This is a genomic window from Alteromonas sp. LOR (assembly GCF_000753865.1).
Lineage (GTDB): Bacteria > Pseudomonadota > Gammaproteobacteria > Enterobacterales > Alteromonadaceae > Alteromonas.
In genome coordinates this window covers 1-115343 of sequence record NZ_JQFW01000006.1, presented here as the reverse complement: position 1 = coordinate 115343, position 115343 = coordinate 1, and the positions used below count along the sequence as shown (strand labels likewise).

90 protein-coding genes and 2 pseudogenes (1 of these 92 running past the window's edge) are annotated in these 115343 nt (G+C 42.9%); 32 read left to right on the top strand and 60 right to left on the bottom strand.

Going from position 1 to position 115343, the window contains the following annotated elements; genetic code table 11:
* The 12 genes from JV36_RS0103015 to sdhC form a co-directional block, all read right to left on the bottom strand.
* Positions 1-2339: the 5' portion of an alpha-1,6-glucosidase domain-containing protein gene (locus JV36_RS0103015; protein WP_032094271.1), read on the bottom strand. 1993 nt of this gene lie to the left of the window's left edge; only the first 2339 of its 4332 coding nucleotides appear in the window; the start codon lies at positions 2337-2339; its stop codon lies off the left edge, out of view.
* 83 nt (positions 2340-2422) lie between these two features.
* On the bottom strand, positions 2423-5503 hold the full coding sequence (locus tag JV36_RS0103010; protein WP_032094179.1) for a TonB-dependent receptor: 3081 nt from the start codon (positions 5501-5503) through the stop codon (positions 2423-2425).
* Positions 5504-6097: 594 nt separating this feature from the next.
* A complete protein-coding gene (locus JV36_RS0103005; protein WP_032094272.1) occupies positions 6098-7591 on the bottom strand; it encodes a tryptophan halogenase family protein in 1494 nt (497 codons plus the stop codon).
* Positions 7592-7804: 213 nt separating this feature from the next.
* Positions 7805-10726: a TonB-dependent receptor gene (locus JV36_RS0103000; RefSeq protein WP_032094180.1), complete on the bottom strand. Its 2922-nt coding sequence runs from the start codon at positions 10724-10726 to the stop codon at positions 7805-7807.
* A gap of 386 nt (positions 10727-11112) precedes the next feature.
* Complete coding sequence (sucD, locus tag JV36_RS0102995) at positions 11113-11985, bottom strand: succinate--CoA ligase subunit alpha (protein WP_032094181.1); 873 nt, start codon at positions 11983-11985, stop codon at positions 11113-11115.
* Positions 11985-13151, bottom strand: coding sequence for an ADP-forming succinate--CoA ligase subunit beta (gene sucC, locus JV36_RS0102990; protein WP_032094182.1), 1167 nt, complete (start codon positions 13149-13151; stop codon positions 11985-11987). Before sucC ends, sucD begins: the two co-directional genes overlap by 1 nt.
* A 153-nt stretch (positions 13152-13304) precedes the next feature.
* Positions 13305-14822 (bottom strand): 2-oxoglutarate dehydrogenase complex dihydrolipoyllysine-residue succinyltransferase, encoded by a 1518-nt coding sequence (odhB, locus tag JV36_RS0102985; protein WP_032094183.1) that lies wholly within the window; start codon positions 14820-14822, stop codon positions 13305-13307.
* 9 nt (positions 14823-14831) lie between these two features.
* Positions 14832-17651, bottom strand: a complete 2820-nt coding sequence (gene sucA / locus JV36_RS0102980; RefSeq protein ID WP_032094184.1) for a 2-oxoglutarate dehydrogenase E1 component — start codon at positions 17649-17651, stop codon at positions 14832-14834.
* A 176-nt stretch (positions 17652-17827) separates the two neighbouring features.
* Entirely contained in the window at positions 17828-18538 is a 711-nt protein-coding gene (locus tag JV36_RS0102975) for a succinate dehydrogenase iron-sulfur subunit (protein WP_032094185.1), read from the bottom strand.
* Between the two features lie 14 nt (positions 18539-18552).
* Entirely contained in the window at positions 18553-20325 is a 1773-nt protein-coding gene (sdhA, locus tag JV36_RS0102970) for a succinate dehydrogenase flavoprotein subunit (RefSeq protein WP_032094186.1), read from the bottom strand.
* Position 20326: 1 nt separating this feature from the next.
* Complete coding sequence (gene sdhD, locus JV36_RS0102965) at positions 20327-20674, bottom strand: succinate dehydrogenase, hydrophobic membrane anchor protein (protein WP_032094187.1); 348 nt, start codon at positions 20672-20674, stop codon at positions 20327-20329.
* A complete protein-coding gene (gene sdhC / locus JV36_RS0102960; protein ID WP_032094188.1) occupies positions 20668-21042 on the bottom strand; it encodes a succinate dehydrogenase, cytochrome b556 subunit in 375 nt (124 codons plus the stop codon). The genes sdhD and sdhC overlap by 7 nt, the downstream gene beginning before the upstream one ends.
* 699 nt (positions 21043-21741) lie before the next feature.
* On the opposite strand from sdhC, the gene JV36_RS0102955 reads away from it, so the two are divergent.
* Both JV36_RS0102955 and JV36_RS0102950 read left to right on the top strand, forming a co-directional pair.
* Positions 21742-23019, top strand: a complete 1278-nt coding sequence (locus JV36_RS0102955) for a citrate synthase (RefSeq protein WP_032094189.1) — start codon at positions 21742-21744, stop codon at positions 23017-23019.
* Between the two features lie 89 nt (positions 23020-23108).
* Positions 23109-23531: a DUF3429 domain-containing protein gene (locus tag JV36_RS0102950; protein WP_032094190.1), complete on the top strand. Its 423-nt coding sequence runs from the start codon at positions 23109-23111 to the stop codon at positions 23529-23531.
* 128 nt (positions 23532-23659) lie between these two features.
* Here the strand turns inward: JV36_RS0102950 and JV36_RS0102945 are convergent, their stop codons facing one another.
* A complete protein-coding gene (locus tag JV36_RS0102945; protein WP_032094191.1) occupies positions 23660-24565 on the bottom strand; it encodes a pirin family protein in 906 nt (301 codons plus the stop codon).
* A 15-nt stretch (positions 24566-24580) separates the two neighbouring features.
* Positions 24581-25543 (bottom strand): glutathione S-transferase family protein, encoded by a 963-nt coding sequence (locus JV36_RS0102940; RefSeq protein ID WP_032094192.1) that lies wholly within the window; start codon positions 25541-25543, stop codon positions 24581-24583.
* A gap of 749 nt (positions 25544-26292) precedes the next feature.
* Between JV36_RS0102940 and tcdA the strand changes: the two genes are divergently transcribed.
* Together tcdA and JV36_RS0102930 are read left to right on the top strand one after the other, a co-directional pair.
* Positions 26293-27069 (top strand): tRNA cyclic N6-threonylcarbamoyladenosine(37) synthase TcdA, encoded by a 777-nt coding sequence (tcdA, locus tag JV36_RS0102935; RefSeq protein WP_032094193.1) that lies wholly within the window; start codon positions 26293-26295, stop codon positions 27067-27069.
* 142 nt (positions 27070-27211) lie between these two features.
* Positions 27212-27619: a hypothetical protein gene (locus tag JV36_RS0102930; RefSeq protein ID WP_081926505.1), complete on the top strand. Its 408-nt coding sequence runs from the start codon at positions 27212-27214 to the stop codon at positions 27617-27619.
* Between the two features lie 36 nt (positions 27620-27655).
* Here the strand turns inward: JV36_RS0102930 and JV36_RS19190 are convergent, their stop codons facing one another.
* Positions 27656-28240 (bottom strand): DUF2919 family protein, encoded by a 585-nt coding sequence (locus JV36_RS19190; RefSeq protein WP_081926504.1) that lies wholly within the window; start codon positions 28238-28240, stop codon positions 27656-27658.
* 378 nt (positions 28241-28618) lie between these two features.
* On the opposite strand from JV36_RS19190, the gene rimO reads away from it, so the two are divergent.
* Positions 28619-30049, top strand: a complete 1431-nt coding sequence (gene rimO / locus JV36_RS0102920; protein ID WP_032094194.1) for a 30S ribosomal protein S12 methylthiotransferase RimO — start codon at positions 28619-28621, stop codon at positions 30047-30049.
* A 91-nt stretch (positions 30050-30140) separates the two neighbouring features.
* Here the strand turns inward: rimO and JV36_RS0102915 are convergent, their stop codons facing one another.
* The 6 genes from JV36_RS0102915 to JV36_RS0102890 all read right to left on the bottom strand — a co-directional run bounded on the left by JV36_RS0102915 (position 30141) and on the right by JV36_RS0102890 (position 37587).
* Positions 30141-30800: an SDR family oxidoreductase gene (locus JV36_RS0102915; protein ID WP_032094195.1), complete on the bottom strand. Its 660-nt coding sequence runs from the start codon at positions 30798-30800 to the stop codon at positions 30141-30143.
* A gap of 67 nt (positions 30801-30867) precedes the next feature.
* Positions 30868-31626 carry a 3-deoxy-manno-octulosonate cytidylyltransferase gene (gene kdsB, locus JV36_RS0102910; RefSeq protein ID WP_032094196.1) on the bottom strand — a complete coding sequence of 253 codons (759 nt, stop codon included), beginning with the start codon at positions 31624-31626 and terminating at the stop codon, positions 30868-30870.
* 98 nt (positions 31627-31724) lie between these two features.
* Positions 31725-31919: a Trm112 family protein gene (locus JV36_RS0102905; RefSeq protein WP_032094197.1), complete on the bottom strand. Its 195-nt coding sequence runs from the start codon at positions 31917-31919 to the stop codon at positions 31725-31727.
* Entirely contained in the window at positions 31909-32937 is a 1029-nt protein-coding gene (gene lpxK, locus JV36_RS0102900; protein WP_032094198.1) for a tetraacyldisaccharide 4'-kinase, read from the bottom strand. The genes JV36_RS0102905 and lpxK overlap by 11 nt, the downstream gene beginning before the upstream one ends.
* Positions 32934-34682 (bottom strand): lipid A export permease/ATP-binding protein MsbA, encoded by a 1749-nt coding sequence (msbA, locus tag JV36_RS0102895; protein WP_032094199.1) that lies wholly within the window; start codon positions 34680-34682, stop codon positions 32934-32936. The genes lpxK and msbA overlap by 4 nt, the downstream gene beginning before the upstream one ends.
* A 382-nt stretch (positions 34683-35064) precedes the next feature.
* Positions 35065-37587 carry a DNA internalization-related competence protein ComEC/Rec2 gene (locus JV36_RS0102890; protein ID WP_032094200.1) on the bottom strand — a complete coding sequence of 841 codons (2523 nt, stop codon included), beginning with the start codon at positions 37585-37587 and terminating at the stop codon, positions 35065-35067.
* A 385-nt stretch (positions 37588-37972) separates the two neighbouring features.
* Here JV36_RS0102890 and JV36_RS0102885 point away from each other — a divergent pair, with 385 nt between their 5' ends.
* Positions 37973-38506, top strand: coding sequence for a DUF2062 domain-containing protein (locus tag JV36_RS0102885; RefSeq protein WP_032094201.1), 534 nt, complete (start codon positions 37973-37975; stop codon positions 38504-38506).
* Positions 38507-38630: 124 nt separating this feature from the next.
* Here the strand turns inward: JV36_RS0102885 and ligA (JV36_RS19050) are convergent.
* Positions 38631-39644 (bottom strand): annotated as a pseudogene (gene ligA, locus JV36_RS19050) (NAD-dependent DNA ligase LigA); the annotation flags it as partial.
* A 113-nt stretch (positions 39645-39757) separates the two neighbouring features.
* On the opposite strand from ligA (JV36_RS19050), the gene JV36_RS0102875 reads away from it, so the two are divergent.
* The 6 genes from JV36_RS0102875 to JV36_RS0102850 all read left to right on the top strand — a co-directional run bounded on the left by JV36_RS0102875 (position 39758) and on the right by JV36_RS0102850 (position 47427).
* Positions 39758-41944, top strand: coding sequence for a hypothetical protein (locus JV36_RS0102875; protein ID WP_052009988.1), 2187 nt, complete (start codon positions 39758-39760; stop codon positions 41942-41944).
* A 3-nt stretch (positions 41945-41947) separates the two neighbouring features.
* Positions 41948-43969, top strand: a complete 2022-nt coding sequence (locus JV36_RS0102870) for a hypothetical protein (protein ID WP_052009989.1) — start codon at positions 41948-41950, stop codon at positions 43967-43969.
* Between the two features lies 1 nt (position 43970).
* Entirely contained in the window at positions 43971-44507 is a 537-nt protein-coding gene (locus JV36_RS0102865; protein ID WP_032094202.1) for a hypothetical protein, read from the top strand.
* A gap of 11 nt (positions 44508-44518) precedes the next feature.
* Positions 44519-45862, top strand: coding sequence for a site-specific integrase (locus JV36_RS0102860; protein WP_232043425.1), 1344 nt, complete (start codon positions 44519-44521; stop codon positions 45860-45862).
* Positions 45863-46144: 282 nt separating this feature from the next.
* Positions 46145-47047, top strand: coding sequence for a GIY-YIG nuclease family protein (locus JV36_RS0102855; RefSeq protein ID WP_032094204.1), 903 nt, complete (start codon positions 46145-46147; stop codon positions 47045-47047).
* 125 nt (positions 47048-47172) lie between these two features.
* The gene (locus JV36_RS0102850) at positions 47173-47427 is read left to right on the top strand and encodes a helix-turn-helix domain-containing protein (RefSeq protein WP_032094205.1); all 255 of its coding nucleotides are present in this window, start codon (positions 47173-47175) and stop codon (positions 47425-47427) included.
* On the opposite strand, the gene JV36_RS19375 is transcribed toward JV36_RS0102850, so the two are convergent.
* The 8 genes from JV36_RS19375 to JV36_RS0102815 all read right to left on the bottom strand — a co-directional run bounded on the left by JV36_RS19375 (position 47410) and on the right by JV36_RS0102815 (position 55693).
* Positions 47410-47541: a MerR family DNA-binding transcriptional regulator gene (locus JV36_RS19375; protein WP_232043427.1), complete on the bottom strand. Its 132-nt coding sequence runs from the start codon at positions 47539-47541 to the stop codon at positions 47410-47412. The genes JV36_RS0102850 and JV36_RS19375 overlap by 18 nt on opposite strands.
* A gap of 258 nt (positions 47542-47799) precedes the next feature.
* Positions 47800-50910 carry an efflux RND transporter permease subunit gene (locus tag JV36_RS0102845; RefSeq protein ID WP_032094206.1) on the bottom strand — a complete coding sequence of 1037 codons (3111 nt, stop codon included), beginning with the start codon at positions 50908-50910 and terminating at the stop codon, positions 47800-47802.
* 60 nt (positions 50911-50970) lie between these two features.
* Positions 50971-51918: an efflux RND transporter periplasmic adaptor subunit gene (locus JV36_RS0102840; protein ID WP_032094207.1), complete on the bottom strand. Its 948-nt coding sequence runs from the start codon at positions 51916-51918 to the stop codon at positions 50971-50973.
* The gene (locus JV36_RS0102835) at positions 51911-53338 is read right to left on the bottom strand and encodes a TolC family protein (protein WP_032094208.1); all 1428 of its coding nucleotides are present in this window, start codon (positions 53336-53338) and stop codon (positions 51911-51913) included. The genes JV36_RS0102840 and JV36_RS0102835 overlap by 8 nt, the downstream gene beginning before the upstream one ends.
* Positions 53339-53409: 71 nt before the next feature.
* On the bottom strand, positions 53410-53787 hold the full coding sequence (locus JV36_RS0102830; RefSeq protein ID WP_032094209.1) for a hypothetical protein: 378 nt from the start codon (positions 53785-53787) through the stop codon (positions 53410-53412).
* A 19-nt stretch (positions 53788-53806) separates the two neighbouring features.
* Positions 53807-54718, bottom strand: coding sequence for a cation diffusion facilitator family transporter (locus JV36_RS0102825; protein WP_032094210.1), 912 nt, complete (start codon positions 54716-54718; stop codon positions 53807-53809).
* A complete protein-coding gene (locus JV36_RS0102820) occupies positions 54705-55070 on the bottom strand; it encodes a DUF3703 domain-containing protein (protein ID WP_032094211.1) in 366 nt (121 codons plus the stop codon). The genes JV36_RS0102825 and JV36_RS0102820 overlap by 14 nt, the downstream gene beginning before the upstream one ends.
* The gene (locus tag JV36_RS0102815; RefSeq protein ID WP_032094212.1) at positions 55067-55693 is read right to left on the bottom strand and encodes a cation transporter; all 627 of its coding nucleotides are present in this window, start codon (positions 55691-55693) and stop codon (positions 55067-55069) included. The genes JV36_RS0102820 and JV36_RS0102815 overlap by 4 nt, the downstream gene beginning before the upstream one ends.
* 81 nt (positions 55694-55774) lie before the next feature.
* On the opposite strand from JV36_RS0102815, the gene cadR reads away from it, so the two are divergent.
* Positions 55775-56200 (top strand): Cd(II)/Pb(II)-responsive transcriptional regulator, encoded by a 426-nt coding sequence (cadR, locus tag JV36_RS0102810; RefSeq protein WP_032094213.1) that lies wholly within the window; start codon positions 55775-55777, stop codon positions 56198-56200.
* Between the two features lie 101 nt (positions 56201-56301).
* Here cadR and JV36_RS0102805 read toward each other — a convergent pair whose 3' ends face one another.
* Positions 56302-56757, bottom strand: coding sequence for a hypothetical protein (locus JV36_RS0102805; RefSeq protein WP_013783939.1), 456 nt, complete (start codon positions 56755-56757; stop codon positions 56302-56304).
* 942 nt (positions 56758-57699) lie between these two features.
* Between JV36_RS0102805 and JV36_RS0102795 the strand changes: the two genes are divergently transcribed.
* The 6 genes from JV36_RS0102795 (at position 57700) to JV36_RS0102770 (ending at position 63470) form a co-directional block, all read left to right on the top strand.
* Positions 57700-59520 (top strand): copper resistance system multicopper oxidase, encoded by a 1821-nt coding sequence (locus JV36_RS0102795; RefSeq protein WP_032094215.1) that lies wholly within the window; start codon positions 57700-57702, stop codon positions 59518-59520.
* A 10-nt stretch (positions 59521-59530) separates the two neighbouring features.
* The gene (locus JV36_RS0102790; RefSeq protein ID WP_032094216.1) at positions 59531-60280 is read left to right on the top strand and encodes a copper resistance protein B; all 750 of its coding nucleotides are present in this window, start codon (positions 59531-59533) and stop codon (positions 60278-60280) included.
* Positions 60281-60302: 22 nt separating this feature from the next.
* Positions 60303-60719: a hypothetical protein gene (locus JV36_RS0102785; RefSeq protein WP_032094217.1), complete on the top strand. Its 417-nt coding sequence runs from the start codon at positions 60303-60305 to the stop codon at positions 60717-60719.
* A 21-nt stretch (positions 60720-60740) separates the two neighbouring features.
* Positions 60741-61250, top strand: coding sequence for a DUF305 domain-containing protein (locus JV36_RS0102780; protein WP_032094218.1), 510 nt, complete (start codon positions 60741-60743; stop codon positions 61248-61250).
* Positions 61251-61296: 46 nt separating this feature from the next.
* Positions 61297-62037 carry a MauE/DoxX family redox-associated membrane protein gene (locus JV36_RS0102775; protein ID WP_032094219.1) on the top strand — a complete coding sequence of 247 codons (741 nt, stop codon included), beginning with the start codon at positions 61297-61299 and terminating at the stop codon, positions 62035-62037.
* Between the two features lie 95 nt (positions 62038-62132).
* Positions 62133-63470: an APC family permease gene (locus tag JV36_RS0102770; RefSeq protein ID WP_032094220.1), complete on the top strand. Its 1338-nt coding sequence runs from the start codon at positions 62133-62135 to the stop codon at positions 63468-63470.
* Positions 63471-63576: 106 nt separating this feature from the next.
* Here the strand turns inward: JV36_RS0102770 and JV36_RS0102765 are convergent, their stop codons facing one another.
* Genes JV36_RS0102765 through JV36_RS0102740 form a run of 6 tightly spaced genes read right to left on the bottom strand, consistent with a single transcriptional unit; the run spans position 63577 to position 67946 of the window.
* Positions 63577-63780 (bottom strand): hypothetical protein, encoded by a 204-nt coding sequence (locus tag JV36_RS0102765; protein ID WP_032094221.1) that lies wholly within the window; start codon positions 63778-63780, stop codon positions 63577-63579.
* Positions 63781-63832: 52 nt separating this feature from the next.
* On the bottom strand, positions 63833-64198 hold the full coding sequence (locus tag JV36_RS0102760) for a hypothetical protein (protein WP_032094222.1): 366 nt from the start codon (positions 64196-64198) through the stop codon (positions 63833-63835).
* A 58-nt stretch (positions 64199-64256) separates the two neighbouring features.
* A complete protein-coding gene (locus tag JV36_RS0102755) occupies positions 64257-64910 on the bottom strand; it encodes a methyltransferase family protein (RefSeq protein ID WP_032094223.1) in 654 nt (217 codons plus the stop codon).
* The gene (locus JV36_RS0102750; protein ID WP_032094224.1) at positions 64900-65199 is read right to left on the bottom strand and encodes a DUF2933 domain-containing protein; all 300 of its coding nucleotides are present in this window, start codon (positions 65197-65199) and stop codon (positions 64900-64902) included. Before JV36_RS0102750 ends, JV36_RS0102755 begins: the two co-directional genes overlap by 11 nt.
* Positions 65200-65228: 29 nt before the next feature.
* Complete coding sequence (locus JV36_RS0102745; protein WP_172602873.1) at positions 65229-65585, bottom strand: cupredoxin domain-containing protein; 357 nt, start codon at positions 65583-65585, stop codon at positions 65229-65231.
* A 9-nt stretch (positions 65586-65594) separates the two neighbouring features.
* Positions 65595-67946, bottom strand: coding sequence for a heavy metal translocating P-type ATPase (locus JV36_RS0102740; RefSeq protein WP_172602874.1), 2352 nt, complete (start codon positions 67944-67946; stop codon positions 65595-65597).
* 793 nt (positions 67947-68739) lie between these two features.
* Between JV36_RS0102740 and JV36_RS0102735 the strand changes: the two genes are divergently transcribed.
* Positions 68740-69741 carry a hypothetical protein gene (locus JV36_RS0102735; protein ID WP_032094225.1) on the top strand — a complete coding sequence of 334 codons (1002 nt, stop codon included), beginning with the start codon at positions 68740-68742 and terminating at the stop codon, positions 69739-69741.
* A 175-nt stretch (positions 69742-69916) separates the two neighbouring features.
* Here the strand turns inward: JV36_RS0102735 and JV36_RS0102730 are convergent, their stop codons facing one another.
* The 12 genes from JV36_RS0102730 to JV36_RS0102675 all read right to left on the bottom strand — a co-directional run bounded on the left by JV36_RS0102730 (position 69917) and on the right by JV36_RS0102675 (position 82466).
* The gene (locus JV36_RS0102730; RefSeq protein WP_032094226.1) at positions 69917-70987 is read right to left on the bottom strand and encodes a hypothetical protein; all 1071 of its coding nucleotides are present in this window, start codon (positions 70985-70987) and stop codon (positions 69917-69919) included.
* Positions 70988-71494: 507 nt separating this feature from the next.
* Entirely contained in the window at positions 71495-71842 is a 348-nt protein-coding gene (locus JV36_RS20035; protein WP_052009990.1) for a cupredoxin domain-containing protein, read from the bottom strand.
* Positions 71843-72006: 164 nt separating this feature from the next.
* Positions 72007-72360, bottom strand: a complete 354-nt coding sequence (locus JV36_RS0102720) for a hypothetical protein (RefSeq protein ID WP_032094227.1) — start codon at positions 72358-72360, stop codon at positions 72007-72009.
* Positions 72361-72454: 94 nt separating this feature from the next.
* Positions 72455-72769, bottom strand: coding sequence for a hypothetical protein (locus tag JV36_RS0102715; protein ID WP_235207747.1), 315 nt, complete (start codon positions 72767-72769; stop codon positions 72455-72457).
* A gap of 375 nt (positions 72770-73144) precedes the next feature.
* Complete coding sequence (locus JV36_RS0102710) at positions 73145-73627, bottom strand: YybH family protein (RefSeq protein ID WP_032094229.1); 483 nt, start codon at positions 73625-73627, stop codon at positions 73145-73147.
* Positions 73628-73673: 46 nt separating this feature from the next.
* Positions 73674-74600, bottom strand: a complete 927-nt coding sequence (locus JV36_RS0102705) for a copper resistance D family protein (RefSeq protein WP_032094230.1) — start codon at positions 74598-74600, stop codon at positions 73674-73676.
* Positions 74601-74628: 28 nt separating this feature from the next.
* Complete coding sequence (locus JV36_RS0102700) at positions 74629-75051, bottom strand: copper resistance CopC family protein (RefSeq protein ID WP_032094231.1); 423 nt, start codon at positions 75049-75051, stop codon at positions 74629-74631.
* Between the two features lie 182 nt (positions 75052-75233).
* The gene (locus JV36_RS0102695) at positions 75234-78371 is read right to left on the bottom strand and encodes an efflux RND transporter permease subunit (RefSeq protein ID WP_032094232.1); all 3138 of its coding nucleotides are present in this window, start codon (positions 78369-78371) and stop codon (positions 75234-75236) included.
* A complete protein-coding gene (locus JV36_RS0102690; protein WP_032094233.1) occupies positions 78368-80200 on the bottom strand; it encodes an efflux RND transporter periplasmic adaptor subunit in 1833 nt (610 codons plus the stop codon). Before JV36_RS0102690 ends, JV36_RS0102695 begins: the two co-directional genes overlap by 4 nt.
* Positions 80197-81558, bottom strand: a complete 1362-nt coding sequence (locus JV36_RS0102685; protein ID WP_032094234.1) for a TolC family protein — start codon at positions 81556-81558, stop codon at positions 80197-80199. Before JV36_RS0102685 ends, JV36_RS0102690 begins: the two co-directional genes overlap by 4 nt.
* Positions 81558-82082, bottom strand: a complete 525-nt coding sequence (locus tag JV36_RS0102680; protein WP_052009992.1) for a DUF411 domain-containing protein — start codon at positions 82080-82082, stop codon at positions 81558-81560. The genes JV36_RS0102685 and JV36_RS0102680 overlap by 1 nt, the downstream gene beginning before the upstream one ends.
* Before the next feature lie 96 nt (positions 82083-82178).
* A complete protein-coding gene (locus tag JV36_RS0102675; protein ID WP_152561491.1) occupies positions 82179-82466 on the bottom strand; it encodes a hypothetical protein in 288 nt (95 codons plus the stop codon).
* A gap of 377 nt (positions 82467-82843) precedes the next feature.
* Between JV36_RS0102675 and JV36_RS0102670 the strand changes: the two genes are divergently transcribed.
* On the top strand, positions 82844-83527 hold the full coding sequence (locus JV36_RS0102670; protein ID WP_013783912.1) for a heavy metal response regulator transcription factor: 684 nt from the start codon (positions 82844-82846) through the stop codon (positions 83525-83527).
* Positions 83511-84908, top strand: coding sequence for a heavy metal sensor histidine kinase (locus tag JV36_RS0102665; protein ID WP_032094236.1), 1398 nt, complete (start codon positions 83511-83513; stop codon positions 84906-84908). The genes JV36_RS0102670 and JV36_RS0102665 overlap by 17 nt, the downstream gene beginning before the upstream one ends.
* 281 nt (positions 84909-85189) lie before the next feature.
* Here the strand turns inward: JV36_RS0102665 and JV36_RS0102660 are convergent, their stop codons facing one another.
* From JV36_RS0102660 to smc, 4 genes and pseudogenes are all read right to left on the bottom strand, one after another.
* Positions 85190-87124: a BRCT domain-containing protein gene (locus tag JV36_RS0102660; protein ID WP_032094237.1), complete on the bottom strand. Its 1935-nt coding sequence runs from the start codon at positions 87122-87124 to the stop codon at positions 85190-85192.
* A gap of 187 nt (positions 87125-87311) precedes the next feature.
* Positions 87312-88340, bottom strand: a pseudogene (gene ligA / locus JV36_RS0102655) (NAD-dependent DNA ligase LigA); the annotation flags it as partial.
* A 335-nt stretch (positions 88341-88675) separates the two neighbouring features.
* Positions 88676-90301: a cell division protein ZipA gene (zipA, locus tag JV36_RS0102650; protein ID WP_032094238.1), complete on the bottom strand. Its 1626-nt coding sequence runs from the start codon at positions 90299-90301 to the stop codon at positions 88676-88678.
* Positions 90302-90320: 19 nt separating this feature from the next.
* Positions 90321-93869 carry a chromosome segregation protein SMC gene (gene smc, locus JV36_RS0102645; protein WP_032094239.1) on the bottom strand — a complete coding sequence of 1183 codons (3549 nt, stop codon included), beginning with the start codon at positions 93867-93869 and terminating at the stop codon, positions 90321-90323.
* A 754-nt stretch (positions 93870-94623) separates the two neighbouring features.
* Here smc and cysZ point away from each other — a divergent pair.
* The gene (cysZ, locus tag JV36_RS0102640; protein ID WP_032094240.1) at positions 94624-95373 is read left to right on the top strand and encodes a sulfate transporter CysZ; all 750 of its coding nucleotides are present in this window, start codon (positions 94624-94626) and stop codon (positions 95371-95373) included.
* Between the two features lie 24 nt (positions 95374-95397).
* Here cysZ and JV36_RS0102635 read toward each other — a convergent pair whose 3' ends face one another.
* On the bottom strand, positions 95398-97116 hold the full coding sequence (locus JV36_RS0102635) for a sel1 repeat family protein (protein ID WP_032094241.1): 1719 nt from the start codon (positions 97114-97116) through the stop codon (positions 95398-95400).
* A gap of 13 nt (positions 97117-97129) precedes the next feature.
* A complete protein-coding gene (gene nlpI, locus JV36_RS0102630; RefSeq protein ID WP_032094282.1) occupies positions 97130-98032 on the bottom strand; it encodes a lipoprotein NlpI in 903 nt (300 codons plus the stop codon).
* Positions 98033-98167: 135 nt separating this feature from the next.
* Between nlpI and cdd the strand changes: the two genes are divergently transcribed.
* On the top strand, positions 98168-98575 hold the full coding sequence (gene cdd / locus JV36_RS0102625; protein ID WP_032094242.1) for a cytidine deaminase: 408 nt from the start codon (positions 98168-98170) through the stop codon (positions 98573-98575).
* A 347-nt stretch (positions 98576-98922) separates the two neighbouring features.
* Here the strand turns inward: cdd and ggt are convergent, their stop codons facing one another.
* Together ggt and JV36_RS0102615 are read right to left on the bottom strand one after the other, a co-directional pair.
* Positions 98923-100647: a gamma-glutamyltransferase gene (ggt, locus tag JV36_RS0102620; RefSeq protein ID WP_235207751.1), complete on the bottom strand. Its 1725-nt coding sequence runs from the start codon at positions 100645-100647 to the stop codon at positions 98923-98925.
* A gap of 47 nt (positions 100648-100694) precedes the next feature.
* A complete protein-coding gene (locus JV36_RS0102615; RefSeq protein ID WP_032094244.1) occupies positions 100695-101459 on the bottom strand; it encodes an enoyl-CoA hydratase in 765 nt (254 codons plus the stop codon).
* Between the two features lie 116 nt (positions 101460-101575).
* Between JV36_RS0102615 and rrtA the strand changes: the two genes are divergently transcribed.
* From rrtA to JV36_RS0102600, 3 genes are all read left to right on the top strand, one after another.
* A complete protein-coding gene (rrtA, locus tag JV36_RS0102610) occupies positions 101576-102160 on the top strand; it encodes a rhombosortase (protein ID WP_032094245.1) in 585 nt (194 codons plus the stop codon).
* 528 nt (positions 102161-102688) lie between these two features.
* Complete coding sequence (locus JV36_RS0102605) at positions 102689-103201, top strand: hypothetical protein (RefSeq protein ID WP_032094246.1); 513 nt, start codon at positions 102689-102691, stop codon at positions 103199-103201.
* Complete coding sequence (locus JV36_RS0102600; RefSeq protein WP_032094247.1) at positions 103194-103397, top strand: helix-turn-helix transcriptional regulator; 204 nt, start codon at positions 103194-103196, stop codon at positions 103395-103397. The genes JV36_RS0102605 and JV36_RS0102600 overlap by 8 nt, the downstream gene beginning before the upstream one ends.
* A gap of 180 nt (positions 103398-103577) precedes the next feature.
* On the opposite strand, the gene JV36_RS0102595 is transcribed toward JV36_RS0102600, so the two are convergent.
* On the bottom strand, positions 103578-106064 hold the full coding sequence (locus JV36_RS0102595) for a prolyl oligopeptidase family serine peptidase (protein ID WP_032094248.1): 2487 nt from the start codon (positions 106062-106064) through the stop codon (positions 103578-103580).
* 223 nt (positions 106065-106287) lie between these two features.
* On the opposite strand from JV36_RS0102595, the gene JV36_RS0102590 reads away from it, so the two are divergent.
* Entirely contained in the window at positions 106288-106842 is a 555-nt protein-coding gene (locus JV36_RS0102590) for a glutathione peroxidase (protein ID WP_032094249.1), read from the top strand.
* A gap of 443 nt (positions 106843-107285) precedes the next feature.
* On the top strand, positions 107286-109748 hold the full coding sequence (locus JV36_RS0102585) for a CHRD domain-containing protein (RefSeq protein WP_032094250.1): 2463 nt from the start codon (positions 107286-107288) through the stop codon (positions 109746-109748).
* A gap of 170 nt (positions 109749-109918) precedes the next feature.
* Here JV36_RS0102585 and JV36_RS0102580 read toward each other — a convergent pair whose 3' ends face one another.
* Both JV36_RS0102580 and JV36_RS0102575 read right to left on the bottom strand, forming a co-directional pair.
* Positions 109919-111166: a cystathionine gamma-synthase family protein gene (locus tag JV36_RS0102580; RefSeq protein WP_032094251.1), complete on the bottom strand. Its 1248-nt coding sequence runs from the start codon at positions 111164-111166 to the stop codon at positions 109919-109921.
* Between the two features lie 102 nt (positions 111167-111268).
* On the bottom strand, positions 111269-111955 hold the full coding sequence (locus tag JV36_RS0102575; protein WP_081926500.1) for a 1-acyl-sn-glycerol-3-phosphate acyltransferase: 687 nt from the start codon (positions 111953-111955) through the stop codon (positions 111269-111271).
* Between the two features lie 164 nt (positions 111956-112119).
* Between JV36_RS0102575 and JV36_RS0102570 the strand changes: the two genes are divergently transcribed.
* From JV36_RS0102570 to JV36_RS0102560, 3 genes are all read left to right on the top strand, one after another.
* A complete protein-coding gene (locus tag JV36_RS0102570; protein ID WP_032094252.1) occupies positions 112120-112914 on the top strand; it encodes an NRDE family protein in 795 nt (264 codons plus the stop codon).
* Between the two features lie 170 nt (positions 112915-113084).
* Positions 113085-114275: an amino acid aminotransferase gene (locus tag JV36_RS0102565; RefSeq protein WP_032094253.1), complete on the top strand. Its 1191-nt coding sequence runs from the start codon at positions 113085-113087 to the stop codon at positions 114273-114275.
* A gap of 498 nt (positions 114276-114773) precedes the next feature.
* A complete protein-coding gene (locus tag JV36_RS0102560; RefSeq protein WP_152561492.1) occupies positions 114774-115160 on the top strand; it encodes a hypothetical protein in 387 nt (128 codons plus the stop codon).
* Positions 115161-115343 lie beyond the last annotated feature (183 nt).

Genomic DNA, 115343 nt, shown 5'->3' with positions numbered 1-115343 from the left:
GCCTCGCGAATACGATCGTTAAACGTGCCAATTTCAGAACCTGCCATATTTAGCTGATTAGCCTGCTCATAACCCCGCTCTATTTTGGTCCACCCCTCGCCATAGAAATAATTATCTTCATCAACTGTCTGCACCGCTTCACGCAAACGCAGCATAGTGTCTTTAGTTGCCTGGCTCATAATGTCAAAACGGAAAGAGTCATATTTGTAATGCTCAGCCCACATGAGCAAAGAGTCCTCCATGAACTTTTCCATCATCACATTACGCGGCTCTGTATCATCACAGCATGTTTCGCGAACAATCGCTCCAGTATCTACCTCGTAACGGTGGTAATACCCTGGTACCGTTTTATCGAGTACAGACTTTGAAAATACACCCGACGCGTTGGTATGGTTGTATACAACATCGAGCGCAACGCGAAGCCCCATTTCGTGCAGCGCTTGCACCATTGCCCGCATTTCTATAATGCGCTCTACACCTTCAGCACTTGTCGCATAGCTTCCTTCAGGCGCATTAAAATGATGAGGATCGTATCCCCAGTTAAATGTGTCTATACCGCGAAGATCATTAGTAAGCTGTTGCGCTTTTGCTGCTTCAGCAAGAGGGTCGTAGCTGTTATACACGTCTATCAGCAGCGTATTTTCATTCTCTTCTTCGCATACTGCAGCCTCATCGTTTAAACGACACAGCTCACCCACGGTGTCATATAAATCAACCGTATTTGTGGGGTCTTCATCGATGGTGGCAATATCATTTGCAGGTAAAATGTGAAAGTAGTTCAGTCCTGCGTCAACGAGCTTTTGAAGATGCGCAACAGGTGCTGTGCCCTCCTCCGTAAAGGCGAGGTACTTGCCGCGATTTTCTTCAGACGTAGATTCGTCCAATACACTAAAATCCCGTATATGCCCTTCGTAAATCACGGCATCTTCAGGGTTTTGGATAGTTGGAATTGTGTGAGAATCCCACCCTTCGGGTTTTAAGTCTTCATCTGCAAGATTCACAAAGCGTGAGAATCGTCCATTGGTGCTTAGCGACACTGAATAAGGGTCGGTGACCATTAATGTTTCTATATTGCCCGTATTAGGATGAAATACCGTTATTTCATAACGATATAGTTGTCTATCTAACGTGCTATCACCCTCGTACTTCCAAATGCCTGAATCGTTATCACGCACCATCTCAATACGCTCTGATACACTCTTATTGTCGTTGTAAATAAGCAAATCCACATTAGACGCAGTAGGAGCCCACACGGCCGCAGTTATGCCGCTGTCGTGATAAATTCCACCTAATTGAGCTTCATCTGCATCATTTTCACCACGAGTGAACAATGCATCAATCGCATTAGCAAGCTGAAGTCCGGTTGCAGCAACAAGATTACCTTCGCTGTCATACCCGCCAAGCGCAGTTTGTGTGGTGATAACGGTTTTTGCATCATCAACAGACCAATTACCCTCCCAAGCAGTTAGTTCACTCAAATGAGGAGCCAGTGCCGTCTGCTCTTCAGTTAGGGTTGAAGGCATCAGTTCTACAATCGTTCCATTGATGCCATTTTCTAACGTACTTTCTAAATCTGCTGTGGCCGAGTAATGTAATTTAACTGTGGCTACTGACTCAGGTACGTCCCACAATATGGTATTAGCATCTAACCAGTGGGCGCCAAAGCCCTCAATATCAACTGCCTGAGGACCCAAAGACATAATAGGGAATTCGAACAGCGTGGGCTCACCTGATAGCGTAAAGTTCATGCGCACAAATGTTTCGTCATCCTGAACAAGAGACGCTTGAAAATCGCCGCCGCCCAGTTCTTTACCCGCATCATCTGTTCCTTTATGGATGATAAAGTTGTGACAATCGCCATAGCCTTCTTTGAGTTCTAAAATCCAATACGCGCCATAGTTTGCGTCTACCCCATTATGCACACGTCCGTTAGCCCAATCTGTATCGGCGTCGGCATACGCATCGCAGGTATCATTATTCCAAGTATGTAAACGCCAGCCTTCGTAGGCCGCATCATTACTGCTATTGTCTGCATCGACTGCTGCCCGGTTGTAATACAACACCGCTTGATTTTCACCAGGGGTAAACACTGGCATAGGCAGAGACGGATCGGCGCCGACGACACAAGCATCATTGGTTTCGTTAGGTACGGTTGGTGATTCACACGCAATAGGCGGAGGCGCAACGCACTCGGTTCCCGTTTCATCGGGTACGTTAGGCACCTCACAAGTTAGTAATTGATTGGTGCCAGACTCAACATCCGAGCCCCCACACCCTGTTATTATAAAAGCGCCTACTATCAGCACGGCTAACCGCCATACTCTTAAGCGAGTAAACATAGTGTTCTCCTGATTTGTTCTTATATTTGTTGCTTTTATTTTGGCTTTAATTAATGGGATAACGTTGCCCAAGGCTAGAGATTTCATAATCGGTATGTCATCCCTAAGAAGTACTGAGTGCCAAAGTATTGAATAGTGCCGGTTTGTTCTTGTGACGAGAAATAGCTGCGAGTGGGCTCATCGGTAAGGTTGTTTACCTGAAATAATACGCTCCAATTCTCGTTCAATTCGTAAGACGCTTGATAGTCAACGACAAGCTCAGAATCGAAGTTTACTACCTGGTCATTAACCGCGACTTGTTGAGAAACAAACGAATCTCTAAAGCGTGTGGAAAGACGAGTTTCAAACCCTTCGTATTCCCAAAATGCGGTAAGAGTGGCTACGTTTTCAGACAAGCCAGGCAGGCTCGTTGCGTAAATGCCATCGCCAAGTGTGCGCTGAATCTCACTTTCTGTGTATGAGTAGCTTGCGCTTATGCCTAGGCCAGACCAAAAGCCAGGCAACATGCTGTAAATTTGCGTATAGGCAATTTCGATACCACGAATATAACCACCTTCTGCGTTGTTAACCGCTGTACTGTAACTTCCGTTTTCTGTCGGCACAGTTACAAATAGCGGGTCGCCGTTAGCATCTACGGCTAATTCTGATTCTTGGCCGGTGAACTCTGGGGTTAAATACACCGGAACTTGCACAGAATCTGGCGTAACAATGCCATTTCCTTCAAAGTCGTATGGATCTATTTCTATGTCTTCGACAAACGACTCAATATCCTTGTAAAAGCCTGCTATAACTAATGCCCCCTCGGTTTCGCTAAAATAGTACTCCCAAGACACATCGTATTGCGTGGCATAAAATGGCTCTAAATACGGACTATTACGGGCGTTGCCATTGACTCGAGCTGTCGGCGTAGATAGGGTTATTTCCCCAGAGTCTCGGTCTTGGAACGCGGTAACCACCTCCACGTTTGTAGAGGCGTTGGCAGCAAAACGATTTATTGGTGCCCGTCCCATAACTTTTGCAGCAGCGACACGGAATTGCATATCGTCGTTGAGCTGAAAATTTAGGTTAATTGACGGCAGCACATCGCTGTATTCGTGGCTAAGTAACGCAGGGCGATAAAAGTTATTAATAAGACCTACATCATCGGTAATATTTTGCGCACCGGCAGTTGGGTCGCTTACCTCTTCGGTTGCGCCGGTTTCTAAATCAGAAATTAACTGTGTGGCACGCTGAAGGGTGGTTGAACGTTGTTTACTTTTTACGTAACGTACCCCCACGTTACCGGTTACAGGTAAACTCCCAATTTCCGTATTTATTGCCGCCATTAAATAGGCTGAATTCACCGTTTCAAAAACGTCACCACTTTCCTGTAACGTCCATGCAGTGGCCGGCCCTGTGCCAGGACCATTAATTACCCCTGCTGCTCCTGGCCCCCAAGTTTGAACCGGTACAGGTCTGCCGTCTGGAAACCACGCGTTAAGTGCACTGTCTAAATCTACTGACAGATAACTTGGAAAATAGCCAAAGTCTCCGCTCCAGTCTACCTGTTCCACCATATCTGAGGTCAGTTTTAGCGGCGGTTGGCTGACTGAGAAAGCGCTGTCGTTTCCATACTCAAACACAGAGCGATCGTTGTTATATTCTCTGTCTGAATAGCGGTAGCCAAATTCCAAGCCGGATATAACGGGCGAATCTATAAAATATTGAAAATCAATTCTGTAGGCATCTAATTCGTCTTTATTTTCAAAAGGGTAAATACCATACTTGCTTACCATCACTCGATCGGTGTCGGTGAAGGCGCTCATTTGATTAAAACCTAAGTCAGGTAGGTCTAATCCATTGAGCAAATACGATATTTGAACATTCTCATCAAAAACAGGGTTGGCTGCATTGGCATCCTCCCCCACTAAAGACCATAACAAACCGTTTCTAAAATCGCTCTCGGCGGTAGAACGAGAAATATCGAACTGAACCGCTAGGTCGGCACTGATTTCCCAATTGGCATTTACACCAAAGTTTGCAACGCTATCAAAATCTTGATTGTCATCGTTTACCAGCTCTACACGAGTAAAGCTATTGTCTGTGCGTGAAAATGTGCCGCCAATCACGCTATTGTTTACCACAGTAGGGTTAGTAATGCCTGCATTAATCCCGCCCAGTTTCACCCGGAAACCTCGCGCGAAGGCTTCAGAGTCAAACTTTGAAATAAACGCGTCGGCTTTTAGCGTAAAGGTGTCGATTGGTGCCCATTCAATGGCAGCCACATAACCATCGCGAGTTTCCTCCCCCCCTTTGTGCTGCATTTCAAACCCTTCGGATATGTACTCACACTCCACACATGAGTCAGGCCCATCAGCGTCACCTTCAATGCCGTCTACATCCACCAGTCCGTTATAAGCAAGACCTATAAACTGAGTTGAAACACTCGGTTGAAATAAGCGGGCATACCCTAATGACACGCCTACCGTGTCATCTAAAAACTTACCTTGATAGGAAAAGCTAAGACGATGGCCGAATTCCTCTGCGTCAGAAACTTCTGATGCCCTATCGTTATACATCCCTCGCATATTGGCGCTGAATTTATGTTGCTCCTGCATTTTAAGAGGAGATGCTGTCTTTAATTCAACCGTTCCGGCAATACCACCCTCAATAAGGGAGGCTTTCGGTGATTTATACACCGCAGCTTCACTGATGAGCTCCGAAGGATATTGGTCAAATTCAATAGCGCGGCTACCGCTTGTAGAAACCTGTTCGCGGCCATTTAATGTTGAAAATACAAAGTCACCAGAAAGCCCCCGAATGTTTATCTGTGCAGCTTGGCCACCGGTGCGAACTGCTGAAATACCCGGGAGCCGAGTTAGCGCGTCAGCCATTGATACATCCGGAAGACCGCCTAAGTCATCCGCTGAAATTTGTTCTGACACTGTGTCTGAAAAACGCTTTTGGTTTAAAGACTGAATTAAGCTAGTACTAAATCCTCGTACTTCAATGCGCTCAAGTTCTTCCCGTGGGGGAACTTCAACCGCTTGTGTTGAATTAGCTTCTGTGGTGGTTTTCGCTTGTGGATTGTCGGCCTCTTCCTGTGCATAGAGGGGCAAAGACATAAAGGCCACCCCGCTGCTTATCAGGGCTGCCATTATTGTGCTGGGTTTAAATGTTTGCATGGGTGTCCCATTCTTTGTTTATTATCGACAAGTTAGGACTACAACAGCTAATCCGGATCTTAACTTGCCTCTTTTGTTCCAGTAATGAATCTTACTGTTTTGTACAAAAAGGGAGCAATGCTATGCATACGTATTCATTTACATATCTGCAACATATGTTTCAAATACAAGGAATTTGTAAACATTTAAGTTACAAGTTACGTAAATTAGCGACGGGTTTAAAATAGGCTTAATGAGAACATGTTAAAAATCAGGATGCTAATAAGCGTATTTAAAACGGCAAGGTTAAGCTTAGGATGTAGAAAAACACAGGGATATTAAAAGAGAAATATAAGGTAGATAGTTGAAAATAAGTCATAAAAGTATGAAAAAAGATAACGCGCGGGATTAGTATAGGAGATTGCTTTACTTAACCTACGTTCCCTTTTTACAACCAATAGAGTGATTGAACAAAGATAGAGGCAAAGGAAAAAGGGATAAACACAGAGCCTTTGGCAGCAAAGCGCGCTGGCTCTGTGTTAAATCGATGGTAGCTAATTTTTTATACAACCTGATTGGGAGCGTCGGATTTATGGATAAATATGCAAAAGCGTTTTATAAGCCGCAAAACTGTTTAATAAACATATCGTGAGTCGCAATTTTTCCCACGGGTTCATTTTTGATATTTTTAATATTACGCATTAACTCTAAGAGTTTCTCATCCGACATGGCGTTCGCCAGTGGGTGGTAATCGTTAGCGTCAATTCCCTGGCCCATCATCACCTGTAGCCATGAACTCTCTAAGAAAAGGTCGTTTTGCTCTCTAAAAATATTTCCCGACGCCTTAAACAATTCTATTTTATGGGTGAGACTGTTTGGTACTTCCATGTTTCTCACGTCACGCCAAAACTGGCTATCGTTACGTTCGTTTACATGATAATGCAATATTATAAAGTCGCGAATTTGCTCGTATTCCAATTTAGACTGCTGATTGTACTCATCAATCTGTTCTTGCCTAATTCCATTGTGAGGAAACAGGTGAATTAAACGTACCACGGCTGATTGAATAAGATGAATACTGGTAGATTCCAACGGCTCAAGGAAGCCGCTAGCCAGCCCTACCGCAATGACGTTTTTGTTCCATTGCTTACGTCTACGACCAGTTTTAAAACGTATAAAATTAGGATCGGCCAGTGGCTTGGTATCGATATTATTAGATAAAATATTTAGCGCCTGATCGTCACTGTAATAGTTACTGCTGTAAACAAGGCCGTTGCCGTTACGATGCTGCAACGGAATACGCCACTGCCACCCAGCGCTGTGCGCAATTGAGCGAGTAAAAGGGCTTGTGTTTTCATGACGTTCTGAGGGCATTGCCACAGCGCGATCGCATGGCAGCCAATGTGACCAATCTTCATAGCCCGTATTGAGGGTTTGTTGGGTAAGCAAACCTTTAAACCCTGAGCAGTCGATGAAAAGATCACCGCTTATTGAAGTGCCATCCTTTAACGTGACGGCTTTTATAAAGCCGTTTTCGGTATGCTGCTCTACCCGCTCTATAATCCCCTCTTCACGAACAACCCCCATTTCTTCGCATTTCTTACGAAGAAATCGAGCGTACAACGAAGCATCAAAGTGATACGCATAAGGCATTTCAATGATGGGATCAGGAGATTTTATGTGGGCAAATTTTCCCGCCTCGCAGGCAAGATAGTTGAGGTCGTATTCCCAAATAGAGTCTTTGAGACCCAATTTTTGCGCACGTTTAAAATAATGATGAAAATGGCAAAACGCAAAACTTTTACCCGGTGCACCAAAGGTATGGTAATAACTATCACCCTGCTCTTTCCAATTCTCGAAACGAATAGCGAGCTTCATAGTAGCTTTCGTTTCTCTGAGAAATTCTTTCTCATCCAAACCCAGCATCTTATTGAGCAGTATAATAGGTGGTATAGTCGCCTCGCCTACGCCTACGGTGCCAATATCTTCTGATTCCACCAATGTAACGTTAACTCGAGAACCTAATAGACGTTTGACAACCGCAGCTGAAATCCAGCCAGCTGTTCCACCACCCACAATTACTACATCTTTTACTGCTGTGTTTGTCATATTTTTGCCACTGCCGCTTGTAAACTTCACCTTTTTATTAACGCTTGAGCGTACTGCTTTTTGCTTTTGCTTCTGCTTTAACGATAATAAAAAGAAGGGGTTTACGATAAAAGGCCCCAATCAGCATGACTATTTGGGGCCTTCATTTTTATCTTTCTAACTCTGTTTATACCACTCCCAATAAGAGCGGCACAAGTTTAGCGTTATCAAACATTAGAACGTGTAGTTAACACCGAGTAGGAAGTTGCGTCCATACTGTTGGAATTCAGTAATTTGACGTGCGTCGCCTGGGTTAGTACGGATAGTTGGCTCATCTGTTAGGTTTTGACCTTGCAGAGTAACGCGTAAGCCGTAAAGTGCCTCAATGCCAGACTCGCTAAAGTCATAACCGATTTGCGCATCCCACTGTTCAACACCAGCATCCTGTATTTGTGCTAGTGAAAGACTTACCGCTCTTGTTTCTGTGCTAAAGGCATCACGCTTGGTGCCAGAAACACGTACTTCAAATCCATTGCTTTCATAAAACGCGGTAAGTGAGTAAGTTTCATCTGATAGTCCTGGTACTGCATCGCCGTTGTCTAACTCACCGTCTAGGAAAGTTGCACTTGCGAACATACCGAAACCTTCAAGAGATTCGTGGAACAAGTCAAACGGAATACTACCTTGTACTTCCCAGCCTCTAACGAAACCTTCAAGGCCGTCTTCACGGAAACTCACAACACCGTTAAATGTAGCTGGTGGAACAATATCGTTCTCGTCTAACACGTCATCGCCGTTGATATCGGTTTGACCTGAAGTCTGATGGAAGCCTTCAATGAATGACTCAGAAAAATCACCAATTGTTTGGCCGCTAACGTGCCAGTTAGTTAGGTCTTTATAGAAGAAGCTAACAGCGACGTAACCAGAATCTGCAAAGTAATTCTCATAAGCAATGTCAAATTGGTTTGCTTGAAGCGGTCTAAGTTGTGCATTACCCGAGCTTGCAGACCAAGGCCCGTTAGCCACGTTTTGAGAAATAATTTGCTGGTCGTTAAACGTGAAGCTAACCGTGTTGTTAGGTCTCATGTCATCCATACGTGGACGGCTCAACACTTTACCCATCGCGGTACGGATAAACTGGTTCTCAGCAACCTCAAAGCTTAAGTTAAGCGTCGGTAGAATATCGTGGTACGACGAACCATCAGAGACTGGCGTTACAGCTGTGAAGCCTGTTGGACCGGTTGTTGTATTAAATCCAGTACCCGTTTGGTCTACATCGATAATTTGAAGCCCTAAGTTACCTGTGATGAAAATACCACGTAACTCAGTATCAATGCTTAACTTGGCGTATGCAGTCAACAAATCTTCGGTAATGGTATAAGTGTCACCGATACGACCGTTTTCAAACAGTTCAGCTTCAGTTTCAATGTAGTAGCCACTTCGGTAAAGAGCTAGACTGTCGTAGGCTACAACACCTTCCACACCAATGTGGCTTAAGTCAGCTACGCCAATAGGGTTTGGAATAGATTCTGAACTTGGCCATAGTGGAGAGGTTAAGAAAGCACCATTGTTGTCTTTTGCTTTTTCACGCTCTTGATAATTTACACCAGCGGTAAATTTAGAGAACATGCCCCAATCAACAAAACCTTCAATATCAAGTCTTACTGCATCTAGAGTTTCATCAAAAATTGGCTCATTCACAAAACCATCTTGCGCAGTATCTGGACCAAAGCCTTCAACGCCTTGGAATTGCTCAACAGGTGCTAATGAACCGCCCCATGCTTGAGGTCCAGCGAGTTGAATTAAAGATGGGTCGGTTAAATCAACACCGTCAAGAGTTGGGTGATCGCTGTAAACCGCACCTGTAGATGTCATTGTCCACGAACGCGGAGTAAGTGGGCGACCGTCAACACCGGCACGTCCTACACCTGAATAACTTTCGATATCAGTGATAGTCTTATCAACTTCACCCATTGAAACGTCTAAAGTTGCCGTCCAGTTGTCGTTAATGTTGTATTCAACATTAAGACCAAAAGTAGTTAGCTCCGCCTGTTGCTGACGCGAATCGTTACGGATTACAGAGTGGAAACCATCGTAGTATCCTGATGTTACAAGACCATCTTCAATACCTGTGATTGTGTACTCGCTTGTACCCCACTCAGCACCACCTTCTTCGACCCCTCTTCGAACATCGTTTTCTTCAAAATCGATGTATAGAGCGTCAAATTGAATAGTTAAATCGTCGGTTGGCGCGTATTCTATGACACCGGCAATTGACGTACGCTCTAGCATGGCAGAACGAGTAAATGAGTCGTTACCGCCTAAAATCACGGTACCATCCGGAACCTCGACTGTATCCTGGCCATCAAATCGTCTTGGATTCCATAAAGGATTGCCATTGTCATCAAATGTACCCTCTGGCGTTGTATTGACATTGGCATATCCCCAACCACGGAAATACTTTTCTTGTCGTGGCGATTCCATATCAGCAACAACAAGCGCAACACCTAATGTGTCGTTTGCAAACTGATCAACGTAGTTAAACGATATTCTGTGACCCTTGTTGTCAAAATCTGGGTTACCAGAATCTTCACCGTTCATCTCAAAGCTGCCGTTTATTGCAAACGTTTCTTTTGCTGTTAACGGGCTTACTGTTTGAATGTCGATGGTACCACCGATGCCCTGAGTCATAAGACCGGCTTCAGGTGTTTTATAAACAAGTATGTTAGAAACGATTTCAGTAGGATACAAATCGAACTCAACCCCACGGTTATCACCCATACCTAATAGTTCGCGTCCATTAAGCGTTGTACCCACGTAGTTTTCATTAAAACCACGCACTGAGAGACCACTTGTTCTGCCGTTTCTACGCTCACCGGCTAGACCTGGAAGGCGGGCTAGTGATTCAGCAATAGAGGTATCTGGTAATTTACCAATATCTTCTGCAGAAAGTGCCTCTACAATTGAGGTGTTGTCCATTTTTATCGCTTGCGCGCGTTGTAAACTTCCGCGGATGCCACTAACTTCAATGACTTCCACTGCCGTTTCATCAACTGCGTCTGTATCTGACTGCTGAGCTAGTGCAGGAGCACTACCAAAAGCAACGCCGCCAGCGATAAGCGCTGTCTTAATTAGGTTTGGTTTAAAGTGTTTCATAAAACAGGTGTCCCGTAAGGTTTCAATTTTTGCCTATTTAATTGTTATTGTGACAAAGAAATGACAATAGATTACATGGCGTAATGCTATAGAGGTGTGAGTTATTGCACAATTGCTTGCATACGTATTCAATCCACTTTTTCAACAATACGTTAACATTAGCAGCAAATGTAATTTTGTAAGTTAATTACGCAAAAGGCATAAAAACGGGGCTTTCAGGGTGTTTTGTTGTTCTTTTGTTTCATCAAGGCAAAATAAAATGTAAATAGAAGTTTGTGCATTAAGCCTAGTAAAAAATGATTAGCCATAAAAAAACCCGCTATAAGCGGGTTTTTTATAACTATTTAAAGTGGCTATTTTAGATAGCTACTTGGCAAGTCTATCGCTTACCAACCAGTGGTTTCGCGAAGTGCTTTGCCGATGTCAGCAAGAGAGCGCACGGTTTTAACACCCGCATCTTCTAGTGCTTTAAATTTCTCGTCAGCTGTACCTTTACCGCCGGCAATGATTGCTCCAGCGTGACCCATACGCTTACCTTCAGGTGCAGTTACACCCGCAATGTAAGAAACAACAGGCTTAGTTACGTTAGCTTTGATGAATTCAGCAGCTTCTTCTTCTGCTGTACCACCAATCTCACCAATCATAACGATAGCTTCTGTTTGAGGATCGTCTTGGAACAACTGAAGGATGTCGATGAAGTTAGAACCCGGAATAGGGTCACCACCAATACCAACACAGCTAGACTGACCGAAACCTTCGTCAGTAGTTTGCTTAACCGCTTCGTACGTAAGTGTACCAGAGCGAGAAACAATACCTACTTTACCAGGCTTGTGGATGTGTCCAGGCATGATACCAATCTTACACTCTCCAGGAGTAATCACACCTGGGCAGTTTGGACCAATCATGCGAACGCCTTTAGCATTTACGTATTCTTTAACGTAAAGCATATCTAGCGTAGGAATACCTTCAGTAATACAAACGATAAGCTCGATGCCAGCATCAGCAGCTTCAACGATTGAATCTTTACAGAATGCAGCTGGTACATAGATAACAGTTGCCGTTGCGCCTGTTGCTTCTACCGCTTCACGTACTGTATTGAATACTGGAAGACCCAGGTGCTCAGTGCCGCCTTTGCCTGGTGTAACACCACCAACCATTTGCGTACCGTAAGCAATCGCTTGCTCAGAGTGGAAAGTACCTTGACCACCAGTGAAACCCTGACAGATTACTTTGGTATCTTTGTTAATTAATACAGACATTATTTGCCCTCCGCTGCAGCTACAACTTTCTGTGCTGCATCAGTTAGCGACTCAGCAGCAATGATATCTAAACCAGAGTTCGCTAGAACCTCACGGCCAAGCTCTGCGTTTGTACCTTCAAGACGTACAACAACAGGAACATTAACACCCACTTCTTTAACTGCACCAATGATACCTTCGGCAATCATGTCACAACGAACGATACCACCAAAGATGTTAACTAAAACCGCTTTAACGTTATCGTCAGATAAGATGATTTTGAATGCTTCTGCAACACGCTCTTTAGTCGCGCCGCCACCAACGTCTAGGAAGTTAGCTGGCTTGCCACCGTGTAGGTTTACGATGTCCATTGTACCCATTGCTAGGCCGGCACCGTTAACCATACAACCTACGTTACCGTCTAGAGCAACATAGTTAAGTTCGAACTCAGCAGCATGCGCTTCACGTGCATCTTCTTGAGTAGGATCTTGCATAGCTTTAACTTTAGGCTGGCGATATAACGCGTTGCCATCGATAGCTAGCTTAGCGTCAAGACAGTGAAGGTCACCATCTTCTTTGATTACAAGCGGGTTAATTTCAATCAATGCAACATCAAGATCTTCAAACATCTTAGCTAGGCCAAGGAAAATCTTAGTAAATTGTTTGATTTGAACGCCAGAAAGGCCAAGTTTAAACGCCATTTCGCGTGCTTGGTAAGGCTGAGCACCAACAATTGGGTCGATTTCAGCTTTAAGAATTTTCTCTGGTGTTTCTTCAGCAACAGTTTCAATCTCAACGCCACCTTCAGTAGAAGCCATAAACACAACACGACGGGTTGTGCGGTCAACTACTGCACCAAGGTACAATTCGTTAGCGATATCTGTGCAAGTTTCAACAAGGATTTTGCTCACAGGCTGACCATTTTCGTCAGTCTGGAAAGTCACCAAATTTTTGCCAAGCCAGTTTTCTGCGAAAGCTTTAATTGCGTCAGTATCTTTTACTAACTTAACGCCGCCTGCTTTACCGCGTCCACCTGCGTGGACCTGACATTTTACTACCCACTCACTACCGCCAATGCGGTTAGCGGCCTCTACAGCACTTTCAGGAGTGTCTGCTGCGTATCCTTCAGAAACAGGTAGACCGTATTCTTTGAATAGCTGCTTACCTTGGTATTCATGCAAATTCATGGTGTTTCTATCCGATTTTTAGTAAGACAAAAGTCGCAAATGCGACTTGATTAGTTTGGCTGATATTATCACATCAAATATCAGCGTTGCGTTAGAAGCAAACACAGCATAGACCATATTTGCCACTAACCACAATTGCGTGAGACGGAAGTCTTATACGTCTAGTAATAGACGTGTCGGATCTTCAAGCATCTCTTTTACGGTTACCAAGAAGCCTACTGACTCTTTACCATCAACAATTCTGTGATCGTAAGAGAGTGCAAGATACATCATTGGCAAAATTTCTACTTTCCCATTAACCGCCATTGGACGATCTTGGATTTTATGCATACCCAAGATAGCGCTTTGAGGAGGATTAATGATTGGTGTAGACATTAGTGAACCAAAAACACCGCCGTTCGTGATGGTGAAGTTACCACCTTGTAGATCAGCCATTGCTAGCTTACCGTCACGACCTTTCAATGCTAATTCTTTAATACCCTTCTCAACACCGGCCATACCTAACGTATCGGTATCTTTAAGAATTGGTGTTACCAATCCACGTGGCGTTGATACTGCAATAGAGATATCGAAGTAGTTGTGATAAACAATATCATCACCGTCAATAGACGCATTCACTTCAGGGAAGCGCTTAAGGGCTTCAGTCACTGCTTTCACATAGAAAGACATGAAGCCAAGGCGAATACCGTGACGTTTTTCGAAACTCTCTTGGTACTGCTTACGCAATTCCATAATAGGCTTCATATTTACTTCGTTAAACGTAGTAAGCATGGCCGTAGAATTTTTCGCTTCTAACAAACGGTTCGCGATTGTCTTGCGAAGACGTGTCATTGGAACGCGTTTTTCAGTGCGATTTCCAACCGGTAAGTCTGGTGTTGCTTCGCTTGATGAAGAAGCTGCCGCAGGTGCCTTATTGCCACCTTTCAGGTGCTTTTCAACATCTTCTTTAGTGATGCGACCATTTTTACCTGTGCCTTTAACACTAGATGCATCGACACCTTTCTCTGCAAGTAAACGACGAACTGATGGGCTTAATGCATCGCTGCTATCATCGCTCTCGTCACTATCATCTGCAGGAGCAGACGCAGCAGCGCCGCCAGAAGCGCCTTCTACAAACTTAGCAATCACTTCTTCAGCGGTTACCGTTGCACCCTCTTCGGCAACAATTTCTGACAGTGAACCATCAGCAGGAGCTACCACTTCAAGTACCACTTTATCCGTCTCAATATCTACTAGATTTTGATCGCGCGATACCGCTTCGCCAACACCTACGTGCCAAGTAGCGATAGTAGCGTCAGCAACAGACTCTGGTAATACTGGCACTTTTACGTCAGAAGCTTTACCAGCAGGTGCGCTTTCAGACTTATCAGCTTTTGCTGGTCTAGACTCTTTTTCAGAGTCAGACGAGTCTGATTTAGCCGGAGCAGCAGCGCCGCCCTCTTCAAGTTTCGCGATAACCTGCTCACCTAAAACCGTTGCACCCTCTTCGTTCAAGATCTCACCGATTGTACCGTCCGCTGGCGCTACAACTTCTAGAACTACTTTATCAGTTTCAATATCAACCAGATTCTGGTCTCGTTTAACTGCATCACCGGCTTTAACGTGCCAGGTTGCAATGGAGGCATCGGCAACTGACTCAGGTAGAACCGGAACTTTTATCTCAATTGTCATTTCTGTTCCTTATTTAATAGTGAGAGCGTCTTCAATCAGTGCTTTTTGCTGCTGATTGTGAACGGATACATAACCTACTGCAGGCGACGAGGATGCTTCACGACCCGCATATGTTAACTTTGCACCTTCTGGAATTGCTTGCCAGAAATGGTGTTGGCTACAGTACCAAGCGCCCTGATTTTGAGGCTCTTCTTGGCACCAAACCCAATCTTTTACGTGACTGTACTGTGCCACAATTTTTGCGCATTCTTCTTGCGGGAAAGGATAAAGCTGCTCTAAACGAACAATAGCAACATCGCTTTGTTCGTTCTTACGGCGTTGGTCCAGCAAATCGTAATACACTTTGCCCGAACACATTACCACGCGCTTGACGTCTTTCGGATCTATGTCGTCAATTTCACCGATAACGTTGTGGAACTTACCTTCACTGAGTTCTTCAAGAGAAGATACAGCCAGCGGGTGACGTAATAGTGACTTAGGCGACATAACAATAAGTGGCTTACGCATAGGGCGAACCACCTGACGACGCAGCATGTTATATACCTGCGCTGGCGTTGACGGAACACACACTTGCCAGTTGTGATCGGCGCACATTTGTAAGAAACGCTCTAGTCGCGCTGAACTATGCTCTGGACCCTGACCTTCGTAGCCATGTGGTAACAAAACAGTTAAACCACACAAGCGGCCCCATTTTGCTTCACCTGAACTTAGGAATTGGTCAAACACAACCTGTGCACCGTTGGCGAAGTCACCAAACTGGGCTTCCCAAATGGTTAAACAAGTCGGTTCGGCAGTCGCGTAACCATATTCGAACGCCATTACCGCTTCTTCAGACAACACGGAATCGTAAATTTCTATTTCGCCTTGGCCTTCTCTTATATGTTGCAGAGGAAGGTAAGTCGAACCGTCTGTCTGATTGTGAAGTACCGCGTGGCGGTGGAAGAACGTACCGCGACCACTGTCTTGGCCTGTAATACGAATATCTTCGCCCGCATCAACAAGGGTAGCGTAAGCTAAATTTTCTGCCATACCCCAGTCGAGAAGCTTTTCGCCAGCGACCATAGCTTTTCTGTCTTGATATAACTTGTTTACACGAGACTGAAGCTTGTGGTCTTCAGGGAAAGTCGTAATAGACTCACCCAATTCTTTAAGTTTTTCTACACTTACGCTGCCGTCGTACGGCGTATCCCAGTCGTGACCTAGATACGGAGACCAGTCAACGCTGTGCTCTGTCATCGGGCGCCACTCTTCTACAACACAAGCTCCGTGATCAAGCGCTTCGCGATACTCTTGTAGATAGCGGTCCGCATCACGCTGCTCAATAACGCCTTCAGCAATGAGCTGATCGGCATATATAGCACGTGGAACAGGATGCTTCTTGATTTTTTGATACATTAACGGCTGTGTTGCGTTAGGCTCATCAGCTTCGTTATGACCGTGACGGCGATAACAAACCAAATCGATAACCACATCTCGCTTAAACTTCTGACGATATTCAAGCGCTAGTTGGGTTACAAACGCAACGGCTTCAGGGTCGTCAGAATTTACATGGAAGATAGGAGCCTGAACCATTTTCGCAATATCAGTACAGTATTGCGTAGAGCGGGTATCTTCCGTTTTTGACGTAGTGAAACCAACTTGGTTATTGACTACGATACGCACAGTCCCGCCGACAGCAAAGCCTCGGGTTTGTGACATATTGAAAGTTTCTTGTACAACGCCCTGACCTGCTACAGCCGAATCACCGTGAATGGTGATAGGCAATACCGTATTGGTATCGTTTTCGCGGCGAACAAGACGTGCTCGCACAGAACCGATAACCACAGGGTTAACAATTTCCAAGTGAGATGGGTTAAATGCTAACGCTAAATGAACGTTGCCGCCTGGGGTGGCAAAGTCAGAAGAGAAACCAGCGTGGTATTTAACGTCACCTGCACCAAGTGAATCGTCGTGCTTTCCTGAGAACTCGTCAAACAATACTGACGGGTTCTTACCTAGCACGTTAACCAACACATTTAATCGGCCGCGGTGGGCCATACCAATAACCACTTCTTTAGTGCCAGCCGCGCCGGCTTTGGTTATTAGCCCTTTTAGCATGGGTACTAACGCGTCGCCACCTTCAAGAGAGAAGCGTTTTGCGCCAGGGAATTTCGCACCAAGGTACTTTTCCATGCCGTCAGCAGCAGTAAGCCCTTTAAGAATGCTTAATTTCTCGTCACGAGAAATTTCTGGCTTAGCCTGCACCGATTCAAACTTTTGCTGTAACCAACGTTTTTGGTCGGTATCGGTAATGTGCATATACTCAGCACCGATAGAACCACAATACGTTCTGTTTAGCGATTTGACTAATTCACCTAACGGAAGCGACTCTTTACCAATGGCATATGAGCCTACGTTGTAAACAGAATCGAAATCTTCTTCAGAGAGGTTATGGTGAGAAAGTTCTAGGTCGCGCACTCTAGCTTGTTTCCAAAGCCCTAGCGGGTCAAGGTTAGCGTGCTGATGTCCGCGAAAACGGAATGCATTAATAAGCTGGAGAACTTTAACTTGCTTGCCGTCTGAACCACTTGCAGAGGGTGCCGTGGAGCTAGACATTCGTGCAGTTGGACCTAACGCAGCAAGTTTCCTAAATTGATTTTTAATTGCTGTATGATTAGTTTCTAATGCTACGCCATCAAGATTGGGGAGGTTATCGAAGATTTGGCGCCATGTTTCGGAGACGCTTTGAGGGTCTTCCAAATAGGCTTCATACAACTCTTCAACATAGGCAGCGTTGGCACCTGCCATGTGCGAGGAATCCCACCACGCTTTCATCACGCTTTCTTGCATTTAATTTGCCTTGCTACGTTTTATAAAATCTAGTTAACAATCAAGTACTATTATAAGGCTATTCTCAACAGAACCAAGTGTTATCACTATGAATACATAAAAAAATAGCCATCCTAACTGGATGGCTATTTAGAGCATCAAAAATCTGTGACTAACTTAGTTAGTAAAGATTCGAACTAAACAGCCCGAGACAGAAGCATAGACTTTATTTGTCCAATTGCTTTTGTTGGGTTTAATCCTTTCGGGCATACGCTTACACAGTTCATAATACCATGACAGCGGAATACGCTAAAGGCGTCGTCCAGCTCGTTCAAACGCTCGTCTGTCGCCGTATCACGGCTATCGATTAGGAAGCGATAAGCATGTAACAACCCTGCTGGGCCGATGAACTTATCTGGATTCCACCAAAATGACGGACAAGATGTTGAACAACAAGCACATAAAATACACTCATACAGACCATCTAACTTCGCACGCTCTTCAGGAGACTGCAAGTGCTCTCGAGCAGGTGGCTGTTTTCCATCGTTGATCAAGAAAGGCTTAATCTTCTCGTACTGAGTGTAAAATTGCGTCATATCAACAACTAGGTCACGCACTACGGGTAGACCTGGAAGTGGACGTACAACAATTTTGCCCTTTCCTAACGCTGACAGTGGGGTAATACAAGCAAGACCGTTCTTGCCGTTCATATTCACACCATCTGAACCACATACACCTTCACGGCATGAACGACGGAAGGACAACGAGGCATCTTCTTCTTTCAATGCAATCAGTGCGTCTAGTACCATCATGTCTTGACCTTCCTCTACTTCTAGAGTGTAGTCTTGCATGCGTGGTTTAGCGTCAACATCTGGGTTATAACGGTATATCGAAAATTCTAATTTCATTATCGTTACCTCTCTTAATACGAACGCGCTTTAGGAGGGAATGCCTCTCTAAGTTTCGGCGCCATATTGACATCACGTTTGAGCATTTTTTCAGTGTTCGGATCGTAAATGCTGTGGCATAGCCAGTTGTCATCATCACGATCTGGGAAATCGAAGCGGCTGTGCGCGCCACGGCTTTCCGTTCTGAAATTCGCTGCTACTGCTGTGCTATACGCGGTTTCCATCAGGTTATCAAGTTCTAGGCATTCAATACGCTGTGTATTAAAGTCTGAGCTCTTATCGTCAAGGCGGGCATTCTGCAAGCGCTCGCGAATTTCGCCAAGCTCTTTCAGGCCGTCAGCCATTGCATCACCTTCACGGAATACTGAGAAGTTAAGCTGCATGCATTTTTGCATGTCTTTCTTGATCTGAACTGGGTCTTCGCCCTTGCCAGTCTCTGAACTTTCCCAGCGGTTAAATCTAGCCATTGCTGCATCTAGGTCAGACTCTGATGCGTCGCGACTTGGTGCCATATCAGATAGTGTCTTGCCAAGGTGCATACCCGTTGCGCGACCAAATACAACCAAATCAAGTAGTGAGTTACCACCTAGGCGGTTTGCACCGTGTACTGATACACAAGCAATCTCACCACAAGCAAATAAACCATTCACAACTTTATCGTTGCCGTTTTCGTCCACTGCTAAGCACTGACCGTCTACGTTAGTAGGAATACCGCCCATCATGTAGTGACACGTTGGTATTACTGGAATTGGCTCTTTAACAGGGTCAACGTGAGCAAAGGTACGAGACAACTCAAGAATACCAGGCAGACGTGATTCAAGTACGTCTTTACCAAGGTGGTCAAGCTTAAGTTTGATGTGTGTGCCCCAAGGACCCTCACAACCACGACCTTCTCTAATCTCAGTCATCATTGAACGAGCAACAACGTCACGGCCTGCTAAGTCTTTCGCATTAGGTGCATAACGTTCCATGAAACGCTCGCCGTCTTTGTTGAGTAGATAACCACCTTCACCACGACAACCTTCAGTAACTAATGTTCCTGCACCAGCGATACCCGTTGGGTGGAACTGCCACATTTCCATATCTTGAACCGCAACACCAGCACGTAGTGCCATACCAACACCGTCACCAGTATTGATGTGGGCATTAGTGGTAGATGCGTAAATACGACCTGCGCCACCTGTTGCTAGTACGACTGCGCGAGACTTAAAGTAAACGACTTCGCCAGACTCGATGTCGATTGCTGTACAACCAACAACGTCACCGTCTTGGTTTTTCACTAAATCAAGGGCATACCATTCAGAAAATACTTTTGTTTTATTTTTTACGTTCTGTTGGTAAAGAAGGTGAAGAAGCGCATGACCTGTACGGTCAGCAGCAGCTGCTGTACGTGCCGCTTGCTCGCCACCAAAGTTTCTTGATTGTCCACCAAAAGGACGTTGATATACTTTTCCGTTTTCAAAACGAGAGAACGGTAGACCCATATTTTCCATTTCTATAATGGCTTCAGGACCTTCCTTACACATGTATTCGATTGCATCTTGGTCGCCGATGTAATCTGACCCTTTTACAGTGTCATACATGTGCCATTCCCAGTTGTCTTCATGTGAATTACCTAGCGCAACAGTAATACCACCCTGTGCAGACACAGTATGAGAACGGGTTGGAAAAACTTTTGATAACAGTGCACATGACTTACCAGACTGTGAAATCTGTAGCGCGGCACGCATACCTGCGCCACCAGCCCCAATTACTACTGCATCAAACTCGTGTACGGGTAAACTCATCTTACACTCCCCACAATACAAATAGGCCGACAGCTACGTAGCCAAAAGCGATGATATTTAGTATATATTGTAATCCCGCGCGCAGACTTGTTGACTTAACATAGTCTGATAGTACCTGCCAAAGGCCGATACGTACGTGGATCATCACTGCGATTAGTGCTGCCAATGTGAAAACTTTCATAGCTAAACCAGAGAATAACCCACGCCATTCGACGTAACTTAAGCTACCGCTGGTTATAAAGTACCACGCCATGAAAATCGAGTACGCGAAAATAATTGCTGCTGTCGCACGAAGTGATACGTAATCTTGTACACCATCGCGCTTCATACTTGCTTGGTTGGTTACCATAATGCAACTCCCAATACTACGGTCAGTACAATCCATAGTGCGATTGTTGCTTTTGCACTATTGTTGCCTGACTCTAATTCTTCCCAGTGACCTAAATCCATAACAACATGTCTTAGGCCGCCTAGAATGTGATACGTCAGCGCTGAAGCTGTGCCTATTGCGACAAATTTTCCAAAGAAACCGTCCATTATTGCTTGAACATTCGCGAAGCCTTCAGGCGACTGAACAGATACTGCCCATGCCCAAATAACGAAAAGTAACGCGAAGAACATTGCAACACCGGTTACGCGGTGGAGAATTGACGAAATAGCAGAGGGCGGAAATTTAATAGTATTGAGTTCTAAATTTACTGGTCTTTGCTTTTTCACAATGTATGCCTGTTTAATCCGTAGGGATAAGAATTACTTGTATTTATTATGTCCTGAACAAGTGAATTCGCTTTTAACCTGTTAATTGCCTCATCCATTGAGTTGTTAACAATTTGTGAACTTATCTTTAATGCTTTTAACAGAATAATTATTCTAGTATTCAAGCACCGCCGAGTATATCCAGCGTAGTATATAATTACAATTTTTTGTGTCGTAGTAAGACTTTAGTCTGAATTAACACTTTATTGGTAACTATTTTAAATAAAAAGAGATCACAATTGCTCCAAACCCGCCGCTTCTAACGTACAAACGCGTGATTTAGGTTATCAGTGCTGGGTTTGTGTGACCACATTATATCGAGCAAGTTAATGTCTTTTAATGTAACCGGTTAATTATTCTGCATGAAGTATATAAGCTTGTAACGCAACGCATCACAAAAACATCGATTAATGATTTACCTTTTCCCAAAAGTAATTAAAAATATTGGGGTATAAAGGAAAGTGGTGTTTTCATTTAGTAAATAGTGAGTAACAAAGTTGCTAATACAAATCTCGGTGATAGAGAATATTTATTATACATATATGCAATAAAATTGACTTATTGGTGCATAATAAAGTACAAATACGCCCACTTTTCCCAATTAAGCGGACATTTTCGTCCGTTTTGCTGCAAACAGAACCATTCTGAGGAGAGCAATATATGGCAGATCAAAAAGCCATTCTTAAAGCCGGCGACAAGGAAATCGAGCTTCCTATTTTGTCTGGCACAGAAGGACAAGATGTAATCGACGTCCGTTCAGTTGGACAACACGGTTATTTTACTTACGACCCTGGTTTTATGGCTACAGGATCTTGCGAGTCTAGCATCACTTACATTGACGGCGCTGCCGGCGTACTTCTTCACCGTGGCTTCCCCATCGAAGAACTAGCGCGCGACGCTGACTACCTAGAAGTATGCTACATGCTGTTACACGGTGACGCACCGTCTACAGAGCAATACGAGGAATTTAAAGAAACAATTACTCGTCATACAATGGTTCACGAGCAAATTAACATGTTCTTCCATGGTTTCCGCAACGACGCCCACCCTATGGCGATGTTGTGCGGTACTGTTGGTGCAATGTCATCGTTCTATCACAGCGACCTTGACGTTTCTAACGAAGAACAGCGTGTACGCAGTGCACACCGTTTAATCGCGAAAATGCCTACACTTGTTGCTATGTGTTACAAGTACAATGTAGGTCAACCGTTCGTATATCCTCGTAACGACTTAAGCTATGCAGCTAACTTCTTAAACATGATGTTTTCTGTACCTGCTGAAGAACATAAGATTAGCCCTGCAGTTGAGCGTGCAATGGACCGTATCTTTACGCTTCATGCTGACCACGAGCAAAATGCATCTACCTCTACCGTTCGTCTAGCTGGTTCATCTGGTGCTAACCCTTATGCGTGTATCGCTGCAGGTGTTGCGTCTTTGTGGGGTCCTGCTCACGGTGGTGCAAACGAAGCATGCCTTAACATGCTAGAAGAAATCGGTACTGTTGACCGCATTCCAGAGTTTATCGCCAGAGCGAAAGACAAGTCTGACCCATTCCGCCTAATGGGCTTCGGTCACCGTGTTTATAAAAACCACGATCCCCGTGCCACCGTTATGCGTGAAAGCTGTCATGAAGTACTCAGTGAACTTAACGTAAAAGATCCACTGCTTGAAGTAGCAATGGAACTTGAAAAGATTGCGTTGAGCGACCCGTACTTTGCAGAGAAGAAGTTATTCCCTAACGTGGATTTCTATTCTGGTATCGTACTTAAAGCGATTGGTATTCCAACTAACATGTTTACATGTATCTTTGCGTTATCGCGCACAGTGGGTTGGATTTCACACTGGCATGAGATGATGAGCGATCCAAAACAAAAAATTGGTCGTCCTCGTCAGCTATACACCGGTCACAGCCAAAGAAAATATACCCCTATAAAGTAGTTATGAACTAACTGCCTTTTTAGGTTGTAAAAATAGCGCCACGATTGGCGCTATTTTTGTTTATGGCGTATTTTTTTAAAGGAGTACAAATGCCCTATTCTGCACTTGGTCTTGGTTTAGCAGGTTTAATACCGTTTATTGCTATGCCGCTGGCCTACGTATTTAATATTTTATCCATTACGCAAAGCGCAACGTACTTCGTACAGTATTCCGCAGTGTTACTTTCTTTCTTTGGTGGCGTTCACTGGTGGGATGCAATTAGCAATCAGCGCTACGACAAGCAAATGTATTTGGCCATGTTGCCTACTATTGTGGGATGGCTGTGTCTTGTCTTCGCCAGTGATGTAAAGGTTCTCGGTGTGCTGTCGTTGAGCTACGTTGCCGTTATGCTTTACGATAAATTCACTCTCAGCCTACCAAAAGACCAGATTGTGAGTTACATCGGATTACGCATGGGATTAACCACCGTTGCGGTAGTCAGTCATGCCTGGATGATATTTCTATTATCATAAATATAACGATGTAAAAAAGCAGACCGCCACAGCTCGTTTGAGCTGTGGTGCGGTCTCGTCACTCTTACTTAGTGGCTCTCATAATTAGCGTCTCTCTTACATTGCCACAGTGTTTCTTGGCGAGTCTCTTATGTTGCAAGTGTCCCATTTTTATACGCCTCAAACGCCTCCATTATTTCTTGCTGCGTATTCATAACGAAGGGTCCGTATTGAACAATGGGCTCATTAATCGGCTCACCAAATACCACAATACACTTGCATTCACCCTTGGCAAGAAGCGTTAGTTGTGAGTTTTCAGTACTTGTGGACGACAGTACCCCGAGTTCTGTTGCGCTGAGCGTATTTTCCAATGCTGCTGATTCTGGGTTTACCGTCAACGCCCCCTCATAAACATAAATAAACCCCTCTTGCATTCCCTTAATATTAATAGAAAGAAGAGAGGGCTCATCCTCGGTGGGTGTAAGATGAATATCAAAAAACGACGGTGCAACAGCGGTGGTTTTTACAGGTCCAGTAACACCGTCAAATTCACCAGCAAGCACCTTCACTGTGGCTCCGTGACTATTTACAACCGGTACGTCTGACGGTTGAATGTCTTGGTAGTTTGGCGATGACATTTTTTCATGAGACGGAAGATTCACCCATAATTGAAAGCCTTGAAGCAGGCCCTCTTCTTGCTCTGGCATTTCTTCATGGATAATACCTTTACCTGCATTCATCCACTGGATCCCGCCTGCCTCTATAACCCCCTCGTTCCCCACGGAATCTTTATGGCGCATCTTCCCTGCCAACATATAAGTTACCGTTTGGAACCCCCTATGGGGGTGAGCAGGAAAGCCAGACAAGTATTCATCCGGTTTATCGGAACCAAAAAAATCGAGCATCAAGAATGGGTCAAGCCTAGGGAGCATTGGCTGACCGATGATACGTGTTAAAGAGACACCGGCCCCGTCACTCGTGGCTACTCCTTTGACCCGTTTTGTGACCGAGCGTTGAGTAACAGCATTTTTTTGATCATTAGTGTTTGAATTCATAACAGGTGCTCTCGCTCATTTACCGATGTTTTCTCTGCCATGGGCAGACATCAAATCTTGAGGTGGTCCCACTGGAATAACCTGGGTTGGGTTAATCATGGTATGACTAAAATAATAGTGACGCTTTATATGGTCAAAATTGACGGTTTCTGCCACGCCAGGTACTTGGTAAAGCTCTTTCATATACCCGAATGTATTGGGATAATCGGCTATTTGCTTTTTATTACATTTAAAGTGTCCGTGATACACGGGGTCGAAGCGTATTAAGGTGGTAAATAGACGCCAGTCTGCCTCGGTTAGCGTGTCTCCCACTAAATAACGCGATGAGGAAAGACGAGTTTCAACCTCTTCAAGGGCATCGAACAACGCATTGACGGCTTCTTCATACGCCTCTTGTGTAGTGGCAAAACCAGACTTGTACACACCATTATTAATACTGTGATAAACCAATTCGTTAATTTCGTCGATGTCAGAGCGTAATAATTCAGGGTAATAATCATCATCGTTTCCTGTTAGCGCATTAAAGTCGCTATTGAGAATTCGAATGATGTCTGCTGACTCGTTGTTAACAATGGTGTTGAGTTTTTTATCCCACAAAATTGGCACAGTAACTCTTGTCGTAATATCAGGGTCAACCTTGGTGTATAGCTGGTGAGCAAACTCAAAGTTAAAAAGTGTATCGCCAGTTGCACCAGGATAATCTCCAAATTCCCATCCGTTATCGAGCATTTCTGGATGCACGACAGACACGTCGATGTGGGATTCTAGCTTTTTAAGCTTGCGAAAAATCAGTGTTCTGTGGGCCCATGGGCACGCTAAAGATACATACAGGTGATAGCGCCCGCTTTCAGGGGCAAACTTACCGTCACTGTCCCCTATTCGATGACGGAACTTACTTGCCTGCCGTTCAAATTTGCCGCCACTTTTATCAGTGTCGTACCATTTATCTTGCCACTTTCCATCAACTAATAAACCCATAACCATACCTCTTTGATAAGGCCGCGCTGACCGTTGCCGTACATTGCAATCGACGTTCTTTTTAAAAAAGGTCAACGCGCCTAAATGTTGAACGCCTTAATTTCGATAGATTAATTAAAACATGTAATTTATAGAACGTATGTTGACTTAATACGGATTTATCATTCTAAAAAAGCTAAAGAAACTAGGGCGTGTTTATCTTTGTTGTACGAGTTTTGGGCTAAATGGAAGCATTTTAATCACGAAACAGTCCTGTAGGCCTAGTGGGCTAAGTCAAAGGGCCCAAATAATTAGTGACCGGTTATGAGTACAAAAAACGTATCGTCGATGTTACATGTTGAGTCCACTGATGATTCTGGCAATGATTTTTGCGGTGATTTCTGAGAAAATACTCCCCGTTCCAATTTAGGTACAGCGAAGGTTGGTAAAAAGTGTAGCTAGGGCGCTAATAGAGTGCTGATAAAGTGCTGATAAAATGCAGAACAAAGCGCCGAACTATTAATTGAGCTATACACTGATTTTGTCATTGAGCTATTTACGAAGCTAGCCACTGAATTGGCCGCAAAGCTTTTGCCTATTATTTACCGTGCTGTGCGAAATACTAAACGCCAAATAAAATGCGAATTAAATTACGAAAGAAAGTGCGATAAAGATGTTTAGCGCGCAACAAGCCATTCGCAGAGATAAACAACACTATTTGAACACGCTTATTTCATTGAGCGAGTCATAACGAACTGAGTAGAATTACCATGTCTGAAGACCCACGGTTAGGTGGCATAGTGCGCCTGTACGGCGCAGAACAAACCCATGCACTAGCAAATAGCCATGTTGCCGTTATTGGCATAGGTGGCGTGGGCAGTTGGACCGCAGAGGCTCTTGCGCGCTCGGGTGTAGGCAAAATCACCCTAGTAGACTTAGATGATGTGTGTGTCACTAACACGAATCGCCAAATCCACGCACTCAATAACACAATAGGCGAGCCGAAGGTCGAGGTAATGGCATCTCGCATAGCGCAAATCAATCCTGCGTGTGACGTTGCAGTGATTGAAGATTTCATTACTCCTGAAAATACAAAAAACTTGCTAACAACTGAGATGGACATGGTTGTGGATGCTACTGACAGTATTCGCGCTAAAGCAGCCATGATTGCCCACTGTAAACGCAATAAAATTCATATTGTTACTGTTGGCGGCGCAGGCGGTCAGATAGACCCTACCCAGGTGACTCGGGGCGACTTGTCAAAGACAACCCAAGACCCTCTTGCAGCAAAGCTTCGAAGTGAATTACGACGTTTTTACAATTTCAGTAAAAACCCTAAACGCCGTTTTGGCGTTGAGTGTATCTACTCCACTGAACAGCTTCGCTACCCTCAGCCAGATGGCTCTGTGTGTTTTAGCAAATCAGCAATGGAAGGTGGAACCCGACTAGATTGCGCTGGAGGCTTTGGTGCCGTTGTCACAGTAACGGCTACATTTGGCATGTTCGCAGCAGCAAGTGTTATAAACCGATTAACGGGTAACAAGTAATTTAAACGCGCTTTCATATTACCTTAGGGCAAACAACCTGTTATATTTCAATGTCTATTGTGTTGTCATGCCCGCTGTATTGTACTGAATAGCACGTGTAAATCTTAATTTACCGCTGTATCGCCTAACAAAGGAGAAGACTGTGTCACCAGAAGAGCTCAATAAATTAATGGCCGATTGTGCATCCGACGCAAAGGTTGTCGCATCTAAAGAGTTCGACATCACTCTTGATGATTCACCGCAAAGCATTGCAACGGTAGATGACGTTTTACTTAGCTTTATCGATAAGTTTCATGACCAAGCTCTAGAAGATGAGGCGGTTTTTACTATTTGTAATATTTTTGGCGCCTACGTGGGTGAAATATTAAAAAATCAAATTGGCGGCGAGTGGATTTACGATCAGTCAAACCCGAAAGCCCCAACTGTCTTTTTAGGTGTTGGCGGCAATACGTATGCATTAGCTGGCATTTGCTACGAGCGATTGGTCAACGACAGTCAAGTGAGTGTTTATGCCTACTATGAACAAGCCTTGCTCAACCATAAGCACTAATGCTGCTATGACTAACAAGAATAAGGGTTAGCTCCCTTAGCTTTTGTTAATTCCTTCATCCGGCTGTTCACCCTTATCTTCAGCATCGTTTTTTGAGGCGTTTTGATTTTTGCATTGCTCTTTGTTTTGCTCGTCAGGCGTCTCAGCGGTCTCCACGAAGGGTGTTGCCCAATCGTAAATCATCCACTTTAAGTGGCGACTACGGGTTACCACATAGAGTGTCACTGAATAGAGTAAAATCTTTACTGCCGTAACCACCTCAAAACCCCATTGATGATGCATGAGATAATAGATTTGAGACGTGAGTAGAATAAGCACCCCTATTTGTATGAATGGCAAAATACAATGACGCCAACTTACAAGGTCGTGCTTCCATAAGCGCTCTCTTTGACTGATCAATACAAGAGTGAGCAATACTGGCAAGCTCGCTACTAAATTAAGGCCTAAGGCTTCCTTTTGAGGATAGAAAAAGGCAAGCAGATCAGTTGTTTGTGTACGAGATGCAACGGAAAAAATAAACACAAGCCAATCTATACAAAGCAGTAGCAATAGCGAATACAACCAGACAGGCGGCAGTATTCGTCCAGATTCATCATAGTACTTTAAGGGTAGTTTTAGCATTGGGTCAGCTTTGTCATAATCGATTTCATTTTAGTTTTTGTTTTAGTGCTAGTCTGATTAATGGGGCTGTGAATATAAAATTAAAGCGCACCAGCTAAAAATACCGTTAATTAAAAGCTGCCTCTTTGTAACATCAACACGCCCTACTTTAGTCAAAGCCTCTGCAAAAACGTATAGCAACGAACAGCACGCCTTTTTTACTCGTGATTTAAAACGTCCAATTTGAAACTCCTGATTTAAAACGCCTGATTTAATGAAAAATGAGCAGCTATGTACTGTGTTATTGTGCCACTTACTGTATACTTTGCGCCCTTTTTAAGTCGCGCCCAATGTCCGTTGAGTCATTGGGACATCGTCATTGGCTAGGTGATATTTTAGATGACAGTAGAAACGTTTAATCCTAACAAAGTAACCAACAACACAACGACGTTAGAAACGCCGGTAAAAGTGTTGAATGAGACTAAATCGAACAACGCCAGCAACGGCAGTCGTATCGGCTTTGTTTCGTTAGGCTGCCCCAAAAACTTAGTGGATTCTGAGCGTATTCTTACTCAACTTCGCACCGAAGGCTACGATGTCGTACCGACCTATAACGATGCCGATCTAGTCATTGTTAACACCTGTGGGTTCATTGATGCCGCTGTTGAGGAGTCACTAGATACCATTGGCGAAGCACTTAAAGAAAACGGTAAAGTTATTGTCACCGGTTGTCTTGGCATTAAAGAAGACGAAATTCGCGAGGTGCACCCTAACGTTCTCGCTATTACAGGTCCTCATGCGTATGAAACCGTGGTAGAGCAAGTGCATGAGCATTTGCCAAAACCGTCTCACAACCCGTTTGCCGACCTTGTTCCAGACCACGGTGTAAAGCTTACACCAAGACACTATGCTTATTTAAAGATATCGGAAGGCTGTAATCACAGATGCACATTCTGCATTATCCCTTCTATGCGTGGCGACCTAGTGAGTCGACCCGTGGGCAATGTGCTTGATGAAGCTAAGCGCCTAAAAGATGCTGGAGTGAAAGAGCTTCTTGTCATATCACAAGATACTAGTGCTTATGGTGTTGATGTAAAACACAGAACAGGCTTTTGGAACGGCATGCCTGTTAAAACCCATATGCAGCAGCTGTGTGAAAAGCTAGGTGAAATTGGAATTTGGGTACGTTTACATTACGTGTACCCCTACCCGCATGTTGACGATCTTATTCCTTTGATGAACGAAGGTAAGATTTTGCCTTACCTCGATATTCCGTTTCAGCACGCGAGTAAACGTATTCTGCGTCTAATGAAACGCCCTGGCAGCTCAGAGCGAGTACTAGAACGAGTGAAGAAATGGCGTGAAGCCTGTCCGTCACTTGTCATTCGCTCTACATTTATTGTTGGCTTTCCTGGTGAAACAGAAGAAGAGTTTGAAGAGCTTCTCGAATTCCTACGAGAAGCGCAGCTTGACCGTGTTGGCGCGTTTGCTTATTCACCCGTTGAAGGTGCAAGGGCTAACGATCTGCCTGATCCTGTTCCAGAAGACGTTAAGCAGCAGCGCCTAACTCGCTTTATGGAAGTGCAGGGAGAAATAAGCGCGGCTCGCCTTCAAGCGCGAATTGGCAACGAATACCAAGTGGTCATTGATTACGTAGACAGCGAAGGTGCAGTAGGTAGAACGTACGCTGATGCGCCAGAAGTTGACGGCCTTGTTCATCTAAATGGCGTTTATGATGTGAAGCCTGGCGAGCGTGTTTGGGCTGAAGTAATTCACGCTAACGAACACGACGTTTGGGCTGTGCTGTCTGATGAGCAAGACGACGGTTAGTACTAATAGCATAAAGTACGTAGCACGTAATACGTACAAAAGGCGCTAATCGTAGCGCCTTTTTTGGTTCTTGGTTTTTAGTTTTTGCTTTTTACCAGGGCAACATTTCACCATTGGAATGAACAAACTGCCCGCTAGAGTCGATATTCAATTCAGAAATTCGCTCTACCAAACGCTCTGCACACGTTGTGGTATCGATATCACCAGCACCGCCCACCATTTCGGTTTGCACAAAGCCAGGATGAAACAAGCCAACCGCTATGCCTTTTGGCTTAAGATCGTTAGCTAGCGATACACCTGCGGCATTTAGCGCTGCCTTTGACATACGGTAGCCGTAATAATTACCAGAGCCGTTGTCAGTCATAGAGCCCATCCGACTTGTTATTAAGGCAACCTTGCTGCCTGAAGATAAGCGCGGCAGTAACAGTTGGGTAACGAGTAATGGGCCTAATGCATTTACTCTAAATTGATAATCAATGGTATTTGGATCCCAGTCGTCAATAGACTCTTTACCCAACACACCAGCATTATTAATGAGCACATCAATATTGATATTAGACAGCGGCGCTAATTGTTCGCCGAGTGTATCGGGCCGAGACACATCTACGCCCTGAATCACATTAATACCGGTACTGTTTAATTCGTCACAGCTATTTCGGCATGTTGCATACACTTTTGCGCCTTGCTGTTGATATTGCTTGGCCAGTGCGAGTCCGATCCCGCGATTGCCTCCCGTTATAACAACATTCATAACGCCTCCCTTTGTGTGTATTCTCTTATATGGTTAAGTTGATAAAGTTGATTTAGATGTTTTAAATTTAACTGTGTTGTCTCAGTGCAACTAACAAACGATCCAAGTCTTCAGGTGTATCGATACCTATAGGCGGTGGCGCTTTGGCCTGCTGGCAATGAATGCTATCGCCGTACCACAAGGCTCTCAATTGCTCTAGCGATTCTATTTGCTCTAAAGCGCTAGGTTCATAATTCACATATTGCTCGATATATCTTGCTCGATACGCATAAATGCCGATGTGGCGATGATAGAGCGCCGTATTTGCATCACGCTTATCAGCCATCATTCTATCCCGTTCAAAGGGAATGGGTGAGCGTGAAAAGTATATCGCTTCGTTATTCTTGTTAACCACAACCTTAACAATATTAGGGTTAAACACATCATCGGTACTGGTAACCGGTGTGGTTAACGTAGCCATCTCACACTCTTTAGCGTGTGCCAAATTAAGCGCAACTTGGCGAATATTTTCTGCGGGAATAAAAGGCTCATCGCCCTGCACATTCACCACAATGTCGTCTGCGCCGAGCGCCATTTTGCGAACCACTTCGGCAATGCGCTCAGTACCAGACTGATGGTCTGACGACGTCATGCAGACCGAGCAGAATTGACTTGCTACTTCTTCAATTCTATCGTCGTCGGTGGCCACTATAATGCGCTCTGCACCGGCTTCTTTAGCACGCTCAACAACATGCTGAATCATTGGCTTTTTGTTAATGGATGCTAAAGGCTTGCCAGGAAAACGACTGGAACCAAAACGTGCGGGTATAACAACTGTAAATGCCATAGCTTGAAGTACCATTTATAAGGGCAAAAGTCTTACTTGTTATTGTTTGAATTGCGATTGCAGAAAAACAATAGCGCTTGGTGAAAATCGCTATTGTTTTAGCGAGTCGCGTCCACTTGCTCTAACGACAAGGTCGTTGCCTTGGCTTCTATCAACACAGGAATGCCGTCTTTAATGTCATAAGCAAGACGGTCAAAACGACAAACTAAACTGTTGTTAGACTCACCTAAGACAAGTTTTCCTTTGCATACTGGGCATGCTAATACTTCTAATAGCTTTTTATCAAACGCCATCTTCTTTTTCCTTTTCGCTTTCTATAACTAACCCCGTAGAGGCTAGCTTATTATTTACTTCATTAAAAAACGCATCACTAATACGTGCACTAACTGGCAAAAACCAGCAGTCGTCGTGGGCATATGGAGCTACCTTTACCGCGTCTTTTTCTGTCATGATCACAGTACCATTAGGAATATCATCGCGAGTAAAATGATAGTGATCGGGAAACGGTAAGGACGCAACAAGATTTAGCCCCATCGCTTTTAACTGATTAAAAAAACGCTGGGGAGAACCAATGCCTGCCAGTGCGCTTACAGGCTTTTCACGAAACGAGGCTACGCTAGCCTGCTGTTTTTTATCTTGAATATTGGTGAGTTTCTCTGGCTGTAACGACATAGAAAACTGCTTTGAAACGTCGTGGCGAAATTGGGGAATGACGTCACTGTTATGAATGATTGCATCCACAGTCGCTAAACGCCACTTTCCTTCTCTTAATGGCCCCATGGGCAACAAAAAGCCGCTACCAACTTCTCTATCGTCCATTACCACTAATTCAACGTCTCGATAGAGAGCGTAATGCTGAAGGCCATCATCGCAAATAATGAGTTGGCAACCTAACTCATCAACTAAATAGCGAGCACCACGAGCACGTACTGGGTCAATTACTACAGTACAACCGCTTCGACTGGCTAACAGCCTAGGTTCATCACCTACCTCTTCGGCGTTGTCATTCTCATTCACGCTTCGCGGGTAAAAACTTGAGTTGCCGCCATAGCCACGACTTAGAATACCCACTTTAATGCCACGTCGGGTGTAATACTCTGCAAGGGCCAATACGACTGGCGTCTTTCCATTACCACCCACAGATATATTGCCCACAACGATGACGGGCGCATTCACTTTTATGGCTTTCTTAACGCCTAGTTTAAATAGCAGTCTTCTACCTGCAGAAACGCAGTAAAAAAGCAGCGTGAGGGGCGCTAACAACCACACCAATGGGTGTCCGCCATACCACTTTTTTACCAAATTACTCACTTAGCATCACCAAACTGCAGTGCATGAAGTTGTGCGTAATGACCATTTTTCTCGAGCAGTTCGTGATGGCTGCCTTTTTCGATAATCTGCCCCTGCTCGACCACCATAATAGCATCGGCACTTTCAATGGTAGACAGTCTGTGTGCCACCACAATACTCGTGCAGCGTTTTTGCAGTGTTTCTAATGCATCTTGAATTAACTTCTCAGACTCTGTGTCTAACGCCGACGTTGCCTCATCAAGAATCAGAATAGGCGCCTGGGCTAAAATAGCCCGTGCGATAGCAATGCGCTGGCGCTGGCCTCCCGATAGCATCAAGCCGTTTTCACCAATGACGGTGTCCAGGCCATCTGGCAGATTAGCGAGAAACTCTTCTACATGAGCCATTTTTGCTGCGTGTTCAATCTGGCTACGGGTGACATTTTCCCGCGCACCATAGGCGATGTTGTTAGCGATGCTTTCATTAAACAGGGTAACGTTTTGAGACACTACTGCAAACTGAGCACGTAAGTCTTTAAGGTCTATGGAATTGAGCGCCTTGTCATCAATGCGAATTTCACCCTGTTGGGGTACATAGAACCGCGTTAACAAGGACGATATCGTAGACTTTCCACTACCTGAGCGCCCTACTAAAGCAATGGACTGGCCAGGGTTTGCAGTAAACGAAACATTAGACAGTGCAGGCGTTTGTTTACCGGGGTAACAAAAAGTGACGTCATCAAATTCAAGCTTTCCTGCTGCGCGCTCAAGAGGTAATGCTCCAGTATCATCTTCATCACTTTGATCTAGAATTTCAAAGATACTCGCACAAGCGGCCATACCTTTTTGGAACTGATTGTTGATGGTGGTGAGCTGTTTAAGGGGTTTTAGCAGCATGACCATACAGAACACGACATTAATAAATACCCCAGCGGTGAGTTGTTCTAACATGCCTGGCGTACTGGCAATATATAACACTACTGCCAAGGCGATGGAGGCAATAACCTGAATTGATGACACGCTGAGAATTTGAGTTACAGACAGCTTCATAGTTTGCTGACGATTGTGGTTATTCTTTTCTTTAAACTTATCCTGCTCTATTTTCTGCCCACCGAACATGATAACCACTTTATGACCGCGAACCGCCTGCTCTACTGATGAGGTAAGGTTACCCATAGAGTGCTGAATATTTTTACTTACCACCCTGAAACGCTTGCTGACAAAGGCGACAATAATGGCAACTAATGGGCCTATCAGCAGGAAAATAAGAGACAGCTGCCACGAGTAATAGAACATTACCCCTAAAAGGCCTATTACTAATGCACCCTCTCGAATAAGGGTAAGCAGTGCTTTTCCTGATGCATTGGCAACTTGCTCAGTGTCGTAGGTAACTTTACTAATAAGCCCGCCAACGGCGTTGTTATCGTGAAAAGACACCGGCAGGTGAATATACTTTTCAAATAGCTGCTGACGCATACGCATAACCACTTGAGCACCAATCCAGCTCAATGTGTAGGTACCTAAGAAATTGAATATGCCTCGCAACAAAAACAAAGGGACAATGGCATAAGCGGCAAGGCGCAAGTATTCGTGATCATTTTTTCCCAATGACTCATCAATCATGGGTTGAAGCTGCGCAAAAACAAAAGTGTCCACCGCCGAATAGCCAATCATACCAATGATGGCAAATACGAAAGGCACCTTGTACACCTTTAGGTAGCTAAGAAAGCGCTTAATTTGAAAATCCGAGGTGTCGGCTTGCTGCATGAATTATTTTCACCCGTCTTGTCGTTTGCTAATTTTTTAAATGCGTAATTAAATAAGGTATTAAATACGGTATTCGGTAACTTCTTCGATAAATTGCCTGATAAATTATCCGATAATTAAAGCCCAACGCATTGTTGTGTCTTTAACTAGGTTTTTTGACCTTTGCTGCCCCTTTACTGCCCCCTTTTACTGCCAAATAAATGCAGCGGCATGTGCTGCCTAAACAAGGGTGATGTTTTAAGACTTGCTAGCCTGAATAGAAAAACATCTAACACGGAATAAACGGTACTAAAACCTTTGCTTTATTGTACTCGTTATTCATTCAATTCACTAATTTCACTCCTTATTTGCTTAAAATGCCACCGACACTTTCAGTATCAGGTCAATGAGGTTCACGACTTGATGAGAGATGAGTCGGATATCGAGCGTCGAGATACCAACGCTTATTCAAGTCAAACCGCTGAGAATGAACAGTGAAACCTGTGGTGTTTTGATTGAAATAAGTGCGGCTATCTGCGGGAAATGAAACGGTTAAATAACCATGGTAGCTTGTCATAAAGTAGGGAATATTAAGTGCCTCATAACCCGAGATAACTTCCTTTGCAGGAAACTGCCATCGGTTCTCAAAACCTTGAGTGAAAATTGCCGCTTTAGGCGCCACGTATTTCAAAAACACGTCAGTAGAAGAAGTATTGCTGCCATGATGCGGTGCAATAAGAACATCAGCTTTTAGGTTTGCCTGTGAATTAGGCAAGGTTAGAATGGCGTATTCAGTAGTGCGCTCGATATCACCCGGAAACAAAACACTGCGCTGGCCGTCGGTTATTTTTAACACGCAAGAATGGTCATTATTGTTTATTGTATTGCCCACCTTTGGCCATAAAAAATGAATGGCCAGTCCCTGCCATCGCTCTACTCGCCCACGCTCACAGTTTTTTGTGGGTGAAAACCACAATGCATTTTGAGCTAGTGGCGAAGATGCTAGCGCCGCTTTGCCTCCGGCATGATCGTTGTCTTTATGTGTATGAACAATAATGTCTATCGACTCCACGCCTTCTCTTTTAAGTAAAGGTAGCAACACCGAGCTCGCCGTATAGGCTAGGTTACGATAGCTAGCGCCCGAGTCGATAACCATGGCTCTTTCGTCTTTAATTACCACTATTGCACTGGCCTGCCCTGCATCTAACACATGCACCTTCCATTGGTCAGGATTTGAGGGGATATAAAAGGCTAAAAGCGGAGTGATTAGCACAAACAGCGCATGTCGCTTGTAACGCCATGGGGGAGCGATGATGACCATCATAAAAACTAAAAGACAGGCTGCTACTTTCGAATCAATGTGAATATTAATTGCTGCCCAGTCATAGTGGGCAATGTAGCGTAAAACACTAAGTAACCACGATAGAGCACTATCTAAATAGATGAAAAGACACTCAGCCATTTGATAAACATTATCTACTGCGCTTCCATCTACAGCGTCTTCTTTCGAGGGTTGTACTAGGGTAAGTACCAGTAAGATAATGAGAGCGGGAGGCAGTAATAATGTAATTACCGGAATAGCAATAATATTGGCAATCAACCCCGCTACCGACAGTGAATTAAAGAAAATAATGGTTAAAGGCGCCATAAATACGCCCAGTAAAAGCTGTAAAATCAATAGGGTTTTAAACCGTGACCCATTTTCTGTGCGAAACCGTGTGGTAAGAAACCAAATATAAAAGACGGCACACACGCTTAAATAGAAACTAGCGCTTAAGATAGACAATGGAAAAAGTACAATACTCATTGCCACCATAGCGGTGGCTAAGTGTATGGGTCGGTAGGCAATAAAAAGCAGTGAGAACACACTGGCAATAGTGAGTAGCACGAACGCTCTAACAACAGGGAGTGCCAGACCACTTAACGCAGCATAGAACCCGCAGACCACCCACACGGCCCCGATAATCAGTATTCGGTATTTTATGGCAAACACTGGGGTTAATGTATGGGACTCTTGTAGAGATAACAGCAAAGAAGCGAACCAATGAGGGAGACGCGTCATTGAAATCAAAGCCTGCACCACTCTCTTTATGTAACTTGCAATGAGCAGAAACCCGGCGCTGAGTAATAACGTGTACGCTGCGACGACACCTAAATGCATTCCCGAAATACTAAAAAGGTGCCCAGTGCCGGTAACCTGCAAAAGCTGCCAATGAGATTTGTCGAAATTAACACGTATTCCTACTAATAACGCTTGCCACCAAATGCGGTTTTGAATGTCGATAGTATGTAATACCGCAGCCATTCGTAATCGGAAGCTGTGTTTATGGGTAACAGACGCCGAATACAAAGTTTTGATGTATCCAGTTACATGAACGTTATCTACCAGTAGCTGCTTTTGTTTATTAAACCCAACGGGATTTTGAGTGCTGTATCTCGGTTTTAGCTTTACCACCGCTGTAAATTCATCGCCGTTGTGTAGGCAGTGCTCCGCATCCGCACCTTTTACAAATGTATAAGTAGACATAGTTAACAGCCCTTTCTTACCCATCAATAACTCGGTAGCTCTTTCTATTTCGCTTTCTGTTTCCCCTTCTGTTTCGGTTTCTGTCTGGTTTTTTAAGCTGCTCTCTTTCTCAATCTCTGTCGTTCTATCTAGTCTCCTGCGTTGGTTTTCACTTCTATCATGTGCGTTGGTTCGTATTTCAGTCTGGGCGCGATTATACGGCGACACCGTTGGTTCAAAGGCAATAAATTTTACCAAGTATTTATAGCTTTTTTCGCATGTAGAAAGGTGATCAGACTGGAGATTGTCAGATGGGATACACCCGCCCTTAAGTACACGAGCTCGAATTGTGATCTCTTTTTGAATTTTGTCGTTTGGTAGTTGCCAAGCATAGTGTAAATACCCTACACTCGCTTCCATCAGTGCTCCGGCAACACAACCGTTCAATACTAATATACAAAAGCAGATGCCTTTACCGGCTTTAACTTTTAAAGTGTCCAACGTATTGTTGAAGTGTTTGCCATACAGGGATAGAAGTATGGGCAGCAGGCATAAAGTACACAGAATCGCTAACTCGATTTTGCTAGGTAGCCGAGGCCAAAAGACGGCACTTAACGTACCTAGGCAAAAACTGATTAGCCAAATTGTGATACTATTTACCATGTGACTACGTAGTCATTAATGCGGATTGCGTGGTGTGTGGCAAGTGAAGCACGTTCAGCGGAACATATTTTCTTTTTTATTAGTAATGGATTGCGAGCTATCATGTTCTATTTGACTCTAATTTTAAGACGCATCGAAGTTTATGCCTAAGAAATTCATACGACGCTTTTTGCCTGATCATCAAAGCATTAAGAAAAACAAAGCACTCAAAATATTTGGCCATGTGCTTCATGAGCCAAATCTGTGGCATTTGAATCGTCGTTCTGCGTCGGGCGCTTTCGGCATAGGACTTTTCTTTGCATTCTGGCCAGTGCCCTTTCAAATGTGGCTGTCTGCGGGCGTTGCCATTCCTTTTAGAGCGAACATTCCACTTTCAGTCGCCACCGTATGGATAACGAACCCCTTCACTATTCCGCCTATATTTTATGGCGCATACAAGGTGGGTACTACTGTACTGGGGACTAAGCCTGAGCATTTTGAATTTCAGTTTAGTTGGCAATGGGTGGTGGAAAGCATAAACACCATTGGGCCTGCGTTTTTGGTTGGCTGTGGTATCTGTTCAGTAGTATTTGGTCTGCTAGGTTACTTATCGCTTAACTGGATATGGCGCTTTCAAGTGAGTAAAGCGTGGGAGCGCAGAAAGCAGAGACGGAATATGAAGGCGAATTCGCTGTAATATAGCCCTGCCCCCCTTCAATCACATTGCTATCGCGATGAAGAGTGTTGTTAACACAATGAACAACGGCGCCGTATGTGATTGATATACTTTCTAGCGCCGCTATCCACTTTTTAAAGCATCTCTAACCTTCGTGTTCATCAAGAAATGCAATTAGTGCAGCTTCGTCCCACACTGCAACATCAAGCTCTTGAGCCTTGGTTAACTTAGAGCCTGCCTTTTCACCTGCAACCAAAAAGTCCGTATTTTTTGAAACTGACCCAGCAACCTTTGCACCTAGTAACTGAAGTCGCGATTTAGCATCTGTTCGGCCCATTTCATTGAGCGTTCCGGTGATAACGCAAGTTTTACCTTTTAGCGGCAGGCTGTCCTCTCGAGGCTTCTCTACGGTAGGCCAATGGATGCCTTCACTTAACAAGGCGGCAATTACATCAGTGTTGTGCGCTTCATTAAAGAAATTGAAAATATGCTCGGCCACAATAGCGCCTACATCTTGCACCTCAATTAGTGACTCAATGGACGCCTCTTGAATAGCCTCAAGCGTGGTAAAATGCATTGCAAGGTTTGCAGCCGTGGCTTCACCTACCTCACGAATACCTAACGCATATAAGAATTTCGCTAATGTGGTTTGCTTAGATGCCTCAAGTGAGTCTAACAATTTAGACGCCGACTTCTCAGCCATTCGTTCTAAGCCAATTAAGCCACCAAGCGACAAGGTAAAGAAATCTGCCGGACTGTGCACTAAATCAGCATCGACGAGCTGATCCACAAGCTTATCGCCAAGTCCGTCAATATCAAACGCCTTACGAGAAGCGAAATGCTTCAGTGCCTGCTTGCGCTGTGCAGGGCAAATCAGCCCTCCTGTGCAGCGCGCAACAGCTTCGTCTTCTAATTTCTCTGCCTTCGAGTCACACACAGGACAATGGGCTGGAAAATTAATATCTACCTCATCACCAGTACGGTTAGCTTCTACCACAGACACCACTTGAGGAATAACGTCGCCGGCCCGTCTTATCACAACGGTATCGCCAATTTTTACGCCCAAGCGCTCTATTTCATCTTGATTGTGAAGCGTTGCGTTCGATACGGTTACGCCGCCTACAAAAACAGGCTCGAGTCTAGCCACAGGCGTTACTGCAAAGTGTCACCAGAGCAACCTAATTTCAATTAGAGAACATCCGGTTATATTAGACTTTATATCAAAAATAAAATAGCTTCACCTATTTGAAAACATACAGGTAGGAAATGCAAATGGATACGACAATGAGCTTAGATGAAAAATATGCCTTTATCAAAATCCATTATGGAGAGTCTATACACGGTGGCACGGTTGAACTGTTCAAAGAAATAAGCTACTCCCAAGTCATGAAAATATCAAAAAATCTTGTTGCATATAGCAATATCCTCTGCCCTGTATTGCTATCTAGTGGTAGAAAGGACTTAACTTATTGTTTGAAACTTGTAGCTATAGATTTAAGCCAGCGACTTGCTAAACCTACTGCATATTCAAACTTTATATCACTAAAAACACATATTATTAAATTGATAGAGCGTGGCGATATAACTTGGGTACCTTATTCTACAGAACATCTCTCTTTTCTCAGTGTTGCTATCCCCAAAATGACTTATGAAGAACTTAAAAAGCAAGCAATCCCTAGAAAAATTCAATTAGGATTCAAGCATGTAAATCCTAAAATTGGAGTATTTAAAGAAGTCCTGAATAAAACATGTAGCCCTGAAATCTCTGGCGCTTTGATAAATCACGCGATGGCATACAAGAAGAAAACGAAGCAGAGGATAATAGCTCAATTAACAGATTTTCTTAACGGTATAACTACAGATAAGCCTGATTGGTATAATCATCCACTGGTTTTACAAAGTGAATTAATTAAGTTCCGGGCGAACCTGCTTGACCGGTATCAAAGAAATACAGCTTATTTGCATTTCCATATTATTAGTAAAGCAATAAGAACACTAATGGAACAAGGACTACTAGACAGCCAAATAGACCTGCCTGACAACTATAAGGGGTCATGGCGTGATCAAACATTGCATGCAAACAATCCCTTAGTATCTAGCTTAGATTTATACGATTTAAAAAGTATATCTTCTAATAAAGATACGCCACGATTTCTCGAACTGTTGAAAAAAGAAATCCATACGAACCTTGCCTGCTTGACGGATGTAGCAAAAGATATTGTTTGGAAAGGTTATCAAGATTATTTATTAGGATCCGAAGTTGTTACTCAATATAAAAATTTCATTGTACAACATACAGATAAAAACATTGATATCGAAGCTGAGCTTGCTCCCAAGTTTCAAGCTAAATTAAGCGCGATTTGGCCAGAAAACAACATATCTGACTTTTTAACATCTAAGCGCGTTGCGTATTATGACAGCAACTATGAGTTTTATATCGCAGGTGGGACCAATGACCCAAATAGCCCTTACAAAGTAAGTAATTCTGTAAACAGATATTTGGGACTGACCATAGAAGTAGCTTCAGCTATGCAAACGATAATCGTGGAAGAAATTGGCATCAATCCATTTTCTCTCTACGATATCTCGATATCATCTGACGGGGTTGGTAGAGAGTTTGTTCAAATTACTGATGAAGGGTCTGTCCGACTTCGCGCTTTAAAAAAACGCGCAAAACAATCAAAAACAAGGAAAGCTAAAGGAGGCCCCGTCTTACTCTCACAGATACAAAAATCAGATATAGATGCTGCTACTTGTCTGAAAATGGCTTTAGAAATGACAAGTAGAGCCAGAAATTCGAGCGAAATTAGAAAGCTTTGGATAATTCGGACAGCAAATGGGGTGCAACATGTTTCAGACACTGCATTTCAACATAACTTTAACAAAATGAAAGCGAGCCTACCTAGTGAAAATAATGCCTTACAACACTCAACATTAAAAAAAATAAGAGGTTCCAAAGGGGTGTTAATATTTCTTCAATCAAGAGGGGATGCATTGAGAACCGCAAATTACTTAGGTAATAAAGTCGAAACAACCTTAAATAGATACATTCCCCCTTATCTATCAGAGCTAATCTATAGAAATAAAATTAGAGCGTTTCAAAATATATTGCTATACATGGCGATTGGTTTGGAAGATTCGCCCTCAGACGCGCTTAATATGAGTGAGGAGGAATTAAAGTCTCAGCTTGAAGTTGCTTTTAACAATGAAGATATGGGTGGTAATTTTTACGACAAACTTAAAAACCCGAATGATGAAAATACCCAGAATAAAGAGGTGTATTTTTGTGTTTCTATCGACAATATAAAAACAGCTCTTATCTATATTAAAACTGGTAGTGATCCGATACTTAAGGAGCAATGTGTCAATGCTGTTTCAGCAATATCTGAAAGCACTGTCATAATGAAACAAATGCTCCGAACTGCTCAACTTGCAGTGCAAAAAAGCGAGGTTAAATAAAACATGAGTGAAAGTGCAAATTTAATAGACGATGATTTTGTTGACTTTTCCAAATTGATTGATTCCGCAGGAAAGTTTGAATACGAAATGCCCAGATGGCTATTAAATGACAATATTTACGACCAAGAATGGTTAGCTTCAAAAGTGGCTATAGATATTGACTACTATCGTAAGAACAAAAACAAAGCACTAAAGATAAATTTTAAAAGAAAGATTTCTGACGTGGAGTATTTGACTGACGGAAATAATGAACCTTTATTGAAAGACATTATGCATAGCTTATTATACTTGGACGCACGAGGAAAAATAACACGACCATTAAGAGCTAAAGCCATTCTGGTCGCCATTACAGACTTAATTAAACATGCTAATGAGGTTCGGCAAAAAAAATCAAGATTGCTTGTACGGGGACTAGATCAAATAAAATTAAACGAGCTTAAAGATTTTATTATGGATTATAATACACAGCCTCATGTATTTGCTGCCGCCCTTAAAATCATAGATTTGAACTATGGTTCATCTTCACGAATCGACTGGATTAAGATAAAAAATGAGCTTAATTTAACAACAAGATCACTAATGTCATTGCAGCACTCTTTGAAAAAACACTATAAGAGTAACCCACCTAAAAACGATAAGAGTTCTTATCAAGAAGACCACTCAGTGACAAAGAAATGGAACCAACCCAATAAGGTTCGTGAATTTCAACCTGCGAATACAATGGATTTCGATATAGACACAGATTTACAACCTTCAGAAAAGACAATATCAAATATAGTATCTTTGCTTGAGGCGGTCTACACAGCAAGGGCATCTCAAAAGTATAAATTTGCTCACTCGCCCGCAGCATTATTTAGCAATGGTGAAACTCTGTTTGATAGCATGAGACAATCAATAAAAACCCCCATAATGCCTACTTCTAATTACCTGCATTCTATTTCAACAAGCCTTAAATTTGCTAGGAAGTATGGTTATGCTATCCGCCAGCATTTATCCGTTCTTGCGAAAAATGAGCTTAAAAAAGTAGATAACAGCGACGTTTACCGCTCAAGCTCATCATTACAAGAGGAAGTGTTTAAAGAAACACCTTTGCCAGACGTATTAAAAGAACTGAATATTACGTCGTGGTGTGACGACAATTTGGTGTGCTTCAGCCAATTTAGACGAGAAATGTCCATGGCCGTTGCGATAAGGTTATATTTAGCCTCAATTTACATACTAGTAGCAGGTTTTGTTGCTAGTAGAGTTATGTCTATGAGAAGTTTAAAACGGAACTGCTTTGTTCAATCGCCTATTGATGGACTTTTCGATTTAGTCTTAAGAATTCCAAAAACTTCTGAACGTATTGAACTTGAAGATGTTCACCGCCCAATACCAGACTTGATATTCGATTATGGCTTAGAGTTTGCACTTTTAAATAATGTTCTAGAAGAGAGAAGAGGCTTTATTGTAGATGAAAACGAACAGTTCTTATTTGGTGGTTTTTTGTCACACACGTCTTTTAAAGCCTATACATCAGAATTTGCTCAATCGCGTGTTACCCCTCTCAGCGATGATTATATAAATGGTTGCCTAGACTTGTTTGCAGACTGGAGTTTCTCTCCCTTAATTAATGGAAAACGATGGTATCCAAGAAGTCACCAATACCGACGAACGTTTGCTGTACTGTATTTCAACATGACTGACAATACGGGGTTAGAAGAATTGTCCTGGTTTTTGGGGCACGCTGACCTAGAGCAAACTTTTCACTACGCAGAAGTATCTCCAAGTTCCGAGTGGATTGACGAAGCAGAAGTTACAATTGCAAGGATTGGTGCTTCTCTTGGTAAGGCGATACTGGGTGATTCAAGCGTAACAAATATTGTAAATACAGCTCGTAAAAAAGCAAAAACATCTCTGGTAATTGAACCTTTAGTAAGAGATTTGATCGATGAGCATAAAAAAAATACTGGTGAGACAGTTCGATTTCATCGAATTGAAGGAAATGCTGTGTTTTTTTATTTTCAGAAAAAAGAGGCATATTGACGTGGCGAGATTTCAAAAAGGGCAAACTTCTCAATCTGTAATTTTGAAAAAAAAAATGATCACTGAATCAATGATTCGTAAAAGTGAAATCCTCAATAGCATAAAGCATTATGATGAGATTCCCGATAGCTTAACGACCAGTAAATCCACCATCACTAAGACAATGGTAAATAAGTGGCACGACGACTCATTAGGCGTAATAAGGTATTCTTACAACTCTTCAATGACAGAACACAACGCATTAGCTTTACGCGAATTATCAGTTGCTATTGAAGACCTTAATGTAAGGCTTAAAAAATCAGAAGCAAACAAAAATAAAAACGTTGCGATAAAAAAGACTCGGTTAACAACCCATGATATTAATGAGTTGAAAAGAGAAAATGAAGACTTAAAATCTGCACTTGCAGAAGTTTACAGGGCATACATGCAACTTTTAGATAATTGTAGAGAGGACGAACAAATAGACAAAGCTTATAGAAAACTGATTTTGGATCAGGCTCGTATTTTAGGAAATAACAGATTGGCTTTGATAAAATAATGTCATATGTCATGACGGCTAAATCACCCTGCCTTGATTTCCTTATAACCAGTCAGCGCAGAAATGAAAAACATGATTGCTCACTGTCTTTAATAATGAAGAAAGGCGGTGGCATAGATTGGCACGCCAATGCTTACCTAACCAAATTGGGCGGAGGCGCTCAAATATTTAATATTAGGCCGTTAGCACCGACGGTTACAAAGAAAGCTTATAGCCTAAATATATTTTGTTCTTTCCTTGAAGATAAAAAAATTTCTCTATCCGACATCAATGATTCGGCTTTATATCAATTCATAGGCGTATTAAAAGATCGAAAGATTGCCGATGAAACAGTATTAACGCACGCCAGAGTCGCTTTGGGTTACGTTATATTTTTATCTGATGAAAATCCCCACTGGAAACTAGCAACTGAAGAAAAAGACACGGTGAGAGCATACAGTGTTCATTACTCTGAAAAGAAGTTTAAAGCAGGTAATAGAGAAATAACTTATGTAGATCATGTATCATTTGCGGGGTTGATTAGCATTGCCGTGGACGTAGAGTATATTCACGATCATGAATTTGTTTTATGGTTGGACGCCATTAATGAAAGCACGTATCACCCAGAGCTTAATGAATTTTTAATATACAGATGGCAAGCCTTCTCCACACTACTTGAGATTACTGGGGCAAGAATAAGTGAAGTTCACCAGATAACAAAATCTTCAGTTGAAAACGCTTCTAAGTCGCTCCTGAATTCCAAGAAGTGTGTATTAAGAGATATTCCGATTCTAAAGGGTAAATATAAAGGTAAAAAAAGAGAAGTAGAAGTCACAGGTGATGACCTACAGATCATAATGTATTACCTAAAGTTAGTCGAAAACACATTTCCCAACCAAAACCATGACGCCATTTTTGTTGATGCACGAAGTGGCAAACCATTGGCAAAATCATATCTAAAAAACTATGCAAAAAAAGTAATTAATGCCAGTAAGTATAAGGAAGAGTTGCGCCATGTCACAAATCACTCTTTCCGACACAGATTTATTACAATGAATGTAGCTAAGGCGATTAAGAAACTAGCAGCATCAGGAAGCTTTAATAATATTTTGAGTGTTGCTGCTACAGCATGCCGAAAAGTCACAATGCATGCTTCAAATGCAACTATGGCAAGATATGTCCATTTGGCGTCTGAACTGAATCATCAATCAACTCAGCTAGATAGTGTTTTACTTGCAATGTCGTCTCAGGTCAGAATTAGAATGATTAGAATGATAAATATCAGTAAGTCCTTGAAAGCGAAAAAAATCGATGAGACTGAGGCGATTCAATCGTTATTGACTAACATTGACGAGATTGCAAAATTCGATTTATAAGTTGTCTTAGTGTGGTTGCCAGATCAAGTCTGAGCTAGTACAAGTTACTAGTACAAGTTACCGCACTTTACGCTCAATAATCTTTCCACTAAGACCACTACAATCGTTCCCTGTAGTGGCAGAATAAACCCGTACACCTTCTTATAATTCGGCTACCAATAGATAACAGTCACAAAGTTAATTAAACACCGGCAAATATTTATTTGGTTTAAATAAGGTAACTGTATATTATTCAATATAATCGGGACAAAATAATTGAGCCGAAGATATTTGGGAATTAATATGACCGTCAGCTCTTATGAAAAAGACCTCGCTATATGTGAACATGTATTTAATCATTTTATTTTAAGTGACCAATTCTTTGGATTTGTCACCATTGGTATCCTTGCAAAGTATGCTAACAAAAATAATGTTTATTCTAGTGATTTTAAATTATTGGTTCGCGAACGAGGTTTTGATTTAAAATCAAAATGTAACGAAAGAGGCGTATACTTCTCTCGCTCGTGCTCCAAGGCTCTCGCAAACAAACATCCAGTTAAATTATTACGATGTGCTGAAATACAATCAGTGATTGCTGAAAGCGGTATAAAGGGGGCTTTATCGCAGTTAAAAATTAAAAGGAGCATAATCGACCAACTCTTTTACGAAATGCTAGGGTCGGTGCAGTACCGAACCAATTTTTTAGAGCTTGGATGGGATATTGCCGACTTACCCCACCTTACCACTCCTCTTTATAAACAGATGGTCAAATACATAGTAAACAATCAGGTTACCGATAAGCATGCATTACGCAATGCAATTGTGAGAGATATGAATGATGGAAAAAAATGGTGGTTGCACGAACATTTAGTGAATACTGACAAGCCTGGCTTCATTTACGTAGCTATGCTGTCAGAGGAAAACAATTTGTATCGGGTTAAAATAGGCCAGACTGAGCGTGAAATAAAAAAACGCCACAGTGAACATCTCAGAGCAAAAAAAGTAAATATCGATACCACGTTTTTGTGTAAATATGTCGAGTCTCCTGTTAAAGAAGAATCCGCTATTTTGTCTTATTTCAGGGAGCATGGGCAGCTGATTAGTGGCAGAGAAGAATTTATCATTAATAATAAGTTGGCAGCGACACTCAAGGACTATTTAGTCAGCGATGTTAGCTTTGCTACTTTCGTTTCTCAAGCACAATAATAGCCTAAAGATGTCCATAAAAGGCGTAGCAGTCCAAATTACAATGGCAAGTTGGCAACTAATCTCTTAGCATGAACGATATTCCCTAATTTCGGGACATAAGGTTTCACTGTCATAATGCAGTGATGATTAAATCTCTTGCACATCCCGATTATTTAGCCCTTACAAGTTGGCTTAAAAATTCCCGTAAACAGAAAGGGTTAACTTTGAGAGATGTTGCTGAAAGAATTGACGAACCATTTCAAACAGTGAGCAAGATTGAAAATGCACAGCGCAATTTAACGATCTTAGAGTACGTAGAGTATTGCAGAGCAATAGAAGTAGATCCGGCAATTGGCTTAGATTTGATCATTAAACTATCGTCAAAGAGAAGATATTGATAGTACACCTTGAGATGGTTTTATCGGTTGCTGCAACAAGGCCTTCTTTTCATAGAATCGAATAGTATCTACACCCACATTTGCTTCCTTTGCGAGTTTACTTATTGTGTACATATAAAGCCCTAAATAGTTTGACTCACTTACTAAACGAAAAATAGCATCAAGTCATAATTTATACCGAGTTTGCATAAATTCATCACGAGCATCAACAATAACTGATGATGGCAATTCGACAAAATCGAACGGTAAAAACAACACAACCCCTTGGTCGTCATGCTCAGTCACACCCTAAAGTCGTCTATAAAGAGCCTGATATCACAGAGTTAGCATGGCAGATGTCTTTTTTAAAGAAATCTGCCGTTCACTTCTCCTTTATTTAAGTTTTCTGCCGTGCACAAGTCGATATAAAACAGGCAAGACTATCAATGTCAGCAAAGTAGAAGAAATTATTCCGCCAATGACCACTGTTGCCAAAGGTCGCTGCACTTCTGCTCCCGTTCCCACATTAAGCGCCATTGGCACAAAACCAAGGCTAGCAACCAATGCCGTCATCAGTACCGGCCGCAAACGCGTTAAAGCACCATCAACAATAGAGTTAATTAACTCACCTGTCTCTTCCAGCCTTTGACGGATAAACGACAACATAACCAAACCGTTAAGCACAGCAATGCCAGACAGTGCAATAAAACCAACGCCTGCTGATATAGACAAGGGCATGTCTCTCACCCATAGCGCAAAAACGCCACCTGTTAATGCTAAAGGCACACCGGTGAAAATTATCAATGCATCTTTCACCGAGCCAAAGGCAATGACTAGCAATGCAAGAATTAAGAAAAGCGTCGCTGGGACAACAAGGCTCAATCGCTGACTCGCACTTTCTAACTGCTCGAACGTACCGCCATAATCAACCCAATAACCACTTGGCAATACGACATTTTCTGCTATTTGCATTTTTGCTTCAGTAACAAACGAGCCTAGGTCGCGCTCTCTTACATTCGCCGTTACCACAATACGGCGCTTGGCGTTTTCTCGGCTGATTTGACTGGGTATACTGGCATATTTAAGCGTTGCAACCTCTGCTATAGGCACATAATCACCATCCCCTGTCATAATGGGTATGGTGCCTAGCGTATCAAGATTATTGCGAATATCCTCTGAGTAGCGCACGACTATCTCGAATCGCCTGTCGCCCTCGAATATCAAGCCAGCTTCTTTGCCGCCAATCGATGCGCTTAACCAAGTTTGCAAATCAGTGACATCCAAATTATAACGCGCTAAAGCATAAGGCTTGGGGTTCACAGTAAAGATAGGAATTTCATCAACTTGCTCAACGCGTGCATCCGCAGCGCCGGGTATATCTTGCAGTACCGCTAATATATCACCGGCTGAATCGCGCAGTTTATTTAAATCATCCCCATAAATTTTTATACCTAAGTCGGCTCTAACGCCACTAATTAATTCGTTAAACCGCATTTGGATAGGTTGAGTAAACTCGTAATTATTGCCGGGCACGTTTTGAAGCTCACGCTCCATTTGCTCGACAAATTCGGCTTTAGATAAAGTAGGATCTGGCCATTGGTCGATAGGTTTCAACATCACAAACGTATCGGTAACATTTGGCGGCATCGCATCTGTGGCAACTTCTGCCGTGCCGGTTTTAGCAAAGACAGTGCTCACTTGTGGGTACTGCATAATGACGTCTTCCAGCCTTTTTTGCATATCCACGGCTTGCTCTATGCCAGTGCCGGGCACTCGCATAGCGTGCAAGGCAATATCCCCCTCATCAAGTTGAGGAATAAATTCAGAGCCAAGTCGCATGCTTAGCCAAACGCTTACAACAACCAATAATGTCGCTGAGCCTATTACCAACCAACGTAGTTTAAGCGACCATAAAAGAACCGGACGATACACCGATTTCGCCCCAACTATAATTGGGCTCTCTTTTTCACTGACTTTACCCGACATAAACATCGCAACGGCTGCTGGCACAATAGTGATTGAGAACACCATCGCAGCAAGTAATGCCAAGATAACGGTGGCCGCCATCGGGTGAAACATCTTCCCTTCTACCCCTGTTAAACTAAAAATAGGGATATATACAATGGTAATAATCATCACGCCAAAAAGACTAGGTCGTATTACTTCGTTGGTTGCTTCATATACAACTTCAAGTCTTTCCTTGATGAGCAGCACTGAGCCGGTTCGCCGCTGCGCTTCACTTAAGCGCCTGATACAGTTTTCAACGATGATAACCGCACCATCTACAATTAACCCGAAGTCTAACGCTCCTAAGCTCATTAAGTTTGCGCTTACTCCTGTTTGCACCATCCCTGTTATTGTGGCGAGCATAGCGAGCGGTATCACAGCGGCGGTAATAATAGCTGCTCTTATATTCCCAAGCAGAAGAAACAACACCACAATCACCAGTAATGCGCCCTCAACGAGGTTTTTACGCACGGTATTGATGGCTTTATCTACCAGTGCGGTCCTATCGTAAACGGTTTCTATTATCACACCTTCGGGCAAGCTAGCTTGGATTTCATCCACTTTGTCAGCCACTGCCAAGGCCACAGCACGACTATTTTCACCAATGAGCATCATGGCAGTGCCTAAGACGGTTTCCTTACCCTCTCGTGTCGCAGCCCCCGTTCGAAGCTCTTTACCAATAGCCACTTCGGCAATATCGTTAACGGTCACTGGAGATTGGTTAGTGAGTGTCACCACGACATTACCAATATCTTCAATTGTGGCCAGCTGCGCTTGAGAGCGCACCAGTATTTGTTGACCGTTACGTTCGATATATCCGGCACCTTGATTGGCATTATTTCGCTCCAATGCCCTCAGCAGATCGTCAGTGCTCACACCATAATTAAGCATACGTTGAGGATCAGGATTCACATGATATTGCTTGGTAAAGCCGCCAATAGCGTTTACTTCGGTGATACCTTTTACTAAAGCGAGTTGAGGTTTTACCACCCAGTCATGCAGTTCTCGTAGTGCCATCGCATCAAAGTCTCTGCCGTCAGCCGTCAATGTGCCCGGCTCAGCGCTGAGCGTGTACATGTAGATTTCACCCAGACCCGTGGCAATCGGCCCCATTTCTGGCTCGATACCCTCAGGTAGCTGACTTTTAATAATGCCTATCCGCTCATTAATGAGGTTTCTGGCAAAGTACAGGTCGGTGCCTTCTTCAAATACGGCGGTCACTTGAGACAAGCCATAACGAGATAGTGAACGGGTATAATCCAAGTTTGGCAAACCCGCTAAAGCGTTTTCTACCAAAAAGGTGATGCGCTGCTCAGTTTCAAGCGGCGAATAACCAGTTGCTTGTGTATTGATTTGAACTTGGATATTGGTGATATCGGGTACGGCGTCAATAGGCAGCTTTTGATAACTAAATAAGCCAAAACCAATGACTAAAAAACTCAGCATCAAAAATATACCGCGCCTGTCGATTGCAGTGCGAATAATGGAAGCTAGCATGTTAAGCCTCCCTTAGAGCCTTGCAGTAGCAAACATGTATATTCAGGTTGTATTGAGGCATTAATGATCATGACCGGCCTCCGATTTTTCTAGATCTGCTTTGATCAGGTAACTATTTGTAGCCACCACACGCTCACCTATTTCAATGCCGCTTATGACTTCAATATAGCGACCATCAGTTACACCGAGCTGCACGGGTCGTGGTTTATATTCATTATCATGGTTAACAAATACCACTTGCTTTTCTTCATACTCTTGCACGGCAGTCACAGGCACCATATGACTCACGGCCTTGGTGGTTGTCGTTACCTGCGCTTTTACCAAGGTGCCTAATGGCCAATAGCCACTGCTATTGTCAACAGTGACATTAGCAAGCGAATGCGGACTACTATCAGCAGATGGTGTCAGGTAAGCAATTTCAGATAGCTGCTCAAAGTTTGCATGCCTTAATTCAACAGCTTGTCCGACCTTAATTTTGCCGAGGTGCTGCGAGAACACGGTTAATTGTGCCCACACATCCTTGTAGTTGGCTAAGGAAAAAAGTACTTGTCCGTTTGATAACTCACCATTGTTGGCATGCCGAGCTATTACGTTGCCATCAAATGGAGATGTAATTGAGTAGCTTTTTAAACTCTCATTTGATTCTACGACCGCTAAAATATCTCCTTTTTTAACGGTGTCGCCAATGTTGACTTTGACATCGTTGATCACACCGTCAAAACGCGCTCTGATATGACTCAAAGAAGCAGGATCTGCACTTATTCGGCCATAAAGTGTGGTCGAGAGTGCAATGTCGCCAGCAATAACATTTGTGGTAGTAATGCCATTTTGCAAAGCAGTCTCGTCGCTCATCGCAACGACTTCACCAGCGTGTTTATCATCCTCATGAGAATCACCGTCTGCGTGTTTGTCTCCCGCGCTCACCGCCCCATGTATCATCATTAGCGTGATGCTTAAAACGAGTACTTTTAATATTGTGAATGTTTTTAATAGAGTAAATTTATTCATGATAGTTACTTCTTATCGAAATGTTTGATGGCTGCTGCATAGTGATGTCGTGCGCTAGCTTTTTGGAAGCGTTGCTCTTTGCAGTATCCGTTTTTGCAGTGCTGCTTTGTGAAGCCTTAAGTGCGAGACCGGTAAGCGTTTCAATTTCTGTTTTGCTTAGGTGCACTTGAGACGCCGCCTCAATTAATGTCAGGCGCGTATTTAAGAACTCTTGTCGAGTAGATACCCACTCCAAATAGCTAAACCGGCCATCTAAATAGGCGCTTTCGACTAACTCCAAGGCTTCTGTAAGAGGCGGTATGACAGTTTGTTGGATAGCGTCAACCTCTAATAATGCGCGGGTGTGCTCACCTAAGGCTTGATTAACTGAATGTAAAAGACTGCGCACATTACTCTGTTTTTGCACCTCTATTGCATCAAGGCGAGCTTTTTGCGCCTCGTATTCACCTAAGTTTCGTTTTTGTTGAAACAATGGCACGCTGATCCCGGCTATTAAAGCAGTTTCATCAATACCTTGTATTCGTCGAATACCCGCCGACCACTCAATGTCAGCTCGATTATTGGCTTGCACTAATCTGAGCTGTGCTGCTTGAACACGGCTTTGTTTTGCAAACAAGTCTATATGCGGACTGCTTTGGATAGCGGCAGAAAGCATCTCGAATGACCCAATGTCTTGAAACGCAAAAAGCTTACCTTCCACACGCTTAAAAGTGGGCGTTTGTTCGCCCCACATGGTGGCAAGACTGCGCAGTGCAAATTGAAGACCTTCTTGAGCTAATTTAACATCGAGTTTTGCTTGGGCTAGCGCTGCTTGGGCGCGTTTTTGCTCTAGCAATGGTGACGCGCCTGCATCAACGCGCTTAGAAACTGCGTTATAGGTATAGAGTGCAAGTGTCTCTGCATCGTTTTGCACGTCTAAGGTGGCTTGCAATACAAGTGCATCGATGTACCGACGATTCAGCTCGCCAAGGACATCCAATGTGCGTATTTTCTTTTCCACCTCTTGTTGTATTTTACGCTCAGAGAGTACGTCCAATCTTGCGCTAGGCTTGTCGTTGAGCTGTAGTACAGATGACAAGGTCAAACTGACTTCGAGCTCCTTAATGCCCGACACCTCGCCGGTTCCCATAAAGTTTTCTAGTTCAATCCCAGCATTCAGTGCGGGTTTAAGCGCGGCAGTTTTTGATTCACCGTCAATCACTCGCTGTCTAAATTCAAACTCATACAAACTTGGATTATTGGCAAGTGTAAGTCTGATTGTATCTTCAAGGCTCAGCGTTTCTCGTACGGGCGCTTGAACACCTTCATCTAAATAGCGACTAGTTTGCACCGCTTGTGCGGCAATTGGACTCAATGTTAAGCCCAGCATGCAAGCAAACGCAATGGCGCGTGCATGCACAAAAATATGAAACATTTTCATTAGAATATCCTAATAATTTATCAATATTCAGTGACGCGCTTTTTCTCAGCGAGACACTATCGAAAGCGATATTAGGATAGTGTTTTGGGTGGGCGTAGTAATCGGTTGATGGGTGCGTCGATAATCGCATCCAAATAATTAAAGTTGTGGGTAGACACCACAGATTGTAGATTGTTGATGTCGTGCTGGCCTAACCACTGCGCATGCGTACCGTGGCAGTGGCCACAATGATGGCAATCGGCAGGGTTATGGTGATCTGCTTTTGCTGACTCACCAAGCACTTTAGTTGGCATATCATTTGAAGCTTGATTGTGCTCTGAATGCTGATGTTCATGTTGCAAATGTTGTGTGTCTATTGCATGAAAATCTAACGAATTGGCCACAGCAGAAAACGACTGAAAGAGTATCAGCGAGATCATGATGTAACTTATTCGTTTTAAATTTTTCATAAGTGCCAGTCTACCAAGCCTATTTCACTTCGTCACGACATTGTTCGTCAGCAAATTCCAGCTCTACTGTGGTATGTTCAAAATGATACTTTGCTAATGAGCTTTGTATGCCCTCTTTCAATGACTGTATGTGCTCAACACTGACTTCACCTTCCAACACAAGGTGGACAGTCATCACATTGCGCTCTCCGTCTAAAGACCAAATATGAAAATGATGGAGGTCGCTTATCTTATCGTTTGCAAGCAAGTCGTTTCGGATTTTTGACATTTGCTCTTCATCTGGCGTTGCCTGTAAAAATAGCATCAGGGTTTCTTTTAGGTTACGAAACACATTGAAGAGGATGAACAAAGTAAAGCCAATGGACAGGATGGGATCTAAAATCGCCCAAGGCTTAAACATTAAGACGATGGATACAATAAATACGGCAACCCAACCGAGAACATCTTCTAGCAAATGCCAATTAAGCACGCGCTCATTTAATGACGTTCCTTCGCTTAGTTTATAAGCGGCGAAACCGTTTACTGCCATACCAAAAATAGATAAGGCTAACATCCCCTCTACTTGTGGCATTTCAGGCACAGCCAAACGTGGGATTGCTTCAAACAATATCCAAATAGAACCTACCGTGAGCACTAAACCGTTAATCAACGCGCCCAATAAAGAAAAGCGCTTATATCCATATGAGAAGGTTTTATTAGCTGATTTATCGCTAAGTTTGTTCAATCCCCAAGCTGTGCCAATTGACAAACTATCGCCGAGGTCATGCACCGCGTCTGCCATGATAGCGGTGCTGTTGGTTAGCCAACCACCGATAAACTCGATGATGGTGAACACCACATTTAAAAAGAACGCCCAGCCAATGCGCCTTGATGCATCGTCTGAATTTCCATCTGAGTGCGTATGGCTATGTGAATGATTATGACTGTGCATGTTTGATCTTATCCAAGATTACTTTATTTGCAGGTGAAAGCGGCATGAGTTTGAACGGGCTTACACTTGCCCCGCCCGTATTGCCCTCCGGCAACAAGCCAATAGCCGTTTTGGTAACAGCACCAATCAGCCTGAAGAGCTGCCCGAAGACTTCTATAAAGTCCTTACGTTTTAATCCAAACTTGAGCATTTCATAGTGTACTCGGGTATGGTGATAAGTTGAATGTTGCCCAATCACATGTGCATCTTCCAATGCTGTAAATCCAGCCTCATCATCTTTGTCAGTAAATAATTTATGTGCTTCATTCAATTTCTGGGTTACGTAAGGCTTTGCTGCTTGCGTAAAATTCATAAAACTTCTCCATTAGATGCGCTGTTATTACGAAGTTCTTGCTTGGCATCTTTTAAGATTAAGATTGCACCCCGCAAGACGATAATTGAAACAATAAAGCCAATCACTAAATCAGGCCAGCGAGTGTCAAATAGATAAACCGTCACTCCCGCTACAATTACGCCCACGTTGGCAATAACGTCATTCGCCGAGAAAATCCAACTCGCTCGCATATGTACTTCGCCACTCTTCTGTTTTCTAATGATTGCTAAACATATAACGTTAGCGATTAAGGCAACAAACCCCATCCCCATCATTAACAATGACTCGGGGTCACTGCCTAATATCGAACGACGAGCAATATCTAATAAAATAATAAGGCCTAGAATCAATTGAAAATATCCGCTAATTTTTGCGGCATTTGCTTTGTGAATGATGGTTTTACCCACTGCATAAATACCAATGCCATACACCACCGCATCCGCAAGCATATCCAATGAATCAGCAATAAGCGCTGTTGAGTCAGCCAATAACCCTACACTCATTTCAACAACGAACATAACGGCATTAATGCCTAATAACCAATACAACACCCTTTTTTGTTCTTGGTCTTTGATTTCAATGTCGCACCCACAGCCGCTCATAAAAACACTCGCTTTACTGACTTATGACACAAGTGTAAACTCTATACTTGGTATAGAGTCAAGCGCATTAGGTAAAGTAAAATGAAAATAGGACAGTTAGCAGATAAAACGGGCTTAAGTATTCAAACTATTCGCTTTTATGAACGAAAGGCGTTGTTAGCAGCACCACAGCGCACGCAATCGAATTATCGAAGTTATTCGGACGAAGCACTAAAGCAGTTGCTGTTTATTAAGCAATGCCGTTCGCTAGATATGACGATTGAAGAAATTAGTTTAGTACTAGAAACACGAACTAACCCAGAAAGCAGTTGCGAAAACGTCAATGCTACAATGGACAAACATATTGATGATATTAAGCATCGAATATCTGAGCTAAACGCTCTACAGAAAACACTTAAATCCATGCGAGCCGCTTGTAACGACGATAAGAAAATCAAGGAATGCGGTGTTTTGCACAGAATAGACAGCATTGTAGATTCGCACTGCCCTGCAAAACGTAACGACTGAGCCTCAATGACTCGTTCGCTAGCGAACGGTATAACAAGTTGTTGCCTCACAATAAATAGTATTTCCAATGAAACGCTAGTTTTACCGATTGGGTTATAAAATTAAATATCCTGAAATCTATTTAATCCTTGAGCCATCCGCACAATTTCTTGATTTTCCAGTGCCAGTAAGTTGTCCAAAAGTTCTTTATGATGAGGGATTACAGCCTGCTCTCTTAGATAAGAATAAAGTGCTATCACTTCTTGATGTTGTTCAATTACGATTGCTGCAATCTCTGAGTCTGCCTTTTGTTCAAATGCGCCGTCGCAATGTTCGTGTAAAACTATTGGATTCTTTTCCAAATATTCTATAAAGAGCGTTTCCAACTCTCCAGATTCCGCTTTCACTGAAAATGATTTAATAAGCGCTGCTAAATGCTCCTCATGAGCAATCAAGTATTGCATTGCCATTTTTGAGCGCTCAGAATTATTTGGTTCGCAATGCGTGAGGCAGCTTGCTAGTTGTTTATGGAAATCCATGGTCCACTCTAAAATATCTCTTACACTTTCTATTTTCATACTAACTCTCGATATCCCGCACAGATTAAAAAGGCTCCAGACAGAAATTTAAAGTAAATACCGCTTAAAATCATAACGGCTAGATTACAGTTGCATTACAAATTTGTCAGATCCGCTCGTTTATGTGTCGTTTCACGTTGGGTCACTTTAAATTAAAAATTAAGCCATGAATACGTCACCACTTATTCGCTTATTTCAATTAAGAAAGAGGCTAAAACTCTCATCTAGGCTTGACTAGTCATAGTCGGACTGCTTTTTGCACTACTCTCAAATATGACTAGGAGAGAGTGACTATATGGACATTAAGTTGTGCTCTACTTCCCAAGACTTAGGGCGTTTTGACTTGATTTGTTGTAGAAGAGCGATTTTTTATTTCTGTAAGGTTGATTGCATTATTTACCTACATATGTGAACTTTTTACCCGATATTGACGGGGTTTGAGCAACATTATGAACGCAAATAAAACAGATAAAGGATTACTTGATGCATTTGTAAAATGCGCTGCGTGCCTCGCTTTGCTTGTTTTATCATTGTCTAGTGTTGCATGTGAGCCTTCAAACAAAAATGACGCAACTGCCAACTTCATTGAGTCCGCAACGACTCAGCATCATTCTGACAATACGCAACATTTGGAACATTCGCAACACTCGGAACATCAAGATCATACAGAGTGCGACGGTAAGTGTTGTGACGGTGTTTGTGAGTGTAAATTAGGCTCGAGCTCTAACCTTTCATCAATGGTTGCACCTGTTTTGAAATCAATCAATGCACCATCTTTTTCAAACTTTTATTTCTTCAATTTTTATCATTTCTACTCGGGGTTTAGCCTCCTGAGGCCGCCTAAAATCAACTTCAATTCTTAAGCAGTTTGTCAGGTTACTACCTTACAAACATGTAAACAGTGCAGCGTATCGCACATATCGCTAAAGAAGTGAGGTTCTTATGAATAATCGAATGAAGCAACATAGGCGCATTTTTTTGAGAAACGCGGCTTATGCCACTGGTGGCTTTGCCCTGCTAGGTCAGATGAGAGCACCTTGGGCTTTCGCAGAGGGTTATAGCAATAGCAAAAATGACAACAGTATTGCAGAGGTAAACTACGGGGATGCAGTAGTAAGTGGGAAAAACATCAACATGACTATTTCTCGCCAGCAAAAGAAAATTGCCGGCGATGTTGCAAGCCCTATTACCATCAACGACATATCACCTGGCCCATTGCTCCGGTTAAGAGAAGGTCAGCAAGTTAAGATTCATGTTACCAACGAATTACCAGACAGCACGTCTATTCATTGGCATGGTTTTATTCTCCCATTTAACATGGATGGAGTACCTGGCGTTTCATTTCCTGGTATCGACCCGAACTCTACGTTTACCTATGAATTTGATATAAAACAAAACGGCACCTATTGGTATCACAGCCACTCGGGACTGCAAGAGCAACTGGGGCACTTAGGCCCGGTCATCATTGACCCTTCCGACGGTGACATAGGTGCAGACAGGGAGCATGTCATTCAGTTAAGCGATTGGACCTTTGAAGATCCACACGATGTGTTCAGGCATTTGAAAGTGGCAGAGGGTTACTACAACTATCAACAACGCACCATAAGCGACACTGTTAACGATATTAAAAAGCAAGGTTTTTTTAATACAGTAAAAGAAAGAGCTATGTGGGCCAATATGCGGATGAATCCCAGAGATATTCTCGATGTAACAGGCTCCACATATACATATTTAATAAATGGCAGAGATGCTCAAACCAACTGGACCGCGCTCTATAAGCCCAATGAAAGCATTCGATTAAGGCTCATAAATGGCTCCGCCATGACGTATTTTGATTTTCGTATTCCGGGCCTCGAAATGACGGTAGTGGCTGCTGATGGACAACCAATAAAACCCGTTAAAGTCGATGAACTTCGAATCGCGGTTGCTGAAACCTATGATGTAATTGTAAGGCCAATCGGCACGACTACATACACTCTTTTTGCAGAAAGCATGGACAGAAGTGGCTTTGTTCGTGGAACGCTTAGTACTGAACTTGGGAAAGAAGCGCCTGTGCCGACATTGCGTGAAATGCCAGAGCGTGGCATGGCGGCCATGGGGATGAATTCAGATATGGCCGGGATGGAAGGCATGAACAAGCAATCTAATAAGCCAATGAATAAAGAAGAGTCTTCTGAGTCATCAATGGACACAATGAATGACCATTCATCGATGCATATGCGAGCACTCCCGGTAGATAATATTAATATTGAGCATGATGAGGAGGGTCATGGACCCGGTGCAAGTATGCTTGCAACAAACCCTACCAGTCGACTTGATGAGCCAGGCATTGGCTTAGAGGACGCAAAACATCGGGTACTATTATATAGCGACTTGACCGGCGCTGAGGAATGGCCCGACACCAGAGAGCCGACCCAAACTATTGAATTACATCTTACTGGCAATATGGAACGTTATATGTGGTCGTTTGATGGACTCAAATTTAACGAAGTCGATGGCCCTATTCATTTTAGGTATGGCGAACGAATTCGTTTGATTTTAGTGAACGATTCTATGATGAACCATCCAATCCACTTACACGGTATGTGGATGGAGTTAGAAAACGGGAATTATCCGCCCCCCCGAAAACATACGATAAGTTTAAAACCCAGCGAAAAAGTGTCGCTCTTGATAAGCGCAGATGCCCCCGGAAATTGGGCATTCCATTGTCACCTGCTCTATCACATGGATGCGGGCATGTTCAGAATCGTATCGGTCTCGTAGGGGAAATTATATGAAAAACACGTCTAAAATTTTCAGTACTTTACTAATTGGTCTTTGCGCATCGTCTAATGCGCAAGAGATTCCATCAGATTGGCCAAAACCAGTCGAACAGTACAACACGGGCATGATTTTATTTGACCGTTTTGAATATACACGCACAAACGATGAAGAAAACATCGGAGTGTGGGACATGATCGGATGGTACGGCGGTGATACCTATCGCCTTTACTTCAAAAGTGAAGGCGAAAACAAGCAAGATGATGGCGAACCAACAGATTTAGAGCGAGCTGAGCTCCTTGCTAGTAAATTAATTGCGCCATTTTGGGAATTTCAAGTCGGTATTGGCACAAGAGGACTGCTAAGTAGCGATACGAGTATGGAGAACTATGCCGTCATTAGCTTGTATGGGGTTGCTCCTTATCAATTCGAAATGGATAACTCCATTGTGATTAATGAGGATGGTGATGTCAGTTTCTCAGTAGAAGCCGAATATGAAATAAGAGTAACCCAAACGTCATTCTTACAACCGAGACTTGCCCTTGCTGGTTCGCTTTCAGAATCTGAAAGGTTTGACCGCCCCTCTGGCCTCAATTCGATACGTTTAGGTTTGCGATATCGCTATGAGTTTGCAAGAGAGTTTGCACCATACGCAGGCATTTATTGGAGTCGGAGTCTCGTTAATAGCGCTGATATTGCTCGAAACAAGGGTGAGTCGGTAAGTGAAACTGGTTTCGTGGTGGGTGCTCGATTCTGGTTTTAAGCGCTTTTAAAAGGAGCAATCAATGGAAGTAATTATTCAGTTGATGATAGCTTTAGTGGCAATAGGCCTCGCTACGACGAGTCATTTTTTAAGCCTCAGAGCGTTAAAAAATTACGTTGTTAGCTCAGACCTTTCTGCATACTTAAAGCTCATTGCAGTAGTTTATGGCATAACCTTTAGCCAGTTGATAGCTGCCTTTTGGTTCGCCGTAGGGTTTCTGTTATCTATAGAGATCGGTCTAGGCGATTTGCAGGGATCAAGTTCTCTTTATTTTATTGAAATTTATTACTTCTCACTCATTAACTTAACCACCTTAGGATTAGCTCAACTAGAGCCAATTGGGCATTTAAATTTCTTATCAGGTTTGGAGGCAATGACGGGCTTTTTGCTTGTTAGCTGTTCGGCCTCTCTAATATTTAAAACAATGAATCAGTCCTAGAAGGACAGACAGGATAACGTGATGACTAAATATACAAAATTTTTAGCAATGATCTTTACATCAACTGCGGCCATGCTGTTAATGATGTATTTCAATACATATGCATTTGACCACATTTTTTTTAGCGAAACGCGGTTTTACATGGCTATCTATATGGGCTCAATAATGGCAATCATTATGTTGCTATTTATGCTTAACATGTATGAGAACAAAGCCAAGAATTGGACAATTTTGCTAGGTAGCGGACTCATCTTTGTGATCTCACTGTACCTAGTCCGCTCTCAATCAACCATCGCTGATGAAGCGTGGATGAAAGCAATGATACCGCATCACTCTATTGCGATTTTAACTAGCGAGCGAGCCAATATCTCAGATAAGCGAGTCCTCAAGCTAGCAAACGAAATCATTGCGGCGCAAGAGCGAGAAATCAAGGAAATGAAATGGTTACTAGAGGACATAGAGAAGAATGGTGAAGTAAAAACTGAAGCTGAAGTTGAAAGTCGTCAAGTACCGGATTTCAGTCAAAAATAGACACGCCATTGGAAAATTACAAATTACTTATAATTAGGAGAAGACCATGGAATTAAGAGCAAAATTATATCGAATGCATACAGATGAACACATTTGTCCCTATGGCTTGCGATCTAAAGACCTACTGGAACGAGAAGGGTATCAAGTAGAGGACCACAAGCTAGCAAGTCGTGAAGAAACCGATAAGTTCAAAAACGAACACGAAGTAGAAACAACCCCTCAAACGTTTATCAATGGAGAAAGAATCGGAGGGTATGACGATCTACGTGAATATTTTGATTTAGGGGAAGCAGGACAAACGGGCACCACCTATACACCTGTCATTGCAATATTTTCAGTTGCATTGTTAATGGCACTAGCAATCGCATATGCCTTTGTTCAAAGCAATTTTTTCATTCAAGTTATAGAATTATTTGTTGCATTTAGCATGAGCTTATTAGCGATTCAAAAGCTTAAAGATCTCTATAGTTTTACGAACTCCTTCATCACCTATGACTTACTCGCTATGAGGAATATACGCTACGGCTACATTTACCCCTTTGCCGAAGCGTTCGCTGGAATCGGAATGCTCGCAGGCCTGTCTGGTTATCTCGTTGGCCCTGTCTCTCTATTTATCGGGACAGTAGGCGCGGTTTCAGTATTCAAAGCGGTGTATATTGATAAGCGTGAACTCAAATGTGCATGCGTGGGCGGTGATAGTAACGTACCGCTTGGCTTTGTATCACTCACAGAAAATCTCTTTATGATTGCCGCAGGGTTATGGATGCTCTCAACCGCAATGATTTAAAGACGGTGGAGACATATTTAAAGCTTTAAAAACAAAATAGATTTGTGTCTCCACAAAATAGTCTTTCTTAAACCGCATTTTAAGGAATATTTACAATGAGTTCTCACAACGAAGATTATGAAAAAGGAAGCTTAAGTTTAACCGGTACAATAGCGATGGGCACTGGTGTAATGATTGGAGCAGGAATATTTGCGCTCACCGGTCAAGTCGCGGAATATGCAGGTTCGCTTTTCCCGCTTGCATTCATCATAGCCGCCATCATTAGTGGATTTAGTGCCTACAGTTACATCAAGGTTTCAAACAAATATCCATCTGCGGGCGGGATCGCAATGATATTAAAAAAGGCCTATGGACCAAGTGCCGTGACCGGAGGTGCCGCATTATTAATGGCACTTTCAATGATTATCAATGAAAGTCTGGTGGCCCGAACGTTTGGCACATACACCCTTCAGTTATTTGATGTGCAAGAAAATAGCATATTAGTCCCGATACTAGCTATCGGACTCATCATTTTTGCATTTGTTGTAAATGTTGCGGGTAACAAGGTAATTGGAAGTGTATCTAAGGTTACAGCCGTCTTGAAAATTGGTGGCATATTAATTTTCGCCCTTGTAGCACTCTGGGCAGCAGGGTTTGCTTTTCAAGCCGCTAGTGCTGATGTAAGTGAAAATTCCTCTGCTAGTGGATTTTTAGCTGGGACCGCTTTGGCGATTTTAGCCTACAAAGGATTTACAACTATCACCAATAGCGGCGACGAGGTGGTCGACCCAAACAAAAATGTTGGGCGAGCCATTATAGTGTCTTTATTAATTTGTTTGGTTATCTATTTATTAGTCTGCTATGCCGTAGGCTCCACATTAACGGTCAAACAGATAGTTGCAGCTAAAGACTATGCACTCGCTGAAGCGGCTCGTCCCGCTATCGGACAGTATGGTGTTTGGTTTACGGTGGGTATTGCAATAATAGCGACCGCATCGGGTCTACTAGCCAGCGTTTTTGCGGTTTCGCGTATGTTGGCAATGTTGACAGATATGAATTTGATCCCCCATCGGCACTTTGGTATGCCCGGTAATATTCAAAAACATACTTTGGTCTTTACTGTAGTTGCTGCCGGACTACTTGCCGCTTTTTTTGATCTTTCAAGGATCGCATCTTTAGGAGCCATTTTTTACTTAGTAATGGATATTATCATTCATTGGGGCGTATTAAAGGTACTTAGAAAAGAGGTTGGAGCAAACCCACTGGTGGTGATCACCGCAATTATATTAGATGCTGTTGTTCTTCTCGCATTCATTTGGATCAAAGGCAGTGATGATTTACAGATTATCATCATTGCTGGCATTGGCATTGTTGCCGTTTTTGCCTATGAGCGCTTTTTCCTCAGGCATAAGCGCAAAGATGATGACGATGAAGGACATGCCCATGATGGCTAGAATAAAAAAACTTTGAGGATATAGTGCGGGAAATGCACGTTTATCGGCCTGAACATTCTATAAAATTGAATCAGTCCGATAGACGTGTAGATATGAGCTCTACTAGTTACACCTTCACAGATATTGATTGCTTAATTTCACTCGGCTCGGTCTGGTTATTACCGTTCACTTTATTCGCCTCCGCAATGGCGCTTTCTCCAGCTTCTTTCTTTTTACAGTTGGATGTTTCTGCTTCTGCTGTTTGATGATTTTTTTCCAATTTGTCACTCACAATCGGTCGATAAACTGGCGTGTTGTTAGAAATCTGCATTGATAATGTCTCCTTAAGATTAAAAAGGTTTTGAACGATGTTTTAAGTCTTTTTATTTAGAGCGCTTGCCCAGATCAGTTGTATGGCAGCTCCATGGCTTATGTTTGGCATTTTCGCGAATATTTTCGTCAACAAATTGATAATAGCCTTCTTTGAAATGCGTCCACCAATCGTCCGAAATGTCGGCTCTGTGCGTTCGAACTATATTCTCGATGCCATCCAGTTCACAATGCGTCGCATCATAACCAATATGAAGCGTGTTGGATGACTCTTCAAAGGACACTGCATCAACGCCGATGGTTGAATCTATATCTCGGACAATTAAGTCTAAATTGTCCGCAGTCACACCCGTCAGTCGAAGGTGACGAATTACTAAATTTAATTCATTTACACCAACTCTATGATGTTTGTTACTCATTGTTTTTTCCTGCCTATAAATATGTTGATACCTTCGACCATCGCGTTTTACAAAAACGTTAATTGCCATATTGTAGATTTGAACTGCTTAATTTAGGGAGCCAAGCAGGCGTGTTATCTTTGTATGCTAAATAACGCTCCCCAAATTCGGCTATCGCAGCCTTTTCTTCACGTTTCGCTAAGCGAATATAGACTAGTGTCAATATTGGAAACATGATCAATGTCGGGATGGTGGGCCATTGCAATAAAAAGCCAAACATTATGATAATAAAAGCTAAATACTGTGGATGGCGACATCTTGCATACCAACCTGTATTGGCAAGCGAATGGTTTTTCTGCGCATGATGTAAAACGTTCCACGCAGAAGATAAAATAAAGAAACCAGCAACGATGAGTACATTGCTAGTAATGTGCAATATGCTCCAATGGGCATCCCCCTCAAGACCTAAAATCGTTTGGAGCAAATGTCCATTTTCATGTGCAAAAAAATCTGTGTTTGGGTAAAGCTCTGTTAACCAGCCTGACAAAAAATAGATGGTGAGTGGAAACCCATACATTTCTGTGAACAAAGCAAGTATAAAAGCGGAAAAAGCACCCAAGCTTCTCCAATCGGTCTTTGATTGTGGTTTTACAAAGCTAAATGCAAAAAATATAAAAATGGCCGAATTTATGAAAACTAAGCCCCATAGGCCATAGTCGGATTCACCGTGCATCGTTTTCTCTCTTTTCTTCGATGTTTGTAGTTGTTTTTTGTTGAGGCCTTTCTTTGAACGTCATTTGGTCTTCTTCTGTCTCTTTTTGCTCGTTATTATGACGATCGTGCCCGTGACTCCCATGCATAAAAAAATGCATAAAGGGGCAAAGTAACAGAATCAGGTAAGGCAAATATGACCACACATGCTCGCCATGCTCAAAAAATAAAAAGTAACTCGCAGCAGCAATGAGTCCCAGTGCAGCCCACCCAGAAGGCGTTTTCCAAAATGATAAATTTGAATTGCTCATATTTATTCTCCTTTTTGAAAGCTAACGAATCATTGAACCGTTATCTTCCCTTTATACATTTGCATTTGACAGTGAAACGCGTACTCACCTGATGGTAGCGCTGGAAGAGATATAACTGTCTTCTTATTTAAAGGTAGCCGTTCTGAAATATCTAAATCGGGTATTGATAGCATTTCTGCGCAAGGAGTCGCATCAGCTCGATGAAATACTATTTGTCTTTCTTCATTCGCTCTGATTTTGATGTGTGCTGGTTGGTAAATACCGTCTTTTACCAAGACCTCTAACGAGCCTTCAGCGATACTAATATTGTGCTCTTTGTACAACCAAAACCACCAGACGATTAGAACAATAAGCGCAATTCCTACAAGGTTGATCCATAGCATCATCACAATCTCCTAATGCTCTTTTGCTTTAAACAATCGCAAACGATTGGCGTTGGTGACGACTGTTAGTGATGAAAACGCCATCGCAGCACCAGCTATTACTGGACTTAATAAAAGACCGAAAAATGGATATAAAACACCGGCAGCGAATGGAATACCCGCAACGTTGTAAATAAATGCTCCGAATAGGTTTTGCTTAATATTGGTTAGAGTGGCTTTACTCACCGCAATTGCGTCAGCAAGACCATGAAGAGAGCCCCGCATTAGCGTAATGTCAGCGCTTTCAATGGCTACGTCAGTACCTGTACCTATTGCAAAGCCTACATCTGCGTGAGCTAGGGCGGGTGCGTCATTAATACCGTCACCTGTCATACCCACAATTTCTCCCATCGTTTGATACTCAGCTACTTTATTTGCTTTTTCCTCAGGCATAACTTCAGCCACAAACTCTGTGATACCTGCTTTTTCAGCTACTGCCTTTGCCGTTGAACGATTATCGCCAGTTAGCATTACTACCCGAATTCCATTGTTCTGAAGGCGCTTTATTGCATCAATAGAATCAGTTTTAATTGGGTCGGCAACTGCAATTACTGCAACAAGTAATGAATTAACCGCAAAATACATTGGGGTTTTAGCTTCAGAGGCTAAGCCTTGGGCTTTTTCGACGTAGTCGCTAATGTCAATATTTCGCTCTTTCATTAGCTTTTCGTTACCGAACAAAAGCGTGTCACCCTTAAGCTGTGCTTCAACGCCCTGCCCAGCAATCGAGGAGAACTGAGTGACTTTTTTAGGTAATATGTTTTTTGATTTGGCACTTTCAACTATCGCCATCGCTAAAGGATGTTCTGAGCCTGCTTCGATACTCGACGCGAGCATTAGCACTTGTTTTTCATCTTGACCGGGTGCTAACAATACATCGGTTACCTTAGGTGCTCCCTCAGTAATAGTGCCTGTCTTATCTAAAATCATCGTAGTAATTTTACTGGCTGTTTGCAGCGCCTCGCCGTTTCTTATCAACACACCAGCTTCTGCGGCTTTGCCTACTCCTACCATTACTGACATCGGTGTCGCTAAACCAAGTGCACATGGACAAGCGATGATGAGAACTGTTGTTGCCGACACAATTGCGTAAGCAATAGCTGGAGACGGCCCAAAGTTTAGCCAAACTAGAGCGCTTATTACGGCGATGATCATAACAACGGGCACGAAGTAAGCTGAAATGATATCGGCTAAACGTCCTATCGGAGGCTTTGAATTTTGAGCGCGTTTTACCATGTTGATAATTTGAGCAAGCGCCGTATTTTTGCCTACGCGCGTTGCCTTAAAAATAATTGAGCCTGATTTATTAATCGTACCAGCGACGACTTCTACCCCCTCTGTTTTTTCTACAGGCATCGGCTCACCGGTCAACATAGATTCGTCAACTGTGGAGTGTCCTTCTACCACCACGCCGTCTACTGATATTTTTTCACCTGGCCTGACTCGAATAAGCTCATCGAGCAATACTTGTTCTATTGGAATGTCTTCATCTTTATCGTTTCTAATAACACGGGCTGTTTTAGCTTGCAGGCCAATTAAACGCTTAATCGCTTCTGAAGTCTTACCTCGCGCTTTAATCTCAAGAGCTAAGCCAAGATTGATTAAACCAATAATCATTGCAGTCGCTTCAAAATATACGTGTCTTGCCATTAGGGGAACCACATCAGGAGCAAACACAACCACCATTGAGTAAAGCCAAGCAGTTCCTGTTCCGAGAGCTATTAATGTGTCCATATTCGCAGAATGATTTTTAAATGAATTCCAAGCGCCCACATAAAAGTGTTTACCCGCAAAAACCATTACGCCAAGAGTCAGCAATCCGACGGTTAACCAAACGAGTCTTTCTGTAGTAGTTGTTACTGTCATTTCGCCAAAGACCAGACTGTAAATCATCAATGGCACACCAAGCGACAACGCAACGGCCATTTCGCGCATTAATTTTTTGTAGTATTGCCAGTCGGCTTTTTCTTTTTCGTCCAGAGCTTCTTGCTCAGAGTCGCTGTCGTCTAATTTTGCTTTGTATCCGGCTTTTTCCACCGCTTCTATAATATTTGAAACCGATGTATCTCCAGTTACCGTGACAACACGCTGAGCGAAGTTCATCTCCGCTCGTTCAACCCCAGGCAGATTGTTTAATGCCGCCTCAATTTTGTTGACGCAGCTGGCACAACTGGCTCCTTCAATTATAAATCGATTTTCTGATAGATTATTGGGCTCTTGGTTGGTTATGTCTTTGACCGCAGGAGTTTCGCTCGCTGATTGGGCTTGCTTGTTACAACAACAGTTATTCGCTGTCTTTTGGGTAACTTTTTCAGTTGCTGTCATTTAGACTCCGTCGTGTTATTGGCGCGTTTAACTTTTTTCTGTGCTCTGTATTTGCATAGATTCATATTTTTTTGACTCTAATTGCATAGTAATTAGGGGCAATACGGGAACAAGACAAAAAGCAATAAGGTTGCTTTTATATTAAACATAATTTTAACGGTGTAAGATGTTAGGAACACGGCACTGGCATTACAGTTTGATTACTTTTCTGTCATTTATGAGATAAATAATTGGTATGCGCAAAAACGACAATGTGAACGGCTACTAATTGACTAGAAGACTTTTAGCTAGAAATTGGACTCACCCAACATTATGAACATCTTTAGGCTATTATTCGCGAGAAACGAGGTCATCAGTAATCAATGATGTAGCCCTGAATTTTAAATTAAATTACCACTGACTACGCACAACTTTTTGCGCTTCGAGATAAATATTGATAAGTGAAGATTCACAAAAATGTATCATACTTTGTGGACGTTTCGACTGGCTGGATTGCCCAAGATAGCGGACGGATCTGTTTAGATGAATTTAATCCCTTCAGAGCGATAAACAGACATCAGATGGTCAGCTCGGGAGAATAGACCCCTAAAGACAAATATTAGAAATTCAGATTTGAAAATTCGGGGCTGGCCACACTTCGTAAAGCAGAAGCTCTAGACTCAATCAGATTTGGCCTGATGAGGCGTAAATTTCTTGATTAAAGTTAATTATGCACAAAATATAGGATCTGTAATTGCGATTGTTGATATTGCCCCAACTGTATTAGTAATCCGAATTGTAGGTGAAAAATAGTTTGAATAGTAATATTGAACATTTGGAAAAAACTCTTCCAGAGGACTTGACCATTTCACTCAGGCAGTTTGAGAGTGAAGAGTTTGCAAAAAAATTTGGAGAAACTTGCATATATATTTTGAGCGAGCTCTCCAAACGTTTCAACTTGTCTAATTTGGACGGAGTAACGATTGCTTATGATTATTCGAGTGAGGTCGCGGCAATAGATCGAGGTTCTAATGGTTTTGGTGAATTAAAACCAAGCACAGGTGATGTAGAAGGAATCGCAATGGCTCCCGCAGTTATGCGAGACGGTAAAATCAAATCTCATCTTATATTAAATGCTAATTATCTAGTTCCTATGCTAGATTTTAACGGAGAGCATATAGAAAAAGGTATAAACGTAATCGCACACGAGTGTGCGCATGTAGAATCAAATCACGCATTTTACGAGTGCTTTCCAGAATATTCATACGGTAAGATAATTCATAGCGTAACCGAATATCTAAGAATACTTGCTGGTCAGGCATCTTGGGATGAGTATTTTGCAACAAAGCTTTCCGCCACGATCGGAGACAGTGATCCAAAAGCTTTTCAAGAGACTTTTTTGCGTGTTCTAGATACATCCGAAAAGTCCATCTACTCAGTTCTTATTGACTACCAGCACCATCATGATGTAACTAAAGGTATCGAAGAAGTGGGAAACGCAGTTATTGAATTAATGAAGTTTGCTTCATATATGATTGGTGACTGCATAGGTAGAAAAGAAAGCCCTTCAGAAATACCAAATGTAAGAGCAGCATTGGATAAAAGCTGGTTCACACCTTATTTTTTCGAGTTGGTTAACTCTCTTAACGCACTTGATGAAGACTATCCTAATTGGCCTTCGTTTGAACCTTTCGAACGAGTTATGAGGCTTTACGATAGCGTTTTAGCCCACTATGGTGTAGTTGTTGAAAGTAGCGATTCAGATTCACCTTACGTTCATTTTTATAAAATGCCATTTTATGATGACTACTTTTAACAATACGTTTAATTTTTTAACTGACCGAGAAAAGAATGCTGAACGTCATTCCATTGATAACATATTAAGCTCAAACAAACCTGAGTCCTCTATAGGCAAACAATGGACATTAAACGCCTTAATAATCGACATCCGGTATGGCTGTCCTGCGTCGTACAAGCTATTGATTGACTTATTAAGCATAAATTCCCGGATATACCAAATTAATTGCTTCACGCACATCATCTGTATAGTTGTCTTCCACAGAATCTAGATACCTGTGAAACTCATCCCAGTTTCCTACAGAAAATATCTTTGTATCATAAGGTTCTAAAAGCATTGATTCAGGGTTCTCGCACCATTGCTTCATGGCCCTGTCTATAAAAATTGCATCGCTGTAAGGACCGAAAACAGAAATGCACTCAGAATCATAGAATAGTCCAGCCAGTTTCCGGCGTGCATTGATGGGGTTAGTGTATGCTCCGTTCTTGACCATCTTTCGTAAAACCGCAAAGATTCCACACGAAACCTTTATATTTGGAATGCTTGTAAAATAATGCGATGAAAAAAATGCGCTTATTCTTCTTAATCGCTCATCAATTTTCATGGTTGTTCTATCACAATGAAGTAGCGATTCTACGTACATCGTGTCCATTGGGGCATCCATATAACTCATCAGGTTTCCAGTTCCAACATTGGCAACCATCTGCAAATACTGATTAAGCAAAGATATCCCGTATCCTCTGGCCTCCATACTTACATCTTCTTCGAAGGAAGTTGTCAGTTTTGCCCAGTCCGGGAACAGATTTACCAGACCTTCGATTGCAGCAGCCTTTCCTTGTCGCATAGCCTCTAAGTCTCCCAAGTAGGGACGTAAATCGATCCAAATATAATCATCCCATCCATGGATTTCATCGCGAAATGCATCGCGCTCTTCGATAGGTTGAATAATTTCTGAATTGGACCTAAATGCGTCAAATAATCGATGCATTTGTTCCAGCTTGATCTCGTAGGCTTCTCTAAATTTATAGCCGCGTGCAGTTTGCTTTATGAATTTATAGAGGTTTTCTTGTTGCTCGTGTCTCCACAAGTGCGTTTCGTCTGTATGAACGGATGAATATGGACATACAACTAATTGCCTAGCAGCCATGTCTTTTATGCGATTGGCCGCATCTATAAATGATCGCTCTTGATCCCTAAAAGCATGAGACAGAAAAAACTGATCAAGATAAATTATCTTTTTTCGAATATCTGGGAGAGGGAACATTGTCCGTTCTCCACAACTATTACACCCTCTATTTAGGATGTTTCTACTGACATTGACGTTCCCATACTTTCCTGTAACACCGCACTTGGGGCATGGTTCATCAAGATATCTGGATATCAGCACGCTTTTTTCCTTGTGAGCTTAACAACTTAATATCGAACCCATGGGTCATTTATATAATTTGTTGGTTTTAATATATTAACTGCCGTGTTGCCAAAGATATATTTTTAATCATTAATTAATTTTTTAAGAAGATAAAACGATCATAGGAACGTTTTTTTGAATATAGGAGTAAGTCATTGAAACGTCTGTTTTACGCACTTTGTAGTCTATCAGTCATCTTTGACTGGCATCAATAGACAAGGATCAGGCTTTCCAAAGGCAGGCTCCAAACTGCTGTTTCAGATAAGAGAAGAGCCGCCGGTCGGAGTATATCAATAATCAAAAAGTAGTATGATACTCTTTTGTAAAGCATGACACTTTCGGTGTTTGTCAGCCTACACCGAGCTACACTATTGTAAGCTTCCCAGAATACACATTCATCGCGCTATAAAACTCATACTCGCCTGGCGGATAAGCAGAAAAGTTCACCGATACTTGTTTATTAAGTTTGAGTCTTATCGATAATCCTAGCTCCGGAAAAAGTAGGTATTCAGAGCATAAATTTGAATCCGTTCTCAGAAAAACAATTTGATTAGCTTTACGAGCTTTCAATTTAACCCTTGCGGGTTGATAGTGTAAGTCTTTTACCTCGACTAAGATGCTGTCGTGTCGATGTCGCTTTTTAATGTACTCGCGAAAACTTAGTATTAGTAGTAAACATATTAAAAACAATGCGCCGCTAATCCATGGCATTTTAGAATCCTTTTATACAGTTCGCTGAACAGCTACTTTTTGATTATAAAGAAATGCTCGTTCGAGCGATATTTAAGTTAGCTGGTACGTCTTGATTAATCAGGAGAGCGAATGAAAAAATAGGGCAGCAATTGCTACCCTTTATTGGTTTGAGCAATGTTTAATTATTTATCGAACTCCACCATATCATGTTGGTATATTTCTCCTGTGACCACACTAGCGCTTGCAAAGTGTTCATCCTGCTTTTCTCCGAGCCTCACTTTTCCCACAAACTCACGAGAATAGCCAGTTTCACCCTCATTTATAACAAGCTTATCCATTACCGTTCTGTAAACGTTAAATACATCGCCTGTTTCGAGGCTTTCTGTGTTTGCAACGCAAATAAGAAGAGTGTTGTCACCTTTAACACTAGCAACTTGGCCGCTCATTACATAATCATGGTATAAACTGTTGGCACAACCGCTTAGAAGCGCAGTTGCGATTAATATCAGTGTCGCTAATTTAAGTGTTTTATTCATTTCAAATTCCCTTAATACGTTTATCCTTAGCTCAAAACGCAACTACCTTGCTATTAAGCGGCGCAAACCAGCATGCATATTAGTTGCTTGATATCTATTTGTGTTCATGCACCTTTTTGGATTTTTCTACGGTATGCTCCATCATTTTTTCCATCATCTGAAGGCGCTTTTCCATCATGGACATTTTCATTTCAGCAGACATTTCCTTGCCATGCATCATGCTTGAATCACCTTTAGAGTGATGCATCGTGCCCATCATGTCTTGCATGCTTTTAGCATGCTCATTGAGCATTTGTTCTCGTTTCGCTGGGTCGTTTTCTTGTTTTATTTTCTCTAAGGCACTGTTCATTTTTGTAATGTGTTCATTCATCTTTTCTATCGATGCATCATCCATCATATTCATCGGCATATGCGATTTATCGCTGTGTTGATGCGCACTGGTGATACTTAATGGGGAAAACATCAAAAGTGAGGAAAAAGCGATTATAAGTAGGTTTTCATATTCAATTTCCTTGTTGTTGAGTTAATGATTTCTGTCTTTCGATGCAAACAAAATCTGCTTATTGCATCAAATTTTGAAATGTAACTGTAATTCAAAATAAACGTTGTTTCACGGCAGAAGCATTACAATTTAATTACCTTTTGGTAATCAAACTTTGTGTAGTAATTAACTTGCAGGAGCGTTAAGCGGACTAGCATGAAAATGCGAAAGGTGGAAAAAAATTTGGCAATAAGATAAACGCTGCCGCCCCATTAATAACAAGAAGTCGACAGCGCGGTGTTTTTAATTAGACCAATGAATATGCGTGATTTTCCAATCATCATTCAACTTTTCTAAACCTATGGTTTCGTTCCCAATATGGTTTACTTCTTTTCCTTTGTATTGCCCTTTCACCAAGCTTCTCGACAAAGATATTGCATATGTGCCGTTTTCTTTTACATGATGCTCTATAAGCTCAATTTGCATTTGTGACAAATACTTCATATCAGAGAGCATATGATGACTTGCATACTCTTGGGCGCTTCGCTCCACACCCTTTCCTTCAAAAATTAAAACATCATCTGCCAAAAGGCTTGCAGCTAAGTCGCCATTCCCTGTTTCTAAAGCTTTATGAAATTTAAGCACTAACGTCGCTGCATCAGAATCTGTTCCGCTAAAGTACTGTGATTCTTCGTTGTGTTTCTCATCTCCATGAGCACTAACTACTGCACTAAATGACAATAGAAATGCAAAAACAGTCAAGGGTCTTAAAGCAGTCATTTTCATAAACATTTTCCTTTTCTTATTTTGGCGAAAACGCCGATTATTTATGTTAAAGGTTCGGGCTCAGCGCAGTAGTTAACAGCGCTGTAAGAGACAAAATGAAAAGCCCAATAATGAACTCAAATTTGATTGATTTGAGTAATTTAAAGCGCACATTTTGATCCTTAGGTAGCCTAGGTACCCAAAAAAGCTTATGCCCAGCTGCTAACGTGAGCATTAGAGCAACTGCAAAAAGTTTGGATAAAAAGGCAAGTCCATATTCAGTGAATATAAGGGTCGATGGGGAAGACAGTAGCTGTATCAACATTACTACACCAACTGTGACTAAGATAAACACCAACACTATGGCAATGTTACCGTAACGTTTCATGACGAAAGCTAATTCGGAGTGATTGAGTAATCTACAAGCAGTAATCAGTGGGTATAACGAGCCTACCCATGTCAAACCAATGAGGGAATGGATAAAAATTTGAATTTCGCCCAACGTGACAAACTGACTAGCATGTCCGGTCAGGGAAAAAGTAAACGCTAGCGGCAATGAAAACATTGCGGTGCTTGTTAGCAGTAGCTTGGATGACACTAAACTCTGGTCACGTTTGAGTTTTTGTAATAGAAACCACGTAAGCAACGCGAACAAAACAAAGATAGCGCTACGAATTGCGGCAATAGTTCCTACCTGTGAGTGCCACATCATCTCCACCATGAAAGGAGAAAACATACCCGCTAATCCTTTCTCCGCCATATAGCCAGTCTGAAGAAAAAAACCAGCGACACTAGCAAAAAAGCCAACAACTGAAAGGCGAACAGAATAGTTTAAGGTAACCAGTTGCCAGCTTTTATGAGCCTTGAATGCTACGCGCTGCTTGCTGCCTTTTAAAAGTAACAAAGTAGCGCTAGAGCCCATAACACCCATCATACCTAAATAGACTAGGAATTTGCCTAACACTAAAAATGCGGTCCACCATTCTGGCAACATATCGATTTACCTATTTAACTCTTAATAACTAATGAGTCATACCTGAATGATCCATCGAAGTATTTTTCATGTCTTTGTGCTTCATTCCTTTCATTTTTTTGCTCACATGCACCATAAATGAAAGCTGTCCCTTCATTTTATGACCGTCATCTCCCATAATGGTCCATGAGACTACGTAAGTATCCACAGCAAGCAAAGGTAAGCTGAAACTATAGTTTTTGTTTGCGTCCATCGAAGGTTCAAAGCCAACATCCACAAGCTCACCTTTTTTACTTTTAACCTTTAAGTCAACAAGACGCACATCATCTGCAAAATTGAGATCCAGGTTGTCTGGACTTTCCATCAACATAGCATTGTCTTTCGGCATTGATGAGGCCAACGATGTATGAGCATATGCTTGTATGCTTAAGCTCAGACTTAAAACGAAAAGTGCGATGATTATTGATTTCATATTATTTCCTTAATAGATAGTTTGTTTAAATAATGTAGTTGTTCTTGTTTGTTGTCGTAAAAAGTGAATCGTTGGTGATAGGCCGAATGTCACGGACGCATAGTCGCGGGCGAAAAAGTTCGCCACGCTACTACATGTCAATAGTCCTCTTATGAAATGTCGTTCCTTGCTTGAAGCTAGCATCAGAAAGTATCCAGCAAGTGTTGAATTTGCCTTCTCTTCCACAGAAAATAAATTGCGGGTAAAACCAACAAGGTCAGTAGTAAAGCGCTAACCATGCCACCAACCATCGGAGCAGCAATACGACTCATGACTTCAGACCCAGTGCCTGAGCCGTAAAGTACGGGTAATAAGCCAAATATTATGGTCGCTGTGGTCATCATAACCGGTCGGACACGTAATCCAGAGCCATGAATAACCGCTTCAGTTAACATGTTTATGGTGGGTTTGACGCCCTCAGATTTACATTTTTCGATTAAGGCTTGATACTCCTGATTTAAGTAAACAAGCATAATTACGCCAATTTCTACGGCAACACCTGCAAGTGCAATGAAGCCGACGCCGACGGCAACTGAAAAGTTAAAACCCTCTATGTACATCAGCCAGATACTTCCCACCATAGACAGTGGTAAAGTCCCCATAATGATCGCTACTTCGATGAAGTTGCGAAAATTGAGATACAGTAGAATAACGATGATAGCTATGGTCAAAGGAACCACATAGGTTAATTTCTCTTTAGCCCGCAACATATACTCATATTGTCCAGACCACTTCACCGAATAACCTGCCGGTAAGACTAATTGCTCGCTCACTGCTTTTTGGGCTGAAACCACATAGGAACCAATATCTACACCATCGATATCCACATACACCCAGCCATTAAGCCGTGCATTTTCACTTTTAATACCTGGAGGACCATCTTCAATATACACATCCGCCACATCGGCCAAAGCAATTCGTTTACCCTGTGGTGTAACGATAGGTAATAAAGATAAGGACTCAGGCGATGAACGATAAGACTGAGGATAACGAACATTTACAGGGTAACGCTCTAAACCTTCAACACTCTGAGTCACATTCATCCCGCCGATAGCACTTGAGACAACTTGTTGGACGTCAGCGATGTTTAGACCATATCGTGCTGCCTTTTCGCGCTGAATATCTACTTTGACATAACGTCCTCCTGCGACACGCTCAGAATAAACAGAAGCAGTGCCGTTAACATCGGAAAGTATGGTTTCAATTTGCTGTCCGATTTTCTGAATTTCCTTGAGATCAGGGCCACCAATTTTAATACCAACGGGCGTCTTTATACCTGTTGCCAACATGTCAATTCTAGTCTTAATTGGCATTACCCAAGCATTCGTTAGGCCCGGCAATTTGACCACTGAGTCAAACTCCTTTATTAAATCATCAGTTGTTAAGCCTTCTCGCCACTCCTCTTTAGGTTTTAATTGAATGAAGGTTTCTATCATCGTTAAAGGAGCCGGATCGGTTGCGGTATCAGCGCGACCTACTTTCCCAAACACGGTTTCGACTTCTGGGACCGTTTTGATCAGCTTATTGGTTTGTTGCAACAACTCTCGGGCTTTGCCAATCGATATACCCGCATAGGTTGTTGGCATGTACATCAAATCCCCCTCATCCAAAGGTGGGATAAACTCGCTGCCAATCTTGTTCACAGGCCACAAACCTATCGCTAGTACTAAAGCCGCAGCTAACATCGTTACCTTAGGGAAACGCAGAACAGTTCTAAGCGTCGGCATGTACAAAAAAGTTAAGAAACGATTGACTGGATTTTTGCTTTCAGCAAGTATTTTACCGCGCACAAAATATCCCATAAGAACGGGCACAAGCGTAATTGCAAGAGCTGCTGAGGCTGCCATTGCATAGGTTTTGGTAAAAGCAAGCGGTGAAAACATGCGCCCCTCTTGTGCCTCAAGCGTAAACACAGGCACAAAACTGACTGTTATAATTAGAAGACTGAAAAACAATGCAGGGCCCACCTCAGATGCTGAATCCACAACTATTTGCCATCTATTCTCTTTGGTTAAGGGGGTGCGCTCCATGTGTTTATGCATATTCTCAATCATCACAATCGCCCCGTCGCTCATCGCACCAATAGCAATAGCAATTCCACCCAATGACATGATGTTGGCATTAATACCTTGCATGTACATCACGATAATTGCTGTGATAATCCCTACTGGAATACTAATGATCGCAACAAGTGACGAACGTACATGAAACAAGAATGCAATACACACCAGTGCAACGACGATAAACTCTTCCACTAATTTCGATGCAAGGTTGTCTACCGCTCTTTCTATTAGTGCAGAGCGATCGTAAACCGTGACAATTTCGACCCCATCGGGTAAGCCTTTTTTAAGGTCTTCAAGTTTTGCTTTGACGCCGTCAATCGTTTTTTGCGCATTTTCACCAAAGCGCATAACAACGACACCGCCAACGGTTTCCCCTTCACCGTTTAACTCAGCTACCCCCCTTCGCATCTGTGGACCAAGACGAACATCAGCAATGTCTTTTACCAAAAGCGGCGTTCCATTTTCGTTTACACCCAAAGGAATGAGCTCAATATCCCTTTTACTCTCTATGTAACCTGTGGCACGGACCATGTATTCAGCTTCAGCCATTTCGATGACCGATGCGCCTACTTCCTGATTTCCGCGCTTAATCGCCGTTTGAATGTGAGAAAGCGGAATGCCATATGCTCGCAACTTCTCCGGATCGACCTGCACTTGATATTGCTTTACCATGCCTCCAATAACTGAAACTTCAGAAACGCCTGGCACCGTTTGAAGCTCATACTTAAGGAACCAATCCTGTAAGCTTCGTAGTTGGCTGATATCGTTTTGTCCCGTTTTATCAACAAGTGCATAGAGATAAACCCAACCCACGCCGGTAGCATCTGGCCCCAATTGTGGTCTTGCGTTTTCGGGTAGATTAGGAGCAACTTGCGATAAATATTCAAGCACTCGACTACGCGCCCAGTACAAGTCGGTGTCGTCATCAAAGATGATATAGACATAAGAATCGCCAAAAAACGAATATCCTCTCACTGTTTGTGCCCCGGGCACTGACAGCATTGCGGTAGTCAAAGGATAGGTAACTTGATCTTCTACCACTTGAGGCGCTTGTCCTGGATAACTAGTTTTTATAATTACCTGTACGTCCGACAAATCGGGTAATGCATCAACCGGCGTGTTTTTAATGGCAAACAACCCACCACCCACGAGAATAAGCGTAGCCAGTAGAACAAAAAATCGGTTATTGACCGACCATCTAATTATGGCAGCTATCATTGATGAGCTCCTTGATGGTCTGAATGATTAGAATGATCCATGTCTTGGGTATCGTTCATGTCTGTCATCGAGCCCATGATGTGGACAGTTGCCACTTCAAAACTTCCAGAGTCGGTTTTGACAATTTCCATGTGCAGTGACATACCGGCTTTCAATTCTTCAATAGCAACGCTATCGGCAACATCGAAATCCATTGTCATACTCGGCCATTCCCACTCATCAATAGGACCGTGATCAACGTTGATTTTTCTGCTCTCCATCATCACGTTATTTATGGTTGCCTCTGTCCAAACCGACATAATAGGCTCTTCCATACTGTGCATTGCGTCATGACCTGAATCAGTGCTCTCCTCAGAGCTATCCATGTCATTCATCGAATCCATGATATGAACGGTGGTTACTTCGAAACTTCCAGAGTCAGTTTTAGTGATTTCCATATGAAGTGACATGCCGGCTTTCAACTCATTAATGTCGACGCTTTCGGCAACGGTGAAATCCATTGTCATGCTCGGCCATTCCCACTCTTCAATAGCGCCATGATCAACATTTATCATTCTATGATCTGTCATCACACTGTTTACGGTCGCCTCGGTATATACCGACTGCGCAGTCGCTTCAGGCTCCTCCATCCTTTTGAAATCAGAACTAATGCTGCTTTCTGAATCGAGTAAGAATTGTGCTGACGTAACGATTTTGTCGTTGAGTCTCAAGCCTGATAAGATCTCTGTATATTCATCAACTACCTGTCCTACTTCTACTGACACCGACTTAAACTTACCGTCTCCAAGTGCTAAAACCACTCTATCTTGGCTACCAGTTCTAATTACCGCCTCAGAGGGCACGAGTAAATTCTCACCTGTTAAATCGGAATGGATCGTTACCTGAGCGAACATGTTAGGTTTTAGTGCATAATCATCATTGGTAAATCTCAGTCTGACTTTAAGCGTCCTAGTCGTTTCATCTAGGGTTGGATAGATATAATCAACCTCTCCTGTCCACTCTTTACCTGGGAGATATTCTAAAGTCATAGTCACAGGCAAACCCTCTTGAATTTGAGCAGACTGTCGCTCAAACACCTCAGCATCGACCCAAACTTTATCCAAGGCACCAATTGATAAAATTGTCAGTCCTGGCTTTACGTAAAACCCTTGACGCACATTCAAGTTATCAACAAAGCCAGTTTGGGGTGCATAGAAGGTTATTGTTTGCTGAACTTTACCAGTTGAGATAAGCGATTGAATCTCAGATTCTGGCATTTGCAGCGCTTTTAACCTTGTTTTTGAAGCCTCTATCAGCTCCTTATTTGAGCGTTTTAAGGCAATAAGATATTCTTCTTGAGCATTTACAAGTTCGGGAGAATAAAGCGCGTATAGTGGCTCGCCCTTTTTGACATATTCGCCCGCTGCTTTTACGTATAGCTCATCTATCCAACCCTCTACCCTTGGGTGAATATGAACGAGTGTGTCCTCATTATATTGGATATAACCTACTGTTTTTATAGGTACGTGCAAAGACCGCTTTTCCACTTTAGCAGTACGCACACCTAGATTGTTCACTACAGTTGGCGAAATCTTCACCGTACCTGGGCTATCGCCAGCGCCTTGTTCATCTTCGTAAACAGGTACTAAATCCATGCCCATAGGGGACTTCCCAGGCTCATCTCTTCTATAGTTTGGATCCATTGGCGCAACCCAATACAAAGGCTGCTTTTCTCCAGCATCCGCCGCACTATCATGTGAGTCATTTGAGCTTGGTAATATTGAGTAGGTAAGAGCTGTCATTACAGCGCCTGCTATCACGCCTATAGCGATTGCGTTAACAGTTTTCATTGGTTTGCTCCAAATTCAGATACAGCTTTAAGACTCTGCTCAGAAAAAAAGTAATTTAGTTGAATGTTTGTTTTAAGTAGTTCGACTTCGATTTCTAATGCGTCAATACGAGCATTTAGATCAGCAATCCTAGCTCTCACAACTTCAGCAAAATCACCGTCATCATTGGTATAAGCTGTTAACGAGGCTTCGGCTTGTTCGCTTGATTGCTGGAGAATATTCGTGCGATATAAGGTCTGTCTCTCCAACAGCCGTTCTCTTGCTGCAAAAATGGATTGCATTTGAGCAAGCATGCCTCTAAGCACTAATCGTTTTTCAGTTTTAATTGCTTCTGATTCGTTAACGGCGGCGCTTACTTCTTTATCTTGTTTATTTTCTGTAAACAAAGGGAGGTCAAAGCTAACGCCGATTGAAAGAAAATCTGCTCGGCTTCTGTCCATTTGGTCATCTGCTCGATATGCATAACTGGCATTTACTCCCCATTGCGGCTTGTATTGTTGTTTCGCTAGTTTAATGCCAGTCTGACTAGACTTTATTCGGCTTTCAACAGCTCTTATTAGAGGATGCGAGATGAGTATATTTGCCAACATTTGTTGATTATTAGCTTTTAATATCTTGTAGTAGGCGTTCTCTATTCCTTCAATTTCTGGCAACGTTTTTGGTAGTTCAAGAGAGGCAACATTTACCGAGTTATTGAACGCGCCTGAATCGCCGCCGGTCAACCATTCTAAAAGTTCGGCCGAGGCTCTTTCTTTTTGAGAAGATAGCTTTGTGAGTCTGTCTTCAAGTCGCGCTAGTTCCAACTGCGCTCGGATAATATCTTGTTGCCTGACTTTACCGACGGCAGAGGAGTAATTCGCTTCTGCAATTTCACTGAGTTGTTCAAACAAAGATCTGTCTTTCTCAATTAGCGAAATGCTTTGCTGCGCTAGATAAACGTCTAACCACTTCATAGAAACGGCAACTTGTGTTTTGGCTATTCTGTCCAATCGCATAAATGGATGCTGCGTTGCCAATTCTTCGAGTTGCTTGCGTCTAATACTCAAGCTTTCTCCACGAGGAAACATCTGTGAAATGCCAGCTTTAATTTGAGTCATAGGCTCTTGGTCGAATGCGAAACCATCAGTAGGGACGTTTGCCAACCCTAATGACACAACTGGATCAGGCAAAGTATCTGCGGCGATACTTGAAGAAATAGTTGCGTTTTCCCGATATTGGCTACCTTCCAACCACGGGTCCTTTTGAATAGCTTGGGCAACAGCCTGCTGCAAAGTAAGGGGGGTCTTTTGTTCTGCTGATATTTGACTACTTGTTGTAACAAGCAAAATTAGGCATGCAAGGCCTTTAAAAGCACTCATCAGAATTGCTCCTCATACGAATTCACCTCTGCAAAAACCTCTGCTGTACCGTCATCTTTGAGCAATAACACTTGATATGGTCTGAATTGATCGCCGTTCTCCATTCCTGGACTGCCAACAGGCATACCCGGCACCGAGAGGCCGATTGTGCCTTGCGGAACATTATCTAAGTATTTAACAATAAATTTGACGGGTATATGACCTTCGAAAACATACCCTTCAGTTGACACCGATGTATGGCAGGAGCGGTACATTGGCTCGATTCCGAGATCTTGTTTTTTAGTAGTGAGAAAAACAATATCATCTACATCGGTTTGGATGCCTTGAGATTCAGCATGATCAATCCATCCCTGACAACATCCACACGACTCGCGTTTAAAAACGTCCAACTTTAAACTTGGCTCAATATCTTGGGAATTGGTCTTGTTTTGTTCAGTAGTAATTGATTCATTTGTGCATGCAACGACGATAGTCACTGAAATAAGCAGCACTAATTTAGTAAAAAGCAATTTTATTGGCTTCATTTGATTTCTCTTTCTAACAATTTAAATGTCGGCCACAGCCTTCATTGGGCGGCGTTCGATATTGGAATTTTGACGAGCTTCGCCAAATTTTTGGAGTTAGGCTAAAGAGCGTTTTGGGGGACGTTGCAAGCGACCAAGGACAGCATCATCTGCATCCGTGATAAAAGTGTTGGGCTTAAGGGATTTGAAGTCGATTGGAGTTAAAATGTCAAAATTCACGAGCATCGCGATGGACACGATGCCTAGTGGACAAGCACACCCGTCGCCACAGCAATCCGCGTCCATCTGACTCGTCTCATGGCTATTTTGTGATGAATTATGGTCGTTATCCATAAGGTGTTGCTCATGCATATCGTTTTGCATGTCGCAGCCAGGGCTGGACATCGCAAACGAATCTGCAACTTGAGTGCTTAAAAATATTATAAGCAAAACAGTTTTAATGCATTTACTGACCAAACCGACCCTTAATGAATAATCTAATACGACTTTACTATTCTTGAAATACCTTTGATAAGGTATTCTAAATATAGTTCCAGTTGAAGAGTATAGTTAAGCAACATGGCAGTGCGATTACCTGCTCATTACAATGTTGTAATCTAGTCAGAGCAATCGTTGGTTATTTTTATGCATTGGAATATATTGCTTGTGAGTGAGGTACGTTTTGTTGGCCCGAGTTGCAACATCCAATCTCGAACACCCACTTGTTAAACATTTAGCAACACTAAGTACCGAAATCGCATTAAACATGACGTGAGTGAACTATGAAAATTTTGGTAGTCGAGGATGAAAAGAAAATCGGTGACTATATAAAGCAAGGACTAACAGAGTCTGGATTTGTCATTGAACTCGTGCGCAATGGTTTAGACGGTCATCATAAAGCGATGACAGGCGAGTTTAATCTAATAATATTAGACGTCATGCTCCCAGATATTAATGGTTGGCGGATTTTAGAGTCATTACGTCAATCTGGCAATCAAACGCCGGTATTGTTTTTGACAGCGAGAGATAGTGTAAATGACAGAGTAAAGGGTCTAGAGCTGGGCGCTGACGATTATCTAGTCAAGCCTTTTGCTTTTGCAGAATTGTTGGCTAGAGTCAGAACCCTTTTTCGAAGAGGAAATACAGTAGCTGCCAACCTGCTACAAGTCGCAGACTTACAAATGGACATCCCGTCTCGTGTTGTAAAACGCGCTGGCCAATCCATTAACTTGACAACAAAAGAGTTTTCGCTTTTAGAACTCATGGTCAGAAGACAAGGAGAGGTGCTTCCTCGCTCCTTGATTGCGTCTCAAGTATGGGATATTAATTTCGACAGCGATACAAACGTCATCGATGTAGCGATACGCCGCTTAAGAGCTAAAATTGATGATGCATTTTCCCCTAAATTGATTCAAACGGTTCGTGGTATGGGATACAAGTTAACAACTGATGAAGAGCAAAATTAAAAGGCAAAAGCCGTATTCAATTTCCTTTCGAACAATGGTATTTGTGGGAATAGCTATCTTTGTGTGTTTGGGCGTTATGGGCACACTCGTAGTCACCTCCATCGAAGATCATTTTCAAGAACAAGATGCCGATGAGCTTGATGAGGTGTTTCATGCCATTAAGTTAAAGCTCGAAAAGTCACATAATCAGTCAGTACAACCCAGTAAGCTTTTATTTCAGGCGGTTTCAGGACATCATGGTGTGTACTATTATGTTGAGGATGCCGAAGGAGATACAATATTTTCAAGCGAAGGAGCCGACTTTTCTTTCTTTCCTAAAACAGCCAAAACATACACATCAATTAATCCCGCAGACATGCTGTTATTTAGCGATGAAAACCATATGCATAGAGCCATTAAATTAGGTTTTAATACGCATGATACTAGCTATACCATCATCGTTGCTTCAAACATGGAATTTCATATGACATTTATGAACAGCCTTTTGAAATCGATTATTGGCATCATTATTTGTTCGGGCATTATTACAGTCTTAGCTGCGCGTTTTGCGATTTACAGAAGCCTATCACCATTGAGAAAGCTTACGCGAAAAATTGAAACCATCACCGCCGATAATCTTGATATACGACTAAACCCAGATGTGGTACCGGAAGAATTAATCACTCTAGTAAGTTCTTTCAATACCATGATTGAGCGGCTTGAGGATGGATTTGAAAAACTATCCCACTTCTCAGCCGATATCGCGCATGAATTACGAACCCCAATAACTAGCTTAACTACCCAAACCCAAGTGATGTTGGGACAAGCTCGGTCAAATGACGAATATGCTGAAATACTTTATTCGAATTTAGAAGAATATGAGCGTATGACGAAAATGGTAAGTGATATGCTGCTATTAGCTAAAACCGAGCACGGTCTTATAAAGCCATCAATTGAACCTTTAGATATTCAACAGGAAATATCAAGCCTACTCGATTACTTTAATTTACTCGCTGACGAAAAGCATATAAACATCCAAGTCACCGCATCCGCCCTTACTATTCAATGCGATAAAACCATGTTCCGACAGGCAATAGGAAATCTGATTTCAAATGCGATTAGACACGCTCCTAGTAATAGTACGGTAGAGATCAAAACGGAGTCCAAAGGAAAAAAGCAGAAAATAATGGTGTTAAATAACGGGGAGAAAATTGAGCCTCAGCATATTCCCAAATTGTTCAATCGTTTCTATCGAGTTGACCCATCTCGACAAAGAGATGGGCAAGGTACAGGCCTTGGATTGACTATTGCTAAATCTGTGATGAAAATCAATGGAGCCGATATGTACGTCGAATCAGATGAAAGTAAGACGGTTTTTATTATCGAGTTTAGCGATACTTAAAAATAAGATGATGACGACGGGTAATCATGTTTGGAAAATTGCTAATTTATCGGGCTATTTATTGAGGTCGCAATATGAATTAAATTAAGACTTATGAACATGTTAATTAGAGCATGTTCAAATATTAATAAAATAAATGAAAATTATTTTGAACATGCTGCATTACATGAGCCCAATTTGTCGTTAGATTATTTATTGGTCTGACTAACGGGAAAACCTATTTTAATTATCGTGTATTCTTACAACCGTGTTACCCATTTCGCCAAATCAATAAAGGAGCTTTACCTAATAAAGTCAAGATACTGCTGCTCAGACAAAACTTTTACTCCTTTGTCTTTTGCTGCGTTAATTTTAGTTTCGCCAACTTTATCGCCTGTCACAAGATAAGTTGTCTTTGAAGTTACCGATTTTCCAACTTTTGCGCCTAGGGCTTTAGCCTTCTTTTCCATATCTGATCGGGAACCTTCAATCATAGTGCCTGTAAAAACGATTATAGCTCCAGATATCGGTGATGACAATTTTTCAGTATTTTCTATAGCTGTTGGTCTTAATGCAAAGCCTAAATCATAAACCTTAAAAAATTCTTCCCTTATATTTTCTAAACCCTCTTTAATAGCCTCAGCGCTAATTTCAGCGAATCCATCAATTTGGATCATGTCAGAAACTGTGAGTTCAAATAAACTAACTAATGAATGATGTTCTAGAAGTTTTTCGCAATTCCCTGAACCTAACCGGCTAACCCCAAACGCAGATAGGAATCGCCAGTCTTCAATCTCAATACTTCTGCTCGCTTGGAGTTGATTAAATAAATTTATCGCCGTCTTCTCACCAAAGCCAATCCTTAAGAAATCGTCAACTTCTAAGCCATATATTTCATGGATATATTTAACTCCAAAGCTGGTCAGCTTTTCAATCGTCTTAGACCCAAACCCATCATTATTACCAAGAGTTTTGAAAAAATGAACTAAGGTGTTTTCAGTTTGCGCGGGGCAGTCTATTTTATTAGGACAAATTAAATTATCTGATTCCCACAACAAATGAGATCCGCAACTGGGGCATGAATCAGGAATATCAGGTGCAACCTTCGTTAAGACCTCTTCAATTTTGGGAATTACTAAACCACTTCTCACCAACCTAATTATAGCGCCAGCTCCAACGCCATTTGTTTTGACCATATTGTAATGGTGAACTGTCACTCTGCTTATAGTGACTCCACTTAATTTCGTTGGCACAAGTTCGGCTACAGGTGCTATCCTTCCAGTTCTTGATGTTTGTGGTATAACCCTAACTACTTCGACATTTGCAGATTCTTCATTTACTTTAAATGCTATTTGCCACCTATGGTTACGTCTTGTCGCGCCCATATACTTTTTAATAGTCTCATTTGTAGTCTCTAAAATTACACCATCCACATCAAAGTCTACCGAACTCCAAATACCCTCAACGATTGATTCAAACTCATCCATCAACACCGAAATTTTGACTGTATTATTTTTAAGAAGAGCGAAGGGATAAAATACACATGCGCCATCTTTTATAGCCTTCTGGATTCTGTTATCAACCTTCTTTTCAGCTATAATAGCGGCTTGGATATTTCTAGAATTTTCAAAATAACTACTGAGTACCTCAGTGAAATAACTTTTTTTAATGACTATTTCACCGGGCCCCAAACCACGCTCTCCGGAGTTGGCTACCTTCAATCCGCGTTTAAATGCTCTTGTTACATCTTGTCCTCTATAACCATCCCCTCTGGTATATAGAGTATCACCGTCATCAAAGGCTGCATAACCATCGAGTTTAGGTGTCACCCTAATATCAATCTCTTCTTCAGGTACATTCGTCTCTTGAGCTGCTTTTTGTATTCTCTTTACCCACTTCTCGATATCTTGAAGTGAATATGCTTTTTCCGTTGACAACATTCTTTCTGGAAGTTCGACTGTTTTAGACTCAATTAAAGGCTCTGGCTCAACAGTGTTAAGGTATGGATGAAGATGATTTTGATCTCGCAATAATGAAATGTATATATCATATTGCTTATCTGACAGAATCGGACTACCCGCCCGATAAAGGGCGTTGGATGCTTTTAGAATAAATACTAACTCTTCAGTATTTAAGTCTGACCGAGAGAACAACGATACTAATTTTTCTGGCTTAAATTCTTCACCTATCTCATTCAATATTTCCAATTGTTCTTTGGTAAAGTCAATATTCAGCATATCAAAGCCCTCCATTTAAACGAACAACTAAGGTGGTATTGTTATATCCTAATGATGGCTGATAAATATCCGTTTGGAAAAACGATGTAAGGGTATCGTTGAGACCTTTTGTGAAGACATTAATTAAATAATGTAACTTGAGTATTTGAACAAATCTATTTGAAACAATTTTGTCCATGGTGACACCCATCGCGCCAGTACGCCCCACTTGGAACTCTACATCGACTAATGTAGTTACCTCTTCCTGGGCTGGGAATTTTTGTGCAATAGCCCAACGCGGTGCTCTAGCAACAAAGCCCAGTGTGCGTTGAATGGAAATATCATCAACCTTAAACACAACACCGTCGATGTCGTAAGGAAGTGCATCCCGTTTGTTTAAGATAAGGTTGTAGTAGTCTAAGCAGCCGGTTCCGCCTTCGGCAGTACTGATATCAGGGCACAAAGGAAGGCCCCAAGAGGCAAGCTTATTGAGGCGCTCACTGTGCGTATTAGGAAGGTCGAACGACTCCGGCTCAACCACGCCTAGTGAGTACGAATAAAACATTAGCGGGCGTTTAGCGGTAATTTTAGAGTCTAATTGCCTCAAACTTCCTGCCGCTGCATTTCGAGGGTTAGCAAAAACCTTCGCACTTTTTTCACGCTGGGTATTATTGAGCTTTTCAAACCCCTCTTTAGGCATGAAAACTTCGCCACGCACTTCTACACGGGCTGGCAGATTATCGCCGCGAAGCGATAAAGGTACGTTGGCAATGGTTCTAACGTTGGCAGTAATATTTTCGCCAACCTGCCCATCGCCGCGGGTGGCCGCTCGCACAAGCTCTCCATTTTCATAAAGAATACTTACAGCCAGTCCATCAAGCTTAGGCTCACAGCTAAAAGCGAGGGTTGTCGTATCTTTTAAGCGGTCTTTTAAGCGCTTTTCAAAGGCCAGTAACGACGCATCATCAAAGGCATTATCTAGAGATAGCATAGGTACATCGTGAGTCACTTGCTCGAAGGACGACAGCGCCGCGCCGCCCACCTTTTGACTTGGTGAGTTGGCACTGTATAAATCTGGAAACTGCTTCTCTAATGCAATAAGCGACTGCATGTCGCGATCGTACTGTGCGTCTGGCACAGAAGGGTCGTCCAGAACGTAGTACTGATAGTTATACTCGTTCAAACGTTTGCGAAGTGTCGCAACATCATTTTTTGCTTGCTCTAAGGTATCGGACATAGAGTCGGTATCACGCCATAATAAAAGTGAAAAACGTTAAACAGGTATCATGAGTTTCTCTACAGACATCTGTTTAAATGAAAAAAGGACTTGATAGGCAAGTCCTTATAAATTAACTAAGCGGTTCTAGATAGCTCTGTTCTAGATGCTCTGTTCTAGTTAGCTCTGTTCTAGTTAGCTCTGTTCTAGCTAAATCTCTACTCGTTGAGTATCAACTCGCTAAGCCTCTACTGGCTAGCCCTCTACAAGAACTGGCTCTTCTTGAAAGCTAGCGGATAAAGCAACAGGCAAGCTAAATTTACCCCTTCGCCCCACCGCTAACACAAAGCTTTTACCTAGCTACGCGAAATCATTCGTTTGCGCTCAAATTCTCGAATTTTCTCAACGTACTGCTGCAGCCCTTGTTTTGTTAACACACTGCGACGACCATCGAGTACTTGTGCGTCAAACTCATCCGCTAATTTGCGAGCCGCATTATGCATCATATTAAACACCTGATGCGGATCGCCCTCAATGGGTAGGATCATAAACAACGAGATGCCTTGGGTATCAAAGTTCTCTAAATTGTCTATATCGAACACGCCAGGCTTGAACATGTTTGCAAGGCTAAACAGCACAGGTCCCTTACCGTTTGAGTTAACGTGGCGGTGAAAAATATCCTGATCGCCAAATTTGAAACCCAACGTCAGTAGCATAGGCAATAATGCCGCTCCCGATATAGGCAAGTCATTCTTTGCTCGCACATTCAGCACTAACACTTCCTGTGCGGCTGCGTCAGAGGTTTCGTTTGATGCGGCCTGATTAGCAGACTGATTATCGTTATCGTCGAAATCGATACGCATTTGATCGTCACCAAAGTTTGGCTCTTCCCGTTTCCTTGCCGCGGGTTTGGTACGTTTGGTTTTAGAGAATCGTTTTCTCTCACCAGCAAGCTCATCGTGATGACTGGCCACACGTTCGTTTTCGCCCTTCTCTCGCAATGAGCCAGAAAAAGTAGGTTCTACCCGCTGCGGTGCAGCTGTTTTATCAAACTGCCCTTCTACAACTTTAGACTCCGAATCGCTATTTTCTAAAATGCCGTTTTCTAGAGTACTCGTTTCGGAAGTCTCTTCTTTAGTCGCATCTACATAAAGCGTTGAGGTGGCTTTCGGTACTTCAGAACGCTGGTATTTTTTCGACTCACTCGCTATGTTGCCAGCGTCGGCTGTATGGTCTGCCGACTCTGATGGATTATGCTGTGCACTGGTATTTGCACTGCTGGTTGAATCAGAAAGAGACACAGAACTCTCGTTTTCACCGTCGCTTTGTTCATTCGCTTGAGACCCATGAGAAGACGCTTCAGATTCTTTCAATAAGAAACCAGGGGGCTCTGGAAAATCCGCAATGTTGTCATTTTGAACCGGCGCAGTGTCGCTAGAAGAGCGGCTCTGGCCTTGCAAATGGGGTTTTGGATTGGTAATGACTGAACCATAAAGCGTAGAACGCTGCTCTTGGGCATCATCATCTTCCTGCTCGATATTGACCGAGTTTGCGCTTTCAGAAGCGTTGCCGGAAGCGTCGCCAGAAGGGTAATCGGCACCTTGCGCTCTATTTTCCGCTAATGACTTTCTATCAGCGTCATCGGCAAACGTGCTGGAATCGTCGCTACTGGGATCACCGCCTGACAACGTGTGCTCGTCATCTGAATTAAAGCGGGTCTCATCAGCGTCATCACCATGATACGAACGGTTGCCGCCAATAACACGAACACTGCCTACACCGAGTTCGTCGAACCCACCGTTTTCTGATGATTCATCACTTTCAACATCGCTATCTTGGCTTTCGTTCCACTGTCGTGGCTCTAAACGTTCCTTGCGCTCTGGCTTACTATTTTTTCTGATTTTCCATATACCATGGGCTAAAACACCGATGATAAAAACAGAACCACCTAACAGTAAAAATAGACGTAATTCATCTTCCATTTAATTCTTTCGCCCTTTGTTATGCTTCTGCGAATGCAACGGCTTCGTCAACATCAACGGCTACCATCCGTGACACGCCCGGCTCCGCCATTGTGACACCAGTAAGGTGACTTGCCATTTCCATCGCTATCTTATTATGGGTTATATAAATAAACTGCACTGTTTGCGACATTTCCGACACCAAATTACAAAAACGCCCAACGTTTGCATCATCTAATGGTGCATCAACTTCATCAAGAAGGCAGAACGGCGCCGGATTTAATCTAAAGATTGCAAAAACCAATGATAAAGCGGTTAACGCTTTTTCTCCACCGCTTAAAAGATGAATTGTGCTATTTTTCTTGCCCGGTGGCCGAGCCATTATGGTTACCCCAGTTTCTAACAAGTCCTCATCGGTCAGTGCAAGGTAGGCAGAGCCGCCGCCAAACACCTTTGGAAATAAGGTTTTCAAATCCTCATTGACCTGTTCGAAGGTATTCGAAAAACGCGTTCTTGTTTCTTTATCAATTTTACGAATAGCAGATTGAAGGGTTTCGAGCGCGTCGGTTAAATCATTATTTTGCTCATCAAGATGGGCCTTTCGCTGCGATTGAGTTTCAAACTCTTCCACTGCGGCCAAGTTCACCGCGCCTAAACGCTGCAAACTCGCTTGTGTTTTTTCCAACTCTTGTTGCCATTGCGTTTCATCAGCATCAGTAGGCAACTCAGCTAAAAGCATTTTGAGAGATTGCTTTGATTCGTCAAGCTGTTCTAATACTGTATTGGCACGAACACGAAAGCCTTCAATTTCTATGTTCAAAGAATCAATGTGTGCTTGCCTAGCTTGAATGTCTTTCGCTAATGACTGCTGCCCTTTTTCGGCTTCCCGCAGCCATTGCTCTACCTCTTCTAAGCGCACAAGTGCTTCACTGCGCGATTGTTCAAGCTCCGATTTAGTGTGCAATAGGTGCTGTAGCTCTTCGTGCTGAAGTTCTTGTGGTGAAGTAAGTTTTGACAGCTCGTCTTTAAGTCTGGCGGTGGTTTCAGCGTACTCGCTCATCTGACTTTTATTACGCGTAACCTGTTCGCGATACAGCTGCTGGTGGTTATCTAACTGCTGTTTCTTTAATGCAAGTTCATGTTTTGTAGACGTTAGCATCTCAACTTGTCCGCGAAGCTCGTTGAGATTACGCTCTGCTAACTCGCGCTTTTCAACCACGCCGCTCATGTAATCCTCAGACTCAATAAGCTGAGCCTCGTGCACGGCGAGATCTTCAGAAAGCTGTTCTAACTGTGCTTCCTCGTCTTTGTGCAATACTTGCTGAGATGAGAGCTCGTCGTATAATTTTTTGCTTCTGGCTTGTTGCTGCTGTTGCTGCATATCAATTAATGAGCGGGCGTTTTTTAGTTGCTGCAAGGCACTTTCGCTTTCCATTATTGATGATTGTAGACGCTGCTTTGCCTCTCGTAACTGATTGAGGTTTTGCTCTTCTCTTTCCACTGCATCAATACAAACGCTTTTAGCCTGCTCTAATTCAACGAGTTCAAGTTCAAGTTGTGAGAGTTTATTTGCTCGTTGCAATACACCGTCTTCAATATCACCTGGCTTCAATATCCAGTTGGCACCACACCATAAACCCGTTAATGAGATAGCACTTTTGCCTGTGTCTTTTAACTTCTGCTGGGTGTTCGCGCTAAATAGCTCGCTATCTGTCTCGCAAAGAAAAATATCGTTTAAAAAGCCAGGTACTTTTTCGTTCTGTTTCTGCTCAAGAAGTGCATGCGCTAATGTGCCCGTATGAGCATTGGTAATGAAAACGTCATGTGTATAAATTCGCACGCCATTGGGTAACGCACTGCTTGCGTCATAAAGTGCGGATATATCGTTTTGATTTGCGAGTAAAGGCTGGTTGAACTGATTGAGGATAACTTCGATACACGGGGCAAGGCGCTCAGGTGCACTCATTGATTGCCACAGAGTTTCCGCTATTTTCTCTTTACTATCATGGTTATCTTTACTGTCATGACTATCTTTACCGCCGTCGTCCTCACTGTCATCACTGCCGAACTGTCGCGAAGCGTCACTTTGCAGCGCTGACAACGCCGTGTAGCTAGACTGTATGGATTGCCATTTATTTTTCACGCTATCAAGTTCAGAAGCACGCTGCTTCAACGTATTTAACGCCAGTAATTCATCCTGCTCTATATCGTGAATAGCATCTTTTTGTTCACTTTGATTAATTTCAGCTTCTTCTAGCTGCGCGTCTAATAACGCACTTTGCTCTTCGTAATCTTCATTCTCAGCTTGTGCTAATTCTTGCTGAATGTCAGAAATTCGCTGTGACGTTCTTAGCTGCACGCTCATCAAAGATTGAATTTGACTATGGCATTGCTGCACTTTGCTTTTTACTTGATTATAAGTGGATTCTTGCTCTCGTGCCCTTGCATTAAAGTCACGCAGTGCTTGCTCAGCGTCTTCAAATCGCTCCTTTACGCTATACAGCTCCGCTTCTTTAAGCTCAATTTCCGGCTCAATATCGACTAAGGCAGCATTAGAACTAGATAGCGAGGATTGTGCTTCACTCAAGGAGGTACTTAATAGGCTTTGTTGCTGTGCTAACCGCGCAATTTCCTGCTCTACTTGCGATACCCTTTGCTTGGCGTGCAGCGCGTTTTGCTCTAAACGGGTTATGGCAGTGCTTGTTGAGAAGAGTGACTGTTGCAAATCATCTATAGACTGTTTTAACTCTGCTTGCTGCTCTTTATAGGCCATTGCGCCCGCTTCATCACCTTGCTGGCGAGCAATTAACCCTTCCATCTCAGCGGTGAGCCCACTTTTGTTTTGTTCTAACTTGTCTATGTGTTCGCTGTTTTTCAAAAACCGAATGGCTGCCAACTGCCCTTTAAGATCTCTCGCTTGCGCTCTCAACGCTTTATATTTTGTTGCTGCTGCGGCTTGTCTTTGCAGTTTTTCTAGCTGCCTACCCAATTCATCCCTTACATCGGTAAGGCGCTCTAAATTGTCTTGGGTATGCTTTATTCTGTTTTCTGTTTCTCGTCTGCGCTCTTTGTACTTAGAAATACCTGCCGCTTCTTCAATGAATACTCTTAACTCTTGCGGCTTAGACTCTATCAAGCGCGATATCATACCTTGCTCGATAATAGCGTAAGAGCGCGGCCCTAGCCCGGTTCCCAAAAATAGATCGGTGACGTCCCGTCGACGACATTTCGCTCCATTAAGGAAATAAGTCGATTGCGCTTCTCGAGTAACTAGACGTTTAACAGACAGCTCATTGTAATTAGCATACTCGCCAGATATGCGCCCAGAGCTATTGTCGAATATCAATTCAACGCTACATTGGCCAACGGGCTTTCGCGATGATGAACCATTAAAGATAACGTCGGTCATGGCGTCGCCGCGCAAGTTCTTAGCTGAACTCTCGCCGAGCACCCAACGAACTGCATCAATAACGTTAGATTTTCCGCAACCGTTTGGCCCAACTACCGCCGTCATTTCACCGGGAAATGGTATCGAGGTAGGCTCAACGAAAGATTTAAAGCCCGCCAGCTTTATCTTTTTAAGTCGCACACACATTCCTCAGTGGATGGCTGGTATCTATATGCACAGCTCCACTCGAACTCACAGTGCCAGACATACGCACAGTGCCATTCATATGCGCAGTGCCATTCATTCGCGCAGTGCTAGCCATGAATAAAAAGCCACGAGTATTAGAGCAAAAGTGAGGCGCCCCTGTTGAACACAGTTGTCGATACTTGGGATGATTCTTAGCTAAATAGCTAAGCGGATAGCCAACTAGGATGTTAACTATGCAGTGAAGTAAATAGCTAGGCGGAGAATTAAGGGTAATCACGTTAGTTGCGTATACCAGTTAAAATACCATTACACGTACAATGCAATAGCACTTTGTTTTAGTTGTTATTATTTCAAAGACTCTACCAAAACATACAGCTTGTAACAATTAACATTTAAGTCTGACGCCCTTAGGGCGTGTTGATCTTTGCTCTACGAGTTTTGGGCTAAATGGAAGCATTTTAATCGCGAAGCAGTCCTGTAGGCCTAGTGGGCTAAGTCAAAGGGCTGCGACAAAGAGTAAAATGCTTCCATAACGCCCCCTTCGGGCAGCGCCTGTGAGCTATTTACTCTGCGTTGAATGGTTTCGATTTAGCCCGCTATACCTTCAACCATTCGCCTTGACTAAATAGCTCACAGACCGCTGCAAAAATGTACAACAAAGATCAACACGCCCTCGATATTAAGATGTTACTATTATTTTTATGACGTTTTATATCACCGAAGCAGCTGATTTATCAAAGGAGAGCGAATGAGTTCTGGCGGCGTACACTATTTTTTTATGGGTTTTTCGCTTATTAAAACCAAAGGGCTAAAGCGGTTCGTTTTTGTTCCCTTCAGCATTAACCTTATTTTGTTTTCGTTGGCCTTTTATTTCTTATTCGGCCAAATTGAAACCGGTATCTCCTATGTGATTAATTTAGTCCCAGAATGGTTAGGATGGGTCAAAACAGCAATTACCTTTTTATTGTGGCCACTGGCAGTAATAAGCGTTTTATTAATATTTGCGCTTATTTTTGGCACCCTTGCAAATTGGATTGCCGCACCTTTTAACGGCGTTTTGTCAGAAAAAGTAGAGCGCCATTTATCCGGTGAGGCATTAGGCGATGAAGGTGTAATGGCATTGGTTAAAGACATACCGCGCACTATTGGTCGAGAATTGACTAAGCTCGCATGGTATTTACCTCGCGCTATTGGTTTCCTTATTCTCTTTTTTCTACTACCCGTTATTGGCCAAGTACTGTGGTTCCTCTTTAACGCTTGGATGATGGCGATTCAGTACTGTGATTATCCTTACGACAACCATAAAGTGTCCTTTACACGCATGCGCCTTCATTTATCAGAACACAAAGGCAAAGCGCTAACATTTGGCATGATGGTGAATGTATTTTCACTTATTCCCGTGGTTAACTTTATTATTATGCCCGTAGCCATTTGTGGCGCGACAGCAATGTGGGTAAATGAACTGAAACAAGACACACAAACGTCGCTGGGAAACTAGATAGTTTGAAGGGTCTTTATTTTATTAAGAGGTTTTACCAACAAAAGCTTCGTATTTGGCAAGCCAGTGTGCGGCCTCTTTTTGGTCGCCCTGGTGGTGAAATGCTTGGAAAAAATTCATCGATATAGGACGTTGAGCCTGCTGTTTCTCTAGCTGCTGTTGCCATAGCACCAAGTAAAGTGGCGGTACGGCTCCTGTATCGTGGTGTTCCATAAAGGTAATGCGCCTGCTTGGCTTATAGCTATTTTTAGATACGCCTTCACAGGTTTTGGCTTTCGCCACTATTGTGTTGGGGTCTATTTTCGCCCACCGGGACACGGTATCGACAGGGGCGTAATAGTGCGGGCTATCAATCACGAGGTTTGGCGGAGAGAAGTCACTGATACGCTGAATATCACATATCTTTCTGGCCATACTTCTGGCAATGGGATATTCATCGGCAAAACCTGCAAAATGCGCTAACTCGTGCACAAACACCGAATACGTATCACCAATGTCTAAAAACATCACCCCATTTTGAACGTTCGCCTTTCCTTGCTTAGCAACCACTACCGCATGACTAAACTGCCTCTTTTTCGCGATATTAGCTAATGGCTTTACGTCGCATCCCAGCACGTTTCTATTATTGTAATCGTCGCTGCATGACAACGCGTCTTTTGGTAACCAAATTGGCGGGGCAACACACAGCGACAGCGACGCTAGCCGCTCGTCATCATTGAATTGGCGATAAAAACTATCGGCACGGATCATGGTAGCCAGCGAGGCCGCAAATGGCTGAATTCGTTGCAAACACTGATTGCCACCAGCCCAGTCAAACGGCTTTACATCGCCAAGCGCTGTTACGCTGTAACGCTGTGTAATGGCAAGCGCATCTTTAGCCTGTTGCTGACCGAGGTTAGCGGCTTTCGTTAAGTAAATTTTTGCTTCATCAATGTTGCCCTCATCCCATAACAACCGGCCATATTTAAATGCGCTTTGCATATCTAATGATGCCGTGGCAGCAAGTAAAGGCTTGGCTTTCTTGTTTTGATCATGCAGCAAGTACCAGTCGGCCAGCGCCGCTTGGGCAGGCAAATATTCCTGTTCGGCAGCGCGAATTAACCACTTCTCACGTTTTTTAGGAGACTGCGACGACATGGCGTACGCCAATTGCGCTTCAGCAACATTGCCTTTAGCGGCAAGTGCCATAAAACGTTCTGAAGCACTCTCCTCACCTATAAGCTGGTATAGCAACCACGCTGCGTCTGCATTATCTAACGACACCAGGTTCTCAAGCCAATAGATGGGATCTAGCTTACTTACTTGAGCTGATGGGGTGACGGCTGTTTGTTCGTTTACCCGCTGTTGGGATAGCTCATCTGAATCGTCAGATTCCCCTGGCGGGCTTGGAAAATTTGACTCTGGCTTTAACTGATTAGACGTAATCTCTTCAATAGACGTCATTAATGTTTGCTGTGCTTCATCGCTATTTAATTGTGCTGCGTGCCATAGTAAGGCAAATGCAGCTCGCACCCGATAGGTGTTTTCAGCAGTCAATTCGGATGGTAGCTTTAGCTGTGCTTGGGGTTGTTTTTGGAGCTGTGCCTGATCTTGGGACTGTGCGCTAGGCTCAACGTGAGACGCGGCTTGCTCTCGTACATATGAGAGTGCGTTTGTCGCATTAGCCACAAGCTGAGGTGCGTAGCGACCAGTGTCGCCCACTACAATGAGCAGTGCGAACACTGCTAGGAATAAACCGCGCATGGGCTAGGCTTATTTATTCATCATCAGTGGACACTTCAGCTGTGCGCTGACGCAGTCGGCTCAACTCTATACGAGCGTAGCGGTGTTCAACGTAGTCATAAACATTCGTGCTAAGCGCCAATTTGAAGTAATTTGACGCTATTCCCCTATTGCCATTTTGACTGTGGAACTTACCTAGGTAAAAGTACGCTTCGCAAAGTCTGTCCGTAAGCGCTTTTTGACTGGTAATGCCCTGTAGCAACGAGTTCAGTACGGTGTTCTCGTCAACAACACCAAGAAACAAATCGATTAACGAAGTGGCCCAATGCTCGTTATCGAGTAACGGCCTAACCGACGCCAAATACTCTGCGCCTTGCTGTGGTGAAATAGCGTAATTAGCAAAATACGACCATAACGCTCTAAACGGGTCTTTTTCGTCCTTTTTAAAGAAGGTATCTAAATCGCCTGTGGCGAGTTCTGCCCTGCCGCCGTAGTAAAGTGCAATACCGCGATTTAAAAAGGCAAAATCTAGATCTGGGTTAATTTCTAACGTTGAATCGAACGCTTCATACGCTTGAATGAAGTCGTTTTGTTGAATGTAGTGAATGCCAATTGAATTATAAGCTTCAGCAAGGTCGGGCTTTAAATTTATCGCTTGGCTATAGTCAAACTGAGCTAAACCGTTTAGCCCTACGCTGTCGTACAACATACCGCGCTGGAAGTGAAGTTCTGCTTTGTCGTCATCTGATAATGCGGTACTCGTGAGCACTTGATTATAGCGGGCAATGGCCATTTGCGAACGTGGATTCGCGGGTGCTGGCTCTGCTAAAAGCAAGTTCCCCATTTGACTGCGTTGCTCGACAGGCTGCGTTTGTGCGCAACCGGTTAAAATACAAACTAATAAAGAAAAAAAGATGAGACTAACGTTTCTGCGCATGGTAAAAAAGCATTCTGTAGAAAAAGAAAAAACCGCCAGTATAAGAAGCATACACTTGAAGCGGCGCTGATGCCGCCAACCTTCTCGCATTTGATAGGAAAAGTAAAGTGCATTAGGCGGGTAACAAAGGTACCCATGAAGAAAAATAACCTAGAACAACTTTCACAACTTGCATTTAATGCACAGCAACACTCACATTCCCCCTACTCTAACTTTAAAGTTGGCGCCGCCATCGAAACAAGTACTGGGGAGACTTTCGCAGGCTGTAATGTTGAAAGCGCTGCGTTTCCGTTAGGGCAATGTGCTGAGGCCACTGCAATTGGCAATATGGTGTCAAACGGACACAAACGCATTGGTCACATTGTTATTGCGAGCCCAAATGAAGAACTGTGTTTTCCGTGCGGAGGCTGTCGACAAAAAATTGCAGAATTCGCCAGCGATGATACGCCGGTTACTATGGTAACAAAGAGTGGAGATTCGCACGAAACCACTATTGGTGAATTACTGCCCAATGCGTTTCGTGCTCACGATCTCGACAAGTAATGTTGCGTCCCAAACGCAAAGTTAAAGCACTTATACTAAGCGCTCAAACAAAATAGCCCAAGGCTTTCACACCTTGGGCTGTTTTGTTTTACGAAGTCATTAACCGAATAAAGGTCGTTAACCCTGTAATAGCCATTCAGGCTTTATAGGTTAACAACGCTTATTTCTAATCATCGCTGTTGCTGTCATGGCGCTTGTTTAACTTTACCGCTGCCATAAAGCCAATGAAAAATAGCGCAAAAATAACAACACCAACCCAAATTAACACGTTAAGCAAAAAATCCATGTTTCGTTTTCCTTTCTTTTATCGATGTTGCTCTTTGCTACTTTGCACAACCGCAAAGCAATCATTTACCGACAGCAATACCTTCTCTACGAGGGTCTGCGCCGCCAATTAATTTTCCAGATTTGAACTGAATGCCATGTAGCCCGCTGTTTAAATCAATAACCTTAACATTATGCCCTAGCGCTTTAAGCGGCTCCTCTAATTCAGCAATAGGCGTACCCTTTTCTAACGCAGTGTAGTCGTTTCTATTGGTGATCTTAGGAAGGTTTATCGCCTCTTGAATATTAAGATCAAAATCAATCATACCTATGAGCGTTTGCGCAACATAGCTGACAATTCTTGAGCCACCTGGTGAGCCTACTACCACTTCTAACTCACCTTCTTCATCAAACACCATGGTTGGGCTCATAGCACTTCGTGGACGTTTACCAGGTTCAACGCGGTTAGGAACTGGGAAACGGTTCTTTGTTGGCGAGAAAGAAAAGTCGGTTAGCTGGTTATTAAGTAAGAAGCCACCGACCATAATACCTGAGCCAAACATGAATTCGATGCTGGTTGTCATAGAAACCGCATTTCCTTCTTTATCGACAATAGAAACATGGGACGTGTTAGGTAACTCCATTGATGTGCCCATGGCTATTTCGGTGCCAGCGTAGGGATTGCCTGCTCTCGCTCGATGCCACTTTTCATCCAAGCTAATGCCCTGGGCTCTGCGCTGTAAATAGGCTGTATTGATCATGGCTGCAAATGGCAAGTTAGTATAGTCACTATCTGCTATGTATTTTTCTCTGTCGGCATAGGAAAGCGCACTTGCTTGAGTGTATAAATGAGCGAACTCTGCCGAGTCTGGTGAGTATGCACCAATGTTTTTATCTTCAAGCATCTTTAAGATTTGAAACACATTGACGCCACCTGAACTTGGTGGAGGCATGCCGCAAATTCGTTTTTCGTGATAGTTACCACACACGGCATTACGCTTGATGGCTTCATAACTTTCCAAGTCTTCAAGAGACATGCTTCCAGGGTTTATTTCTGCAGAATTTACTGCGTCCACAATTTCCTGTGCCAGCTCGCCTTTAAGCAAATAATCACTGCCATTATCGGCAATGCCTTTCAGGGTTTTGGCTAATTTTCTATTTTTCTTGGTTGTCCCTTCTTTTAACGGCATACCTGCCGGGAAAAAATAGGTAGAGCTAGCAGGAAACTTTTTTAGACCTGGGTGATAGTCTAAAGCAACCAATTTGGCTAAACGGGGTGAAACTTTAAAGCCGTTTTTGGCCGTATTAATGGCGTCGTCGAACAAGGTATTCCACGGTAGCGTACCAAACTCAGCATGGGCTAGTTCAAGGGCTTTTACGGCGCCTGGCACGCCCACCGATTTACCGCCAACTACAGCATCAATCCAACGCATTGGCTTATTACTTTTGATAAACCAATGCGAGTTGACAGCTTTCGGCGCAGACTCTCTGCCATCAAAAGTGTGCAGCACTTTGTTTTTGTTATCCCAGTAAAGAATGAACGCACCGCCACCAATGCCTGAAGATTGAGGTTCTACCAAAGTAAGCATAGATTGTATGGCTATTGCGGCGTCTATTGCACTGCCGCCTTTTTCAATGACGTTCTTTCCCGCCCATGATGCATAGGGGTTAGCAGCAACCACCATGTATTCGTCGGCCTCAAATGCTTTCTTTTCAACATACCCAGTGGCCGCTTCGGGCTCGCCGACTTCGCGAGCCTGTTTACCGTGTACATTGGAAAGTAAACTGCCGGTTAATGCAAAAGCCAATACTGACGTGCTTAACAAAGAACTGAACCTCAAAATCGTGTTTCCTCTTATTTAAATTTCTCTGGGTTAATGGGACGCTTTTTCAAGAACGCATCAAATGCTTCTTGTGCAGCAGGAGTACGCAGCGCTTCTAGAAAAATATCAAATTCGGCATTCATTTGCTGATTGACATAATCTGCCTCACCTTTGAGTAGCGCTTTTGTCTGCAATAAGGCAAAGCTGGGTTTACTTATCAATTTTTGAACGGTTGCTGAAACTGCATCATCGATGGTTTGTGACGACACCACCTCAGTAAGCATGCCAAATTGATATGCGTCATCGGCTGTGAATGGTTCGCCTAGCATCAACCACTGAGCAGCTTTCACGTGTCCCGCCACTTTGGGTAAAAGATAACTTGATGCATATTCAGGAACAAGCCCTAAATTGATGAAAGGGAGAACAAATCGGCTGTCTTGTGTGGCATAAACAAAATCACAATGTAATAGCAACGTGGTTCCTATTCCTACTGCTAACCCGTGCACTTGTGCAATAACGGGCACAGGACAGGTCATCAGTGAACGCATGAACGCCGCCGTTTCGGGCACCTGAGCCCCTTCTTTTTGTGCGGCAAAATCGTTGATATCGTTACCCGCGGTAAAACAGTCGCCGTTTCCTTTAATTACAACGGCTTTTGTTACGCCATCATTTTTAATGCTTAAAAGCGCATCTGCCATTAGCTGATACATTTCTCGGGTTAATGCGTTCTTTTTGTCCGGTCTGTTTATAGTAATGGTAAGGGTATGGTTACTTTGCGAAGTTAAAACTAAGGACATTATCTTTCCTTCTCTGTCGACATTTTTATGGTATCGGGCGCATATCTATTTTCACCCGTAGGGTAATTTTCTGTATCATAGCGAGCAAATTCAAAATAAAAAAATAACTAACGCTGATGATTTCACTGCCGTTTTCGTTTAAGTACAGTGCAGGCCCTTTAATAATAGCGCTCTGCGCTTTGATTGCCTTTTTCTTTGAACCACAAGCAAGCGAATGGCTTGCTTACGACCGTTACGCCATACAAGGGCTGGATACGTGGCGCTTGATCACGGGTAATTTTGTGCATACCAATGGGTATCATTTATTGCTTAATATCGTTGGGCTAATTTTACTCTGGGCCCTACATGGCGAGCACTACCTGCCAGCTCGATTTTTAAAAGTGTTTATATGGTGCTGTATAGCCACCAGCGCAGGCCTCTATTTCTTTTCAGAAAACCTGATTTGGTATGCGGGTTTATCGGGTGCGTTACACGGCTTATTTGTATGGGGAGCCTGTATGGATATCAAAGAAAAAATGACATCGGGGTGGCTATTGCTCATAGGCATTGCGATTAAAGTAGGTTACGAACAATACAATGGCAGTAGCTCTCAGGTTGCTGAGCTTATTGATGCAAAAGTAGCCGTTGATGCCCATATGTTTGGCGCAATAGGCGGATTGATTATATTTCTACTCATGATAAGTACTGCAAAGCGGGCGTAGCCTTTTATAGCTTATATTTTAATAAGCTTCGCTTGTCATAGCTTCAAAGTTTCGCTTTATTGCCTACATTGTTGCTCGCCCGCTGTTTGCTTAAATATGCGGGCGTTTCCTAGTTAACTCACTTTTTAACCTTTTTTTCTACTACGCCACGTTTTTCCTAACTACGTCTTACACCGGTTACAAGGCACCTACTGGCAGTATTTTTTGGCTTAAGATTGGCTACTTAAGATTGCCTAAAGGTTAGCTAAACTTTGCCAAAGATTGGCCAACGAGTGGTTATCTTCTGAACAATTAAAGCCCAAACACCGCCTCAAAAATTTCTCAATATCAAAGCTCACTAACCTAATAAATGAAAAAATAGTTTGCATTTATGTAACCTTAGGGTATCATTGATACCTAGAGGTTACATTTGGTGTGTTTAGGTATCACATGTAATGTCAAATACAGTGTGCAAGCAGCGGCACCTTTATCGCAAACAAAGAGTTCGTCGCATATAAAAAGTTCGTCGTTCAAAAAAGGATTATAAAAATGGCAAGATCAATAGCAGTATTACCAGAAACGGAACATCAATATTTAAGCATTACGGGAAAAATCAGTGTTGTTTTAGCGGTTTTTCTGTTCGCCCAATTGTGTTCAGAAACAGTTACTGGCACTGATTCAATTGTTAATTGGATTTTGGATTTAACGCTATTTGTAAGCGTTATTTATTGCATCGTGCTGTCAGTAAAGTCGATGAAATTTGCAAAACACATAACGCGCATGGGTTTTTGGACGCTAAAATTTAACGATGAGTATGTGGATCATGTTAGTTCGGCTAGTCTTCGCGCTACGTGTCACATCATGGTTATTGGCGCAATTTTTCTCGCTTATAGCGGTGACAATAAGTGGTTTGTCGAACTCATTGCTCCCTTTGGACTGACAGATGCAATTCAGACGTTGCTTGGCTTGGCTGCGGCCACCCATGGCGCGTTGATTTTATGGAGCCTTCGTGAAGAAGAGCATTTTGATGAGGAACGTGGCGAGGAAGTGGTTGATGAATGAAGATTTAGATAACCACATACACAAGCTTAGATTACAGCATAAGATTTCTCAGCAAGAGCTCGCCGACGCTATTGGCGTATCTCGAAAGACCATTAGCACTGTTGAGACTGGACGCTTCACTCCATCGGTGGTCATCGCGTTAAGAATTGCGGCTTATTTTGCAATTCCAGTAGAGCAAGTTTTTGTGTTGAAGTGAGGGTTTGTTTGAATAAATGTCTTGCCCGAAAAAAAGCCTGCTTGTAAAAATGGCTCATAAAAAAGGGCTCATTGATTATGAGTCCCTTTTGTTCGAGTAAAACGTTATTTGTAATAGCTCAACTAATACCCAAAGAAAGCCCAACGAATGTTGGGCTTTTTTTATGAATCTTGAATACGACTACAGATTTTCTTCAAATAACTTATAGATCCTACGGTATTCATCTAACCATGAACTTGGCTGAACGAAGCCGTGTGGCTCTACAGGGTATATTGCCGTTTCAAAATCTTCTTTTTCTAGTTCAATTAACCGTTGTACCAAACGAACGGTATCGTGGAAAAAGACGTTATCATCAACCATAGGCGCATTTATCAGCAGTGGTTTTTCTAACCCTTCTGCAAAATAAATAGGTGAACTGCGCTCGTAGGCAATGGGGTCCACATCAGGCGTATTGAGGATATTAGATGTATACGGCGTATTGTAATGCGCCCAATCGGTAACCGGTCTTAATGCGGCACCAGCAGCAAATAAATCTGGCGCTGTGAACATAGACATAAAGGTTAAGAACCCACCGTATGAACCGCCATATGTGCCAATGCGCTCTCTGTCTACGTTAGCATTGTCCACTAAATAATTGATGCCATCGCGTAAATCCTGCACCTCTGGCGTGCCCATTTGACGATAAATAGCCGTTCGCCAATCTCTGCCATAGCCAGCAGAGGCACGGTAATCCATATCTAGCACCACATAACCTTGTTGTACCAACATGCTATGGAACATGTACTCGCGAAAATAGCCCGACCACCCCATGTGGGCATTTTGTAAATAGCCCGCGCCATGATTAAACACAACCGCTTTGTTTTTCTTTGTGCTGTCATACCCTTCAGGCAAGTATACACGAGCATAAATTGGCGCGTCGGTATGTGAAGATTCAATGGCAACAATTTGCGGCACAGCCCACGGCAGCGAAGCGAAATCCTCGCTGGTGCTAGACGTGATTTGTTGCGCCTTTTGTTGGCTAGCAGACGATTTCACGTAAAGTTCAGCTGGCTGATTTACCTTACTGTGGCTTAAAAGCAAAGTAGCATCATCTGGACTGAGCGTGTAATCGGTGATGCCGTTAAGATCGGTTAGGGTTTCAATGGCCTTTGTTTGCGTATTAACACGGTAAATTTCATAAATACCTGGGTGTTCGCTGTTTGCTTTGTAGTAGATGTATTGATCATCAGCGGTTAACGTAAGGTCATCAACAATATAGTTGCCGCTAGTTAGCGCAACGGGCGCTTCGCCAGGTGTTTGTAAATATAGGTGCGAATAGCCTGTATGTTCAGATTGAAAGTACAACGTCTCGCTGTTATTTAACCAATCAAAAGAGTTAAAGCGATAGTTTACCCATGCGTCATCATGAAGGCGGTGTTGGTTTTCAAGCGTTTTGCTGTTTAAGTCGACAGTGGCAATCCATCTGTCTTTGTTGTCCCACGCTTCTAACATAACAGCCACTGCGTTGCCGTTTTTATGCCAGCGTATAGATGGCTTGGTCCAGTACCAGCTTTGTAATAATGTTATTGGGCGAGGCAACCTGTTTACTTCGTAGGTTTCACCATTTGCCTTTGCATTTTCGGTTTTCACATCGGCCAATACGTCGTCGTTATACCCAGGCAAGTCGAAATAATTTAACGCTTGTTTTTCACCGGTAGATAAATTGAGAAGCCACAGTTCGTGGTTTACAGGCTCGGCATCGGCCACACGTTGTCTTACTGATTTAGCCGCAATACGGCTATCTTCTTGAATATAATGGGGCATGATGTCGCTATCATCACGGGTAGGCTTGCTTTCAGTGGTTGCCACTACAGCAAAATTTCCAGCAGGTGATACGCTAATGCCAGCTAAGCGATGTGATTTGTCGAAATAAAACGGTTCTGGAGCTACCGCTTTATTGGCAGCCGCAAGTTGCGCACTGGCGCTATCACGCTCTTCGCTTATTTGTCTTTGTAACTTAATATACTCAATGAGAGATTGCTGCTCTTCGGCAATATAGTCTTTTGCTGGCTTTACCGGCTCTGGCTTATCATCGAATACCCAGCTTACTAATTCTTCTCTTACGCCATTGGTTAGGTCGATAGCAATAAACTTGTTTCCGCTTAACGCCATTAAGCGCCCATCGGTCATAAACGTGAGTGTAGATAGTGCATTTCCACCGCGCGTAATCTGCACCGTGTTCCCATTGGTAAATTGCACGTACACGCTATCTTCAAACGTGTAAGCAACAACGCCATCATCCCTCACTACCCTCTCATCGAACCGATACTTATGCATGTCGGCTAATGGGACTTTCGCTTCGTTTTTGAGGGTACTCGCCTTTACAGCAAATACATCGGTGAGCGTACTATTTTGTTTTTCACGCTCAAAAACAATGGCGCTGCCATCAACCGACCACCCCATGTTAGTGGGCAATGCACCTATCCACTGCGGGTCGGACATAATTCTTTCTAGGGTAATTTCACCCTCACTAGCTGCAGACATCTCTGCCGTTTGTGGCGTAACCATCGACTGAATATTATTCGATGGTGTAACTGTATTTGTGTCTTTCTTATCGTTAGTGCTTACACAACCACCTAGTGCAACCGTTACGCTGGCGGCGATAAGCAATGCTTTATATTTTTTCATTTTTTTCATCATTGTTATGTGAAACCCACTGGCATTATACGCAAAGCTACATTCATGTAGTCAACACTCATCGTTATCGTTAGTGCAACAAACGCATAACAAACACGGTTATTAATGTTCCTTTTTACAAACCGGAACCGTATAACTTCGCAAGTAGCGTTTTATTTTGCCAATAGCGCTTTAAAAAAACCATGTCCACATGTTATGTCAGAGGGTACGAACAATGAAATTGAAAGGAATTACTGCGGGTGTTGTCACCATAGCTGCTTTGCTTTTCCAGCCGGTGATGGCAAACGAATGTCCTAGTGTATTAAAGTTTATGAAGCGTAAACTGAATTCTCAAGAAACCGTTAATTTATGCGATGAGTATGCTGGCAAGGCCGTTCTTGTTGTTAACACGGCAAGCTATTGTGGTTTCACACCTCAATTTGAAGGACTAGAAGCCCTATACAGCGAATATAAAGACGATGACTTTGTGGTATTAGGCTTTCCATCTCACGACTTTAACCAAGAAGCAAAAGACGAAGGCAAAACGGCGGAACTATGCGAGCTAACCTATGGCGTGAAATTTCCAATGTTTGAACCAACGTCAGTGCGCGGCGACGATGCAGACCCAATGTATCGCATGTTGAAAGCAGCCACAGGTAAGTCACCGTCGTGGAACTTTAATAAGTACCTGATTGATAAAACGGGCACTAAGATAACGCACTACCCAAGCTCTACAAAGCCAACGGATGCAAGCTTTGTGGCAGATGTAGAAGCATTAATTAACGACTAACCCAGCGTTTAAACCAGTCAATTGAACCATTGCCAATCAGGCATAAAAAAGCCCCGCTACACAGGCGGGGCAAGAAACACACTCAACTTGGAACACACATTTTGCAGAAAACACATTAATCTGTTTTCAATCACTACACTTTGTTAGTCCACAGCTTTTCCGTTAAGTTCACCCACATCGAAATTTTTTTAACATTTATTTTCATTTCACAATTCAACACAACAATAGCCCAATCTTTCTGCCTTTCGACAATGCCCTTGCAACAATTCGTAACCACCTGTTTTTTATATCAATTACATTATTTTAGGCGTCAACAAAAAAGACATTAAAGTAATATCATTATACGAAAGTATTACACTTACTTAATGTTAATGAGGTTAATGATCCGTAAATAAAATGGTGGCGTAATTTTGATGGTCTCACAACATTTAGAGGAAACAACGATGAGAAGGACTAAGTCGCTACTGGCATGTTCGATTTTACCCCTATTTTTAGTAGGGTGTTCCGATGATGACGATGATTTTGTTGAACAACCGGCCCCCGCCCCTGAATTTGCCAACGTACGTGTAGTGCATGCTGCTTCCGACGCCCCCATGGTAAATATTACGGCGAACGATGCCATTTTAAATAATTTAGAAAACGTAGATTACCAAGTAGCTTCTTCGCGATTTGAAGTTGAAACGGGAACCTACGATATTGGCGTTACAGGTATTTTACCTGGCGATAACGCAGAAGTTTTACAGGCAGATCTTACGTTAGAAGCTGACACAAATTATGACGTGTTTGCGGTAGGCAACGTAGGCGATAGTTCACTGGCGTTACTACCTGTTACCAGCACAGAAACTGCAGTAGAAGCAGGTAACGCACAAGTACAGATAGTTCATGCCGCATCATTAGCACCCACGGTCGACGTTTACGTTACTGCACCGGGTACCGACATTACGTCAGAGCAACCTCTTGTAACCGCAGAATACACCGACGCCACAGGCCTTACGCAAGTACCGGCAGGTGATTATCAAATTCGTATTACGCCTGCTGGTGAAACCACGGTTGTTTACGATTCTGGTACGGTAGAGCTTACCGACGGCGCAGACTTACTTATCGCAGCGACAAACAATGTAGGAACAGGCGACTCTCCTGTTACATTGCTGGTCGCTGATGGCGATGGAAGCTTTAAGGTATGGGATGCAGCAACTCCCTCTGACGTTCGCGTTGTACACGGCATTAGTGATGCACCGGCTGTAGACGTTATCGCGAACAATGAAGTAGTGCTAGTTGATGGTATTCAATTTCCTCGTACCACAGACTACCTATCGGTTGCTCCTGGCGACTATTTAATTGACGTAGTAGCAGATGCTGACAACAGTATTGTGGCTGTTGATGATGCCGAACTTACCCTTGAGATTGGCATGTCGTATACGGCTATTGCTAATAACACATTAGCGGCACCAGAATTGGACGTACTGGTAGATGTACCACGTTCAGTTGCCACTGAAGCTAGAGTACGTATTGTGCATTCTTCACCAAGCGCTGGTAACGTAGATATTTATGTAACAGCTGACGGCGAAATTGATGCAGTAGACCCAGCGTTTAGCGATATTGCCTATTCTACTGGCGATTTATCTGAAACAGGTTACGTGAGCTTGGCAGAAGGCGATTACGTCGTAACCGTAACCCCTACTGGTACAAAAACAGCGGCAATTGAAACCGGTGTGCTTAGCTTAGAAAATGGTAGCATTTATACAGCTATCGCTTTAGACGGCAACATGGAAGGCGACCTTCCTCAACTAGCTTTGTTAGATGGTTTAGCACCACCGCCACCAGCATTTAATGCTGACATGACCTATAACGTTAGTTTAAGCGGTTCACAAGAAGTGCCAGCAGTTGACACAATGTCTGAAGCTACGGCGGTAGTTGAAATTGACGAAGACTTACCGGCATTTAGCGTGAGCGTTGATGTATCGGGCTTAACTGATGTTACAGGTGTGCACGTACACGATGGCGGTTTAGGTATGAACGGACCTGTTGCCTTTCCTCTAACTGATGCGGGCGACGGTACGTACGAACTTGCACAAACCAATATTTCACCCAGTAATTTAGACGCATTAACTAGCGGTGAATGGTATTTAAATGTGCATACAGAAGCGAACCCTAGCGGCGAAGTACGAGGACAAATTGTTCCGGATACCACTGCAGTAGTTACATTTGCACTAAGCGGTAATCAGTCTGTTCCAGCAGTAGATACAATGGCTTCAGGTTCTGGCTACGCCCTTTTTGATACTACATCAGATTCTGTATACCTAGTGGCTGCAACCACGATAGATAATGCAACCATGGCGCATATTCACAGTGGTTTTGCGGGCGAAAACGGCGGCGTTGTTGTTACGTTAGTAGAAAACGAAATGACTGCTGGCACGTGGATGACTGATGGCTATGTTGAATTAGAAGAAGCGGTAGCAGCGCAACTGCTTTCTGGTGGACATTATGTAAATGTGCATACGGAAGCGTTTCCAAGCGGTGAAATTCGTGGCCAAATTACACCAGATAACATTCAGGTGTTCGGTATTGTTGCCACCGGTGGTCAAGAAGTGCCAGCGGTTGAAACGTCAGCGTCTGGTGCAGGTGCATTTACGTTGAACACAACCACAGGTGCGTTATCAGGTAGTGTTACCATTACCGGTATGACGGCCAATATGGCGCACATTCACGAAGGCGAAGCGGGTGCAAACGGTGGTGTGATACTGGGTCTTGAAGGTATGGACGGCGTATGGTCTGTGCCAAGCAGCACTATGCTTAGCGCTGAACAAATGATGACCATGCAGGCTGCAGGCTATTACACAAACTTCCACTCAGATGCATTTCCATCTGGAGAGATTCGTGGTCAAGTGACGCTTGGTTTCGAATAGCAGCGGCTTTGAATAGCAGTTGTTTCGAATAGCAGAGGTTTCAAGTAAGCTCAATCAACGGTGATTGGCCACCGTTTATTGTAAATTTATTTGAATACAAGATTTACGAAATTGCATGAATAAAAAAGGGGCTTACGCCCCTTTTTTGAATGTGTTGTGTTACCTAACTACTAGCTAGCTACTGCATGTAGCGCATTTCTAAAGTCGGCAATAAGGTCGTCGGTATCTTCAATACCCACTGAAATGCGAAGCATGTTGTCTGATACACCCATCTTCTCTCGCTCTGCAGCGGTATTTTCAAAGTAGATAGTAGGCGCTACTGGTAACGCCAGTGTTCTATTGTCACCCAAATGCGTAGCGCAAATCACCAGTTCCATTTCGTTTAAAAACGCTACTGGGTCGATATTATCCACCAAATTAAAACTTAAGATGGCACCGTAGCCATTACTCAACTGCTCTCGAGCCATAAAGTGCTGTGGATGGTCAGCTAGACCAGGGTAAAAAACCTCACTCACGCTATGGTGGTTATCGAGAAATGTGGCTAACTTTAACGCGTTCTGCTGACTGCGCTGAAGGCGAAGCCCAAGGGTTTCCATGCCTACTGCAATAGCGGTGGCCGATTCTGGCGCAAGTGTAGCGCCTAAATCTCTCAGGCCCTTTTTCTTAATTTGTGTAATTCCCCACTGCGCCGTGTCGGCTACCTTGTAAGCGGGTTTGATATTGCTGTATTTTTCCCAGTGAAAATGACCGGTATCGGTAACAGCACCACCAAGCACGTTGCCGTGACCTGCAATGTATTTGGTTAACGAACAAAATATCAGTGACGCTTTGTAGTCTTTTGCGTAACAAAGCGGAGGCGGTGTCATTGTATTATCAACCATAAAGAGAATGTGCTTCTCTTCACAAAACTGCCCTATTGCATGCAAATCTGAAACTTGGGTAACCGGGTTGGCCACGGTTTCACAGTAAACCCCTTTAGTATTGGGCTGGTATGCATCCACAACCTGTTCAATATCGGTCACATCGGTGTAAGTCACGTGAATACCGAAGTCTTTCAAGGTTTCGAAAAAACTACGGGTATTACCAAACAGATACTGACTAACAATAAGATGATCGCCTGCCTTAAGCAGCGCAAACAAGGTGCTACTGATGGCTGCCATTCCCGTGCTAAAGCAAAGTGTGCCCACTCCCCCTTCTAGCTGATTAAGCATGTTTTGCAACGCAGCCACAGATGGTGACGAAGAGCGAGAATAAACATGCGCGGCACGTTTACCCTGAAAGGCATCGATAATGCCTTGAGCATCTTTAAATTCAAACAGCACAGAATTTGATGTACTAGTATGGACACCGCCGTGTTCTGGCGTGTTAAGCATGCGATCGGCATGGACTTGTCGGGTAGTGAATCCCTGTTTTGTCACGGGTAAAACTCCGGTAGTAAAGTTACGCGCCAACCTCAAAATTTACCAGGTAGCAAATCGATGCTGTGCGCATAGAAAAAGCCGTGGTGGTTTTCAAGTGGACTATTGAGGCCGTGTTATGCATTTTTCTGGGTATTTTGGGCAAACATTATCATAAAATGTATAGATAGTTTGCATTTGTTCATCAATGTTTTCGACCTTTTGAATGATGGGGCCAAAACGGATTATTTTAGTGCGATAATCTAGCGAAAGCAGCTGAATGGGTATATCCGCCTCTCTCGCAATGTGCAGAAATCCGGTTTTCCAAGGAAAGATGGGGCTACGCGTACCCTCAGGTGCCAGAGCCAATACTAATTCATCAGATTGTTTAATCTTTTCAACAATACTGGTTACCACCCCGTGAGCCTTACTGCGCTTAATGGGAATGCCGCCCAATTTTTTAATGATGTACCCGAGTGGCTGAACAAAAATGGTGTGTTTGCCGAAAAAATTCAATTTTAAACGCAGCGAAAACACCACAAACAACCCAATGAAAAAATCCCAATTGGTTGTGTGAGGCGCAACCGCCAGTATGGCTTTCTTTTGATTGATAAAGGCCCCTTCTACACGCCAGCCCCGTTTGGTAAGCAAAAAGGCAGCAAATGACGATAACCAGTGCGGCCACTGCCGTGGTATATGCTCGTGTATCTCAAGCTCATTGATTTTTAAATTGGTTTTTATGCTGGCGCTTGTGTTGGAAGCGCTTTTTGCCTCGTCTTCTTTCTTGTTGAGAGTTTTATTGCTATTCATTTTTATTATTCTCATACTGCTCAAGGCGTTAAGAGTAATGAAAATCAAAACGCAAATCTACGATTAACGGCAAGCGCACAGTAAAGCATAGGCTAGAACAACTCGATTACAGCGCGATAGTACGCACAGACAGGCGTTACTCGCATACCGAATAAGGTGTAAATATGTGTATTTTATTTATTGCTCGGCAGCAGCATCCTCGCTACCCGCTTATTATTGCGGCGAATAGAGATGAATTTTATGCAAGACCAACTGCTCCTGCTGCATTTTGGGACGATGCCCCCTCTATACTGGCGGGCAGAGATTTGGAAGCAAACGGTACATGGATGGGCGTTACACGAAGCGGAAAAATTGCGGCAATCACCAACGTACGTGCCCCGTCTGAAGTGCGCACAGACGCGACTTCCCGAGGTGAGTTAGTAACTAACTGGCTGAAAGACGATAAAGCTCAAGTTAATGGCCAGGTTACGGAGCAATTAACGGAGCAGTATTTACAAACGCTGAGAGACACTCGACACCGCTATAACGGCTATAACCTGGTGTTTGGTAACGCAAGTGCACTTAATGTTTACAATAACGTGAACAACTCTGTACACCCTTTACAGCAGGGTGTGTTTGGACTTTCAAATGCCGACATTATTACCCCATGGCCAAAGGTTACCCAAGGTGTAACAAGCTTAAATAAGTACGTATCTTCGCACGACACTATAAACACCGAAGATTTGTTTGCGCTATTGCGTAATGAGGACAAAGCAGACGACCAACACCTTCCCAGTACGGGTATTGGTTACGAATGGGAAAAAGCGCTGTCTTCCATTTTTATTAATATATCCAGCTACGGTACGCGAACATCCACTATTTTGTTGGTTGATAGCAGCGGCGAACTCAGCTTCAAAGAACGAACCTTTACTGAAAAGGGAGAATCAACGCAAACTCGAGAATTTTCCTTCAAAATTTAACGTATTTGTAGAATAAATCTTTCGAGGTTTACAAAATTCGATATTAAATTGAAATATTTTCAACGAATAGGTGTCGTTTTTTGTATCAGCAATGGCATAATGCGTGCCTGCTAGCTTTAGCTTTCCATTATTTGCAGACCACTATTTGCATACCAAAGTGAGGACATATCGTGTTTGAAGTATTACCCTATCTTGCCCCAGATCCAATTCTTGGCCTTTCTGCTTCTTATAAAGAAGACACCAACCCGAGTAAAATAGACTTAGGCGTTGGCGTATATAAAGATGAGCAAGGTAATACCCCTATTCTTTCGAGTGTGGCAAAAGCACAACAACTGTTACTAGAGCGCGAAACCAGTAAAACCTATATTACTCCTCAGGGTAACCAAGGTTTTATCGATGGCATGCTTTCGCTACTACTTGGTAAAAACAGCCCGGTACTTATGGCCGATCGCGTTGCTGCGGTTCAGGCTCCAGGTGGTTGTGGTGCCCTTCGCATTCTTTCCGAGCTTTTAGTGCGTTGTAACGACAAAGCAAAAGTATGGGTAAGCGACCCAACATGGGCGAACCATATTCCGCTTATTGGCTCTGCGGGTTTAGAAATAGAAACGTACCCGTACTTCGACAAAGCATCTGCAAGCATTCGCTTTGACGCCATGATGGACACCCTTCGCAACGTAAATAAAGGCGATATAGTGTTACTTCATGGCTGCTGCCACAACCCAACCGGTGCAGACTTAACCAATGCACAATGGGATGAAGTATTAGCGGTTGCTAAAGAACGTGAATTTTTACCGTTTATCGATGTGGCCTACTTGGGCTTTGGTGAAGGGTTAGAAGAAGATGCCTACGGTATGCGCCTTCTTGTTGAAAACCTTCCTGAGGTTATTGTTGCTGCATCGTGCTCTAAAAACTTCGGTTTGTATCGCGAACGTGTTGGTCTTGCTGCTATTGTTACCCAAGACACGGCAACCCGCAAAATTGCGCAGGGACAAATACAGTCTATTGCTCGCGCTATTTACTCAATGCCACCAAGCTACGGCGGCGCACTTGTTGACCTAATTTTAGCTGACGAAGCCCTTAACAACGAATGGGTGTCTGAAGTGAACGAAATGCGCGACCGCATGAAAACGCTACGTGCGATGCTGGTACAAAACCTTCATGACAACGGTTCACCAAAAGATTTTAGCTTTGTAAATGACCAAAAAGGTATGTTCTCGTTTTTGTGTATTACGCCTGAGCAAGTGCGTGAAGTAAGAGAAAAGCACAGCGTATACTTTGTAGATTCAAGCCGCGTAAACATTGCTGGAATCAACAAAAACAATGTTGAAACCCTAGCAAAAGCATTGGTTTCTGTTCTTTAGCCCAAGGCTATTGAAGCATACACTTAAAACTGCAGCTTAAGCTAAATGAAAAGCCGCCGCGTTTAATAACGCCGCGGCTTTTTTTATCTCCCGCCCTCGCCTACTTATTGACTACTCCACATTTAAATCACGCCTCAGTGGGTTTCATTTATTACATAGCGCTTCATCAATATGTGGTTGTATAAAATGGTTAAGAAATTAGACCGCGTACATAATCAAAAACAAAAACAAAAACAGCGTATATAAAGCCTTTCAGAAACATAACTGACTACAAGCATAGTTTTTACTGGCAATGCGTGAAGTACACCTCTCCCACCTAACACACCATTTTGGTACTTTTAACTCATGAGTAAAATACACCATTCTAATTTATTGTTTAATTAAGAGAAGTTAGAGGGTAATCTGACAATATTGATAAAATATTAACCCCACAATGGGATGTTTAGACAGACCGTTTTGGGGTCTAGTAAATTGTTATGTTTCAGGAGTAGAAATTAAATGAGATGGATGTTCTTAATATTATTAATACCTTTTCAAGCCCTTTCTTCGACCTGCATTGACACCGAAGATAAGAGCTTTATTTGGAATCAAAAGTATTCACATCTCGTTAGTGTAACTGCTTATTCATTGCCAGAAAGCTACACTGTCGAGATCGAAGCACCTTTAGAGATAGAAAGCTTTCCCTTTAAAATGATTGGGTTATTTATCGACAGTATGGATGATCCAACATTATTTACTATGCTCTATGCCAATCAAGTGGACGGAAAATATGTAGCTTGGTATTCGGTAAAACGAGAATTAATTAGAAAACAATATATTTTAGTAGATTATAGTGGTGAAGGTTGTGATGCCGTCGCGGTAACAAAGCAGGTTGTTTTTAGCTAAAAACATAACAAAAAAATTAAGTCACTCACTGCGTTCGCTGGGACGCAAACACGTGGGTTGCTTCGCATTTTAGCGCACGTGTTTGCGCCCCATATTTGGAAGTTATATATGACAAGGATGTATTAATGAAAAGTTTAATTTTAGCGTTTGTAGCTACACTCCCATTATTAGGTTGTTCTGGTG

Coding starts and splice junctions, on each gene's coding strand:
- JV36_RS0103010 (WP_032094179.1), bottom strand. CDS start 5,503: ATGCAAACATTTAAACCCAGCACAATAATGGCAGCCCTGATAAGCAGC.
- JV36_RS0103005 (WP_032094272.1), bottom strand. CDS start 7,591: ATGACAAACACAGCAGTAAAAGATGTAGTAATTGTGGGTGGTGGAACA.
- JV36_RS0103000 (WP_032094180.1), bottom strand. CDS start 10,726: ATGAAACACTTTAAACCAAACCTAATTAAGACAGCGCTTATCGCTGGC.
- sucD (WP_032094181.1), bottom strand. CDS start 11,985: ATGTCTGTATTAATTAACAAAGATACCAAAGTAATCTGTCAGGGTTTC.
- sucC (WP_032094182.1), bottom strand. CDS start 13,151: ATGAATTTGCATGAATACCAAGGTAAGCAGCTATTCAAAGAATACGGT.
- odhB (WP_032094183.1), bottom strand. CDS start 14,822: ATGACAATTGAGATAAAAGTTCCGGTTCTACCTGAGTCAGTTGCCGAT.
- sucA (WP_032094184.1), bottom strand. CDS start 17,651: ATGCAAGAAAGCGTGATGAAAGCGTGGTGGGATTCCTCGCACATGGCA.
- JV36_RS0102975 (WP_032094185.1), bottom strand. CDS start 18,538: ATGAAATTAGAATTTTCGATATACCGTTATAACCCAGATGTTGACGCT.
- sdhA (WP_032094186.1), bottom strand. CDS start 20,325: ATGAGTTTACCCGTACACGAGTTTGATGCAGTAGTAATTGGGGCTGGT.
- sdhD (WP_032094187.1), bottom strand. CDS start 20,674: ATGGTAACCAACCAAGCAAGTATGAAGCGCGATGGTGTACAAGATTAC.
- JV36_RS0102955 (WP_032094189.1), top strand. CDS start 21,742: ATGGCAGATCAAAAAGCCATTCTTAAAGCCGGCGACAAGGAAATCGAG.
- JV36_RS0102950 (WP_032094190.1), top strand. CDS start 23,109: ATGCCCTATTCTGCACTTGGTCTTGGTTTAGCAGGTTTAATACCGTTT.
- JV36_RS0102945 (WP_032094191.1), bottom strand. CDS start 24,565: ATGAATTCAAACACTAATGATCAAAAAAATGCTGTTACTCAACGCTCG.
- JV36_RS0102940 (WP_032094192.1), bottom strand. CDS start 25,543: ATGGGTTTATTAGTTGATGGAAAGTGGCAAGATAAATGGTACGACACT.
- tcdA (WP_032094193.1), top strand. CDS start 26,293: ATGTCTGAAGACCCACGGTTAGGTGGCATAGTGCGCCTGTACGGCGCA.
- JV36_RS19190 (WP_081926504.1), bottom strand. CDS start 28,240: ATGCTAAAACTACCCTTAAAGTACTATGATGAATCTGGACGAATACTG.
- rimO (WP_032094194.1), top strand. CDS start 28,619: ATGACAGTAGAAACGTTTAATCCTAACAAAGTAACCAACAACACAACG.
- JV36_RS0102915 (WP_032094195.1), bottom strand. CDS start 30,800: ATGAATGTTGTTATAACGGGAGGCAATCGCGGGATCGGACTCGCACTG.
- kdsB (WP_032094196.1), bottom strand. CDS start 31,626: ATGGCATTTACAGTTGTTATACCCGCACGTTTTGGTTCCAGTCGTTTT.
- JV36_RS0102905 (WP_032094197.1), bottom strand. CDS start 31,919: ATGGCGTTTGATAAAAAGCTATTAGAAGTATTAGCATGCCCAGTATGC.
- msbA (WP_032094199.1), bottom strand. CDS start 34,682: ATGCAGCAAGCCGACACCTCGGATTTTCAAATTAAGCGCTTTCTTAGC.
- JV36_RS0102890 (WP_032094200.1), bottom strand. CDS start 37,587: ATGGAAGCGAGTGTAGGGTATTTACACTATGCTTGGCAACTACCAAAC.
- JV36_RS0102885 (WP_032094201.1), top strand. CDS start 37,973: ATGCCTAAGAAATTCATACGACGCTTTTTGCCTGATCATCAAAGCATT.
- JV36_RS0102875 (WP_052009988.1), top strand. CDS start 39,758: ATGGATACGACAATGAGCTTAGATGAAAAATATGCCTTTATCAAAATC.
- JV36_RS0102870 (WP_052009989.1), top strand. CDS start 41,948: ATGAGTGAAAGTGCAAATTTAATAGACGATGATTTTGTTGACTTTTCC.
- JV36_RS0102860 (WP_232043425.1), top strand. CDS start 44,519: ATGACGGCTAAATCACCCTGCCTTGATTTCCTTATAACCAGTCAGCGC.
- JV36_RS0102855 (WP_032094204.1), top strand. CDS start 46,145: ATGACCGTCAGCTCTTATGAAAAAGACCTCGCTATATGTGAACATGTA.
- JV36_RS0102850 (WP_032094205.1), top strand. CDS start 47,173: ATGATTAAATCTCTTGCACATCCCGATTATTTAGCCCTTACAAGTTGG.
- JV36_RS19375 (WP_232043427.1), bottom strand. CDS start 47,541: ATGTACACAATAAGTAAACTCGCAAAGGAAGCAAATGTGGGTGTAGAT.
- JV36_RS0102845 (WP_032094206.1), bottom strand. CDS start 50,910: ATGCTAGCTTCCATTATTCGCACTGCAATCGACAGGCGCGGTATATTT.
- JV36_RS0102840 (WP_032094207.1), bottom strand. CDS start 51,918: ATGAATAAATTTACTCTATTAAAAACATTCACAATATTAAAAGTACTC.
- JV36_RS0102835 (WP_032094208.1), bottom strand. CDS start 53,338: ATGAAAATGTTTCATATTTTTGTGCATGCACGCGCCATTGCGTTTGCT.
- JV36_RS0102830 (WP_032094209.1), bottom strand. CDS start 53,787: ATGAAAAATTTAAAACGAATAAGTTACATCATGATCTCGCTGATACTC.
- JV36_RS0102825 (WP_032094210.1), bottom strand. CDS start 54,718: ATGCACAGTCATAATCATTCACATAGCCATACGCACTCAGATGGAAAT.
- JV36_RS0102820 (WP_032094211.1), bottom strand. CDS start 55,070: ATGAATTTTACGCAAGCAGCAAAGCCTTACGTAACCCAGAAATTGAAT.
- JV36_RS0102815 (WP_032094212.1), bottom strand. CDS start 55,693: ATGAGCGGCTGTGGGTGCGACATTGAAATCAAAGACCAAGAACAAAAA.
- cadR (WP_032094213.1), top strand. CDS start 55,775: ATGAAAATAGGACAGTTAGCAGATAAAACGGGCTTAAGTATTCAAACT.
- JV36_RS0102805 (WP_013783939.1), bottom strand. CDS start 56,757: ATGAAAATAGAAAGTGTAAGAGATATTTTAGAGTGGACCATGGATTTC.
- JV36_RS0102795 (WP_032094215.1), top strand. CDS start 57,700: ATGAATAATCGAATGAAGCAACATAGGCGCATTTTTTTGAGAAACGCG.
- JV36_RS0102790 (WP_032094216.1), top strand. CDS start 59,531: ATGAAAAACACGTCTAAAATTTTCAGTACTTTACTAATTGGTCTTTGC.
- JV36_RS0102785 (WP_032094217.1), top strand. CDS start 60,303: ATGGAAGTAATTATTCAGTTGATGATAGCTTTAGTGGCAATAGGCCTC.
- JV36_RS0102780 (WP_032094218.1), top strand. CDS start 60,741: ATGACTAAATATACAAAATTTTTAGCAATGATCTTTACATCAACTGCG.
- JV36_RS0102775 (WP_032094219.1), top strand. CDS start 61,297: ATGGAATTAAGAGCAAAATTATATCGAATGCATACAGATGAACACATT.
- JV36_RS0102770 (WP_032094220.1), top strand. CDS start 62,133: ATGAGTTCTCACAACGAAGATTATGAAAAAGGAAGCTTAAGTTTAACC.
- JV36_RS0102765 (WP_032094221.1), bottom strand. CDS start 63,780: ATGCAGATTTCTAACAACACGCCAGTTTATCGACCGATTGTGAGTGAC.
- JV36_RS0102760 (WP_032094222.1), bottom strand. CDS start 64,198: ATGAGTAACAAACATCATAGAGTTGGTGTAAATGAATTAAATTTAGTA.
- JV36_RS0102755 (WP_032094223.1), bottom strand. CDS start 64,910: ATGCACGGTGAATCCGACTATGGCCTATGGGGCTTAGTTTTCATAAAT.
- JV36_RS0102750 (WP_032094224.1), bottom strand. CDS start 65,199: ATGAGCAATTCAAATTTATCATTTTGGAAAACGCCTTCTGGGTGGGCT.
- JV36_RS0102745 (WP_172602873.1), bottom strand. CDS start 65,585: ATGATGCTATGGATCAACCTTGTAGGAATTGCGCTTATTGTTCTAATC.
- JV36_RS0102740 (WP_172602874.1), bottom strand. CDS start 67,946: ATGACAGCAACTGAAAAAGTTACCCAAAAGACAGCGAATAACTGTTGT.
- JV36_RS0102730 (WP_032094226.1), bottom strand. CDS start 70,987: ATGTTCCCTCTCCCAGATATTCGAAAAAAGATAATTTATCTTGATCAG.
- JV36_RS20035 (WP_052009990.1), bottom strand. CDS start 71,842: ATGCCATGGATTAGCGGCGCATTGTTTTTAATATGTTTACTACTAATA.
- JV36_RS0102720 (WP_032094227.1), bottom strand. CDS start 72,360: ATGAATAAAACACTTAAATTAGCGACACTGATATTAATCGCAACTGCG.
- JV36_RS0102715 (WP_235207747.1), bottom strand. CDS start 72,769: ATGCCGATGAATATGATGGATGATGCATCGATAGAAAAGATGAATGAA.
- JV36_RS0102710 (WP_032094229.1), bottom strand. CDS start 73,627: ATGAAAATGACTGCTTTAAGACCCTTGACTGTTTTTGCATTTCTATTG.
- JV36_RS0102705 (WP_032094230.1), bottom strand. CDS start 74,600: ATGTTGCCAGAATGGTGGACCGCATTTTTAGTGTTAGGCAAATTCCTA.
- JV36_RS0102700 (WP_032094231.1), bottom strand. CDS start 75,051: ATGAAATCAATAATCATCGCACTTTTCGTTTTAAGTCTGAGCTTAAGC.
- JV36_RS0102695 (WP_032094232.1), bottom strand. CDS start 78,371: ATGATAGCTGCCATAATTAGATGGTCGGTCAATAACCGATTTTTTGTT.
- JV36_RS0102690 (WP_032094233.1), bottom strand. CDS start 80,200: ATGAAAACTGTTAACGCAATCGCTATAGGCGTGATAGCAGGCGCTGTA.
- JV36_RS0102685 (WP_032094234.1), bottom strand. CDS start 81,558: ATGAGTGCTTTTAAAGGCCTTGCATGCCTAATTTTGCTTGTTACAACA.
- JV36_RS0102680 (WP_052009992.1), bottom strand. CDS start 82,082: ATGAAGCCAATAAAATTGCTTTTTACTAAATTAGTGCTGCTTATTTCA.
- JV36_RS0102675 (WP_152561491.1), bottom strand. CDS start 82,466: ATGTCCAGCCCTGGCTGCGACATGCAAAACGATATGCATGAGCAACAC.
- JV36_RS0102670 (WP_013783912.1), top strand. CDS start 82,844: ATGAAAATTTTGGTAGTCGAGGATGAAAAGAAAATCGGTGACTATATA.
- JV36_RS0102665 (WP_032094236.1), top strand. CDS start 83,511: ATGAAGAGCAAAATTAAAAGGCAAAAGCCGTATTCAATTTCCTTTCGA.
- JV36_RS0102660 (WP_032094237.1), bottom strand. CDS start 87,124: ATGCTGAATATTGACTTTACCAAAGAACAATTGGAAATATTGAATGAG.
- zipA (WP_032094238.1), bottom strand. CDS start 90,301: ATGGAAGATGAATTACGTCTATTTTTACTGTTAGGTGGTTCTGTTTTT.
- cysZ (WP_032094240.1), top strand. CDS start 94,624: ATGAGTTCTGGCGGCGTACACTATTTTTTTATGGGTTTTTCGCTTATT.
- JV36_RS0102635 (WP_032094241.1), bottom strand. CDS start 97,116: ATGCGCGGTTTATTCCTAGCAGTGTTCGCACTGCTCATTGTAGTGGGC.
- nlpI (WP_032094282.1), bottom strand. CDS start 98,032: ATGCGCAGAAACGTTAGTCTCATCTTTTTTTCTTTATTAGTTTGTATT.
- cdd (WP_032094242.1), top strand. CDS start 98,168: ATGAAGAAAAATAACCTAGAACAACTTTCACAACTTGCATTTAATGCA.
- JV36_RS0102615 (WP_032094244.1), bottom strand. CDS start 101,459: ATGTCCTTAGTTTTAACTTCGCAAAGTAACCATACCCTTACCATTACT.
- rrtA (WP_032094245.1), top strand. CDS start 101,576: ATGATTTCACTGCCGTTTTCGTTTAAGTACAGTGCAGGCCCTTTAATA.
- JV36_RS0102605 (WP_032094246.1), top strand. CDS start 102,689: ATGGCAAGATCAATAGCAGTATTACCAGAAACGGAACATCAATATTTA.
- JV36_RS0102600 (WP_032094247.1), top strand. CDS start 103,194: ATGAATGAAGATTTAGATAACCACATACACAAGCTTAGATTACAGCAT.
- JV36_RS0102595 (WP_032094248.1), bottom strand. CDS start 106,064: ATGAAAAAATATAAAGCATTGCTTATCGCCGCCAGCGTAACGGTTGCA.
- JV36_RS0102590 (WP_032094249.1), top strand. CDS start 106,288: ATGAAATTGAAAGGAATTACTGCGGGTGTTGTCACCATAGCTGCTTTG.
- JV36_RS0102585 (WP_032094250.1), top strand. CDS start 107,286: ATGAGAAGGACTAAGTCGCTACTGGCATGTTCGATTTTACCCCTATTT.
- JV36_RS0102575 (WP_081926500.1), bottom strand. CDS start 111,955: ATGAATAGCAATAAAACTCTCAACAAGAAAGAAGACGAGGCAAAAAGC.
- JV36_RS0102570 (WP_032094252.1), top strand. CDS start 112,120: ATGTGTATTTTATTTATTGCTCGGCAGCAGCATCCTCGCTACCCGCTT.
- JV36_RS0102560 (WP_152561492.1), top strand. CDS start 114,774: ATGAGATGGATGTTCTTAATATTATTAATACCTTTTCAAGCCCTTTCT.